Annotated in this window: 107 protein-coding genes (1 of these 107 cut by a window edge); 48 read left to right on the plus strand and 59 right to left on the minus strand. The window is 41.8% G+C overall.

From position 1 onward, the window contains the following. From SE27_RS14505 to SE27_RS09930, 4 genes are all read right to left on the minus strand, one after another. A partial coding sequence (locus tag SE27_RS14505) for a phosphate ABC transporter permease family protein (protein WP_455549986.1) occupies nucleotides 1-725 on the minus strand: 725 nt, incomplete at its 3' end. A 101-nt stretch (nucleotides 726-826) separates the two neighbouring features. Further along, complete coding sequence (locus tag SE27_RS09920) at nucleotides 827-1,852, minus strand: substrate-binding domain-containing protein (protein WP_039622984.1); 1,026 nt, start codon at nucleotides 1,850-1,852, stop codon at nucleotides 827-829. Nucleotides 1,853-2,237: 385 nt separating this feature from the next. Next, complete coding sequence (locus SE27_RS09925) at nucleotides 2,238-3,770, minus strand: pyridoxal phosphate-dependent decarboxylase family protein (RefSeq protein WP_039622986.1); 1,533 nt, start codon at nucleotides 3,768-3,770, stop codon at nucleotides 2,238-2,240. A gap of 3 nt (nucleotides 3,771-3,773) precedes the next feature. After that, nucleotides 3,774-5,147, minus strand: a complete 1,374-nt coding sequence (locus SE27_RS09930) for a diaminobutyrate--2-oxoglutarate transaminase (protein ID WP_039622988.1) — start codon at nucleotides 5,145-5,147, stop codon at nucleotides 3,774-3,776. 471 nt (nucleotides 5,148-5,618) lie between these two features. Between SE27_RS09930 and SE27_RS09935 the strand changes: the two genes are divergently transcribed. Then, the gene (locus SE27_RS09935) at nucleotides 5,619-6,323 is read left to right on the plus strand and encodes an SIMPL domain-containing protein (RefSeq protein ID WP_039622990.1); all 705 of its coding nucleotides are present in this window, start codon (nucleotides 5,619-5,621) and stop codon (nucleotides 6,321-6,323) included. A 79-nt stretch (nucleotides 6,324-6,402) separates the two neighbouring features. On the opposite strand, the gene proB is transcribed toward SE27_RS09935, so the two are convergent. The 6 genes from proB to uvrB all read right to left on the minus strand — a co-directional run bounded on the left by proB (nucleotide 6,403) and on the right by uvrB (nucleotide 14,747). Beyond that, entirely contained in the window at nucleotides 6,403-7,536 is a 1,134-nt protein-coding gene (gene proB / locus SE27_RS09940; RefSeq protein ID WP_039622991.1) for a glutamate 5-kinase, read from the minus strand. A 27-nt stretch (nucleotides 7,537-7,563) separates the two neighbouring features. After that, nucleotides 7,564-8,784, minus strand: a complete 1,221-nt coding sequence (cgtA, locus tag SE27_RS09945; protein WP_039622993.1) for an Obg family GTPase CgtA — start codon at nucleotides 8,782-8,784, stop codon at nucleotides 7,564-7,566. 429 nt (nucleotides 8,785-9,213) lie between these two features. Continuing rightward, nucleotides 9,214-10,671, minus strand: a complete 1,458-nt coding sequence (locus tag SE27_RS09950) for a glyceraldehyde-3-phosphate dehydrogenase (protein ID WP_039622996.1) — start codon at nucleotides 10,669-10,671, stop codon at nucleotides 9,214-9,216. 255 nt (nucleotides 10,672-10,926) lie between these two features. Continuing rightward, nucleotides 10,927-11,856, minus strand: a complete 930-nt coding sequence (gene rarD / locus SE27_RS09955; protein ID WP_039622998.1) for an EamA family transporter RarD — start codon at nucleotides 11,854-11,856, stop codon at nucleotides 10,927-10,929. Nucleotides 11,857-12,014: 158 nt separating this feature from the next. Next, complete coding sequence (locus tag SE27_RS09960) at nucleotides 12,015-12,602, minus strand: lipocalin family protein (protein WP_039623005.1); 588 nt, start codon at nucleotides 12,600-12,602, stop codon at nucleotides 12,015-12,017. A 120-nt stretch (nucleotides 12,603-12,722) separates the two neighbouring features. Then, nucleotides 12,723-14,747, minus strand: coding sequence for an excinuclease ABC subunit UvrB (gene uvrB / locus SE27_RS09965; protein WP_039623007.1), 2,025 nt, complete (start codon nucleotides 14,745-14,747; stop codon nucleotides 12,723-12,725). Between the two features lie 371 nt (nucleotides 14,748-15,118). Between uvrB and SE27_RS09970 the strand changes: the two genes are divergently transcribed. After that, nucleotides 15,119-15,907, plus strand: a complete 789-nt coding sequence (locus SE27_RS09970) for an A1S_2505 family phage non-structural protein (protein ID WP_039623009.1) — start codon at nucleotides 15,119-15,121, stop codon at nucleotides 15,905-15,907. A gap of 182 nt (nucleotides 15,908-16,089) precedes the next feature. Continuing rightward, nucleotides 16,090-17,559 carry a sensor domain-containing diguanylate cyclase gene (locus SE27_RS09975; protein ID WP_039623011.1) on the plus strand — a complete coding sequence of 490 codons (1,470 nt, stop codon included), beginning with the start codon at nucleotides 16,090-16,092 and terminating at the stop codon, nucleotides 17,557-17,559. 123 nt (nucleotides 17,560-17,682) lie between these two features. Here the strand turns inward: SE27_RS09975 and SE27_RS09980 are convergent, their stop codons facing one another. After that, nucleotides 17,683-17,862, minus strand: coding sequence for a hypothetical protein (locus SE27_RS09980; RefSeq protein ID WP_039623015.1), 180 nt, complete (start codon nucleotides 17,860-17,862; stop codon nucleotides 17,683-17,685). A gap of 415 nt (nucleotides 17,863-18,277) precedes the next feature. Here SE27_RS09980 and SE27_RS09985 point away from each other — a divergent pair, with 415 nt between their 5' ends. After that, the gene (locus SE27_RS09985; RefSeq protein WP_039623017.1) at nucleotides 18,278-19,360 is read left to right on the plus strand and encodes an OmpW/AlkL family protein; all 1,083 of its coding nucleotides are present in this window, start codon (nucleotides 18,278-18,280) and stop codon (nucleotides 19,358-19,360) included. Nucleotides 19,361-19,562: 202 nt separating this feature from the next. Here SE27_RS09985 and sthA read toward each other — a convergent pair whose 3' ends face one another. After that, nucleotides 19,563-20,978, minus strand: a complete 1,416-nt coding sequence (gene sthA, locus SE27_RS09990) for a Si-specific NAD(P)(+) transhydrogenase (protein ID WP_039623020.1) — start codon at nucleotides 20,976-20,978, stop codon at nucleotides 19,563-19,565. Between the two features lie 209 nt (nucleotides 20,979-21,187). Here sthA and lipA point away from each other — a divergent pair, with 209 nt between their 5' ends. After that, entirely contained in the window at nucleotides 21,188-22,201 is a 1,014-nt protein-coding gene (gene lipA / locus SE27_RS09995; RefSeq protein ID WP_039623021.1) for a lipoyl synthase, read from the plus strand. Nucleotides 22,202-22,362: 161 nt separating this feature from the next. Here the strand turns inward: lipA and miaE are convergent, their stop codons facing one another. The 11 genes from miaE to SE27_RS10050 all read right to left on the minus strand — a co-directional run bounded on the left by miaE (nucleotide 22,363) and on the right by SE27_RS10050 (nucleotide 31,702). Next, on the minus strand, nucleotides 22,363-23,016 hold the full coding sequence (gene miaE, locus SE27_RS10000) for a tRNA-(ms[2]io[6]A)-hydroxylase (RefSeq protein WP_039623022.1): 654 nt from the start codon (nucleotides 23,014-23,016) through the stop codon (nucleotides 22,363-22,365). A 10-nt stretch (nucleotides 23,017-23,026) separates the two neighbouring features. Continuing rightward, nucleotides 23,027-23,752: a pyridoxine 5'-phosphate synthase gene (pdxJ, locus tag SE27_RS10005; RefSeq protein ID WP_039623024.1), complete on the minus strand. Its 726-nt coding sequence runs from the start codon at nucleotides 23,750-23,752 to the stop codon at nucleotides 23,027-23,029. A 16-nt stretch (nucleotides 23,753-23,768) separates the two neighbouring features. Beyond that, a complete protein-coding gene (recO, locus tag SE27_RS10010; RefSeq protein ID WP_039623026.1) occupies nucleotides 23,769-24,476 on the minus strand; it encodes a DNA repair protein RecO in 708 nt (235 codons plus the stop codon). Between the two features lie 12 nt (nucleotides 24,477-24,488). Further along, nucleotides 24,489-24,680 (minus strand): NF038104 family lipoprotein, encoded by a 192-nt coding sequence (locus SE27_RS10015; protein WP_039623970.1) that lies wholly within the window; start codon nucleotides 24,678-24,680, stop codon nucleotides 24,489-24,491. A 34-nt stretch (nucleotides 24,681-24,714) separates the two neighbouring features. After that, on the minus strand, nucleotides 24,715-25,743 hold the full coding sequence (gene era / locus SE27_RS10020; RefSeq protein ID WP_039623028.1) for a GTPase Era: 1,029 nt from the start codon (nucleotides 25,741-25,743) through the stop codon (nucleotides 24,715-24,717). A 5-nt stretch (nucleotides 25,744-25,748) separates the two neighbouring features. After that, on the minus strand, nucleotides 25,749-26,441 hold the full coding sequence (gene rnc / locus SE27_RS10025; protein WP_039623030.1) for a ribonuclease III: 693 nt from the start codon (nucleotides 26,439-26,441) through the stop codon (nucleotides 25,749-25,751). Beyond that, nucleotides 26,413-26,787, minus strand: a complete 375-nt coding sequence (locus SE27_RS10030) for a DUF4845 domain-containing protein (RefSeq protein ID WP_039623034.1) — start codon at nucleotides 26,785-26,787, stop codon at nucleotides 26,413-26,415. The genes rnc and SE27_RS10030 overlap by 29 nt, the downstream gene beginning before the upstream one ends. 21 nt (nucleotides 26,788-26,808) lie before the next feature. After that, nucleotides 26,809-27,636 (minus strand): signal peptidase I, encoded by an 828-nt coding sequence (lepB, locus tag SE27_RS10035; protein ID WP_039623036.1) that lies wholly within the window; start codon nucleotides 27,634-27,636, stop codon nucleotides 26,809-26,811. Nucleotides 27,637-27,657: 21 nt separating this feature from the next. Further along, the gene (gene lepA, locus SE27_RS10040; RefSeq protein WP_039623038.1) at nucleotides 27,658-29,475 is read right to left on the minus strand and encodes a translation elongation factor 4; all 1,818 of its coding nucleotides are present in this window, start codon (nucleotides 29,473-29,475) and stop codon (nucleotides 27,658-27,660) included. Between the two features lie 260 nt (nucleotides 29,476-29,735). Further along, nucleotides 29,736-30,191, minus strand: a complete 456-nt coding sequence (locus SE27_RS10045; protein ID WP_039623039.1) for an acyl-CoA thioesterase — start codon at nucleotides 30,189-30,191, stop codon at nucleotides 29,736-29,738. A 128-nt stretch (nucleotides 30,192-30,319) separates the two neighbouring features. Next, entirely contained in the window at nucleotides 30,320-31,702 is a 1,383-nt protein-coding gene (locus SE27_RS10050) for a Do family serine endopeptidase (RefSeq protein WP_039623040.1), read from the minus strand. A gap of 228 nt (nucleotides 31,703-31,930) precedes the next feature. On the opposite strand from SE27_RS10050, the gene nadB reads away from it, so the two are divergent. Further along, the gene (nadB, locus tag SE27_RS10055; protein ID WP_162481325.1) at nucleotides 31,931-33,568 is read left to right on the plus strand and encodes an L-aspartate oxidase; all 1,638 of its coding nucleotides are present in this window, start codon (nucleotides 31,931-31,933) and stop codon (nucleotides 33,566-33,568) included. 73 nt (nucleotides 33,569-33,641) lie between these two features. Here nadB and tmk read toward each other — a convergent pair whose 3' ends face one another. The 3 genes from tmk to pabC are packed head-to-tail and all read right to left on the minus strand — an operon-like array spanning nucleotide 33,642 to nucleotide 36,108. Next, nucleotides 33,642-34,241 (minus strand): dTMP kinase, encoded by a 600-nt coding sequence (tmk, locus tag SE27_RS10060; protein WP_039623042.1) that lies wholly within the window; start codon nucleotides 34,239-34,241, stop codon nucleotides 33,642-33,644. Nucleotides 34,242-34,244: 3 nt separating this feature from the next. Continuing rightward, entirely contained in the window at nucleotides 34,245-35,294 is a 1,050-nt protein-coding gene (gene mltG, locus SE27_RS10065; RefSeq protein ID WP_039623043.1) for an endolytic transglycosylase MltG, read from the minus strand. 1 nt (nucleotide 35,295) lies between these two features. Next, the gene (gene pabC / locus SE27_RS10070) at nucleotides 35,296-36,108 is read right to left on the minus strand and encodes an aminodeoxychorismate lyase (RefSeq protein ID WP_039623045.1); all 813 of its coding nucleotides are present in this window, start codon (nucleotides 36,106-36,108) and stop codon (nucleotides 35,296-35,298) included. A 161-nt stretch (nucleotides 36,109-36,269) separates the two neighbouring features. Between pabC and SE27_RS10075 the strand changes: the two genes are divergently transcribed. The 6 genes from SE27_RS10075 (at nucleotide 36,270) to SE27_RS10100 (ending at nucleotide 41,778) form a co-directional block, all read left to right on the plus strand. After that, complete coding sequence (locus SE27_RS10075) at nucleotides 36,270-37,280, plus strand: sulfate ABC transporter substrate-binding protein (protein ID WP_039623975.1); 1,011 nt, start codon at nucleotides 36,270-36,272, stop codon at nucleotides 37,278-37,280. A gap of 33 nt (nucleotides 37,281-37,313) precedes the next feature. After that, nucleotides 37,314-37,859: an RBBP9/YdeN family alpha/beta hydrolase gene (locus tag SE27_RS10080; protein ID WP_052251732.1), complete on the plus strand. Its 546-nt coding sequence runs from the start codon at nucleotides 37,314-37,316 to the stop codon at nucleotides 37,857-37,859. A gap of 144 nt (nucleotides 37,860-38,003) precedes the next feature. After that, nucleotides 38,004-38,837: a sulfate ABC transporter permease subunit CysT gene (gene cysT / locus SE27_RS10085; protein WP_039623046.1), complete on the plus strand. Its 834-nt coding sequence runs from the start codon at nucleotides 38,004-38,006 to the stop codon at nucleotides 38,835-38,837. Continuing rightward, the gene (cysW, locus tag SE27_RS10090) at nucleotides 38,834-39,742 is read left to right on the plus strand and encodes a sulfate ABC transporter permease subunit CysW (protein ID WP_039623047.1); all 909 of its coding nucleotides are present in this window, start codon (nucleotides 38,834-38,836) and stop codon (nucleotides 39,740-39,742) included. The genes cysT and cysW overlap by 4 nt, the downstream gene beginning before the upstream one ends. After that, entirely contained in the window at nucleotides 39,739-40,800 is a 1,062-nt protein-coding gene (locus tag SE27_RS10095; RefSeq protein ID WP_039623048.1) for a sulfate/molybdate ABC transporter ATP-binding protein, read from the plus strand. Before cysW ends, SE27_RS10095 begins: the two co-directional genes overlap by 4 nt. 54 nt (nucleotides 40,801-40,854) lie before the next feature. Continuing rightward, a complete protein-coding gene (locus SE27_RS10100) occupies nucleotides 40,855-41,778 on the plus strand; it encodes a CysB family HTH-type transcriptional regulator (protein ID WP_039623049.1) in 924 nt (307 codons plus the stop codon). Between the two features lie 121 nt (nucleotides 41,779-41,899). On the opposite strand, the gene carO is transcribed toward SE27_RS10100, so the two are convergent. Next, a complete protein-coding gene (carO, locus tag SE27_RS10105) occupies nucleotides 41,900-42,631 on the minus strand; it encodes an ornithine uptake porin CarO (protein WP_039623050.1) in 732 nt (243 codons plus the stop codon). A 294-nt stretch (nucleotides 42,632-42,925) separates the two neighbouring features. Between carO and dapD the strand changes: the two genes are divergently transcribed. The 6 genes from dapD (at nucleotide 42,926) to SE27_RS10135 (ending at nucleotide 46,961) form a co-directional block, all read left to right on the plus strand. Beyond that, entirely contained in the window at nucleotides 42,926-43,747 is an 822-nt protein-coding gene (dapD, locus tag SE27_RS10110) for a 2,3,4,5-tetrahydropyridine-2,6-dicarboxylate N-succinyltransferase (protein WP_039623051.1), read from the plus strand. A gap of 119 nt (nucleotides 43,748-43,866) precedes the next feature. Beyond that, entirely contained in the window at nucleotides 43,867-44,577 is a 711-nt protein-coding gene (gene queE / locus SE27_RS10115) for a 7-carboxy-7-deazaguanine synthase QueE (RefSeq protein WP_039623053.1), read from the plus strand. A 59-nt stretch (nucleotides 44,578-44,636) separates the two neighbouring features. Then, the gene (gene queC / locus SE27_RS10120; protein WP_039623054.1) at nucleotides 44,637-45,308 is read left to right on the plus strand and encodes a 7-cyano-7-deazaguanine synthase QueC; all 672 of its coding nucleotides are present in this window, start codon (nucleotides 44,637-44,639) and stop codon (nucleotides 45,306-45,308) included. A 13-nt stretch (nucleotides 45,309-45,321) separates the two neighbouring features. Continuing rightward, a complete protein-coding gene (locus SE27_RS10125) occupies nucleotides 45,322-45,732 on the plus strand; it encodes a hypothetical protein (protein WP_039623055.1) in 411 nt (136 codons plus the stop codon). Between the two features lie 60 nt (nucleotides 45,733-45,792). After that, complete coding sequence (locus tag SE27_RS10130) at nucleotides 45,793-46,482, plus strand: Dph6-related ATP pyrophosphatase (RefSeq protein WP_039623056.1); 690 nt, start codon at nucleotides 45,793-45,795, stop codon at nucleotides 46,480-46,482. 17 nt (nucleotides 46,483-46,499) lie between these two features. After that, the gene (locus tag SE27_RS10135) at nucleotides 46,500-46,961 is read left to right on the plus strand and encodes a peroxiredoxin (RefSeq protein ID WP_039623058.1); all 462 of its coding nucleotides are present in this window, start codon (nucleotides 46,500-46,502) and stop codon (nucleotides 46,959-46,961) included. Nucleotides 46,962-47,026: 65 nt separating this feature from the next. Here SE27_RS10135 and SE27_RS10140 read toward each other — a convergent pair whose 3' ends face one another. Next, the gene (locus SE27_RS10140) at nucleotides 47,027-47,632 is read right to left on the minus strand and encodes a LysE/ArgO family amino acid transporter (RefSeq protein ID WP_039623059.1); all 606 of its coding nucleotides are present in this window, start codon (nucleotides 47,630-47,632) and stop codon (nucleotides 47,027-47,029) included. A gap of 103 nt (nucleotides 47,633-47,735) precedes the next feature. On the opposite strand from SE27_RS10140, the gene SE27_RS10145 reads away from it, so the two are divergent. Continuing rightward, nucleotides 47,736-48,653 carry a LysR family transcriptional regulator ArgP gene (locus tag SE27_RS10145; protein WP_039623060.1) on the plus strand — a complete coding sequence of 306 codons (918 nt, stop codon included), beginning with the start codon at nucleotides 47,736-47,738 and terminating at the stop codon, nucleotides 48,651-48,653. A gap of 25 nt (nucleotides 48,654-48,678) precedes the next feature. Here the strand turns inward: SE27_RS10145 and SE27_RS10150 are convergent, their stop codons facing one another. From SE27_RS10150 to SE27_RS10165, 4 genes are all read right to left on the minus strand, one after another. Beyond that, complete coding sequence (locus SE27_RS10150; protein ID WP_081406893.1) at nucleotides 48,679-49,203, minus strand: YceI family protein; 525 nt, start codon at nucleotides 49,201-49,203, stop codon at nucleotides 48,679-48,681. A gap of 411 nt (nucleotides 49,204-49,614) precedes the next feature. Further along, nucleotides 49,615-50,190 carry a YceI family protein gene (locus SE27_RS10155; RefSeq protein ID WP_039623063.1) on the minus strand — a complete coding sequence of 192 codons (576 nt, stop codon included), beginning with the start codon at nucleotides 50,188-50,190 and terminating at the stop codon, nucleotides 49,615-49,617. Between the two features lie 347 nt (nucleotides 50,191-50,537). Then, on the minus strand, nucleotides 50,538-51,107 hold the full coding sequence (locus SE27_RS10160; protein ID WP_039623064.1) for a YceI family protein: 570 nt from the start codon (nucleotides 51,105-51,107) through the stop codon (nucleotides 50,538-50,540). A gap of 57 nt (nucleotides 51,108-51,164) precedes the next feature. After that, nucleotides 51,165-51,734, minus strand: a complete 570-nt coding sequence (locus SE27_RS10165; RefSeq protein ID WP_039623066.1) for a nicotinate-nicotinamide nucleotide adenylyltransferase — start codon at nucleotides 51,732-51,734, stop codon at nucleotides 51,165-51,167. Between the two features lie 104 nt (nucleotides 51,735-51,838). On the opposite strand from SE27_RS10165, the gene SE27_RS10170 reads away from it, so the two are divergent. Together SE27_RS10170 and SE27_RS10175 are read left to right on the plus strand one after the other, a co-directional pair. Beyond that, the gene (locus SE27_RS10170) at nucleotides 51,839-52,639 is read left to right on the plus strand and encodes an enoyl-CoA hydratase-related protein (protein WP_039623068.1); all 801 of its coding nucleotides are present in this window, start codon (nucleotides 51,839-51,841) and stop codon (nucleotides 52,637-52,639) included. A 105-nt stretch (nucleotides 52,640-52,744) separates the two neighbouring features. Then, complete coding sequence (locus SE27_RS10175; protein ID WP_039623069.1) at nucleotides 52,745-53,506, plus strand: nitroreductase family protein; 762 nt, start codon at nucleotides 52,745-52,747, stop codon at nucleotides 53,504-53,506. 235 nt (nucleotides 53,507-53,741) lie between these two features. On the opposite strand, the gene SE27_RS10180 is transcribed toward SE27_RS10175, so the two are convergent. Further along, on the minus strand, nucleotides 53,742-54,065 hold the full coding sequence (locus SE27_RS10180) for an NGG1p interacting factor 3 protein, NIF3 (protein ID WP_039623074.1): 324 nt from the start codon (nucleotides 54,063-54,065) through the stop codon (nucleotides 53,742-53,744). 376 nt (nucleotides 54,066-54,441) lie between these two features. Here SE27_RS10180 and SE27_RS10185 point away from each other — a divergent pair, with 376 nt between their 5' ends. Next, nucleotides 54,442-56,946, plus strand: a complete 2,505-nt coding sequence (locus SE27_RS10185; protein WP_052251733.1) for an acyl-CoA dehydrogenase — start codon at nucleotides 54,442-54,444, stop codon at nucleotides 56,944-56,946. Between the two features lie 454 nt (nucleotides 56,947-57,400). Here SE27_RS10185 and purL read toward each other — a convergent pair whose 3' ends face one another. Continuing rightward, entirely contained in the window at nucleotides 57,401-61,231 is a 3,831-nt protein-coding gene (gene purL, locus SE27_RS10190; RefSeq protein WP_039623075.1) for a phosphoribosylformylglycinamidine synthase, read from the minus strand. A gap of 490 nt (nucleotides 61,232-61,721) precedes the next feature. Between purL and SE27_RS10195 the strand changes: the two genes are divergently transcribed. The 3 genes from SE27_RS10195 to ruvB all read left to right on the plus strand — a co-directional run bounded on the left by SE27_RS10195 (nucleotide 61,722) and on the right by ruvB (nucleotide 64,826). Continuing rightward, nucleotides 61,722-63,062 carry a deoxyguanosinetriphosphate triphosphohydrolase gene (locus SE27_RS10195; RefSeq protein WP_039623077.1) on the plus strand — a complete coding sequence of 447 codons (1,341 nt, stop codon included), beginning with the start codon at nucleotides 61,722-61,724 and terminating at the stop codon, nucleotides 63,060-63,062. A 135-nt stretch (nucleotides 63,063-63,197) separates the two neighbouring features. Beyond that, complete coding sequence (gene ruvA / locus SE27_RS10200) at nucleotides 63,198-63,800, plus strand: Holliday junction branch migration protein RuvA (protein ID WP_039623079.1); 603 nt, start codon at nucleotides 63,198-63,200, stop codon at nucleotides 63,798-63,800. An 18-nt stretch (nucleotides 63,801-63,818) separates the two neighbouring features. Beyond that, on the plus strand, nucleotides 63,819-64,826 hold the full coding sequence (gene ruvB, locus SE27_RS10205; RefSeq protein WP_039623080.1) for a Holliday junction branch migration DNA helicase RuvB: 1,008 nt from the start codon (nucleotides 63,819-63,821) through the stop codon (nucleotides 64,824-64,826). A gap of 14 nt (nucleotides 64,827-64,840) precedes the next feature. On the opposite strand, the gene SE27_RS13545 is transcribed toward ruvB, so the two are convergent. Further along, the gene (locus SE27_RS13545) at nucleotides 64,841-65,419 is read right to left on the minus strand and encodes a hypothetical protein (RefSeq protein ID WP_052251734.1); all 579 of its coding nucleotides are present in this window, start codon (nucleotides 65,417-65,419) and stop codon (nucleotides 64,841-64,843) included. A gap of 125 nt (nucleotides 65,420-65,544) precedes the next feature. Between SE27_RS13545 and SE27_RS10220 the strand changes: the two genes are divergently transcribed. Then, a protein-coding gene (locus SE27_RS10220; RefSeq protein ID WP_148308911.1) for an IS3 family transposase occupies nucleotides 65,545-66,620 on the plus strand; the annotation gives its coding sequence in 2 pieces (ribosomal slippage) (nucleotides 65,545-65,797 and nucleotides 65,797-66,620; 1,077 coding nt in all). Nucleotides 66,621-66,806: 186 nt separating this feature from the next. Here SE27_RS10220 and SE27_RS10225 read toward each other — a convergent pair. Further along, nucleotides 66,807-67,388, minus strand: coding sequence for a hypothetical protein (locus tag SE27_RS10225; protein WP_039623083.1), 582 nt, complete (start codon nucleotides 67,386-67,388; stop codon nucleotides 66,807-66,809). 225 nt (nucleotides 67,389-67,613) lie between these two features. Between SE27_RS10225 and ybgC the strand changes: the two genes are divergently transcribed. The 6 genes from ybgC to pal all read left to right on the plus strand — a co-directional run bounded on the left by ybgC (nucleotide 67,614) and on the right by pal (nucleotide 72,815). After that, nucleotides 67,614-68,021: a tol-pal system-associated acyl-CoA thioesterase gene (gene ybgC, locus SE27_RS10230; RefSeq protein ID WP_039623085.1), complete on the plus strand. Its 408-nt coding sequence runs from the start codon at nucleotides 67,614-67,616 to the stop codon at nucleotides 68,019-68,021. A 24-nt stretch (nucleotides 68,022-68,045) separates the two neighbouring features. Next, nucleotides 68,046-68,744 carry a protein TolQ gene (gene tolQ, locus SE27_RS10235; protein ID WP_039623086.1) on the plus strand — a complete coding sequence of 233 codons (699 nt, stop codon included), beginning with the start codon at nucleotides 68,046-68,048 and terminating at the stop codon, nucleotides 68,742-68,744. Then, nucleotides 68,744-69,196, plus strand: a complete 453-nt coding sequence (gene tolR, locus SE27_RS10240) for a protein TolR (RefSeq protein WP_039623088.1) — start codon at nucleotides 68,744-68,746, stop codon at nucleotides 69,194-69,196. Before tolQ ends, tolR begins: the two co-directional genes overlap by 1 nt. A gap of 3 nt (nucleotides 69,197-69,199) precedes the next feature. Next, nucleotides 69,200-70,711, plus strand: coding sequence for a TonB C-terminal domain-containing protein (locus SE27_RS10245; protein WP_039623090.1), 1,512 nt, complete (start codon nucleotides 69,200-69,202; stop codon nucleotides 70,709-70,711). A gap of 203 nt (nucleotides 70,712-70,914) precedes the next feature. After that, nucleotides 70,915-72,198, plus strand: coding sequence for a Tol-Pal system beta propeller repeat protein TolB (gene tolB, locus SE27_RS10250; RefSeq protein ID WP_162481326.1), 1,284 nt, complete (start codon nucleotides 70,915-70,917; stop codon nucleotides 72,196-72,198). A 38-nt stretch (nucleotides 72,199-72,236) separates the two neighbouring features. Continuing rightward, nucleotides 72,237-72,815, plus strand: a complete 579-nt coding sequence (gene pal / locus SE27_RS10255) for a peptidoglycan-associated lipoprotein Pal (protein ID WP_039623096.1) — start codon at nucleotides 72,237-72,239, stop codon at nucleotides 72,813-72,815. A 73-nt stretch (nucleotides 72,816-72,888) separates the two neighbouring features. On the opposite strand, the gene SE27_RS10260 is transcribed toward pal, so the two are convergent. Beyond that, on the minus strand, nucleotides 72,889-73,074 hold the full coding sequence (locus SE27_RS10260) for an NF038105 family protein (RefSeq protein ID WP_039623097.1): 186 nt from the start codon (nucleotides 73,072-73,074) through the stop codon (nucleotides 72,889-72,891). Nucleotides 73,075-73,262: 188 nt separating this feature from the next. Here SE27_RS10260 and SE27_RS10265 point away from each other — a divergent pair, with 188 nt between their 5' ends. From SE27_RS10265 to SE27_RS10285, 5 genes are all read left to right on the plus strand, one after another. Further along, nucleotides 73,263-74,237 (plus strand): class 1 fructose-bisphosphatase, encoded by a 975-nt coding sequence (locus SE27_RS10265; RefSeq protein WP_039623098.1) that lies wholly within the window; start codon nucleotides 73,263-73,265, stop codon nucleotides 74,235-74,237. A gap of 49 nt (nucleotides 74,238-74,286) precedes the next feature. Continuing rightward, a complete protein-coding gene (locus SE27_RS10270; protein ID WP_039623100.1) occupies nucleotides 74,287-75,066 on the plus strand; it encodes a TrmH family RNA methyltransferase in 780 nt (259 codons plus the stop codon). Between the two features lie 167 nt (nucleotides 75,067-75,233). Further along, nucleotides 75,234-75,848, plus strand: coding sequence for an RNA polymerase sigma factor (locus SE27_RS10275; protein WP_039623102.1), 615 nt, complete (start codon nucleotides 75,234-75,236; stop codon nucleotides 75,846-75,848). Beyond that, a complete protein-coding gene (locus tag SE27_RS10280) occupies nucleotides 75,845-76,165 on the plus strand; it encodes a hypothetical protein (protein WP_039623104.1) in 321 nt (106 codons plus the stop codon). Before SE27_RS10275 ends, SE27_RS10280 begins: the two co-directional genes overlap by 4 nt. Beyond that, complete coding sequence (locus tag SE27_RS10285) at nucleotides 76,155-76,559, plus strand: DUF3106 domain-containing protein (RefSeq protein WP_039623105.1); 405 nt, start codon at nucleotides 76,155-76,157, stop codon at nucleotides 76,557-76,559. Before SE27_RS10280 ends, SE27_RS10285 begins: the two co-directional genes overlap by 11 nt. 169 nt (nucleotides 76,560-76,728) lie before the next feature. On the opposite strand, the gene SE27_RS10290 is transcribed toward SE27_RS10285, so the two are convergent. From SE27_RS10290 to cxpE, 4 genes are all read right to left on the minus strand, one after another. Next, nucleotides 76,729-79,140, minus strand: a complete 2,412-nt coding sequence (locus tag SE27_RS10290; protein WP_039623106.1) for a CSLREA domain-containing protein — start codon at nucleotides 79,138-79,140, stop codon at nucleotides 76,729-76,731. Nucleotides 79,141-79,143: 3 nt separating this feature from the next. Continuing rightward, nucleotides 79,144-80,967, minus strand: a complete 1,824-nt coding sequence (gene rbtA, locus SE27_RS10295) for a rhombotarget A (protein ID WP_039623107.1) — start codon at nucleotides 80,965-80,967, stop codon at nucleotides 79,144-79,146. A gap of 119 nt (nucleotides 80,968-81,086) precedes the next feature. Next, nucleotides 81,087-81,791 (minus strand): DnaA regulatory inactivator Hda, encoded by a 705-nt coding sequence (gene hda / locus SE27_RS10300; RefSeq protein WP_039623109.1) that lies wholly within the window; start codon nucleotides 81,789-81,791, stop codon nucleotides 81,087-81,089. Between the two features lie 21 nt (nucleotides 81,792-81,812). Continuing rightward, nucleotides 81,813-83,027, minus strand: a complete 1,215-nt coding sequence (gene cxpE / locus SE27_RS10305; RefSeq protein WP_039623111.1) for a chloramphenicol efflux transporter CxpE — start codon at nucleotides 83,025-83,027, stop codon at nucleotides 81,813-81,815. A gap of 134 nt (nucleotides 83,028-83,161) precedes the next feature. On the opposite strand from cxpE, the gene purM reads away from it, so the two are divergent. Both purM and purN read left to right on the plus strand, forming a co-directional pair. Beyond that, on the plus strand, nucleotides 83,162-84,229 hold the full coding sequence (purM, locus tag SE27_RS10310) for a phosphoribosylformylglycinamidine cyclo-ligase (protein WP_039623112.1): 1,068 nt from the start codon (nucleotides 83,162-83,164) through the stop codon (nucleotides 84,227-84,229). Next, on the plus strand, nucleotides 84,226-84,855 hold the full coding sequence (purN, locus tag SE27_RS10315; protein ID WP_039623114.1) for a phosphoribosylglycinamide formyltransferase: 630 nt from the start codon (nucleotides 84,226-84,228) through the stop codon (nucleotides 84,853-84,855). The genes purM and purN overlap by 4 nt, the downstream gene beginning before the upstream one ends. A 60-nt stretch (nucleotides 84,856-84,915) precedes the next feature. On the opposite strand, the gene SE27_RS10320 is transcribed toward purN, so the two are convergent. Beyond that, the gene (locus SE27_RS10320; RefSeq protein ID WP_039623115.1) at nucleotides 84,916-85,728 is read right to left on the minus strand and encodes an alpha/beta fold hydrolase; all 813 of its coding nucleotides are present in this window, start codon (nucleotides 85,726-85,728) and stop codon (nucleotides 84,916-84,918) included. Then, complete coding sequence (gene sppA, locus SE27_RS10325) at nucleotides 85,725-86,750, minus strand: signal peptide peptidase SppA (protein WP_039623116.1); 1,026 nt, start codon at nucleotides 86,748-86,750, stop codon at nucleotides 85,725-85,727. The genes SE27_RS10320 and sppA overlap by 4 nt, the downstream gene beginning before the upstream one ends. A gap of 130 nt (nucleotides 86,751-86,880) precedes the next feature. Here sppA and SE27_RS10330 point away from each other — a divergent pair, with 130 nt between their 5' ends. Next, on the plus strand, nucleotides 86,881-87,828 hold the full coding sequence (locus SE27_RS10330; RefSeq protein WP_039623117.1) for a lysophospholipid acyltransferase family protein: 948 nt from the start codon (nucleotides 86,881-86,883) through the stop codon (nucleotides 87,826-87,828). Between the two features lie 5 nt (nucleotides 87,829-87,833). On the opposite strand, the gene SE27_RS10335 is transcribed toward SE27_RS10330, so the two are convergent. The 3 genes from SE27_RS10335 to SE27_RS10345 form a co-directional block, all read right to left on the minus strand. Next, a complete protein-coding gene (locus SE27_RS10335) occupies nucleotides 87,834-90,260 on the minus strand; it encodes a DNA internalization-related competence protein ComEC/Rec2 (protein WP_039623118.1) in 2,427 nt (808 codons plus the stop codon). Between the two features lie 85 nt (nucleotides 90,261-90,345). Then, entirely contained in the window at nucleotides 90,346-91,029 is a 684-nt protein-coding gene (lolD, locus tag SE27_RS10340) for a lipoprotein-releasing ABC transporter ATP-binding protein LolD (protein ID WP_039623121.1), read from the minus strand. Next, nucleotides 91,022-92,257, minus strand: coding sequence for a lipoprotein-releasing ABC transporter permease subunit (locus tag SE27_RS10345; protein ID WP_039623123.1), 1,236 nt, complete (start codon nucleotides 92,255-92,257; stop codon nucleotides 91,022-91,024). Before SE27_RS10345 ends, lolD begins: the two co-directional genes overlap by 8 nt. Nucleotides 92,258-92,280: 23 nt before the next feature. Here SE27_RS10345 and SE27_RS10350 point away from each other — a divergent pair, with 23 nt between their 5' ends. Next, complete coding sequence (locus SE27_RS10350; RefSeq protein ID WP_039623125.1) at nucleotides 92,281-92,850, plus strand: PilZ domain-containing protein; 570 nt, start codon at nucleotides 92,281-92,283, stop codon at nucleotides 92,848-92,850. Nucleotide 92,851: 1 nt separating this feature from the next. Here SE27_RS10350 and SE27_RS10355 read toward each other — a convergent pair whose 3' ends face one another. Together SE27_RS10355 and SE27_RS10360 are read right to left on the minus strand one after the other, a co-directional pair. Next, complete coding sequence (locus SE27_RS10355; protein ID WP_039623127.1) at nucleotides 92,852-93,763, minus strand: DMT family transporter; 912 nt, start codon at nucleotides 93,761-93,763, stop codon at nucleotides 92,852-92,854. A 12-nt stretch (nucleotides 93,764-93,775) separates the two neighbouring features. Further along, nucleotides 93,776-94,246 (minus strand): YaiI/YqxD family protein, encoded by a 471-nt coding sequence (locus tag SE27_RS10360; protein ID WP_039623129.1) that lies wholly within the window; start codon nucleotides 94,244-94,246, stop codon nucleotides 93,776-93,778. Between the two features lie 270 nt (nucleotides 94,247-94,516). Between SE27_RS10360 and SE27_RS10365 the strand changes: the two genes are divergently transcribed. Together SE27_RS10365 and SE27_RS13995 are read left to right on the plus strand one after the other, a co-directional pair. Continuing rightward, nucleotides 94,517-95,449 (plus strand): hypothetical protein, encoded by a 933-nt coding sequence (locus SE27_RS10365; RefSeq protein WP_039623131.1) that lies wholly within the window; start codon nucleotides 94,517-94,519, stop codon nucleotides 95,447-95,449. A gap of 288 nt (nucleotides 95,450-95,737) precedes the next feature. Next, a complete protein-coding gene (locus tag SE27_RS13995; RefSeq protein ID WP_171160689.1) occupies nucleotides 95,738-95,878 on the plus strand; it encodes a hypothetical protein in 141 nt (46 codons plus the stop codon). Nucleotides 95,879-95,950: 72 nt separating this feature from the next. Here the strand turns inward: SE27_RS13995 and serC are convergent, their stop codons facing one another. After that, nucleotides 95,951-97,030: a 3-phosphoserine/phosphohydroxythreonine transaminase gene (serC, locus tag SE27_RS10370; RefSeq protein ID WP_039623132.1), complete on the minus strand. Its 1,080-nt coding sequence runs from the start codon at nucleotides 97,028-97,030 to the stop codon at nucleotides 95,951-95,953. Between the two features lie 595 nt (nucleotides 97,031-97,625). On the opposite strand from serC, the gene SE27_RS10375 reads away from it, so the two are divergent. Genes SE27_RS10375 through SE27_RS10390 form a run of 4 tightly spaced genes read left to right on the plus strand, consistent with a single transcriptional unit; the run spans nucleotide 97,626 to nucleotide 102,468 of the window. Then, on the plus strand, nucleotides 97,626-99,038 hold the full coding sequence (locus SE27_RS10375; protein ID WP_052251755.1) for a TolC family protein: 1,413 nt from the start codon (nucleotides 97,626-97,628) through the stop codon (nucleotides 99,036-99,038). An 18-nt stretch (nucleotides 99,039-99,056) separates the two neighbouring features. Next, nucleotides 99,057-100,220 (plus strand): HlyD family secretion protein, encoded by a 1,164-nt coding sequence (locus SE27_RS10380; RefSeq protein ID WP_039623134.1) that lies wholly within the window; start codon nucleotides 99,057-99,059, stop codon nucleotides 100,218-100,220. After that, nucleotides 100,220-101,350, plus strand: a complete 1,131-nt coding sequence (locus tag SE27_RS10385; RefSeq protein WP_039623136.1) for an ABC transporter permease — start codon at nucleotides 100,220-100,222, stop codon at nucleotides 101,348-101,350. Before SE27_RS10380 ends, SE27_RS10385 begins: the two co-directional genes overlap by 1 nt. Next, complete coding sequence (locus SE27_RS10390; RefSeq protein ID WP_039623139.1) at nucleotides 101,347-102,468, plus strand: ABC transporter permease; 1,122 nt, start codon at nucleotides 101,347-101,349, stop codon at nucleotides 102,466-102,468. The genes SE27_RS10385 and SE27_RS10390 overlap by 4 nt, the downstream gene beginning before the upstream one ends. A gap of 47 nt (nucleotides 102,469-102,515) precedes the next feature. Here SE27_RS10390 and SE27_RS10395 read toward each other — a convergent pair whose 3' ends face one another. The 10 genes from SE27_RS10395 to SE27_RS10440 all read right to left on the minus strand — a co-directional run bounded on the left by SE27_RS10395 (nucleotide 102,516) and on the right by SE27_RS10440 (nucleotide 114,998). After that, the gene (locus SE27_RS10395; RefSeq protein ID WP_039623983.1) at nucleotides 102,516-102,947 is read right to left on the minus strand and encodes a hypothetical protein; all 432 of its coding nucleotides are present in this window, start codon (nucleotides 102,945-102,947) and stop codon (nucleotides 102,516-102,518) included. A gap of 84 nt (nucleotides 102,948-103,031) precedes the next feature. Next, nucleotides 103,032-106,034 (minus strand): DNA gyrase subunit A, encoded by a 3,003-nt coding sequence (gene gyrA / locus SE27_RS10400; RefSeq protein ID WP_039623141.1) that lies wholly within the window; start codon nucleotides 106,032-106,034, stop codon nucleotides 103,032-103,034. 939 nt (nucleotides 106,035-106,973) lie between these two features. Further along, nucleotides 106,974-107,906 (minus strand): FAD-binding protein, encoded by a 933-nt coding sequence (locus tag SE27_RS10405; RefSeq protein ID WP_039623143.1) that lies wholly within the window; start codon nucleotides 107,904-107,906, stop codon nucleotides 106,974-106,976. A 17-nt stretch (nucleotides 107,907-107,923) separates the two neighbouring features. Then, nucleotides 107,924-108,673, minus strand: a complete 750-nt coding sequence (locus tag SE27_RS10410) for an electron transfer flavoprotein subunit beta/FixA family protein (RefSeq protein ID WP_039623145.1) — start codon at nucleotides 108,671-108,673, stop codon at nucleotides 107,924-107,926. 674 nt (nucleotides 108,674-109,347) lie between these two features. Continuing rightward, a complete protein-coding gene (locus SE27_RS10415; RefSeq protein WP_148308934.1) occupies nucleotides 109,348-109,725 on the minus strand; it encodes a hypothetical protein in 378 nt (125 codons plus the stop codon). Between the two features lie 150 nt (nucleotides 109,726-109,875). Next, nucleotides 109,876-110,775 carry a tyrosine recombinase XerC gene (locus SE27_RS10420; protein WP_052251756.1) on the minus strand — a complete coding sequence of 300 codons (900 nt, stop codon included), beginning with the start codon at nucleotides 110,773-110,775 and terminating at the stop codon, nucleotides 109,876-109,878. 331 nt (nucleotides 110,776-111,106) lie between these two features. After that, nucleotides 111,107-111,952, minus strand: a complete 846-nt coding sequence (gene dapF, locus SE27_RS10425) for a diaminopimelate epimerase (protein ID WP_039623152.1) — start codon at nucleotides 111,950-111,952, stop codon at nucleotides 111,107-111,109. A 13-nt stretch (nucleotides 111,953-111,965) separates the two neighbouring features. Continuing rightward, the gene (lysA, locus tag SE27_RS10430) at nucleotides 111,966-113,210 is read right to left on the minus strand and encodes a diaminopimelate decarboxylase (protein ID WP_039623160.1); all 1,245 of its coding nucleotides are present in this window, start codon (nucleotides 113,208-113,210) and stop codon (nucleotides 111,966-111,968) included. A gap of 24 nt (nucleotides 113,211-113,234) precedes the next feature. Continuing rightward, nucleotides 113,235-113,462: an LPS translocon maturation chaperone LptM gene (lptM, locus tag SE27_RS10435; protein ID WP_039623165.1), complete on the minus strand. Its 228-nt coding sequence runs from the start codon at nucleotides 113,460-113,462 to the stop codon at nucleotides 113,235-113,237. A 132-nt stretch (nucleotides 113,463-113,594) separates the two neighbouring features. Next, nucleotides 113,595-114,998, minus strand: coding sequence for an amino acid permease (locus SE27_RS10440; protein WP_039623167.1), 1,404 nt, complete (start codon nucleotides 114,996-114,998; stop codon nucleotides 113,595-113,597). A gap of 282 nt (nucleotides 114,999-115,280) precedes the next feature. Here SE27_RS10440 and radA point away from each other — a divergent pair, with 282 nt between their 5' ends. Next, on the plus strand, nucleotides 115,281-115,343 hold the start of the coding sequence (gene radA, locus SE27_RS10445) for a DNA repair protein RadA (protein WP_039623169.1). Its footprint extends 1,329 nt past the window's final position; the window shows 63 of its 1,392 coding nt (coding positions 1-63); the start codon lies at nucleotides 115,281-115,283; its stop codon lies off the right edge, out of view.

The raw sequence follows: 115,343 nt of genomic DNA on the forward strand, positions 1-115,343 counted from the left end.
AAGGCAATTCCACTGACCATCAATGTGCCCCAAAGCAGCGGTAATAAACCATAACTGCCTTGTGCATTTCCTGAGGTGCTAAACCCCGGATTCCACTCTGTGCCAAAGAAAAAATCGAAGGGACTCACGAAATGAAAAAACCGCATGGCTTCACTAAACATCGACATCACAATGCCGATGGTGGTTAAAATAGCGATACCTGAACACAAGGCCAAAGCCACATTAATGGTTTTTTCAACTTGATTGCGCGCACGATATTGCTCAGCAATATGTCTTTTGGCCCAAATCAGACCCATCAAAGCGGCACAGATCACCACGGCCAACTTCGCAAAAGCACTAATACTTTCAATTCTTGATAATTGCTCAGCTGCGGTTATTTCATAGCTAGCGGCTTGGTCACTGACCCCAAACCCAGAAGCAATTGCCTGTACCCGATCAATTAAAACTTCAATGCCTGCTTGGTCTAAACTTGCTGCAATATGTGCCGGTACATTATCTAACACCACGTGGCGTAAAATATTGGGTTCGACAATATTCCAAACCAGTAGAATTAAGAAAGCAGGAATACCACACCATAAAGCCAGCAACGCACCGTAATATCCGGGACGTGAATGCAATTTTGCAGAGTTATTGCCCTGACCTGCGAGCTTTCGGCTTTTAGATAATCCGATTTGATAGGCTACGGCAATCAATGCCAATAACACACCTATGAGAAGCAGATTCATGTATTCTCCGGCATTTTTTCATTTTCCATGCTTTGACAAATCTGTCTGTGTAAAAAAAGTTGATGCAAGCTGTTGTGCTCGCATCAACGGGTTCATCCTAATTACTTGACCGCTTTACCGGCTTTTAAATCTGCCAGAACTTGTGCACGTTCTTTATCAGACATCGAAATTAGGCCGGCTTTTTCTAGCTTAGAACCTTTACCGGATACTTTTTTACTTAAGAAGTATTCAGAATAGGCTTGTAAGCCTTTGATCGATTTAAGATGCTCGCCTTTCACATAGAAGAACAATGGACGTGATACAGGATACGATCCGTTCAAAATAGTTTTCTCTGATGGCGCAACATTATTGACTGTGGCAACACGCAATTTATCGCGGTTTTGATCATAGAAACCTAAACCAAATACACCCACTGCACTTGGCGAGGTTTTTAAGCGTGCCAATGTTTCAGTATAATCACCTGAAATTTCAATTACTTTCCCATCTTTACGGAAATTTGAACAGGCGGTTTTCTGTGCATCTTTATCTAGGTTTTTAAAATATGTGTAAGATTCACAACCTGCTTCAACCATTTTTTCTTGGAATACTTCACGTGTACCGTGGTTTGAAGCGGGAATAACAAGCGTAATCGGCTCATTCGGCAGTGCTTTATCAATTTGATTCCAATGAGTGTAAGGGTTGGCCACCAATTTACCATTGGAAGGTAACTGTGCAGCAAGTGCAGCAAAGACATGTTGTGGACGCAACTTATACGCAGATTTCTTGGCGTTAGAGGCAAACACAATTCCGTCATAACCAACTTTAATTTCAATCACTTGATTGACGCCCATTTTTTTACAGGCGGCCAATTCTGAATCTTTAATTTTACGTGAGGCATTGGCGATATCAATGGTGTTATCTCCCACACCTTGACAGAACTGCTTTAAACCGCCTGAACTACCACCTGAACCCACCACTGGTGTTTTAAATTGTGGAAAAGTATTGCCAAACTCCTCAGCCACAATACTGGCATACGGTAAAACCGTGGAAGAACCAGCAATTTGGATGGTGTCACGTGCGGCATTTGCTGTGCTGGTAATCACTGTACCCAAAATGGCTAAGCTAAGTGCGATTTTATTTAAGCGCATTGTTTTCTCTCTTCATTCGATGCAATGGTGAGGTACGCTACTTTTTGATCAGTTTTGTACTTTTCGATCATTGCATTGTGATTTTATAATATGACAAACAAGTTACAGCGATGTGACGTTTTAATGATAATTAATTGCAGGCTTTTTAAATAAATATAACTTGATAAAAATCAGTCACTCATATCATCAACCATCAAATGAATACTTTACTTAATCTAGCTCAATGATTTTTAGCAATGTTTTGTCGCAGAAAAAAATATCCGCTAATTTTACGGTAAAGCCAATCAAAATTGATCTTGAATTCAAAACCAACAGACTTTTTAGCTTATTTTTTGCATAAAAAAGAGGTCTATTGAGACCTCTTTTTTACTGACGTTAATCCGTTTTAATCCAGCGTAGTGGTATAAGTACCGGCTTGGATTGGCCCTTTGATCCGCTCTGCTTCTGCCACAACCAAGTTGAGCAAATTCTTCACATTATCTAAAGTGGCCACTGGACTTAAAGTGGTCATTTTTAAAGATTGCACAGCACCCACTTTGGTTACACCAATATTGGCTTCACCGCACGCAAATAACTCATCTGCGACGTTTTGATTGAGTGTGTCAAGCAATTCAGCAGGATAGCCATTTGGCACCACACGGAACAATACAGAGGCAAACTGTGGTTCAATCAGCATCTCTAATCCATCGGTGGCATCAATATAATCCGCGACTTCGCGGGTTAACTTCACACCATGATCGATCATCGAACCATAAAGCTCTTCACCCAATGCTTCAACCGTCATCCACAATTTCAACGCATCAAAACGACGCGTGGTTTGTAGAGATTTAGACACCAAGTTTGGCACACCATGTTCTTCATCATAAGCTGAGTTTAAATACTCTGCTTCATAATGCATAAAACGATAGTTGGCTTCATCTTTAAGCAAGAACGCACCGCATGAAATGCTTTGGAAATAATGCTTATGGAAATCTAGTGTCACAGAATCAGACAACTCAATACCATCTAACATATCACGGTAGTCATTGGATAGAATCAGCGCACCGCCCCATGCTGCATCAATATGCATCCACGTACCATAAGTGTCAGTCAAGGCACGAATGGCTTTTAATGGGTCAATTGCACCGGCATCAGTGGTACCTGCAGTGGCAACCACACAAGCAACAATTTTGCCCTCTGCATTTAACTGCGCCAAGGTTTTTTCAAGCGCGTTAATGTCCATCTGTGCATTTTCATTTACAGGAACAGCCACGACGGATTGAAAACCCATGCCCATCATCGCCATGTTCTTTTGCACAGAAAAATGTGCATTTTCAGAACAAATCACTTTGACATTACGCATCGCATCACTTGGAATACCATCGCGCTGAACCGACCACGGCTGACCGTTGTCGTCTTTCCAGTTTTTTGCGATACAGGCATCACGTGCCAGCAGTACGCCCATCAAATTCGATTGCGTACCACCCGAGGTAAATACCCCTGCCTGACCTGCGCCATAACCGACTTTTTGACGCAGCCAATCAATCAGTTGTACTTCCATCAATGAACCGGCAGGACTTTGATCCCACGAGTCCATCGATTGATTGGTCGCATTGATTAACACTTCAGCAATTTGACTGGTGACCATGGTTGGACAGTGCAAATGTGCAAGCGAGTGCGGATGATGCACTTTTAAGCTTTTCTTTAAGAAAAGCTCCACCATACGCTCAAGTGATTTTTGTACACCCAAACCTTGTTTTGAAGGATTAAATGCAATGGCGCTACGTAGCTCTTTAATGCTACCACCAGTGTACATTTTATCGTCTTGCAACCATGCCGCAACCGCTTTGGTCGCCTCACCCATGGCTGACGAATAGTCAGCAATAGATGCTACATCATTACAAAGTAATGCTTTACGATGTTCTGCAAAATCTACCATGTATTATGCACCTCGAACGGCAATAAGAGCTTCAGCAATCGCTTTCTTAAAGCGTACAATCACTTCTTCACATTCTGCTTGTGTGATAATCAGCGGGCACAATAAACGAATGACCGTACCGTTACGACCGCCTTTTTCTAACAACAATTTGTTATCAAAACATGCAGTTTGAATCGCTGCGGCTAATTGAGAATCGGCTGGATACGCACCTAAATGATCGGTTTGTTGACGTTCATCAACTATTTCAACACCAATCATTAAGCCACGACCACGCACATTACCAATACATGGAAATTCAACAGCCAGTTTTTTCAATTCAGCTTGTAGAAAATCACCACGTTGCTGCGCGTTTTCAGCAAGATTTTGCTCTTTAATGGTTCGGATGGTGGCTAAGCCTGTGCCCATCGCCAACTGGTTACCACGGAATGTGCCAGTGTGACCTGCAGGCTGCCAAGCATCAAATTTACGCTTAATGCCCAGTACAGCAAGCGGTAAACTGCCACCCACTGCTTTGGACATCACGATCACATCCGGTTCAATACCGGCATGTTCAAAAGCAAACATTTTGCCTGAACGGGCAAAACCGGATTGCACTTCATCGAGAATCAAAACGATGTTGTTTTTTTCCGTCACTTCACGAATTTTTTTCAACCATTTAATCGGTGCAGTTACCACACCGCCTTCACCTTGAATCGCTTCAAGAATAACAGCTGCAGGTTTGGTCACGCCACTTTCGACATCTTCAATGAAGTTTTCGAAATAATAAGTTAAAGCATCTACGCCAGCTTCACCGCCCACACCAAGTGGACAGCGATATTCATGTGGATACGGCATAAACTGTACGCCGGGCATTAAGCCATTCACCGCATTTTTAGCCGATAAGTTACCCGTCATGGCCAAAGCGCCATGCGTCATACCGTGATAGCCACCTGAGAAGCTAATCACCGAACTACGACCAGTATAAGTTTTGGCTAATTTAATCGCCGCCTCAGTACCATCTGCACCAGATGGACCACAAAACTGTAGACAGTACTCAGCCTTACCACCCGGTAATTGCTCGAGTAATGCTTCAGTGAAGGCATCTTTTAATGGTGTGGTTAAATCTAAGGTATGTAACGGTAGACCACTGGCAATTGTGTCTTGAATACTTTGAATTACCGCAGGATGATTATGGCCTAAAGCCAAAGTCCCTGCCCCAGCCAAACAATCAAGGTACTCAGTACCTTCAACATCGGTAATCCAACACCCTAAAGCTTTTGCTATGGCCAACGGCAATTTACGTGGATAGCTACGAACATTCGATTCCATCTGACTTTGGCGAGTCAAATAGTATTCGTTAGTAGCATTAGAAGTGGGATTTACAGAAGAAACGCTCATATCGAATTACCATCTCTGATATGGGTTAAAGAAAATAAGTCGGGTGACTTTCGGTCCTTTGACTCGGTGCTTTATAGAATCTAGTCAGCTCGGTTGTAGAGGAACGGACTAGGAGGGCGATCATACCTAATTTTTTAAGAAAATAAACAAGTTTAGCTATTTTCTCTGCCCTCATCTGCTGAAAAAATAGTTGATTTAGCAACAGACTGTATGCTTATCTTACCCCTTAGGGATAAAAAGGGAACCTTATTCAAGGCTATGGATTTTTAAAAAAAGTAAAGATCAGATAAACTCCCATTTACACACCAAACTAATATTTTGATTTATATGAATTTTTTATAATTTTATTTGATTAATTATTTTTGATATTTTTTACAAAGCCACCACAAAATCTGCCGAAATCCAACACAAACTCACTTTAGTATGATCAATATAAAATCTGAATTCCACTTACAAAAAATAGGCCAAAAAATGCGTTTTCTTGTTCTTTCCACTGCTGTTCTCGCTACCACCTTAACCTCTGTTACTTTCGCTGAAAACACAGAACAATTAAATTACAATGTGGTCAATGTACAAGCTGAGGCCACGCGTAAAGTTTCCAATGATGAAATGCACGCTGTACTGTATATAGAAAAAAGCAATAAACAACCCTCTGAACTGGCAACTCAAATCAGCCAATTGATGAATCAAGCCATGGCTTTGGCAAGAAAATATCCGCAAGTCAAAGTTGAAACAGGTTCTCAAACCACGTATCCCATTTATGACAACGACAGCCGTAAACTAAAAGAATGGCGCGGTCGTGCCGAATTACAAATTGAAAGCACAGATTTTAAAGCCGCCAGTCAATTAATCGGCGAACTGCAACAGTATTTTCAAACACAATCCATCAATTTCAGTGTCTCCGATGCGCAGCGTAAAAAAGTAGAAAACGAATTGATGGTTGAAGCCTCTAAAAACTTTCAGCAACGCGCGCAACTGTTAAGCCAAGCATGGAATAAATCGGCTTACAACTTGGTGAATCTTAATTTAAACACCAGTAACTCTTATCCTCAGCCGATTATGATGCGTGCCAGTATGGCTAAATTTTCCGCAGATGAAGCCGCACCGGCACAAGATGTCGCTGCGGGTGAATCAAAAATTACAGTCAACGCCAACGGTACCATTCAATTTAAATAATTGTTTTTTGCAATTGGTGCTTTAAGATTTCGATTAAAAAAATCCCGCTCGAAGGCGGGATTTTTTATGAGATAAACTTTTAGTAAATTGCCATGTGATTGCGATGGATCATCTCTAAAGAGCGTGCTTCACCTAACACTTGATAGACTTTATCCGAGGACAACCCTTTTACGATATCTGCCGAACGAGAGCTAAAATTCACTCGACCCACTGCAATACGACCACCTTGACTATCCACACATTCCACCACATCACCGCGCTGAAAATGCCCTTCGACTGCTTTTACTCCCACAGGAAGTAAACTGCGATGATTGTCTTTAATGGCTTTCACCGCACCTTCATCTAGCACCAAACGGCCTGCGGTTTGTAAGTGTGCCGCCAACCATTGCTGGTGCGCTGTCATACGGTCGTTATCGGTAATAAACAAAGTACCAAGTAATTCACCCGACATTAAACGCGCCAACACCTTGTCACTTTCACCACTGGCTATCAGGGTTGGACAACCGGATTTGGCCGCTAAACGGGCAGCCCGAACCTTGGTGAGCATGCCGCCACGACCAAATTTACCGCCACCGCCGGCCATATCAAATAGACTTTCATCTAAGGCACGTACCGTATGGAACATTTTGGCATTCGGATTAGAACGCGGGTCAGAGTCAAACATGCCCTCTTGATCGGTCAAAATAATCAGCAAATCGGCATGGACTTGACCGGCCACCATGGCAGCTAAGGTATCGTTGTCACCAAAGCGAATTTCATCTGTGGATACCGTGTCATTTTCATTGATTACCGGAATGACCCGCCAATCAATTAAATGCTGTAAAGCATCGCAAGAGTTTAAGTAACGACGACGATCGGCCAAGTCATCATGGGTCAATAAAACTTGCGCGGTTTGAATCGTATGCTTTTCTAACACACTCGACCACGTTTGGATTAGACCCATTTGACCAATAGCAGCACATGCCTGAAGACTAGGTAAATCAGTGGGTCGGCGCTCAAGTTTCATCCGAACCATCCCTTCAGCCACAGCCCCCGATGACACCAGTATAATTTCGTGTCCGGCAGTGTGTAGATCTGCAATTTGTTCCGCCCAATGCGAAATTGCATCCAAATCTAAACCTTGCCCATTGGCTGTGAGTAAAGATGATCCGATTTTAACAACGATTCGTTTACAACCCTTGAGCTGACGTTGCCCATCTAGCACTTCTATCATCTTGTCCTCAGTTACTCTACTCAGAGCTTAACGTACGTAAAACACTTCCATATCGCCATCATCACCATCTTCGTCTTCATCATCTTCATCGTCTGTGAGTAGACCCTCAAGACGCTGTTGACGACGCATTTCACGATAGGCTTCTTTCGCTGCGATGGTTTGTTCACGTGTTTCCGCTTCAAGCTGATCACGGAACGCTTTCACTTCTGCTGCGTACGCTGGATCTTCCGCTTCACGTTCCTGTTGTTGTTCAATTTCATCCATCAGATAATAAACAACATCTTTGGTGCCTTCTGACATTAAGCCTGAAGTTTGGAATACCGGACCTTCCCACTGCATTTCTTCTAGAAGATGGTTACACCATTCTTCTTGCGTATCATCGGTGAGTTGATCGACTTTATTCAACACCAACACAATCGGCAATTTCGCTAAAGTTGGGGAGAAATTCTTCAACTCTTGTAAAATTGCTTTCGCATTATGCGCAGGATCAGAACCATCAATCGGCTGAACATCCACAATATGCAATAAAATACGCGTACGTGCCAAATGCTTAAGGAAACGAATACCCAGACCTGCGCCTTCTGATGCGCCTTCAATTAATCCAGGAATATCGGCCATAACAAATGAGCGATGACTATCGGCATCAACCACACCTAGGTTTGGCACCATGGTGGTAAATGGATAATCTGCAACTTTTGGTTTCGCTGCGGATACCGCACGAATAAAGGTCGATTTACCTGCATTTGGCATACCCAGTAAGCCAACATCTGCCAGTACTTTAAGCTCTAAACGAATTTCACGGAATTCGCCTTTAATACCATGGGTACATTTACGCGGCGAACGGTTGGTCGATGATTTAAAGTGTGTATTACCTAAACCACCATCACCGCCCATGGCCACAATAATTTGTTGACCATCTTCAGTTAAGTCACCAATAATATCGCCTGATTCTACATCGACAATAGTCGTTCCCATTGGGACTTTCAGTACAACTGATTCGCCACCACGACCTGCACAGTTTGCACCACGACCATTTTTACCGCGCTCTGCACGGTACTTACGGGTATAACGAAAATCTACAAGGGTACTGGTGTCGTCATTGGCTTCAACATAAATACAGCCACCTCGACCACCATCACCACCATCTGGACCACCAAATGGTACGAATTTTTCACGGCGAAAACTGGCTACGCCATTGCCACCGTCGCCAGCCTCTACGGTAATGACTGCTTCATCAACAAAGCGCATACTGCCAATCCTCTAAATACTTTAAAACCGCATATTCTGCCATATTTTACAAAATTTCACGAATGGTATTATTCAGCATTACATGAATTTTGCTGTTGTTTAACTGAATTGAATTATATTTTGCTCTCTATACAGCCTATAAAGTTTATAAAATCCAGACCAAACGCTGCATAATGCTGTGGTTCATCATCTGAATTACAATCGAGTCGCTGTTTAACCGCGACTTTTTAGATTTTAAAGCCAGATCAGCCAAAAGATGAATCTCACTCTTTTAATCAAAGTTATTTTTTAATTTGGTTGTCTTTTTTCTTGGTTTTAACTTATTTTTAGAATAAAGCGCATCAATTATAAAGAGCGATCAGCGTGATCTGACTTTTATACAGACCAAAAAAGAGCTTCCGAAGAAGCTCTTTTTAACCACTTTACAAATTATGCATTTGTTTCAGCAGGAATTTTTGGATAGCTTACGCCGCACATTTGTTCAGCGATGCGTAAAACTTGACAGCTATAACCCACTTCGTTGTCATACCACACATACGCAGTTAAGCGCGTGCCTGAGGTAATGGTTGCTTGTGCATCAAATACACCGGCAGTACGTGAACCAATAAAGTCCGATGACACCACTTCAGTTGAGTTGGTATAACCGATTTGCCCTTGAAGACTTGAATTGATTGAAATTTGACGAATGTATTCGTTTACTTCTTCACGATCAATTTCTTTTTCAAGGGTCAAGTTCAAAATAGCCAAGGATACGTTTGGTGTAGGCACACGAACCGAGTTACCAGTTAACTTACCTTTAAGCGCAGGCAATGCTTTAGCCACTGCTTTGGCTGCACCTGTTTCAGTAATCACCATATTTAATGTTGCAGCACGACCACGACGATCCGCTTTATGGTAGTTGTCGATTAAGTTCTGGTCGTTCGTAAACGAGTGAACGGTTTCAACATGACCATTTAAGACTTTATATTTATCATCCAATACTTTTAAGACTGGGGTGATGGCATTGGTGGTACAGCTTGCCGCAGAGATGATTTTATCTTCATCTAAAATATCGGTATGGTTCACGCCATACACCACATTTTTCATCTCGCCTTTACTTGGTGCAGTCAAGACCACACGTGCCACGCCTGGGCATTTCAAGTGTTCCGCTAAACCTTCTGCATCACGCCATTTACCGGTGTTATCAATCACCAAAGCGTTATGGATACCATAAGCGGTGTAATCCACTTCTGCTGGGCTAGCTGCATAAATCACTTTAATGAAATTACCATTGGCAATAATGGCTTCATTTTCTTCATCTACAGAAATTGTGCCCGCAAATGGCCCATGAATTGAATCACGGCGCAGTAAAGAGGCACGTTTTTCTAAATCGCCATCTGATGAACGACGTACCACAATGGCTTTAAGGTTTAAACCACGGCCTAAACCTGACTGACCAATGATTAAACGCGCAAGAATACGACCAATGCGACCAAAACCGTATAGAACCACATCTTTAGGTTCAACAGTGGCCGGATTACCCGCCAAAGATTTAACGGCATCTGCAACAAAGGCGTTAATATCGCCGCCTTGGTGTTTAAATTCAACCGCGAGTTTACCCAAGTCAACTTCCGCAGAACCAATCTGTTCTACTTTTGCCAATGCTTCTAAGATTGGAAAAGTGTGAACCACAGAAAGTTCAACATCCATGACACGTGTGCGACGGTGTGCTTTCAGAATCTGAAGGACTGAAGGGTTAACTAAAGAACGACCGAATACAGAAGTCACGATATTTTTTTCACGATATAACTGGCCGATTAAGGCAATCATATGCTCCGCAATTTCTTCACGATTTTTCCAGCGACCTTGGTGCTCTGCATGTAGGGCGATGATAGTCTCTTTGCTCACAGATACGTCCTCTAATTAATTGTATATCTAGGCATAAATTCAAAACCCGACAATTGTAAAGGAATTATGCCGAAGTTTGAATCAAAAGCTGGAGCAGAGCTGCACATTTTTCAGCTTATTCACGATAATTGAACAAAATACCTCTGATTCCGATGCTTATTTTCTTGCCCCAAGCGCTTTGCTGCACTATTTGACTACAGTCATATCAATAAACTGTAGCTTTAGCCTGACTTCACGCCCACACAGCCACTTTGGTTAGTCATTTAGCCGCTGCTGATAATGATCCAAATTGCGCGCCAACTCGGCTTTATTGCGGCGTTGCAGCCTTAAATACAGCGCCCCTTCCATCACCAAAAGCCCCACCGCAAGCCAAATCGGGATATAGGTTAACCATTCTTCAGCCTGTATTCTCTCCCCTAAAGCCAGCGATGCAAAAGCCAATAGCACTGGCTCTAAATAACTCAATAATCCAAAAATCACAAAAGGTAAGTAACGACTGGCCAACATATAACTGCCCAATCCTAAGGCACTTAACAATCCCAACCCCAAAACAACAATAAGCTGAGGAAACTGGGCAATAACGGCAAAAGAATTACCTGAGCGTAACGTTAAATATAGCGCAACCGGTAAAATCAAGCATAAATCCCAGCAAAAACCACCCAAATGGTCCGTTTTAAAGGTGCGTCTTAAAAAGAAGTAAATTGGATAAGCTACGGCCACATAAGCGGTTTCCCATGCAAGGCTGCCGACTCGCCAAAACTCATGCCCTACACCCACACAGGCCAATGCAACCGCAGCCATTTGCCATGTTGATAATTTTTCTTTATAGAGCACACAGCCCATCAATACCATCACCAAAGGCAATAAGAAATATCCCAGTGATACTTCTAAGCCGCGGCCATGAATGGGTGCCCACATAAATAACCACAATTGTGAGGTACACAGCATAGAGCTACACAACAACCAAATCAGTAAAATGGGTTGCTGCCGTACACGATTAAAAATTCCTGCAACAAGTTTTAAATCTTTTGCCCAGTACATAAATGCAATTAAAAATGGCAGCGTGGCCAAAATACGCCAAGCAAAAACCTGCTCACTGTCTAAGGGACTTAAAAATTGGGTATAGAAATACAGAATCCCGAAACTAACCGATGCCAAGATAGACAATGCCACGCCTTTATACATCTTTTACCTCTAAAATTAATCGTGTACGTAGCAACAATCTTGCAGCCGCCTACCGCTGAACCTTTTTAATGTCCCATTTAATCTGCAATAAAAAACCATGCCGAAGCATGGTGTAAATACCACAATCATATTTAAAGCTTAAAGCCGGTATTTTAAGCTTATTTTTGCGTTTGTTTGGTGTGAATAATATCGCTTAAATCAAAACCAACGGATTGTGCATAGTCCAGATATTCTTTGACCACGGCAGGATCAGGTTGTGCTGAACGAGACAACACCCACATATATTTGCGCTTCGGCTCACCGACCAAGACTGTTTGATAGTCATCGGCAATTTTTAGAATCCAATAATCACCGCGCCCCACTGGCAACCAACGAATCGATTCAGGTAAAAAGCTGACTTTTAACTTGCTGTTAAACGGCGCGTTTTGTACAAAGGCTTCACCGCTAGATTGGTTTAACTTGCCATCTTGTGCATAGCAGCGATTGTCTACCGCAATATTACCATTCTCATTTAAGGTATAGGTGGCAGATACATCACGATCACACTTGTTTTGAAAATACATCGGTTTGCGCGCAACTTCATACCACACGCCCAAATATTTATCTAACTCAACTTTTTCTACCACATGCAGCGGCTTGGTCTGCGCATAGGCCATCGTGGCCATGCCTAGACCGACCAAAACGGCACCACCCACTACAATTTTTGCCAGCTTAAACCCTGCTTTGGGAAGATGATTTGTTGTCATAAAAATGTCCTTCCAATAAAATTTTTAAACTTTTAAGATTTATCTCCGCTTAAAAAATAGCGATAATCGGCAACTTTTGCTGTAGCGTTATGTAATGAATTTGCAATAAAAATCATTCACCTAACTTAACAACTGGGCTTTTAATCGGACAATTTCATCACGTAACCGTGCAGCTTGCTCAAACTGTAATTCTTTCGATGCTTTTAACATCTCTTTTTCCAGTTTGCCCATGTGCTTGGCCAGTAGTTTCGGGTCCGCCAGAATATGCCGCTCATCTGCACTTAAGGCACGCGCTTGAGCCGAAATATCGCCTTCAATTTGATCATCGGTTAACACTTCACCGGTATCAATGTCTTTATTATTTTGACGCGTGGTACTGCGCGGTGTAATGCCATGCAGTGTATTAAATTCAATCTGTTTGGCACGACGTCGGTCGGTTTCATCTATGGCGCGCTGCATGGAATCGGTCACCCGATCGGCATATAAAATGGCTTTACCTTTTACATTGCGCGCTGCACGGCCGATGGTTTGAATCAAGGCACGTTCAGAGCGCAAGAAACCTTCTTTATCGGCATCAAGAATGGCCACCAAAGACACCTCAGGCATGTCTAGGCCTTCACGTAACAAGTTAATACCAATCAATGCATCATGCACGCCCGAACGTAGCTCATGAATAATTTTCACCCGCTCAACCGTATCAATATCAGAATGCAGATAGGCCACTTTAATGCCGTATTCTTTTAAATAAGAGGTTAAATCTTCCGCCATACGTTTGGTTAAAGTGGTCACCAACACGCGTTCATTTAAATCTTTACGTAAATTAATTTCAGAGAGTACGTCATCGACTTGGGTCAATACCGGACGAATCTCAATCTGTGGATCAAGCAGTCCGGTAGGACGCACCACTTGTTCAGCAATTTGCTCCGCCCGTTCCAATTCATATTTGGCCGGTGTGGCACTCACATAAATAGTGGTGGGCACAATCCGCTGCCATTCTTCAAACTGCATCGGCCTGTTGTCGAGCGCACTGGGTAAACGGAAACCATAATTGACCAAGTTTTCTTTACGCGAACGGTCACCTTTGTACATGGCACCAATTTGCGGCACAGTCACGTGTGATTCATCAATAATCAGTAAAGCATCGTCGGGAATATAATCAAATAAAGTCGGTGGTGCTTCTCCCCCCGGACGGCCCGATAAATGCCGAGAATAGTTTTCAATGCCGTTGGTATAACCCAATTGTTGCATCATCTCTAAATCATAACGGGTACGCTGTTCAATGCGCTGCGCTTCTAATAACTTGTCGTGTTGTTTAAAAAAAGCCAAACGCTCTTTTAATTCTTCACGAATGGTGCCAATGGCGCGCTGCAAATTGTCTTTCGGGGTAACATAATGGCTTTTGGGATAAATCGTAACGCGTGGCACTTTGCGTACCAATTTGCCGGTTAATGGATCGAACCAGCGAATGGAATCAATTTCATCATCAAACAATTCAATCCGAATTGCGTTTTGATCAGATTCGGCAGGAAAAATATCCATAATTTCGCCGCGAATACGATAAGTACCGCGTAAAAATTCCAGCTCATTGCGCGTATATTGCATCTCCACCAAACGACGAATAATATCATCTCGGCTGACACGATCGCCCTGCACAATATGCAGCAACATGCTCATATAGGCATTCGGATCACCCAAGCCATAAATTGCTGAAACCGAAGCCACAATAATGGCATCACGGCGCTCTAATAAGGAACGCGTGGCCGATAGACGCATCTGATCAATATGGTCATTAATGGCCGAGTCTTTTTCAATAAAAGTATCTGAAGATGGCACATAGGCTTCGGGTTGATAATAGTCATAATAACTAACGAAATACTCAACCGCATTGTTGGGAAAGAACGACTTAAACTCACCATACAACTGCGCAGCCAAAGTTTTGTTATGCGCCATGACAATGGTCGGACGCTGCAATTGTGAAATCACATTGGCCATGGTGTAGGTTTTACCTGAACCAGTAACACCCAATAATAACTGATCGTGATAGCCTTTTTTGACGCCACTGACTAATTTTTCAATGGCTTGCGGCTGATCGCCAGCAGGTTGATAACTGGTCACCAATTCAAAAGGTTGTGGTCTATCCTGCATACTATCCATCTTCAACGACATAACTGTTATTAGTATGAGGGCTAAAAAGCAACATGCAACATCAGTCGATTTATATTTATGTAGTTGAGGAAACGTAGCTGACCACTTAAGTGCTATCTCTTGCTTCAAGCCTAAATAACAGCATCCAATATTAGCCCATCCATTTCAGCGCTTAATATTGGACTTAATTTGTATTGCATGAGACTGCTGCGCTAACTTCAGACCGATACGCGTTTTTTATGCTCTAGCACTGGCTTTTATCCAATAAAATCTAGCTGTTGAAGCACATTGTTAAAATGCCTATCTTTTCCTTGACCATTTGTCATTTCAATTGCACCATCAAGCTATGTCCATCACGATTACATGCGCTTATGTCATATCTCTATCACGATGAAAATATTATAAAAAGCTTGGCTGAAGACACCGTCTTTGTATTTGGCAGCAATATGGCAGGCGACCATGCCAGTGGTGCAGCACGGACTGCGCAGCAATTTTTTGGTGCATTAAAGGGCGTCGGGCGTGGCTGGTCAGGTCAAAGTTTTGCCATTCCCACCATGAATGAACATTTACAACAAATGCCATTGTCGCAGATTCAGCACTATATTGATGATTTTAAAATTTACACCAAAAATCATCCAAAAACCAAATACTTCATTACCTCGGTGGGATGCGGAATTGCCGGCTATAAAACAGAAGAAATTGCCCCGATGTTTAAAGGTATTTCACACAATGTCATTTTACCGCAGTCTTTTCGGCCTTTTGTTGAAAGAGCTTTACCCAAGCTTAGCCAACACTTTTTAAAAACGGTATTTAGTGATGCGGTGATTTTTTCCACCCGAGAGGAAGAGGTCATCCTTCAACTGGATTTATCCGAAAATGAAAAAAGTGCCGCGCGGATTATTCTAAATACTCAAACCTACCCCACCGACAGCAATGGTCGTGATCGTATTTTTGAAATTTCAGATATCTTACACGCCTTAAATGGCAAAATCTTTGAGTGGCAAAGTAACTCTGAAGGCCCCATGCTGTTTGGAGGGGCTATTTTAGCGCTGCTTGAGTTGTACAACATTAATGAAAAAGATTTTATTGATGTCTGGCAAGGTAAACGTGAAATTGCTGCGCCGAAGCCTGAAAATAAAGCGCGTAAAGTGACGCGCTAGTTACTCTTTATATAATCCTTGGAAAAGCCAATTCAAATATTGGCTTTTTACCAAAATTTAAAATTTAGTGATCGTTTTCTCGGTTATTAAATATAATCTTTTCATGCTCACATTATTTCCAAAACATTTTTTTCACTTTATACTACATTTATAAATTGATATAAAAATGATGAGCTTGCTAAATGGAAATATTGGATTCACCTTTTTTTGAGTTATCCCCTATTGCCATGTGGCTTGAAGACTATAGCGAGATTAAAAAACAATTTGATCTGTGGCGCGAGCAAGGTATTCAAGACCTGTATCAGTTTCTACAAGAAGATGAAACACGCATTTTAGACTGTGCAAAAAAAATTAAAATTCTAAAAGTGAATGCTAAAACCCTCGATTTATATGAAGCGCAAGATTTTCAACAGCTGTGTGACAATCTAAACTTAATCTTTAAACAGGACATGGTCAAAAGCCATATTCATGAATTGGTGGCCTTATGGAATGGAGAAACGCATTTTGCCAATTCTGCGGTGAATTACACCTTAACGGGACAGCGTTTAGACATTCAGCTCAAGGCCATTGTTTTGCCTAATTATGAACATGATCTATCTCGCTTACTGATTACCACCGAAGACATCACTGCTTATGTTGAGGCGCGGCAGCTCGAAGAAAAAAACCGACATCTGGCAGAAGCACGCTTTAACTATTCGCCTACCTCTTTATGGATTGAGGATTTTAGCCGTATTAAAACACGACTAGATAATTTACGTGCACTCGGCATCGAAGATTTCAGTACATTTTTAGATGTACACGGCGAATTCATCAATGAGTGTATACAAGATATTGTACTGGTTGATGTCAATCAGGCAACCTTAGATCTATTTGGTGCACCCAACAAAGATGTGTTGTTTAAAAATATCCATCTGATTTTTGCCCAAGAAATGCGCCAAACTTTTCGAGAACAACTGATTGAGTTATGGAATGGCCATATTCATCATCGACGTGAAGCGATTAACTATGCGCTCGATGGCAGTATTCGTCATGTCTTGCTGCACTTTACTGTATTTCCAGATTATTTAGACAATTGGTCGATGGTACAAGTGGCTTTGACCGATATTACTGCACGCAAAAAAGCTGAAAATTATTTAGAGTATTTGGGCAAACACGATGTGCTGACCAAGCTGTATAACCGTTCCTTTTATAGCATGGAAATCAACCGATTACAGCGTAATATGTTACGCCCAGTCTCCTGTATCTTTATAGATATGAATGGTCTAAAAGAAGTAAATGATTGTTTAGGCCATGATGCTGGCGATGCTTTATTACAGCGCATGGGCAATATACTGAATCAATTGATCCATCAAACCTTGTATTCTGCCTCTCGAATTGGCGGCGACGAATTTGTGGTGCTGTTGCCAGGCGCTGATGAATCCGCCCTTCATAATTGCTTACAGACGTTACAAGAATTACTGCTGGTGGATAATCAATTTTATTCCAGTCAAAAAATCAGCCTGTCTATTGGTCACACCACCCATCAAGCAGGAGAACACATGGAAGATATGCTCAAACGTGCAGATCTGCTGATGTATGAACAAAAAAGAGCCTATTATCTGGAAAATAGCAGGAGAAAATCGGCTGAATCAGAGGACTCAAAACGCTGCTGAAATCAGCTTAATATTCTCATTCAACATCTAAAAAATTAGATTCAGTCTACTTTTAGCGCTGATTCTAAAAAATAAAAGACAATAAAAAACCATGGTCATAGCCATGGTTTTTTATTGCAAAGCTTAACGCTTGCCAAATGAACGTCTAGTACCACGTGGTGGCATCCATGTCCGATCAGCATAGCGCTGCGGAGGTGGACGAACATCATCTAATATTTCATCTGGATTTTGCTCATTCTCTTTTTTCATCGGGAAAGGCAAATTTACCAAGGGTTTTTTCTTGGTATTCTTTGGGGTGCTCATATCAGTTACTCAACAATTTACAAGGCATATTGTACGGAAAAATAGCTCTAAGTGCGAGATCGGATTTTTAAATCCTCTAAATAGCCTTCTTTTTATATTCTATAAGCGTCATTTTAAACTGATGTCCTGTTTGATTTAAAGCTCATCTATCTATAGCAGCATGCCTAAAGCTTAGCAGTGGATGAGGAATTGGTTTATTCACTTTAGCTTTAAACTGTCTATCATTTTATTAAACGATTCAAAAACCGTATTACAAAATAACAAAACATCGCCCAAGCGACTTAAACAAACCCGCCAAATAATTACAAGAATGCAACTGGACGTCTATTTTTCGATAACAGTTAAGTGATTTTTCAACTATATACTGCCGGTTAGAAAAAAACTTATAAATGTAAAATGGACATGGAGTCCCCCAATGAAAAAATCGTTACTGTGTATCGTCTCGTCTCTTGCCGTTCTACCGACCCTAAGCTATGCCGAATCGCCCTATTTTAGTCTAAAAGATGGTGATGGCTTTAAACGCTTTTCTGTTTCTGTTGGTGCACTACATGTGATGCCGCAAGGGAAAGCACAGCCCTTTCAGGTCAATACTTCGGTTAAAAATGGTGAAGTTTCCGCCAATGGAGATATTCAGGTTGATACGGTATTAAACAATTTAAACCCTAATGTTAACCAAAGCGCACTTGCCGGTGCATTAAAATTTTTGGGCTTTTTCAGTGGCGGTAATTTAGGCAGTGGGCTCAGCGGTAGCTCAAAAATTCAAGGTTTAGAGCAGTGGGATAATTCAGGCACAGGCTTAGAAGCTGAAGATGTCACCACGCTAGGCTTGATCAGTAATTATTATTTTACAGATCATATTTCTTTTGAAACCAAGGCCGGCATTCCACCCAAAGTAGACTTAAAAGGCCAAGGTAAAATTTACGCACCATTTTCTGCCGTCGCAACACCCCAAATTGGCAAGCTACCTATCGAGTTTGCAAACATTGATTTAAAGAACGATATTTTCATTACCGATTTAGGCGCAAATGGTGCAGCAGCTTCAGCACGTGCGTGGACACCTGCATTTGAACTGCAATATCATTTTGGCAAAACTGGCGTGAATAAATTCCGTCCTTATGTCGGGCTAGGTATAATGTATGCTTATTTCAGTGATGTTGAAATTAATCCGCAAACTGAAAAAGACTTAATTGCAGCCGGTCATATGATTGCCAATATCAAAGAAGGCAATGCCGGTGCGTCTTTAGAAGGCAAGTTAAGCAAGTCCAATCCTCAAGTTGATGTAGAAGCCACCGATGCCTTTGCACCTATTGCAACCTTGGGTTTCACTTATGACTTTAATGACAAATACTTTGCCACCGGCTCAGTGTCGTATGCACATTTAAAGAATGAAACCATTATCACTGTGACGGATACTAAACATGGCGAATTGATCCGCTCTCAAGCAGATATTGAAATTAATCCGCTGTTGGTCTATGCCGGTGTAGGGATGCGCTTCTAAGGATTTTTCTGTATCACGCTATTAGCAAAAAGACGATATTGCATCGTCTTCTTGCTTTTAACGCGTCTTTCTCATACGCATAACCTGCACAAAAACCGCTAAAGTTGCTTCATCCATCGCTATCCTTTTTCTAAATTTATCAAAATAAAAAAACCGCCAATTTAGATTAGCGGTTTTTTTATTTTAGGCACAAGCATCTAGGTTAGAACAAACGGTTCATACCATTTAAGGTGGCCACGCGATAGGCTTCTGCCATGGTTGGATAGTTAAATGTAGTTTCCACAAAATACTTAATCGTGTTGCGACCACTGTTCATAACAGCTTGACCAATATGAATAATCTCGGCCGCATTATTACCAAAGCAATGTACCCCTAGAATCTCTAAGGTATCGCGGTGGAATAAAATCTTCAATTCACCGACGGTGTCACCGGTAATTTGCGCACGCGCCAAATGACGAAAAGAGGCTTGGCCCACTTCATAGGGAATTTTTTCTTCAGTCAGTTGTTGCTCAGTTTTACCAATTGATGAAATTTCTGGAATGGTATAGATACCAGTTGGAATATCAGTCACAGGTTTAACATTCAGCTCGCCACTCATATTGCTCCCTGCACAACGACCTTGGTCATAGGCAGCAGAGGCAAGCGATGGCCAACCAATCACATCACCAGCAGCGTAAATATTCTCCAATTCCGTTTGATATTGATCATTCACCGTAATTTGACCGCGACTGTTTGGGGTAATGCCTACATTTTCCAAGCCTAAACCATCGGTATTACCCGAGCGTCCGTTACACCATAAAATAGCGTCGGCTTTAATTTTCTTGCCACTTTGTAAATGTAGGATCACATGATCATCAAAGGTTTCTAAATGATCAATTTGCTCATTGTGACGAATTAACACCCCTTGCTCACGTAAACGATAAGACAAGGCATCTGAAATTTCATCATCTAAGTAACTGAGCAATTTAGGCTGGGTATTAATTAAATCAACTTTATGATCTAAACCAATGAAGATTGAGGCATATTCACAGCCAATTACACCAGCGCCATAAATAATGATTTTTTGAATGGAATAATCTAAATCTAAAATTTTGTCTGAATCAAAAACACGGGAGTGATTAAAATCAAGTGTCGCCGGACGATACGGACGTGAACCCGTCGCGATCACCAATTGTTTAAAGATGATGGTTTCTTTAATACCGTCATCCCCAAAAATCAATACAGTATTCTTATCTTGGATATAAGCACGACCATGATAAATATTAATTTTATTACGATCGTAAAAACGTGAATGGGTATCTACTTGTTGCTGAATCACGGTGTGTGCATTACGTAGAACTTGTTTCATCGTGAACTGTTTCCAGTCGCCTACTTTTTGAAACATCGGATCACGTTGATAACGAATAATACTGGAGACTGTTTGACGCAATGCTTTACTTGGAATGGTACCCACGTGGGTACAGTTACCACCTAACTGCTCACGCATATCAATAATTGCAACGCGCTTGCCTGACTTAGCAAGTTTCATTGCTGCGCCTTCACCCGCTGGGCCTGAGCCGAGAACTACCGCATCATACTTAACGAAAGTCCCACTAACGACCTCTTTTTTACGTGGCATTCAACGTTCCTCTATTCAATACTGGATCTATCTTGGGCATATTATGACGCAAATGAGGGTAATTTACTGTATTTACCTAGCATATATTGTGTGATGACTACATTTCTTAAATGAATACCGTTTTCGCCCTATTTAGAGTGAAGTCCGTTATAATAAAAGCGCTAAGATGTCTAGCATCTCCCCCGTCAAAAACAGTGGAAAAGTTGAATATGTCTGAGAACCGTAAACCAGAACAGGGTGTCAAACTTCGTGGCGCAGAGAAAGTTGCCCGTATTCCTGTAAAAGTTATTCCTACGGTTGAAACGCCACGAAAGCCGGATTGGATTCGCGTTAAAATGGCGGCACCGGACGAAGTTCAACGCATAAAAACCACCTTACGCGCGCAAAAATTACATACAGTTTGTGAAGAAGCGGCTTGCCCTAACCTACCGGAATGTTTTGGTGGTGGTACTGCAACCTTTATGATTATGGGTGATATTTGTACCCGTCGTTGTCCGTTTTGTGATGTGGCACATGGTCGCCCCAATGCACTTGATCCAGATGAACCGAAACACATGGCTGAAACCATTGCCAATTTGGGTTTAAAATATGCCGTGATTACCTCGGTGGATCGCGATGATTTACGTGATGGCGGCGCACAACATTTTGTCGATTGCATCAAAGAAGCACGTGAATTGAGTCCAAAGACCTTACTTGAAATTTTAGTTCCCGATTTCCGTGGTCGTATGGATGTGGCATTACGCATTATGACGGAATGCCCACCAGATGTGTTCAATCACAATATTGAAACCGTACCGCGTTTATATAAAGCCATGCGTCCGGGTTCTGATTATCAGCACTCTTTAGATTTGCTGAAAATGTTTAAAGAATACTGTCCCGATATTCCGACAAAATGTGGATTAATGGTTGGCCTTGGCGAAACCGAAGAAGAAGTGTTGGCTCTTTTGGATGATCTGCGCGCCCATGATGTAGACTATATTACCATTGGTCAATATTTGCAGCCGTCTAAAGAACATGCCCCACTGGATCGTTTTGTCACCCCAGAAGAATTTGAGCGTTATACTGCCCATGGTCAAAAGCTCGGCTTTAGAAATATCTGGGCGGCACCGATGGTGCGTTCAAGCTACTTTGCAGATCGTCAATATTACGGTGAACCAGTGCCTGCGGTACGTCGCAAAGCGGATCCTGCCAAAAAAATTAGCGTTCAGGCCATTGAAGCTTAATTAAGCTTTCCTTAAAAATAGACAACATTATTTCTGCCAATTTAATTGATTTAGATTGGCATTTTTATTTCTAAATTTTTATCCAAACAAGCAAAAATAACAGAGGTAAAAAATCCTCTATTCAATGAAAAACCAAAAAATAGAGGTGTATTGCTAAAACGTTAAGCTACTTTTGCCGGTACACCACTATGAAAGCGGAAAGTATCATCTAGAGATAAGATTAACTGCTTTTCCACTTCACGAATATGGGCGATACGCTGTTGAATATCCTCTTCAGGATCTTTCATCTTGGATTTTTGAGCCATCTGTAAGGCCAGCGCCAAATAATCCTCAAAATGACGTGATTCAGATTTCAATAAATAGCGGTAATATCGTCCGAGTTCTTCATCCACCAAAGCTGCCAGTGCATAAAAACGCTCACAAGAACGCGCTTCCACAAATGCACCAATAATCAGCACATCAATGAGCGCTTCAGGCTCATAGGTACGAATTTCCTTACGTAAAATAGCAGCATAACGACCAGCACTCAGTGCTTGCCATGCTTGCCCACGCTTGGTCATTAATTCAAGCACTTGCTCATAATGCAGCATTTCCTCGCGCACCAATTGCGCCAGTTTTACTTGTAAATCCGTAAAAAAGCTGTAGCGGAACATTAAGTTCATCGCTGTGCCCGCGGCTTTTTTTTCACAATTGACATGATCTTGCATCAATAATTCTAGATTATTTAATGCTTCATCCAGCCATGCTTGTGGTGTTTCACAGCCCAAAAAGCCAAGCACTGGCTGCATGAGTTCTTGATAATTGATTGTCGACATAATTTAAAACTTATCTGGCAGCTTTAATGACTGCTTTCATGTGTTGAACGGCTTGAACTAGACCGACAAATACCGCGTCAGCAATAATTGAATGACCAATGTTCAGTTCATGAATCTGTGGAATTTGTGCGATAGGCGTGACATTGTCAAGGTTTAAACCATGACCGGCATTGACCACCAAACCTCGGGTGGCTGCATATTCCGCACCTTGAATAATGCGTTTTAATTCATCTAACTGCGCAGCATCCGTTGCTGCATTGGCATAAGCACCCGTATGCAATTCAATCGTCGGTGCGCCGCACGCAATGGCCGCATCAATTTGTGCAATATCTGCATCAATAAACAAAGACACATCACAGCCAAGTGCAGTTAATGCTTGCGTGGCGGCTTTCACCTCTTCAAAATGTCCGACCACGTCTAAACCACCTTCGGTGGTGACTTCTTCGCGTTTTTCCGGCACCAAACAGACATGCTGCGGTTTAATTTCTTTGGCAAATTCCACCATTTCAGCGGTGACGGCCATTTCTAAATTCATATGGGTTTTAAGCAAAGGACGCATACGACGCACATCATCATCTTGAATATGACGACGGTCTTCACGTAAATGCAGCGTGATGCCTTCAGCTCCGGCCTGTTCACACATCAAAGCAGCATGAACTGGATCTGGATAACAAGTTCCACGTGCTTGTCGCAACGTCGCCACATGGTCAATATTTACACCAAGCAATGCAGCCATAATAATTTCCTAACGATCATTGAGATTGAGTATTTTGAATCCACAATTGACGGCTTTTCAGCGGTCGATCACCCAGCAGTGAAGTAATCATCTGCCGATATAGTTGGGTCAATAATTGTAACTGCTCAGGGTTAAAATCCCTACCTTTTTCATAATCCAACATCGACAGAATTTGTAGGCCTGTTAACGTCGCACGCGATTGCTGCGCCACAGCAATAAAACCCTCATTCAATTGAAAGATATAATTTTGCTGTGCTTGAATCGGTTGTTGCTGCGCATCGCTACTAAAATCCAGTGCATAACCCAATTCTGCTAACAGTGTATGTTCAAACTGACGCAAGATTTGTCTTAAAAAAAGATTGGGCTGCGCATGGCCAGCCAAATGTTGTAGCTGTTGCAAAATGTGATGATAGTGAACAAAGCTGTGCGGCATTTCAACTTCAATGGCACATAAGCGTAACAACAATTCATTCAGATAAAAGCCAGAAAAAAATGCATCACCAAAGAAAAAAATCGGCTGATTGACAATTTCGAGTTTGGTAAAGTTTTTAAGATCAGATTTTCCCGAGGCTTGTAAGCAAATCGGTTGATATTGCGGTGGTGGATTTTGTCTTAAAATTCCATCAATGCGCCCATATTCTTGGGTAAATAAATGCACAATATGGCTACGTTCGCGATATTTACGATGATGAATGAGGTAGCCATGCAACAGCTCATTTCGCATGAATGAGGCAGTCTAGTCTTTTTTCTTTTTAGAATCTGAATCTTCATCATCGCCATCTGGAATAATGGCGCCAACGACAGCAGCAGTACCTTTAACCACACCTTTGGTGGTTTTATAGACCACTTTTACAGGAACCGTCACCAATTTATGAATACAGCCTTGTAGAAATAACATACACACTACAACTGCTAATACTTTCATGATGACCATTCCTATAAAAGAGTTTTATTTCTGACGCTTAGATATCACTATATCCTAAGCTTTTTAAAGCACGTTCATCATCAGACCAACCGCCTTTGACTTTAACCCAAAGGGTCAACATGATTTTTTGCTCGAACATTTTTTCCATATCCGCACGCGCATCCATACCGATTTTTTTCAGTTTAGCGCCTTTTTCACCAATCACAATGGCTTTTTGCCCTTGGCGATCGACAAAAATAGTGGCATCAATATAAGTACATGCAGGCTTAGGACGACCTGTTTTTTCGTGAATAGTGGCCGCTTCGGTATTAAATGATTCAATTTGAACGGTTAAATCATAAGGCAGCTCTTCACCCAATTGACGCATGATTTTTTCACGAATCACCTCAGAAGCTAAGAAACGCTCTGAGCGATCGGTAATTTGATCGAGTGCATATAAAGGCGGCTGAAAGGGCAAATAATGCTCAATGGTGTCACGCAAATGCTCAAGATTTGAGGCACGCAAGGCTGAAACCGGTACAATTTCTGCAAAGTTCATCAACTTGGCACGCTCTTGAATTAGCGGCAACGTACTGTTTTTATTTTCAAATGTATCAATTTTATTGATCACTAAAATGACCGGCATTTCAGCATTTTTAAGTTTTTCTAAAACCAAATCATCGTTTGGTGTCCACTTCTGTGCATCAATCACAAATAAGACTAAATTTACATCACGTAGTGCTGAAGAAGCTGCACGGTTCATCATTTTATTGATGGCACGGACTTCTTTTTTATGCATCCCTGGCGTGTCAACAAAGACAGCTTGAGACTTTTCACGCGTATCAATCCCGACAATTTTATGCCGTGTAGTTTGCGGCTTACGTGAAGTAATGGACAGTTTCTGACCCAAAATATGGTTCATTAACGTCGATTTACCCACGTTTGGACGTCCGACAATCGCAACAAATCCGCTTTTAAAGTCAGCAGGAATCGTGGTGCCTTGTGAACTAAAGAAATTATTAATCAGGTCATTGCCAGTGTTTTCTGGCTCGTGATCAGCATCGATGTGATCGGAATGTGTGGTCATGCAGATTACTGCTCCAATAATTTTAAGAGATCCGCCGCAACTGCTTGTTCAGCAAAGCGACGGCTTGATCCTTCACCATACAAAGCGGGTAAGCCCTCGATAATACATTCCACCTTGAAATGTTGGTTCGGAGCATCACCTTGAATATCCACCACGTCATAAACCGGAAGCGGTTTTTTACGTGCTTGTAAATATTCTTGTAAGCGTGATTTTGGATCTTTGAGTTGGTCAGTAGGTTCAATATGGTCTAAATATGGCACGTACCATTTCAGCACGATCTCTTGCAAGATTTTTAAATCATCACAATCGACATAAATAGCGCCAATAATGGCCTCTACCGTATCAGCAAGAATAGATTCTCGATGATGACCGCCAGATTTTAACTCGCCCGTGCTTAAAATTAAACAAGGTCCAAGTTTAAGATCGTTGGCAATTTTACCCAGTGCTTCTTGGCGAACCAAGGTGGCACGCATCCGTGTTAAGCGCCCTTCATTTTCATGTGGGTAGGCTTGATACAGATAATGAGCAATGATCATACCTAACAATGCGTCGCCTAGGAATTCTAAGCGCTCATAGTTAGATTTATGGCTCACTGATCGATGTGTTAATGCTAGTTGCAATAACTCAGGTTGTTTGAACTGATAACCGATACGGCTAACTAAGCGCATATCATTGAGTTTGGACTGACCTTTGATCAAAACTTTTCTCGAACTTTAATACTAAATCTATGTTGAGCAAGAAAGGCTTTCTTATCTCATAATCTTTCTTGACTTGCAGACCTTCAGTGTTGGTGACCTGCGCAATATCTTTAAAGTTAATGTCACGAATACCATTCATGTCAAAACGTTGCCCCATCTTGTTTGCAAACTCAGACGGTGAAATATTCTTTGGACTACTTTTGATCAATTCAGTGATTTGCTCATCAATGACTCGATCATCCCAATACGGTGCCCATACCGCAATCACAATTTTAACTAAAAAAGCAAAACCAATAATGGCAATTAAAACACCAATATAGGATACCCCTTGTTGATTTTTACGCATTTTTTATTTTTCCAATGATGCTTAATCAATTTTACCGTTACGACTAAATGACGGCAATTTAAAGCCGGATTCTTTGTGCATCCAAATGTACATCGCACGACCGGTCAAGTTCTGCTCAGGGACAAAACCCCAGAAACGACTGTCCGCACTTTGATCACGATTATCCCCCATCGCGAAATAATGCCCTTCTGGAACTTTGACTTCCCAATATAAACCATTTTCGGTTGAGTATTTACCATTTTCAATCGAATTAATAAACGGTGCTTGGCGTGCAACATTAACGCCCTCAAGCTCACGCATCTTAAAGGTATGTTTACCTAAGGTTTCTTGATGATAAATCGATTGTGGTGTATCTAAAATATCTTTTTCACGGCTAAATTCAACTGGCACTTTCAGTACTTTTTGTCCATTAATACTCAATTGACCATGATCATATACCAAATGATCGCCCGGCAAACCGACCACGCGCTTAATATAGCTGATGGTGGGCTGCGGCGGGAAACGAAATACAATCACATCGCCGCGCTCAGGTTCACCAACATTTAAAAATTTGCTATTTACAATCGGTAAACGCACACCATATTGAAATTTATTGACCAAAATAAAGTCACCCGTTTCTAAGGTCGGCACCATAGAATCGGATGGAATATTAAAAGGTTCGTATAAAAAAGAACGCAAGATGAGAACCACTGCCAATACCGGCCAGAAGTCATATGCCCATGTGATAATGAAATTTTCATTACCCTTGCCACGAGTTTTTCTTTGTTTAAAGAATAACTTATCCAACAACCACAGCAAGAAAAAAATCAGTGTGGCGGGTACAAGGATTAAATTAAAATCAAAATCCATTGGCTTATATCCTCAATATTCTTATCGTTCTACTTTCAATACAGCCAAGAACGCTTCTTGTGGGATTTCAACACTACCCACTTGCTTCATGCGTTTCTTACCTTCTTTTTGCTTCGACAACAGTTTCTTCTTACGTGAAACGTCACCACCATAGCATTTTGCCAATACGTTTTTACGCATCGCTTTAACCGTAGAACGCGCAATAATTTGTGCGCCAATGGCGGCTTGAATGGCCACATCAAACATTTGACGTGGAATCAATTCTTTCATTTTATCCACCAAAGCAATACCACGATGACGCGCATCATTGCGATGACAAATCATCGCCAAAGCATCGACTTTTTCGCCATTGATCAACACATCGACTTTAACCAGTGATGAGCTTTCAAAACGCACAAAGCTGTAATCTAGTGAAGCAAAGCCACGTGAACAAGATTTTAAGCGATCAAAGAAATCCATCACCACTTCAGCCATAGGAATTTCAAAAGTCAAAGACACTTGCTTGCCCAAGAATTTCATATCTTTTTGGATACCACGGCGTTCAATACACAAGGTCATGACGTTGCCTAAGTATTCTTGTGGTACCAAAATATGGCACTCAGCAATCGGTTCACGTAAATCTTCAACCGTTGAACCATCTAGCATTTTCGATGGACTGTCGATATAAATGGTTTCGCCAGTTTTCATCAGTGATTCGTAAATCACAGTCGGTGCTGAGGTAATAATATCTAAATCGTACTCACGCTCTAAACGCTCTTGTACAATTTCCATGTGCAACATGCCCAAGAAGCCACAGCGGAAGCCAAAGCCTAAAGCATCTGAGCTTTCTGGCTCAAAGAACAAAGCCGAGTCATTAATTTGTAGCTTATGCAGCGCTTCGCGAAATGGCTCAAAGTCACTGGCATCAATCGGGAACAGACCAGCATAGACTTGTGGTTTAACTTTTTTAAAGCCCGGCAAGGTCTTAACATCAGGCGTGGCCGATAGGGTAATGGTGTCACCCACAGGCGCACCAAAAATATCTTTAATACCCGCAATGACAAAGCCTACTTCACCGGCCTCTAACATACCTGTTTCAGTATGTTTAGGATTAAAGATCCCGACTGAAGTAATAATATGGGTCTGGCCGGTTGATTTGATCAACATTTTATCGCCTTTACGCACGCGACCTTGTTTCACGCGTACCAAAGACACTACACCTAAGTAGTTATCAAACCAAGAATCGACAATTAAAGCTTGTAATGGCGCTTCACGATCACCCACCGGTGCAGGAATCACATTGACCAATGTTTCTAATACGTTGGCAATCCCTAATCCAGTTTTTGCAGAACAGGTTGGTGCATCGACTGCTTCAATACCAATAATTTCTTCAATTTCATGAATTACACGCTCAGGGTCGGCCTGTGGTAAATCAATTTTATTCAAAATTGGTAGAACTTCGAGCCCTTGCTCAATTGCGGTATAACAGTTGGCAACCGATTGTGCTTCAACGCCTTGTGCGGCATCCACCACCAATAACGCCCCTTCACAGGCCGCTAAAGAACGTGACACTTCATACGAAAAGTCTACGTGTCCCGGCGTATCAATAAAGTTTAATTGATATTCTTCACCGTTGGGATGGGTGTAATACAAAGTCACCGAAGTGGCTTTAATGGTAATCCCACGTTCGCGTTCAAGCTCCATCGAGTCAAGTACTTGCGCTTGCATTTCACGCGCTTGTAGTCCACCGCAGGTTTGAATAAAGCGATCGGCAAGTGTCGACTTACCATGATCGATATGCGCAATAATCGAAAAATTTCGTATATTATTGATATTAACTGACTTTTTAGCAACTGCCATAAACTACTCTAAATCTAAACACACAATCACACACTGAAATAAAGCCAGTATTTATGACGTGCAAAAAAGGATATTCCGAAGATGTCGCACAGTATAAGCAGTAGATAGTTAAAAATACAGAGAGCTTGCAAAAATAGTCCGATTCTTCTACAAAAGTCAGTGCTAAAATTGCTTCTCACCGTGCTTTAACTGAGTCCGCAAACAAAATAAGGACGATTAAAGCATTTATATGCTAAAGGCACTCAAAATAATTGCGTACCTTAAGCAGATATATTCATCGTGCTAAAATCGAATGGATTCTGATCTGTGTTAATCGGTTGATAAGCGTGAGTAAACGTGGGTGACATGCGTTTTGGTCGTCCGGTGGCAATTTCCACACAGGCCCATTTGGTGCTACCCGTAAATAAAATACTTTGATCCTGCGGTCGATAAAACACGTATTGACGCACAGAATACAAGGCATCAATTCGGCTTAGCCAAGTGCGTAAAATAATCTGCTCACCTTGAAAAGCCGCTTTACGATATTGCACCTGATGCTCAACTGCAACCATGGCGTGCTTCAATTCAAGATAGTGCTGAATGCCTAAACCTAATTGCTCAATATGTGCGGTGGCGACATCTTGCATCCACTGCACATACACCACATTATTAACATGCCCTAAGCGATCAATATGTTGCGCTTGAACAGTCATTTCCAGATCAAATAGAGTACTCATGGTTTTTTAATCCCGACCTTTGGCAAAGTTTTTCAGAGCCTACAGTTTTTGACAGCTTAAGCAATGGTAAAATAATCAAAGATAAAAACCACTCTATCTAGAGTGGTTTTTTAACGCAGAGAGCAAAATTACTCAATACGCATGCCTAAAATAGCTCGTTGGTTTTGACGGATAATTGAAACACGCGCCACCGAACCTTTTTTCAGCTCAGAAACTGACTTGATAAAATCGTTACTATTGAGAATGGTTTTGTCATTAATTTGAGTAATCACATCGCCTGCCATCATTCGTGATTGTGCTGCCACACCGCCACGTTTCACATCCTGTATTAAAATTCCACCTTTAACACCCAGTTGTGCTTGCTCCTCTAGGGTTAAATTACGAATACTGACCCCAATCACAGGGCCTTTTTGGGGCTGAATTTGCTCAGTTTTGGCCGGTGTATCATCTGGAGCAACAGTTAAAGTGGCAGAGATATTACGAATTTTATCATCCCGCAGCACTTGTAATTGAATCATTTGATTGGGCGAGGTACGGTTTAAATAGTTCAATAAATCTGAAGTTCGAGAAATCGCAGAACCATTATATTTTAAGATTACATCACCCGATTTAAAGCCGGCTTTGGCTGCGGGCGAATTTGGTGCCACTTGGGTGACCAATGAACCTTCTGGTTTATCTAACTTATAAGATTCAGCCAAGTTACGGTCAATGTCTTGTAACATCACGCCCAAATAAGAGCGGGTCACTTTACCATTTTTCTTTAATTGATCCGCCACATCCATCGCCACATCAATCGGGATAGAAAATGACAAGCCCATATAACCGCCGGTCCCACTAAAAATACGTGAGTTAACTCCGACCACTTCACCATTTTGATTAAACAGGGGGCCACCTGAATTTCCCGGATTTAAAGCCACATCGGTTTGAATAAACGGAACTGAGGTCTCCCCCATCATGTTACGCATTTTGGCGCTGACAATACCCGCTGAGGCTGAATAATCAAAACCAAACGGTGAACCAATGGCCAAGACCGGCTCGCCTACGCGCAGGCGGTCAACATTACCCGTACGTAACTCAGGAAAATTAGAACCTTTAACTTTTAGCAAAGCCACATCGGTACGTTCATCACTGCCCACCACGGTGGCATCAAGTTCACGACGATCATTCAACATGATGGTGACTTTGGAGGCATTTTCAACCACATGATGGTTGGTTAACAAGTAACCATCTTTACTGATAAAAAAGGCACTGCCATAACCCGTTTTTTCTTGTGGTTCTTGTGGTTGTGGAATAACCACTTGATTACCAAAAAAACGACGTAAAATTTCGGGTACTTGTTGTTGGATCAGCTCTTCTTGGGTCATTTTTTTGACCACATTCACACTGACCACCGCAGGGCTGACTTGTTCGACCAAATTAGAAAAATCCACCGCAGAAGCGGCTTGGCTTTGCGCTGCGGCCATGGTAAAAACAGCTGCATATAATCCTTTTTTTAGATCATGATTTTTCATATAAAGCATCCGCTCCATTGCGTTATAAATATCGTTAGACCGTTTTTTAGCATAAAATTTGTCTGAGTTAAGTAATAATATGTTGGCTGATATTGTTATATACATTTGCTTAAATATTGCTTAAAAACTGCTGGTTTAATTGCTTTTTCTCATCATACATTAGCATATTAGCTCTTGTTTTTTGCTTGAAAAAGCGGTGTGATGATTAAACTTTTTTCAAATTCACTGATGAATATGTCTAATTTAAACTTAACGCATTATTTTGATGTGATTATTGTGGGCAGTGGCGGTGCAGGTTTAAGCTTGGCTTTGTCGCTACCCGACCACTTTAATATTGCGGTTTTGGCGAAATCCACACTGACCGAAGCCAGCACATTCTATGCCCAAGGCGGCGTGGCTGCGGTATTAGATGAAACGGATTCTATTGAACAGCATATTGATGACACCATGATTGCTGGTGCAGATTTGTGTGAAATGCAGGCAGTGGCACAAACCGTTAAAGGCGGTAAACCGACTGTCGATTTCCTTTTAAAGCATGGCGTACAATTCACCTTAGATGAACAAGAACAACTCCATCTAACCCGTGAAGGTGGACATTCGCAGCGTCGAATTATTCATGCAGCCGATGCCACAGGTCGCGCAATTTCCACCACTTTGGTGCAGCGCGCAGAAGAAAAATCCAATATTCATATTTTTGAAAACTATATTGCCATTGATGTAATTACTTCACAAAAACTAGGTTTAGATGAACAGCATAATCGTGCTTTAGGGCTATATGCCTTAGATGAAAAGACCGAAAAAGTTCATACCTTTTTAGCACCCTCTACCGCTTTGGCCTGTGGCGGTGCCATGAAAGCTTATTTGTACACCTCTAACCCCGATATTGCTACCGGTGACGGCATCGCCATGGCCTATCGTGCAGGCTGTCGCGTGGCAAATATGGAATTTAACCAGTTCCATCCGACCTGTCTGTACCACCCGCAAGCGCGTTCATTTTTAATCACTGAAGCCATGCGCGGTGAAGGTGCGTATCTACGCCTTCCTGATGGTGAACGTTTTATGCTGCGTTTTGATGAACGCGCTGAACTTGCGCCACGCGATATTGTGGCGCGTGCCATTGATTATGAAATTAAACGCTTGGGTATTCGGCATGTCTGGCTGGATATCACGCATAAACCAACGGAGTTTATCACCGAACATTTCCCGACTTTATATGCACGGCTACTCGAACTGGGGATCGACATTACCAAAGAGATGATTCCCGTGGTTCCTGCGGCGCATTATACCTGTGGCGGTGTGGTGGTGGATGAACACAGTCAGACCGATATTGCCGGCCTGTATGCCATTGGTGAAACCTCTTATACCGGTTTACACGGTGCTAATCGTATGGCCAGTAACTCGCTGTTAGAATGTTTCGTTTATGGCATGAGTGCAGCAGAGCATATTGAAAATCAGTTCAATCCGACCCACTCAACGTTAGATGTTCCAGCATGGGATGATTCACAGGTGATGAATCCAGATGAAGAAGTGGTGATTTTGCAAAACTGGGATGAACTGCGCCAAACCATGTGGAATTATGTCGGCATTGTACGCAGCACCAAACGCTTAGAACGTGCGCTACATCGTATTGAAATGCTTAAAAAAGAAATTACCGAGTATTATCACGATTATCACGTCAGCAAAAATCTGATTGAGCTGCGTAATTTGGTTTTAGTCTCGGAGATGATTGTGCGCTGTGCAATGCAGCGTAAAGAATCACGCGGGCTACACTTCACTTTAGATTATCCTGAATTGTCCAGTGAACTGCGCAAAACCATCCTCACGCCGCCCAACTTTCAGGTTGAAATGCCATTGGTGAACGCATAAATAAAAAGGCGATAGCACTTTTATGCTATCGCCTTTTCATCCAAACACTCTACAGCACTTTAAAAATTACCGATTATTTTAAATAACTCAAGGCTTGCTCAAAGACTTGATCGGGGCTTTGACAGGCATCTAAACGCTTAATCCGTGCGCCCTCTTGCTGCCAAAGTGTTTGATAGCCCGCGCGTACTTTTTCAAAAAAGACCGCTTTTTCTTGCTCGAAACGATCCAATGCACCGCGCTCGCGAGCACGTGACATTCCCAGTTCCGTGGGTGCATCCAGCCAAAAGGTAATCTGCGGCATGTGCGAGACAAAATTTGCATTTAATAACTGTAATTTCTCTGCACTTAAGCCACGTCCAGCACATTGATAAGCAAAACTGGCATCGGTAAATCGATCACACAACACCGTTTTACCTGCCGCCAAAGCTGGCACAATCACTTGTTGTAAATGCTGCGCACGTGCTGCATACATCAGTAAGAGCTCAGTATCATCGGCCATATTTTCTTCGTGATTTACGGCCAACAACAGGGCACGAATTTGCTCTGCCATCGGTGTACCCCCCGGCTCACGGGTGAGCTGTACCTGTTGACCTTGTGCAAGCAAATGCTCATAAACTTTACGAATGAGTGTGGTTTTACCGACACCTTCTGTGCCTTCAAAACTAATAAACATGACTCATTCCTTCTTCGATTTTAATACAGATAAATAATCTTGCACGGCGCGATTATGTGACTCTAAGTTGGCGCTAAAGGTATGCCCACCATTACCTGTGGCAACAAAATAGATATTATTCGAGCTGTCTGGATGCATGGCCGCTTCAATGGCTTTTTGACTTGGTAACGCAATCGGAGTTGGGGTTAAACCGCTATTGGTGTAAGTATTATAAGCCGTCGGGGTACGCAAATCTGCACGGGTAATATTGCCCGTATAACGATCCCCCATCCCATAAATCACCGTTGGATCGGTTTGTAAGCGCATGCCCATTTTTAAACGACGCACAAAGACACCGGATACCTGCTGTAATTCACGATCTAAACTGGTTTCTTTTTCTACAATCGAGGCCATAATTAAGGCTTCATATTTATCTTTATAGGGAAGATCGGGCGCACGGTTGGCCCACGCTGCGTCTAAGGCTTTCATTTGACGCTTATATAAATCACTTAAAATCTTTTTATCACTTTCACCTTTGGCAAAAAAATAAGTGTCTGGGGCAAATAAACCTTCAGGATGTTGAAACGGAATATTGAGTGCTTGCAACATCTGCTGTTGCGGTAGATTCAGCACCTCTTTACTGACCAATGGATCTTTTCTTAAACTGTCCGCCAACTGCTTAAACGTCGTGCCTTCAATGACTAAAATACGATTCATTTGCGCATTGTCCGCATTGGCCAGCATCTGCATGACCTGACGAATACTCATGCCTTGACGCACTTCATAGACCCCAGCTTTCATGCTGTCATGGATCATAAACTTTTGATAAAGCTTTAAGATGATAGGAAAATTCACTTTATTTTCTTTGGCTAAACGGTCAATGAAACCCGAATAGGTATCACCGGTGCTAATGGCCAACATCTGTTTTTTGCCATTTACCGGATAAGCTTTAAATAAGCTAGACCATAAAATAAAGCCCACCACAAGAATGATGGCGGCTATAAAAATAATCCACCCATTCACAGGCAATCGTTTCGCGGTTTTGTTGTTTGATTTTTGCTTTGAGCTAGACATATTAACGAATCTGATTCAATTGAAGGATATTAAACAGTTCAATACAGGCTTGAACATTCAAAGGTTGCTGGTTAAGTTCAGTCACAATTTTCATTGGACTTAAGGCATTGCAAAAAAATAAGCTTTCAAATTGTGTAATTTCATCCATATCAATGAAACGTTGTTCACAAGCAATTCCATGCTGCTGCATCCGCGATAAAATTTCCGCACGCATCACTCCATGCACGCCATTATAGCGAAGTTCGGGCGTAATCCATGTATTGTTTAAGCGAATGAAACAATTACTACTCACGCCCTCTACAACGGTGCCCTGCACATCGGTAACCAATGCTTCGCTCCAACCGCGCTGATCGGCTTCATTTTTAAGCAACACTTGCTCTAATCGGTTCAGACTTTTTAAACCCACGAGGCTTGGCATGGTCAGCCCCAAGACTTGTTGTAAAACACCAGTTTTAATTTTTTCAACTTGAAATTCAGCACATGCTTGCGGATAAAAGAATACCCAAACATCGGCATGATGATCTGGCAAGCTATAGCCACGTTGTCCTTCACCGCGGCTAATCAGCACTTTTAATGTGCCATTGACCTCTAAATACTGCTGCTGCAACACGGCCAAACTCTGTTCAATGCACTGCAAATCTGCCTGTAACAGCAAGCGCTCACAACTGAGCACTAAGCGTGCAATATGCAAATTTTCCAGTTCTATTTTGCCCTGCCGAACGCGTGCGGTGGTAAAACAGCCATCGCCATAATGAAAGGCACGATCTATTAAGGCGATCTGCTCAATGGGCTGGGCATTCTTAAAACAAAGCATATTAAAACGTCCAAAGCACGATGGCTTAGTTTAAGAACTGCTGAATCGGTTTAATATCTCTTTTACTCATATAAAATTCATTTTTTATTATTTTTTATGCATAAAGGATGGCGCTATTCTCGCCGCATGGTCAAAAAAGCCAAAAACAACTGGAGCAAGAGATGCACTTTACAAAAATAAAACTGGCAATTGCAACTGTCCTGATTTCAGTCAGTTCATTCAACAGCAGCGCAAAAGATTTCTTAAATGTCTCGTATGATCCCACACGTGAACTGTATGAAAATCTAAATCAAGAGTTTGGTCAGTACTGGAAAAAATCAACCGGACAAGTGCTCAATTTCAAACAATCGCATGGTGGCTCAGGCAAACAAGCCCGTGCGGTAATCGATGGCTTAGATGCAGATGTGGTTACGCTGGCTTTGGCCGCCGATATTGATGCCATTGCGGAAAAAACCAATCTATTGCCTAAAGATTGGCAGAAAAAATTGCCATATAACTCGACGCCTTACACCTCGACCATTGTCTTCTTGGTGCGTAAAGGTAATCCGAAAAATATTAAAGATTGGGGCGATTTGGTTAAACCCGGCGTGGCAATTGTCACCCCAAATCCTAAAACCTCTGGCGGTGCACGTTGGAATTATCTGGCGGCGTGGGCATGGGCAAAACATCAACCGGCGGGCAATGATGCCAAAGCGCAAGAATTTGTGCGTCAAATTTATCAACACACCAAAGTACTGGATTCGGGCGCACGCGGCGCAACCACTACTTTTGCTGAGCGCGGCATTGGAGATGTACTACTGGCTTGGGAAAATGAAGCGTATTTAGCAATACGTGAACAGCCTGATAAATTTCAAATCATCACTCCGTCCTTGTCCATTTTAGCTGAGCCGCCGGTGGCGATTGTAGAAAAAAATGCGCAGAAAAATGGCACGACTTATGTCGCCAAAGGCTACTTAAACTTTCTCTATTCTTCGCGTGGACAAGAAATTGCTGCACAGAACTTTTACCGTCCACACAATGCGGCAGTCTTAAAAAAATACAGTTCAACCTTTAAGCCGTTAAAACTGGTCACGATTGATCAAGAGTTTTCCGGCTGGAGCACAGTGCAGAAAAAACACTTCGAAAATGGCGGTATTTTCGATCAAATCATTAAAGCCAATAACGTCAAATAAGATTCATCACAGCAAAGCTAGAGGAGCATTGACATGATTCACAACGTAATTGTACCGGGGATTGGCGGCAGTGAAGAAAGCCACTGGCAGTCTTGGTTACAACGACAACTCATGTCTTGCTCACGCGTTGAGCAACAGCATTGGCAACAACCGGTTTTACAGCAGTGGATTACACAATTTGTGCAGAGCATTGCGCCCATTCAAACCGATCTGCAAATTATTGCCCATAGTTTTGGTTGCTTAACCACTGTTGCAGCGCTCGCGCAGCATCCGCAGCTCAATCAGAAAGTTAAACATTTAATTTTGGTTGCACCCGCCAATCCAAGACGTTTTGCCGAAAATGATTTTGCAGATGATCAACAGCTGAATCTGGATGATTATTTCCAGCAGCTTGATCTTGCCGTGCCCACCACACTGTTAATGAGTGAAAATGATCCGTGGTTAAATCCTCAAGATGGCAAACGGTTAGCCCAAGCATGGCAACTTGAGCCTATTAATTTAGGTCAAGTCGGTCATGTCAATACTGCATCGGGTTTCGGACCTTTTCCAGAAATCCTCCCTTATTTAATATCGAAATGAGTATTGTGATCTATCAATTTTGATGATGACAGTCAGTGCTTATTTAAATTTGCAATTTCAACTGTGCAAATTATGCTTGTGCCGATTTAAACTTTTATTTTTGTTGAATGTTTTGTTCAGCTTTCGCTCTTCTAAGGAGTAATCATGTCGCAGCGATCTAAAGTGCTGCCAGGATTTGGTCTTTCTCTAGGCTTTACCCTAGCGTATTTATCCTTGATTGTTCTTATTCCCTTATCTGCTGTATTTATTAAATCATTGGGTATTGGCTGGGATGGTTTATGGGAAATTTTAAGCTCAGAACGTATTTTAAAATCTTTACAGTTAAGCTTCAGTAGCGCACTTTTAGCCGCTGTGATTAATGTGGTCTTTGGTTTGTTACTGGCATGGTGCTTGGTACGTTATACCTTCCCAGGTAAACGCATTGTCGATGCTTTGGTGGATTTACCCTTTGCTCTGCCAACCGCAGTCGCTGGTATTGCCCTAACCTCACTGTATGCGCCCACCGGTTGGATTGGGCAGTATCTTGAACCTTTGGGTATTCAGGTGGCCTATACGCCTATCGGAATTACGCTGGCATTGATTTTTATTGGTCTGCCGTTTGTGGTCCGCACCGTACAACCGGTTTTGAGTGATTTAGAAATTGAACTCGAAGAAGCCGCGTCTGCGTTGGGTGCCAATCGCTTTCAAATTGTCAGTAAAATTATTCTACCTATTTTATTTCCAGCACTACTCACCGGTTTTGCCTTAGCCTTTGCTCGCGGCGTAGGTGAATATGGTTCGGTGATCTTTATTGCTGGTAATCAGCCTTTTGAAACTGAAATTGCGCCACTGATGATTATCTCTCGTTTAGAAGAATATGATTATGCCGGTGCAACCACCATTGCCGTGGTGATGTTGATACTTTCCTTTGCGATTTTATTGCTGATTAATCTGCTACAAGGCTGGGCCAGCCGTCGTACGGGGAGAACTGCATCATGAGTTTAATGACCAACAGCAATGCCTTAGCAGAAAAACTACAATCCCGAAATGCGACGCGAGAATCCACTTGGGTGCGTTATCTGCTAATTACCATTGCCCTGATCTTTTTCTTAAGCTGTTTAATTCTGCCTTTAATTTTGGTTTTTGTAGAAGCCTTTAAACAAGGAGTGGGTGTTTATTTTCAAGCACTGGTTCATCCCGACACTTTATCTGCGGTTAAACTCACCTTACTGACCGCCGTTATTGCTGTGCCGTTGAACGTGGTGTTTGGTGTGGCGGCCGCATGGTCGGTGGCCAAATTTAACTTCCGTGGTAAATCAATTTTAACCACAATTATCGATATGCCTTTTGCGGTGTCTCCCGTCATTGCCGGTCTAATGTTGGTATTGATTTTTGGTACACAAGGTTGGTTTGGCGAATGGTTTATGGATCATGACATTAAAGTCTTGTATGCCGTACCGGCTATTGTCTTGGCGACTGTTTTTATTACGGTACCGTTTGTTGCCCGTGAACTGATTCCTTTAATGGAAGCACAAGGTACGGAAGAAGAAGAAGCAGCCATTGTACTGGGTGCTTCAGGCTGGCAAACCTTTTGGAAAGTCACCTTGCCGAATATTAAATGGGGATTAATCTACGGCGTGATTTTGTGTAATGCCCGTGCGATGGGTGAATTTGGTGCAGTCTCAGTGGTGTCCGGCCATATTCGCGGGGAAACCAATACCTTGCCGTTACATGTCGAAATTCTCTACAACGAATATACGTTTAGTGCCGCCTTTGCGGTGTCATCACTGCTTGCGCTACTGGCCATTGTCACGCTGATTTTAAAAGCATGGGTGGAAATTCGGCAAGAAAAGCAAAACAAACGTAATGCAGATGCAACGGTTTCTGAAGGAATGACATCATGAGTATTCAAGTTAAAAATATTGAAAAACACTTTGGTGCGTTCCATGCACTGAATAATATTTCATTGGATTTTCCCGATGGTCAGCTGGTGGCCTTACTTGGCCCTTCTGGCTGTGGTAAAACCACCTTACTGCGAATTATTGCCGGTTTAGAAACAGCCGATGGTGGACAAGTGATTTTAGAAGGTGAAGATGCCACTGCTGTGCATGTTCGTGAACGCCAAGTCGGGTTTGTGTTTCAGCACTATGCGTTATTTCGGCACATGAGCGTGTTTGAAAATATTGCTTTCGGTTTACGCGTGCGCCCACGCGCAACACGCCCATCAGAGAGCGATATTAAAAAACGTGTGATGCATTTACTGGATTTGGTGCAATTGAGCGCTTTAGCTGAGCGCTTTCCAGCCCAACTCTCTGGCGGGCAACGGCAACGTGTGGCTTTGGCTCGTGCGCTTGCAGTTGAGCCTCGGGTATTATTGCTCGATGAACCCTTTGGTGCGTTAGATGCTAAAGTGCGTAAAGAACTGCGCCGTTGGTTGCGTACCTTACATGATGAACTGCACATTACCTCTATTTTTGTCACCCATGACCAAGAAGAAGCCTTAGAAGTGGCCGATCAAATTATTGTGATGAATAAAGGCAATGTAGAGCAAATTGGTTCACCCCGTGAAGTGTATGAAAAACCCGCAACGCCGTTTGTCTTTGACTTTTTGGGTCAAGCCAATCGTTTTGAAGGTCAGCATCAACAGGGTATTATTCAATTGGGTGAGGATCGCATTCAATTGCCGCAGACTCTTGATGCCCCACAAGGTCAAATTATTGCCTTTGCGCGTCCCCATGAATTTCAGCTCTATACCACGCCACAGCCGAATACCATTCAAGCCACGTTCTTACGGGAAATATGGATTGCTGGTAAAGTGCTGGCAGAGCTGCAAGATCGCCAAGGCAATCTTATTGAAATTTCATTACCGTCAGATCAAGCTAAACTGCATCAATTTAAACCAAATCAAACGGTGTGGCTCAGTCCAACAGCACTGCATTTATTTGCCGATGACGTGGCTTAAGCCGACATGGATGGGGCAAAATAGCTCCATCCCTTTTTTAAGGTAAACACAAGTATGAATTTTCAGCAACTCAGAATTATTCGAGAAACGGTTCGACAAAAATTTAACTTAACCGAAGCGTCGGCAGCACTTTACACCTCACAATCTGGCGTGAGTAAACATATTAAAGATTTAGAAGACGAGCTAGGCGTACAACTGTTTGTGCGCAAAGGTAAGCGTTTATTGGGTCTCACTGAACCGGGTCAGGCTTTACTGGGTATTGTAGAGCGCATGTTGGTTGATGCAGACAATATTAAACGCCTAGCGGATGACTTTAACCGTGTAGATGAAGGCACATTGACTATTGCCACCACGCACACCCAAGCGCGCTATGTCTTACCGCCAATTGTGAATCAATTTAAAAAAGGATTTCCCAAAGTACATCTGATTTTACAGCAGGCCAGTCCGGTTGAAATCACCCAAATGCTACTACAAGGCGAAGCCGATATTGGCATTGCAACAGAATCTTTAACAGCAGAAGACAACTTGGCCAGTGTGCCCTTTTATGAGTGGCAACACAGTATTATTACCCCACAAAACCATCCACTGACCACGCAGCAGAACATTGGTTTACAAGATTTAGCCGAGTATCCTTTGATTACTTATCATGGTGGATTTACTGGTCGCTCAAAAATTGATAAAGCTTTTGATGCAGCCGGTCTTGATGTCGATATTGTCATGTCTGCACTGGATGCCGATGTCATTAAAACCTATGTTGAACTGAATATGGGCGTGGGTATTGTTAATAACGTGGCCTATGATGCAGAGCGTGACTATCGTTTAAAACAAATTCCCACTGATATTTTTGGCATGAATACTACATGGATTGCAGTACGCAAAGGACACTTATTGCGCGGTTACGGCTATGAATTTATTTCACTTTGTACGCCAAATGCCGACATTAAAGCCTTTAAAAAAGAAGCTTATCCAGAAGATTAAAAATTTGATCTGGGTATTTTAGAAGTGTCTCTATAGAAAACGATTGAGCTTTTTATAGAGACATAAAAAAAACGAGCCGTAGCTCGTTTTTTTATCTTTAGAATCCTAACTTGATTCTAAATTAGAAATGATAACTTACACCCAGTTTAGCCACTGGTAACCATTCGTATTTGTCATCATTACGGATTTTATTTTCTTCAGCACGTATATCTTCATCAATATTGGCGCCATTTACGTTAACAAAAGTACCATTCGCATTTAAATCAACTGTAGGATTACCGGTATAGTAAGCACCGACTTCACCAAATACACCCCAATTTTGATTGATTTTAGGCGCAAAACCTAAACCAACGTATGGTGCGATATCATTTTTATATGACATTTTGCCATTAACTGAACCATTAACTGAATATGGATTATCATTCACAGTAATAGAACCATTTTCTGAACGCTTAGTTAAGTCATAGTCATTATCAAGATAACCTACACCGGCTGCCATATAAACGCCTTGCGCCCAACGGTTTGCACTTGCACCCCAAGGACGAATTTCAGCATTTAAGTAAGCAAGTTTGTTGTCCATATCTAGGTCATATTTAGTACCATTTACTGATACATCATCTGTCCAAGAGATATCACCGCCGTTATAACCTAACGCCAAACCCACATATGGGTTTGCAGTCCAAAGTAAAGCACCGCCGTAACCTGTCGTACCCACTTCAGCACGAACGCCTGTTGGAATCAGTTGGTTTTTCTCAAAAGCATAACCATCTTGAACAACAACTTCTTCTGCCATTGCTGTACCAGCCATTGCAGTAAGTAGTGCTGCGGTAAGAACTGTCGTTAAAGTTTTCATTACATATCTCCTCAAAAAAATTCTTTTCATGCTTAATGCTTTTTAATAGACGCACTATAAGGCAAAAGCAGCTTAACTTTTATTCGACATTTGCTGAGTTTTTGTTATTTTTTGATACAATTGCGATTTACTGTTGATTTTGCAAACTTTTTTAATTAAAAGAAAAATAATATTAAATTTTAAGTGTTTATTTTTTTACTTTAATAAATATTTCCCATGTAAAGTCATTTTTTCATCTATTTAGCCGGCAATATAGTGTAAAATATTGAAAATTTTTTTTGGAAATGGAAGATCATGTCTCAGCTTTCAACAATCATTGAACAAGCGTTTGAAGACCGTGCAAATTTCACCGCAGCAGACTGCCCAGAACAAGTGCGCCTTGCTGTAGAAGAAGCGATTGCGAGCCTAGATAACGGCTCACTTCGCGTAGCAGAAAAAATTGACGGTGAATGGATTGTTCATCAATGGCTAAAAAAAGCAGTTTTACTGTCGTTTAAATTAAATGACAACAAAACCATTGAGTCCGGTGATCTTCGCTTTTATGACAAAGTGGAAACTAAATTCTCCAGTTGGACTGAAGAACAGTTTAAAGCCGCCGGTGTACGTGTAGTACCACCTGCTGTGGCACGTAAAGGCAGTTTCCAAGCAAAAAATGTGGTGTTGATGCCATCGTATGTCAACATTGGCGCTTACGTTGATGAAGGCACGATGGTTGACACATGGGCAACTGTGGGTTCATGTGCGCAAATTGGTAAAAATGTACATTTATCTGGCGGTGTTGGAATTGGTGGTGTACTTGAACCACTGCAAGCCAACCCGACTATTATTGAAGACAACTGCTTCATTGGCGCGCGTTCTGAAATTGTTGAAGGCGTGATTGTAGAAGAAGGTTCAGTCATTTCTATGGGCGTATTTATTGGTCAATCGACCAAGATTTATGACCGCGCAACTGGCGAAGTGCATTATGGCCGCGTGCCTGCTGGCTCTGTAGTGGTTGCAGGAAGCTTGCCTTCTAAATGTGGCACATATAGCTTATATGCTGCAATTATCGTGAAAAAAGTCGATGCCAAAACACGTTCAAAAACTAGCTTAAACGATTTATTACGCGAAGATTAATTCTCTCTATTCATTGCTGTTGCGGAACTTAAATCGTTCCTCATCTCTACGCTCAGCCATGAGCGTAGAGATTTTTATTTTTATACTCTGTCATTTATTTTGCTGTGGTTAATGTTGTTATGAATACGCTTCGATCTTCTACTATTCCTGTGTCCGATCCGTCTGCGGGTTTACGTATCACGGAGATTTTTTATTCATTGCAAGGTGAAGCCAATGCGGCAGGATTACCGACCGTTTTTATTCGGTTGACCGGTTGTCCGCTGCGTTGTAGCTATTGCGATACCACCTATTCCTTTGAAGGTGGCGAACGCCAATCTTTAGAGCAGATTATTAAAACCACGCTCGACTTTAATACCCCTTATGTTTGCGTAACGGGCGGTGAACCCTTGGCGCAGCCGAATGCCCTGCCTTTAATGCAGCGCTTAGCCGACTTAGGCTGTGAGGTTTCTCTTGAGACCAGCGGCGCTTTAGATGTCTCTAAAGTAGATGCTCGGGTTTCAAAAGTACTCGATTTAAAAACCCCCACTTCGGGCGAACAGCACAGAAATTTACTCAGTAATTTAGATCATTTGACCCAGCACGACCAAATTAAATTTGTGATTTGTAACCGTGCCGATTATGAGTGGTCTAAACAGCAACTTGAACAGTTGAAATTAAATGAATTGGTGAGCACCGTTTGGTTCTCGCCTGCTTTTGCTGTCGAAAAAGGCGCAATTCAGCTCCCGCCTCTCGCGCGTGATTTAGCACAATGGATTTTAGACGACCATCTCCCTGTTCGCTTCCAACTGCAATTACACAAATTGCTTTGGAATGATGAAACTGGTCGTTAATTTAATTCCACTCTTGCTTGTTACCCTCTCATTCTAAATCCTAATTTGGAGATTTTAATATGCGTACTCGTGCCATCGTTTTATTATCTGGCGGCTTAGACTCAACCACGTGTTTAGCTTGGGCACAAGCACGTTATGAATGTATTGCCATCAGCTTTATGTACGGTCAGCGCTCAACCACTGAACTTGATGCTGCGCGCACATTGACTCAGCAAGCGGGTGTAGAGCATCGTGTGATTAAAATTGATTTAGGTAATTTAGGCGGCTCTGCCTTAACCGACTACAGCATTGATATTCCCGAACATGAACAAGAGGGTATTCCTGTAACTTATGTTCCAGCACGTAACACGATATTTTTGTCCTATGCGCTCGCTGCAGCGGAAGTTTTTGGTGCAGAAGCGATTGTGATTGGCATTAATGCTGTTGATTATTCAGGTTATCCAGACTGTCGTCCTGAATTTATTGATGCTTTTGCGAACATGGCACGCCTTGCAACTAAGGTGGGTGTGGAGGGAAAACCGCTTAAATTTGAAACACCTCTGTTACATTTATCCAAAGCAAATATTATTCGCCTAGGTATAGAACATGGCGTAGACTACAGTCAAACGGTGTCTTGCTACCAAGCAGACGACCTAGGGCGTGCTTGTGGCAAATGTGATAGTTGTCGTTTACGTAAACAAGGTTTTGCTGACGCAGCCATTGAAGATCCAACACGTTATATACCGTCATAACAGGGTGCAATACATGAAAAACTTAAAATCAAATATTATTCTTTCAACTTTATTTTCTGCAGTGGCATTGATGGCAACTGCTTCACATGCAGCAGAGTCCAACAAGCTGCAAGAAGCGTATAAAAGCACCAATGTAAAATCGGCTTTAATTAATGTTTGTAAAGATGAAACCGGTAAAAGTAAAAAATTATCTGCCGCAGAAGTCAGTAAATATTGTACATGTGCAGTTGAAGCAGATGGCAAACTGACCAACGCGCAAAAATGGGAAATGCAAAGTACCATTAACCAAAAGAAAAGCCCTGCAACTTTAGCTTTTGTGCAAAAACAGAATCAAGATTTACAGGCCTGCTTTGGCCCACAATTGACAGGCAAGCTTAAAAGCTTAACTGAAGAAGCCATGAAATCTGCTCAAGCTAAAAAATAAGCCAAGTCAGATTCAATCAAAGCCTGCATTTGCAGGCTTTTTTTTAACAATGGATTCACTATGCAACACCTTTGGAAAAGTAACGCCGATCAACATAAATTTGTGGTTTCTTATAGCGGCGGTAAAGACAGCACCCTCGCCTTGTATCATGCGATGCAAGTGGGCACAGCCATTGGCTTGATTGTGATGTTAGAAGAACATGGGCTACGTTCACACTCGCATGCTATGCCTTTAGAAATTATCCATGCCCAAGCCGAGGCTTTAGGCTTACCCATTCTCAGTGCCGCATCCAACTGGGATAATTACCAGACTGAATTTTTAAACTTATTGGCGCAGACCAAACAACACGGTGCAGAAACCTTGGTCACTGGTGACTTAGATATGCCAGAACATGGCTGTTGGCATGAGCGTATGACCCAGCATGCGGCACTAAAATTATGTATGCCGCTTTGGCAACGAGCGCATGCCGAGGTTATACGCGAATTCATTGCGTTGAACTTTAAAAGTATGATTGTCACGGTAAATCTTAAGTTAGGTATGCGCATTGAAGATTTAGGTAAAATTTTAACCTTAGACTATATTCAAACATTAGAGCAACGTGGAATTGATCCATGCGGTGAAGGGGGTGAGTTTCACAGCACTGTACTGGATGGCCCGATATTTAAACGCGCAATTTGCGTACATCAAGGTGAGATTGTACGCCATGAACATTATGCCTTTTTAACCCTGCAACTAGACCATGCTTTATGATAATGAAGGATCACAATATGACAGAAAATATTCAATTGCCTGAGCAAAATTTCCCCACCACTACAGGTGAGATTAACTTATCACGCCTGCCCTCAGCATGGTTGATTGTGTATTTTTACCCCAAAGACTCAACACCGGGTTGTACCACGCAGGCGGTGGATTTTTCTAATCTGATAGATGAGTTTTCAGCATTAGACAGCACCATTTTGGGAGTCTCGCGAGATTCGGTAAAAGCACATCAAAATTTCACTGAAAAGCAGTCCTTGCGCATTAATTTAATTAGCGATAAAGAAGAAGTGCTGTGTACGCTATTTGATGTCATTAAAGAAAAAAATATGTATGGCAAAAAAGTGATGGGCATTGAACGCTCCACCTTTATTTTCCATCAAGGCAAACTGCTCAAAGCCTATCGTAAAGTTAAAGCCGCAGGACATGCTGAACAGGTTTTGGCCGATTTAAAAGCATTACACGCAGCTTAAGTGCATAGTATTGGGTTTGAAAAGCCCGATTAAAGTGGGCTTTTTAATTTTCACTGGAGGGTTCTTTATAGCGTGAATACTAAAGATAAAGCGATACTCCACATCACTACAGCGATCATCACATCTAAGATTTGCCATGCTTTGCGGTTTTTAAAGACAGGTAATAATAAGCGCGCGCCATAGCCGAGAGCAAAGAAAAATAAAAATGAAGCGCTGATTGCACCCAACGCGAAATACACTTTCATCTGCGCAAATTGCGCAGAGATAGAACCCAGCAAGACCACCGTATCCAGATACACATGCGGATTAAGCCATGTCAGCGCCAAACAGATTCCCAATATTTTCCATAGCGACTGTTCAGATTGTGCATCGAGCTGTATAGACTGATTGGCTTGCAGCGCCTGCTTAATATGCTGCGCCCCATAAACCATTAAAAATAGTGCACCGGCATATCGCGCAATTGTAATCATCATTGGGAATTGCTGCATCAGCGCGGCAAAACCAAACACCCCTAAAGCAATTAACGTGGCATCCGACAATGCACAGAGCAAGCAAATCCAGAAAATATGTTGCTGCTTTAAGCCTTGTTTTAGCACAAAGGCATTTTGCGCACCGATGGCTAAAATCAAACTGAACCCAATGGCAAAACCCTGTAGATAGCTACTTAACATTAAAATGTTCGATATGCTTAAAATGATACAATATTATCTACACTCTTTAGACAGGTGAAGCATAATTAAGAAAATATCAGCTGAACTAAATTATTTTAATGCTATGAATTTCAATACGCTAAATGCCAAACAATGCGATGCTTTTCTTGCAGTGACAGAAACCGGTGGTTTTGATTTGGCTGCACATCGCTTATGTATTACCGCTTCAGCAGTAACACTGCGCATACAAACCCTAGAGCGTACCTTAGGGCATTTATTGCTGATTCGAGAACGTCCTTGCCGTGTCACCCAAGCGGGTCAAGCGCTATTGCATTATTTACAGCATCGTCGTTTGCTTGAACAGCAGCTTCGACAGGATTTAGATAGAAAATCAGCAGCCTCAGAATTTTATCAAATTCATATCGCCAGCAATGCAGATTCCTTGGCCACATGGTTACTGCCAACTTTACGTGACAGCTTAATTGCTGAAAAAATTATCCTACACTTTAAAATTGATGATCAATCCCAGACCCATCAACTGCTTGAAAGTGGTTTGGTCAATGCCTGTATTTCTACGCAAGAAAATGCCATGAACGGATGCATTGCGCATGTTATTGGTGCAATGCACTATCGTATGGTGGCTACGCCAGAATTTGCAGCGCAATGGTTTAAAAGCACGATAGATCGTGAGCAACTTCGCCTAGCACCTGCCATTATTTACAATACTGAGGATCAACTGCATCACCATGTGATGTTGAAGTATTTTGGATTAAATCAACACAGTTATCCTCAACATCATATTCCCTCATCGAGCGCTTTTGCTGAGGCGATTTTTCAAGGTTTGGGCTTTGGATTATTACCGGAATATCAAATTGGGGCGCGCTTAGCAAATACTGAACTGATTGAAATTCTTCCGCAGTGTCAGACTAAAATAATGTTGTACTGGCATCGTTGGAAACAACAGTCCAATGCCCTAGACGTATTGACTCAAGTGCTAATCCACCATGCTCAGCAGCAGATGAATCATAAACAAGTCCCATAAAAATTAAAAATTCGTTGATCATGTGCTAATTAACCGCACAGTGGCCAGAAAGCTGAAGATTAACTTTCTCACCGACGCCGCCAATGCCTTTGCGCATACCAAAATCACTACGATTAATAACCGCAGAAGATTGTACTTCCAGTAAATTAACATTTGATGCACTTGGTTTAAACGTGGTTGCAAAAGTCACAGGTTTGGTCACACCGCGTAAGGTTAAATTCCCCATCACATTGTATTTGCCATTGCCTAAATCTTTAAATTGGGTACTTTTAAATTTTACCGTTTTATATTTTGCCGCATAAAAAAGATCTTCTCCCATAATCAATTTTTTCAACAACGGCTTACTAAAACTCAGACTATCGACATCGAGTACAAAGTGGGTGGATGCATTTTGTGGCGCTTTGGCATCAAACTGCATCGTGGATTGAACTTGATTAAATTTAGCTTTTAGCACTGTCAATCCCATCGACTTTATTTCAAAACCAACATCACTTTGCGGCGTTAAAGTCCATGATTGGGCAAAGGCTGAACCGGTCACAATAGAACTCATGGTAATGATGATTAATCTTGTTTTTATTGTTGTTTTTAAGTTTAAATCCACGTTTCGGGTTCCTTGTCGATACGATTTAGTTGCAATGTCTGGTCTTAGATCAGTTCTGCTCTAAGACTGTCATTTATATTTTGATTATTTTTATATCAGTTTATTCAGCTGCATGTAAAAGCATTAGCGACTAGCGGAAAAGATAGTCTAAGTATTTTTATAATAATGGGCATCATGTATGCAAAGCACGGCTATTGTATTTTATAAATTCATGATGGCTCTGCCAAAATCGGCTCAAGCACGGTTTAAGAGATTGAACGCGTTAAAAGCTTTATAAATTATCGTTTTTTAAGTTAAAAACTGGCAATAAATTAAAAAAGACCTTTAAAAAAAGGTCTTTTTTAATCAACAATCACAACTTTACTTGGCTTTCCACTGGCCAGTCAGCTGAATATTGACTTTCTCCCCCACACCGCCAATTCCTTTGCGCATGCCAAAATCGCTACGATTAATCATGGCCGAGGATTGAATATCCATCACATTCGCATTGCTTGCATTGGGTTTAAGTGTGGTGGCAAAGGTGACCGGATTGGTCACACCACGTAGGGTTAATTGTCCCAAAATATTGTATTTACCATTGCCTAAATCTTTAAATTGGGTGCTTTTAAAGGTGGCTGTTTTATATTTTGCAGCATAAAAAAGATCTTCACCCAGAATCATATTTTTGAGCGATGGCTTACTAAAACTGAGACTGTCCACATCCATCACAAAGTGCGTCGATGCATTTTGCGGTGCTTTGCTATCAAACTGCATCATAGATTGGACTTGATTAAATTTGGCTTTCACCACCGACAATCCCATCGATTTAATTTCAAACCCGACATCACTTTTCGGGGTTAAAATCCACGACTCAGCGAAGACTTGACCAATCCCTGCAAAAGTTATAGCTGTAATCATGAATCCACTTTTCATTATTGTTTTTAAATTAAAATCCATTTTTGCGTTCCTGATTGTACGGTTTATCATCGAAATCAGACCTTAGCTTAAATTGAATTTATGCTAAGTTTAGAATTTGTGTTGTTATTGTTTCAATATTAGCGGGTTGAAATTGATATAGCAGGCATGATTAGACCAATGCTCAATATGGATTGTATGCAAATTTAATAATGAAAATAGGCGGGTTTCAATGACTCGAGCCCGTTTCAGTCTGACATTATATTATCAATAGCACAATCTACTGGCAGCTTAATCTTAACAGCCTTGAATAAAAATCCGAGCTAAAAGTATACAAAGCCAAGTTAATTCAGCGGCTAAAAAACTATTTTTGAGCACTTTTTAGGCCACTAAATGGGTTGCCATTGACCGGATAAGCGAATATGCACATTTTCGCCGATACCGCCCAATGCTCGTTTCATGCCAAAATCACTGCGCTGCACCACTGTCTGCGACTCAACATCTAAAAGACGTGGATTGATTGTATTGGGTTTTAAAAGCGTATCTAAAGTCACCATTTTGCTCACACCGCGTAAAGTGAGCATGCCTTTGATACTGTATTTATCGTGACCTAAAGCTATAAATTCATGACTATTAAAAGTTGCGGTGGGGTATTTATCGACATAAAATAAATCCTCCGCCAGAATCATCCGTTTCAGTGCTGGCTTGTTTAGACTTATACTATTCACCTCTAAAGTAAATTGTGCAGAGGCATTTTCTAGCGCCGTAGCATCAAAATTCATACTGGACTGGAACTGATTAAATCTCCCCTTAATAATGGGAAAAACCAGCGACTCAATATCAAAACCGACATAGGTTCTTGCGGTTAGCGCCCACTGCTGTGCCTGTGCCTGTGCCATACAGCCAAGACTAATGAGCGCGGTGATAAATAGTGTTTTTATGCTGATGGAAGGATGCATCTTATCCACTCCTCATTCGCGGCAAAGACTGGCCTTGAACTATGAGCTTACTGAAAATTATTCAAGATTGCTTTTATCTTGTGTCAGATATTTGTGCTGCAACTGTCGATACAGCGGGCTTTTTTGGAATTGATGTAAAAATTCACTGGTGCCTAATGGAAAAGCGCCTTCTCGAATTTCACCGCGATAGTACGCTTCGCGCAGCGGCGTCGCAGAAATTGCTCCAATTAAGCTATTCAATTCGAGCATTTGCCACTGCGGAAAAAGCTCAAGATAATATGAAGATTCATCTTTAAAGTGGCCAATGAGGCCGACGTTATCTTCAGGTTGCACCACTTCTGCCACCAATGATTTGACCAATTGCTGCCACTTTTCATCATTGTAGACATCAATCACATGCACAAACCGAATGCGCTGCTGATCAGCGGCTGAAAAATTCGCTAGAATCATTTGTTCGCGTTCAGTGGCTAAAAATGGATTTTTAATATTACGTTCATGTTGCGCTGAACCCAATGCCAAAATCACATTTTGACTGTGTTGAAAGGCAATTTTAATGGTTTGCATATGCGCCAAGTGAAAAGGCTGAAAGCGACCAATGAAAACCAGATAATCAAATGTATAGTTCATAGCAGATCAAATTTTTTATGACTCATCAGTTGTGCCACCCCAATAAATATGCGACATAATAAACGCCATAAAATTAAATTAAGTTTTAAAGCAAGGATAGTACGATGACACTGAGCTGTATTCAACAACCTCATCAGCATTTGGATGCGAATTTAGAACATGGTGTGCTGACTTTAGCCATTAATCGACCAAAAGCAAAAAATGCACTGTATGGCGAACTGTATTTGTGGATTGCTCAAGCTTTAGATGAAGCAGATCAGCACAAAGATGTCCGTGTGGTGATTTTACGCGGCGCAGATGCGGATTTTAGTGCCGGCAACGACATGCAAGACTTTATGAAATTTATTCAAACACCACTTGCAGGTAAAGCCGGTGACGCACCGCCATTTGTAGTGTTAAAATCAGCAGCCAAGTTTTCTAAACCGTTAATTGCAGCTGTTCGCGGCGTGGCCATTGGGATTGGGGTGACACTCTTGTTACATGCAGATTTGGTCTATAGCGATCATACTGCCCTGTTCCAAATTCCATTTGTCAGCTTGGGACTTTCTCCAGAAGGCGCGTCGAGTAAATTACTGATTCAACAAGCCGGTTATCATAAAGCAGCCGAGCTTCTGTTTACTGCACAAAAGTTTAACAGTGAAAAAGCCTTAAGTGCAGGTTTGGTCAATAGCATTGAAGAAGATGTCTATGCGCATGCCTTAAAGCAAGCACAGACTTTGGCGGCGCTGCCACTGGCATCCATCAAACAAACCAAAGCCTTAATGAAACATAATTTACAAGAAATTTTAGACTGTGTAGATGATGAAGCTGAAATCTTTATGCAACGTGTTACTTCAGCCGAAATGGCAGAAGCCGTAGCAGCCTTTATGCAAAAGCGTAAACCTGATTTTGCCCAATTTAATTAATTTTTAAATAGATCAATTTATTGACCATTGCCTAATGAAAATTAGGCAATGGTTTTATTATTTTTACTCTATTCATTTTTATTCTATAACCGATAGCGAGATAGTATGAGCAGCTCAGATCAGACCGAAAAGAAACGTTACTTTGAACCTGCACCGCAGGATATTGATGTCGAAAACTTTAAAAAAGTGCTCAAAAGCCGGCGCTCGGTGCGTAAATTTACCGACAAAGCCATTCCAGCGGAAATTTTAGATGACTGTTTAGATTTGGCTTTACTGGCGCCCAATTCCTCTAATTTACAGCCTTGGACATTTTATGTGGTGCAAAGCGCTGCCAAGAAAAAGCAATTGGTTAAAGCCTGTTTAAGTCAATTGGCGGCAACCACTGCATCTGAGCTGATTGTGTGTGTCGCACGTACAGATCGTATTGATGAAATGGCCAAGAAGAACATCAGTGAATTTCCTTTTCCTCAAGCGCCAGATGCCGTAAAAAAATATTACCGTTTTATTCCATATAACTATAAAACCGGTTATTTCAATGCATTGGGTAACTTTAAGAAAGTTGCATTTAAAATGGCACGTCAGTTTAATAAACAACTTCCTGTCAGCGCGTTTAATCCTGCCGATGCGAAATTATGGGCCAGTAAAACCACAGCGCTTGCATGTGAAAATTTAGTCTTGGCTTTGCGTGCGCATGGTTTTGACAGCTGCATGATGGAAGGTTTTGATGAACCGTTGGTGAGTCAAATTTTAGCCTTGGGCGAACAACAATATCCAGTTATGGTCATTGCAGCCGGTGAACGTGCCACAGACGGCGTATTCTTCCCGCAATATCGTTTTGACCGTGATTTGTTTATCCAAAAAGTTTGATAAACGTTAAAACCCATTCATCTATTTGATGCCTATAAACCTCATTCACCACTGTTCGAAGCAGAACAATATTACCATCGTTCTGTTTTTGCAGCAGCGTTGGTTGATAGCGCTATTGATCGAGTTTGGTGAATGACAATGGTTTTGCCTAGTTTTGTCCAAACAAAATTAGGCAGAACTGAAGGTTAAATCTTAAAAGCAGCATGAGCTGGATAAGACTGCGCAGTAGATATTGTTATTCTGTATCTGCAATTTCAACCAGCTGAATAAACTCAAAAGCAGGCTCTTCATAGGGATGGCTGGCTTTTAATGCTTTAAGCACTTCTGAGGCAATACTCGGTGCCACCATCATTTCCACACGCCATTCAGCGACTTGTTCTAAAGCATTCAGTGTACCGATAAATGGATTTGCACCTTTTAGCGGCTTAAACTGCCCTGTACCTAAAACTTGCCAAGCGCAGTGTTCATAGTTGCCGATTGTACCGGCACCTGCGTTAAAAACCGCTGTTTTGGTGAGATCAAGGTGCGTATCTGGCACATAATAAATCAGTTTCAACATCAATATTCTATCCACTTCAGAGCATGTATCTGCCAGTCACTTTACCTTAAATTTGATAAATCCAAGTAATATTCAGCACTACACTGTTCATTTTTAACAGCTCATCACTTCAACAAGCTTACCTTCAGTCACATTTCTGTTACGGTTCAATCTTTTACATTGCTGAGAAAGCATACTACTTTAATCATAATATTTTAATTTATACATAGCTTATAACCTCGAGTGCGAATTCTCATTTTCCTCTCGTTTATGACAACAATATTTTATTACACCCAATATCATTCTGGCTCAACAATAGCTGCATAAATATAAATATCTTGTTCATCCTTTAGTGTTTATGCAAGTTTGATTGGGTGTAAGCGACTGGAGAAAATAAATGCTATTCATCATCAGTGTGCTTATTCAATTTTTTACCATTTGGGCCATTTTCTTTTTTGCATTCAGCCGAAATATCGGTGCGATAATCACGATTGTGGTGGCGATTGTGACTGCATTTATAAGTCCTTGGTCACTGCTTCTGGGCATTCCGCTCATCCTGATGAGTTTGGTGATAATGATCGATGCCTTACGTATGGCAATGATTACCAAACCAGCCTATAAAAATCTTGCCAATGCTATGCCAAGCATGAGTACAACAGAACGCGAAGCATTAGATGCTGGCACCAGTTGGTGGGAAAAAGATTTGTTTATGGGTGCACCAGATTGGTCTAAATTTGAGCAGTATCCTTATCCAACATTATCGAGTGAGGAACAATCTTTTTTAGACAATGAAGTGGAACAGCTTTGCACAATGCTCAATGAGTGGGATATTCATCATCACTATAAAGATTTGCCGCCTGAGGCATGGGCTTATATTCGTAACCATGGTTTTTTGGGTCTGATTATTCCCAAAGAATATGGCGGACTGGCATTTAGTTCATTTGCGCAAAGTCGCATCATGAGTAAAATTGCTTCACGCTCGCTTACCGCCGCGGTCAGCTGTATGGTGCCGAACTCGTTAGGGCCGGGTGAGTTATTGCTGCATTACGGTACAGAAGAACAAAAAAATCGTTATTTACCCGGTTTGGCACGCGGTGAAGAAATTCCCTGCTTTGGCCTGACCAGTCCAGAAGCCGGTTCGGATGCCGGCGCTATTCCCGACACGGGCGTAGTCTGTTATGGCGAATTTGAAGGCCAGCGTGTGTTGGGCTTAAATATGAATTTTTCCAAACGCTGGATTACCCTTGCCCCGATTGCTACGGTGGTCGGGTTAGCGTTTAAGCTGTATGACCCTGATGGTTTATTGGGCGATAAAAATATCACCGATTACGGCATTACCTGTGCGCTAATTCCTGCCAGTCATGCTGGAGTAAAACTGGGTGCACGGCATAATCCCGGTTCACCCTTTATGAATGGTACCGTCGATGGTCAAGATGTCTTTATTCCATTGGAGTGGATTATTGGCGGAGCAGTCAATGCCGGCAAAGGCTGGCGCATGTTGATGGAATGCTTGGCCGTCGGCCGTGGTATTTCCTTGCCTGCTTTATCCACTGCCGCCAGTGAAATGAGCTATTTAATGGTCGGAGCTTTTGCCAAAATTCGCCAACAGTTTAAAATTTCAATCGGAAAATTTGAAGGCGTACAAGAGGCCACCAGCGACATTGCCAGTGACACTTATATGTTGGAAGCTTTTCGCTATTTGGTCACCTGTGGTCTTAATCAAGGCGGTAAACCGGCCGTAATGACCGCAATGGCCAAATACTACGCCACAGAAACCATGCGCCGTGTGGTTAATCATGGTATGGATGTGGTGGGTGGTCGTGCCATCCAACTGGGGCCACGTAATTTTCTAGCTTTGGGTTATCAAGCCATTCCGGTCTCGATCACGGTTGAAGGCGCGAATATTTTAAGTCGCTCTTTAATGATTTTCGGTCAAGGTTCGATGCGTTGTCATCCATATTTATTTGAAGAATTACAACTGCTGCAAGCGCAAGATAAAGATGCCGCTCTGACCACCTTTAACGATATGCTATATAAACACTTAGGCTATACCTTTAACCGAACTGCACGCGCTTTTGCTTATGGTTATGTGGGCGGCTCTTCAGACGCACCGCAAAGTGTCGATGCATTTACGCGTTCCTATTACAAAATGATTAATCGTCTCAGTGCCAGTTTTTCTCTAACTGCGGATATGTGTTTAGGCTTATTGGCCGGTGATATTAAACGCAAAGAAATGCTCTCTGGCCGCTTATCAGATATTCATGCCAATCTATTTATGAGCAGTGCCATTCTTAAATATTATCAACACGGCAAAAAAACGGAAGCGGAACAAGTTCATGCCAAGTTGGCATTAGAGAAAGCTCTGTTTAATGCACAAGAAGCTTTTTATGATTTATTTGCCAATTTTCCCGTGGGCGTGGCAGCCGGCATAGTGAAATTTATCTGTTTTCCACTGGGTCGTCCGATGAAAAAATCCAGCGATGCTTTAAAACAACAAGCCGGTGAACTGATGATGCAGGACAACGCCTTTCGTGATGAGTTGAAAAAGCATGTGTTCTATAATACTGAAGCAGATGATGTGACCGGTCGTATGGAATCGACTTTTAATATGTTACTGGCCATCGAACCGTTGTGGGATAAGTACAAAAAGGCGGAGTCTAAAGGCCAATTTAAAGGCTTAACCTTTGATGAACGTTTAATAGACGCTGTGACCAGCAATTTTGTGACACCAGAGGAGGCAGAAAAACTGGCCATCTATAATGCAAAACGTTATGACAGTATGCTGACCGATGTTTTTGATGCTGAGTTAAATCAAGCTTTAGAACGCGAAAATCCGTATAACCAAAAGTCTGCCTCTGCCGCTATGCCGCAGCCGCATGAAGATCAACCTTTACCACTTTAAAAATTACCTAAAAAACGGCTGAAATCAGCCGTTTTTTAATCCTCCATCTATAGCCAGTTACGAAAATAAGTAACACACGATAGGTTTCATAAAATTTACAGAACAGAAAAGATTCATATAACCTCACATAAAGGCTGATGTTTAAATATTTCCGAATAGCTGATTTCTTACTTTGCCGGCACAAAGTAAGCAAATGCCACCTTGGCATGGATCTAAGATTTGTTAAACGGTGATAAATAGAATTTAATGTGCTAATTCTTCCAGAGTTTGGCTATACATAAATTTGTCACCATAAAAATATAGCTGTTTTCAGCTCTATCTGGAGTTGATGATATCTCAACGACACTTAATTAAAAAAAGCTACGTACTGATCTGCACTGCTTAAAAATAAAATTTAATTCACTCTAAAATCAAAAAGCCACCCGAAGGTGGCTTTTAAATAGCTTAAAACAGATTAACCAATGAATTGACGTGCATTGCGGAACATACGCAACCATGCCCCATCTTCGGTCCACTCTTCTGGCTTCCATGAATGCTGAACGGCACGGAAGTTACGTTCAGGATGCGGCATCATAATGGTGGCGCGACCATCTGTTGAGGTTACGCCGGTAATACCTTCGGGTGAGCCATTCGGATTCAATGGGTACTGCTCGGTTGCATTACCTAAGCTATCGACATAACGAAGAACAACTTGGTTATCGGCATTTAAGGCGGCAATATGTTCGCTGCTTGCAACCACACGACCTTCACCATGCGCCACGGCAATCGGTAAAATCGAACCTTCCATTCCTTGCAATAAAATCGAGTTTGATTTTTCCACACGAACGTTGACTGCACGCGCCTCAAACATCTCAGAGGTATTGCGATGGAAACGTGGCCAATTGTCTGCACCCGGAATTAAAGGCGCCAATTGCGATAACATTTGGCAACCGTTACAAATACCTAATGAGAAGGTTTCATCACGATTAAAGAATTTTTCAAATTGGTCACGCAGTTTCGGATTAAACAAAACAGATTTCGCCCAACCACCGCCTGCGCCCATAACGTCGCCATACGAGAAGCCACCACAGGTCACTAAACCTTCAAAATCATCAAGGCTAATACGACCCGCAATCAAATCACTCATATGTACGTCAATGGTATTAAAACCGACTTTATCAAAAGCCGCTGCCATTTCAACATGACCATTGACGCCTTGTTCACGTAAAATTGCCATATTCGGACGACGTGAATTGATAAACGGCGCTTCAATTGGCTCATTTAAGTCAAATGTCGGCTGCGCAATCAAACCTTTGTGATTTTTATCAGTGACTAGCGCAAATTCAGAATCTGCGGTTTCTACGTTGTCACGTAAACGCTGGATTTGATGCGAGACTTCAGTCCATGCCACTTGCAAGTCGCTGCGTTCAAACACCAAGCCATTAAGGCTCAATTGGTCAGTATTATTGACACAGCCCACTACAGTGATCGCATCTTTTAACAAGGATTCAGCCACTTCTGCTTGAAGGGCATCCCAATCAGCAGTAGCGATTTGCAGTACTGCACCAATTTCTTCGGCAAATAAACTGCTGATTGATTGATCTTCTAAAGCCACGCCTAAACGGGAAGCAAACATCATCTCGGCAACTGTTGCCAGCAAGCCACCATCACCAATGTCGTGATAAGCTTGAATTAAACCACGGTTATTCCAGTCTTGAACCAAAGCAAAAAATGCTTTGAACTCATCAAAACTGTCGACATCAGGCGTAACCGAGCCAATGGCTTTATACACTTGTGCCAGAATTGAACCGCCTAAACGGAATTGACCTTTAGACAAGTCAATACGCACCAAGACGGAATCTTGATCTTTAAGTTCAGGCGTTAAAGTTTTACGCACATCACCGACTGGCGCAAAGGCGGTAATGACCCCACTCATTGGAGAAGTTACCGACTTATCAACGCCATCTTCATTCCATGTGGTACGCATTGATAATGAGTCTTTACCGACAGGAATCGCAATCCCCAGCGCAGGACACATTTCCATCCCGATGGCTTTTACGCCTTCAAACAAGGCTTGATCTTCACCGATTTGACCGGCTGCCGCCATCCAGTTCGCTGATAATTTAATATCGCTGATCTGTTCAATGTTGGCACACATAATGTTTGAAATGGCCTCAGCCACCGCCAAACGTGCGGATGCAGCTGGATTTAAGAGCGCAACAGGAGGACGTTCGCCCATCGCCATCGCTTCACCGGTATAACCGACTAAACTGGTGGTGGTCACCGCAGCATCTGCTACGGGCACTTGCCAACGACCGACCATTTGGTCACGTGCCACCATACCGGTAATTGAACGGTCACCAATGGTGATCAGGAACGATTTACTGGCTACAGTTGGATTTTTAAGAACGCGGTAAATGGCATCTTTTAAATCAAGATCGGTAGCATCAAAGTCATCGCCCTTACGTTGAATACTTTCATATGAACGGCTCATACGCGGCGTACCACCGAGCATCACTTGCATCGGCATATCCACTGCTTTGTTATCAAACAATGGATCTTCAACGGTTAAGTGACGCGCTTCTGTGGCTTCACCAAGGACCGCAAACGGACAACGTTCACGCGCACAAATCGATTCAAACAGTGCCAATGAACTTGGACGAATGGCCAAGACATAACGTTCTTGGGCTTCATTTGACCAGATTTCCATTGGCGACATGCCAGTTTCTAGCGATGGAATTTTACGTAGATTAAGTACCGCACCCAATTCATGGTCATTAACCAATTCAGGCATGGCATTAGAGACACCACCTGCACCGACATCATGCACAGAAACAATCGGATTAGCTTCTTCAAAGCGCCAGCACGTATCAATCACTTCTTGGCAACGGCGTTCCATTTCTGGGTTTTCGCGTTGTACCGAAGCAAAATCTAGATTTTCACCCAATTTACCGCTGTCTACAGAAGAGGCTGCACCACCGCCCAAACCAATCAGCATGGCTGGACCGCCCAACACAATCAGTAAATCGCCCGGTTGAATTGGATCTTTTTCAACATGATCTGGACGGATATTACCGTAACCGCCGGCAATCATAATCGGCTTATGAAAGCCTTTTACATCGCCATTGACGTTTTGTTCAAAGGTACGGAAGTAACCATTTAATGCCGGACGACCAAATTCATTGTTAAACGCAGCGCCGCCCAATGGACCATCAATCATGATCTGTAAGGCAGATGCCATACGTGACGGTTTACCGTACTGCTCTTCCCACGGCTGTTCAAAACCGGGAATATTTAAGTTGGATACAGTAAATGCAGTTAAGCCCGCTTTGGGTTTACCACCACGACCTGTTGCGCCTTCATCACGGATTTCACCGCCTGAACCGGTGGCTGCACCGGCAAAAGGTGCAATCGCAGTTGGATGGTTATGGGTTTCCACTTTCATTAAAATATGTGCAGCTTGGCTTTTATATTTATACACATAATGGCCATTTTCATCCGGTTTTGGATAAAAACGCTGGGTGTCATAGCCGACAATCACTGACGCATTGTCTTTATAAGCCGACAACACATCTGTTGGTGATTCTTTATAGGTGTTTTTAATCATTTGGAACAAAGACAGTGGCTGTTTTTCACCATCAATCGTCCACTCTGAACCAAAGATTTTATGACGACAATGTTCAGAGTTGGCTTGTGCAAACATCATCAATTCGATGTCATGTGGGTTACGACCCATCTTGATAAAGGCTGCGGTCAGATAATCAATTTCTTCATCTGATAAAGCAAAACCAAATTCAGAATTGGCGGTGACCAGTGCAGCTTTACCTTGACCTAAAATATCAATTGAATTTAAAGGTTTTGGTTCAGTTTCAGAAAACAACGCTGCAGCGTCCTCAATCTGATTAAACACACTTTCAGTCATGCGGTCATGTAGCGCCAATTTCACTTCGGCGGATATTTCAGAAACACCCTTTAAAGTAAACAAAACACCGCGTTCTAGGCGGTGTATCGGCGTGTTGCAGTTGGCAAAAATATCGGTGGCTTTGGATGACCACGGAGAAATCGTGCCTAAGCGCGGGGTGACAAGAATTTGGATTTCATCACTGGCTGCTTGGCGGATCTCAAAAGAGCTACCATCATTTAACAGCTGTAAAGCAGATTGCTGTTGTTGCTCGTTAAGAGCTTGATCAAACAGATAAATCCATTGACTTTCAATTGATTGAACAGAACTCATTGACGTTAAACGGTTGAAGAGTTGAGTTTTCTTAAAAGAAGAGTGTGCTGGTGCACCGGCCACGATAAACATGCTGATTTTGGCTCCACGGGCAGGTCTTTTGAACCATACCGCCAATGTGACTTAGAGAGAGCGCATATTCTACTGTGTATTGACTCAATCAGCTAGATAGAAATTTAGCAATCTGCTGACTATTCATACACAAAATTAAAAGAAACCTTTCATTTTGCTCTAAAAATTTTAAATTGAAGCACTTATCATTTTTTTATTATCTTGTGTCTAAATATGATTATGCTGCCTTAAAGCAGCGCTCTACACGGCGCGATTGTTAAATCGATACTACGCTTGCACCTTAAAATCAGTGTTTAAATTCACTGCATCATTGGGCTAAACAGCAACAATGCACAGACACGCAACTACACTTTGTTGTGATTTGTTTTAATGTACAGCCTCACTTTTACGCTGCATGGGGATTTGAGCAAGACAAATGATGTCGCAGCGCTCTAGGCGATGGCGCTTTTTTTTGGCATGATGAATTTAGGTCCTCACTGAATCATAATACATGGAACACATGCGTTGGTTAGAGCTGCTGTCAACAATTCGTATTGGCAGTAAAAAACAGATTACAGAGCAAGCGCGTAGCCCTTTTCACAAAGATTATGACCGGATTATTTTCTCCCAAAGCTTTCGTCAGCTCAATCGTAAAACGCAAGTGCATCCGCTCACCCAACATGACGGCATTCATACCCGTTTGACTCACTCACTCGAAGTGTCGTGTATCGGGCGCTCTTTAGGGATGTTGGCGGCTGAAAAAATTAAAGACCACCTGCCCGTATGGATTTCCCCTGCCGATGTTGGCGCAATTATTCAAGCGGCTTGTTTGGCACATGATATTGGCAACCCGCCTTTTGGTCATGCCGGTGAATATGCTATTCGGGAATGGTTTGATGATGCCTCACATGGCAACTTCCTACAGGCATTGTCAGCTGAAGAACAAGCCGATGTACGCCAGTTTGAAGGCAACGCCCAAGGTTTACGCTTACTGACCAAGATTGACTATCATCCCAATGATGGCGGTATGCGTTTGACTTACGCCACCTTAGGCGCTTATTTAAAATATCCGTGGCTCTCCAAAACTATTGCGTCACAAGGCGATCGCCCTGCCAGTCAACGGGCTAAATTTGGCTGTTATCAATCCGAGAAAGAAGTTTTGCAGCAAATTGCCGAACAATTGGGCTTAATTCAATTGGGTGAATATCATTATTGTCGCCATCCGCTGACCTACTTATTAGAAGCCGCAGACGATATTTGCTATGCACTGATTGATTTGGAAGATGGCATTGTTTTAAACATGCTCTCTTATGAAGAAGTCGAACCAATTTTTCTAGATTTAATTGCCGACTATGGCAGACCGGAAGAATTATCCATCCCCAGCAGCACATGGCAGCAAAAAATTGCGGCTTTACGTGGCCGTGTCATGAAACGTTTGGTTGATGAAGTGACCAGTGCTTTTGCCAAGCATCATTTTGAAATTTTATCCGGCCAACTGCGCGGGAGCTTATTGCAATATTGCACGGAAGATATTGAACGCGGCATTGAGCGCGCCAAGAACTTAGCGCGAGATAAAATTTTTGAACATCCACAAAAAGCTGGACTGGAAATTATTGCCCATCAAAGTCTACAAAATATCTTAGATGCTTTTATTCCACTGACCACGCCGCATAAAACTTTAAGTTTTAAAGAACAACGTTTAATGTCGATGCTGCAACGTGCAGGCATCAATTTTGAAAGCAATCACTATGAAAATATTATGCAGGTACTAGATATTATTTCGAAATTCTCTGACCATCAGGCCTATAATTTGTCGCAAGAATTACAAGGCAACAAAGCCGGATTAATGTAAACGCACAGTTGAACGTAGCGCGTAAATATGTGCACTCAAATGCTGATCAATAAAGTTTCATAGGTTGGAGTATTTTGCCTTTATGGCAAATGCTCACTACCATAGCCACCACGATAGAAAAGTGAAAAAATTAAAATGATTGGATGTCTTATTGGTGAAGTATTTGCTTTAGAAGCCCCGACAGTGTTACTCAATGTCAACGGTGTCGGTTATGAAGTAGATACCCCATTATCGACTTTTTGCCAACTGCAAAAAGGGCAAAGTGTTACGCTGTGGACGCATTTAACGGTTCGTGAAGATGCGCAACTGCTATATGGGTTTTTACAGCCACAAGAAAAAACCATTTTCCGCACTTTGCTTAAAGTCAATGGTGTTGGGCCGAAAATGGCATTGGGCATTTTATCTACCTTAAGTATCGAATTACTCATTCATACCGTAGAAAATGAAGATTTGAATACCCTAATTAAAGTACCGGGTGTGGGCAAAAAAACTGCGGAACGTTTAATGATTGAACTGCGTGATCGTTTTAAAACCTTGGCCAATACTTCAACTGCCGCCAACTCCACCAACACGCAAATTCAATTCAGTTCAAATTCACCGGTGGCCGAAGCGGAAGCCGCGTTACAATCACTCGGTTATAAACCGGCTGAAGCACAAAAAATGGTTTCGGCTGTAAAAGCTGACTTTACCGAATGTGCAGACATTATTCGTGCTGCGCTTAAATCCATGATGAAATAAAGATAGATTAAGACACCTATGCAAGAGCGTTTAATCAGTGGTTCTGAAAAACCTGAAGATCATTTTGACCGTGCCATTCGCCCCACGTCATTGGATGACTATATTGGTCAACCGGTGGTGCGTGAGCAAATGGAGATCTTTATTGGTGCAGCACGTGGCCGCGGTGAAGCACTCGATCACACCTTAATTTTTGGCCCACCGGGTTTAGGTAAAACCACCTTGGCCAATATTATTGCGCGCGAGATGGGCGGAAATTTAAAATCCACCTCTGGACCAGTGCTAGAACGTGCCGGTGATTTGGCCGCCATGCTGACCAATTTGGAAGAAGGTGATGTTTTATTTATTGATGAAATTCATCGTCTTTCACCGGTGATTGAAGAAATTCTCTATCCCGCAATGGAAGATTATCAACTCGACATTATGATTGGTGAAGGCCCAGGGGCGCGTTCCATTAAACTGGATTTACCGCCCTTTACTTTGGTGGCTGCCACCACGCGTGCTGGCTTACTAACCTCCCCCTTACGTGACCGTTTTGGGATTGTGCAGCGCTTAGAATTTTACTCTGTGGCGGACTTAACCCATATTGTGTCACGCTCCGCCAGTTTAATGGATGTTCCCATGACTGGTAATGGCGCAAAAGAAATTGCCCGTCGCGCCCGTGGTACACCGCGTATTGCCAATCGTTTACTGCGCCGCGTGCGTGACTATGCCCAAGTCAAAGGCACGGGTGAAGTCAATCAAGATATGGCCGAGCGCGCTTTAGATATGCTCAATGTCGATAAAGATGGTTTAGACACCTTAGACCGTCGTTATTTAAGCATGTTGCTTGAGCGTTTTGATGGCGGCCCTGCCGGTGTAGAGGCTTTAGCCGCCGCCATGGCAGAAGATTCCGGCACATTAGAAGATGTGATTGAGCCGTATCTGATTCAACAGGGCTATGCGATGCGTACTGCACGTGGACGTATTGCCACCAATATGGCCTATGCACAGTTTGGGATGACACCGCCTGAACCGAAAGAAAAGTAATGGTGAGGGAGGATTTATTCTCCCTTTTGTAATTTCATATCCTGATTGATTAGCTTTATTAAGCTATCTCTTACAGTACCAAATTCATTAGAGAAACCAACTATTCGATCATTGATCTTTTCTTTATCATCTCCATCAATTTGTACTCTTATTTTCCATAGCGAATCCATTAATTCTTTTAATTGGTTCTTAAGGATTTTATGATTTTGATTCAAATCACAATCTAAAAATAATTCTATTTGCATATGATAATAAGCCACTTCTGAAAAATAATTAACTAGACTTTGAATTAACTGATCTCTTTCCATTTGCTTAATCGCTAAGGAAACAACCGTATTAAATTTCATTAATAAAGCGAAATATTCTGCAATAAGATTTCTAAATTTATCAATCTCTGCACTTTTATAAAGAAATTGTAATTCATTCTTTTTTAATTCATTTTGGGATTCAATAAGTATTTTATTAGACTCAATATTTTGTTGTGTGGATTTCATAACAATACAAATTGTCGCTATAAAAGCAAGAAAACTAATTAATGCTGATATAAAAATAGAGGCAGCAACCACCCAATCTGTTGAATGAGCTAAATCCAAATAAATTTTTTGCTCTTTCGGGTGTTGTAAAACTATTGCTTGAACATTTGGCTGGGTAATGCTCCCCTCAAATAATTGAACTTAAAAGTAGAAAATCAAATACCCTTGATTTAAGGAGATTTTCTATGAAAACATCTAAATATTCAGACAGCTTAATCATGAGTATTTTGAAACAAGCTGAAGCAGGAGCACCTGTTCCCAACCTATGCCGTGAACATGGAATGAGTTCGGCCACATTTTACAAATGGAAGTCCAAATACGGTGGCATGGATCTCTCGATGATGACTCGATTGAAAGAGCTAGAAGCTGAAAATGCTCGTCTTAAACGTATGTATGCCGATGAGCGACTCAAAGCAGATATCCTTCAGGATGCATTGTCAAAAAAGTTTTAAGGCCAACGCAACGTAGGTTACTTACTCAACAAGCCGTTGAGCAATATAAAATATCAGTGAGCAAGGCCTGTCTCATCTTTCAAGTTAGTCAAACCTGCTATCGTTATATGGCTCAATTAAAAGAGCAGAATATGATCATTGCAGATTGGTTGATTAAGCTCACCAATGAGAATAAGACTTGGGGCTTTAAACTTTGCTTTTTGTACCTGCGCAATGTCAAAGGTAACCCTTGGAACCACAAACGCGTATATCGAATTTATAAGGAGCTTGAGCTTAATTTAAGAATTAAACCCAACAAACGTATTAAGCGAGAACAACCTGAACCGCTTGCAGTACCTACTGCTAAGAATGAATCATGGTCAATGGACTTTATGCATGACCAATTGAGTGATGGACGAAGCTATCGTGTTCACAACGTGATTGATGATTATAACCGTGAGTCCCTAGACATACTGGTTGACTTCTCATTGCCTGCTCAGCGTGTGCTCAGGGGGCTGGATCAGTTAATCGAATGGCGAGGTAAACCTAAGCGGATTCGTTCCGACAATGGACCTGAATATATAAGTGATTTAATGGCAGCATGGTGTATCCAGCATGATATTGAACATGTATTTACTCAGCCAGGCAATCCACAGCAAAATGCTTATGTTGAGCGTTTTAATCGTACAGTTCGTTATGAATGTTTAAATCAATATTTATTTCGAAATCTTAGTGAGGTGCAGGACTATACAACTGCATGGCAGCGCTTCTATAATCATGAGCGACCTCATATGTCAGTTAATGGTTATCCACCTCATTTTAAACAATAATAAGGGCTTTGGATTGTCTACTCATTAACTCAATTAAAAATGGGGGTATTACCGCTGCTCTGGAACAGTCCGCGGAAGTTGAATCATGAACGCCTGTGTATTTTCTGCTTGTGCCATCTTTTCCAACTCACCATCAAACCATCTTAGATTTATTTCAAAGTCTTGGTAATCTCAAAAATCAAACTCTTAGGATCTCGCAAGCACGCGTACTTCTTCCACCAACATCAGCTCACACGCACCATTACCCGTATCGTCACGGCTGAGTGAACTGCGCCACATCCAACCATCCTCCGACTTCACTTCTACCAATTGCCCTTTTAAATAAATTAAATTATCTGGATCAATTTTTGCCAATTGTTTAGCAATGTCTTTATTGGCAGGAATTAAATGCGTATTGGCACTTTGACTGGATATTTCATCGACCGGAATAGGCGGTGCATTTTCATAACGCCAATAATACCAACGGTTGCTTTGCCGAATTGAAAGCTGCTTATACACCTGTGGATCTTTCATCTTGCCCCAGCCCAAAGCGAAGTCGACAGGACTTAACTTTGATTCCGGTCCCAAACTATAATTTTCTATAGATAACACACGAAATTCGCCTTCATACGGCGCTAAATTGGTAATGGTAAAGCCATCAAATTGATGAACCCCATTGACCACCTGATAATGCGCTGAATTTTGAATACCCGAATTTGGCGTATGCCAATACGACCAAAAAGCAAAGCCAATCGCTAGTGCTATTAACCATTTGATATATCGCTGCATGACTTCCCCCCAAAGTGCTTGAGTGTAAGCATTTCAGTGATTATTTTATATAGCCTGAAATGTGATTTGAAACCTTGTGCCATTGGAGGAAAAACTCAGAGTGCTAAACTGCCCCGCTGCGCAGCGCTTGACTCTTAGCGAAAAGCACCGCATCGTAGCGGTTGAAATTTTTGCTAAAAATAAAGCGTTCAACACATCAAACTGAATTAAAGATGGAACAAAATCATGGCGAATAAATTCGAATTCCAAATTCGTGTATATATTGAAGACACTGACGCAGGCGGCATTGTCTATCATGCAAATCATATTCGCTTCATGGAACGTACACGTACCGAATGGCTTCGTGCATCTGGTGTCGATCACTACTGGCATCAAAAAGATTATCATTTTGTCGTGCACAAGATTAACGTTAAATATTCGCGTCCAATCCTGATGGATGACCTGATTACTGTTACAGCGAGTGTAGTTTCGTGTAAAGCGACATCATTTGTATTGCAACAAAATATTTATCGTGGTGAAATCATGCTGGCATCTGGCGAGGTCGAATTGGCATGTATTAGTGCAGAAATGAAACCTCGTCGACTTCCAGATCAAATTCGTGAACTAATTCTAAAAGAGTTAGAACAAGACTAAAAAATTTATTGGCACATGTAACTTATGGCAACTCAACTCGAATCATCGCTACACATATCAGATCTTATTTTACAAGCAAGTCCGGTGGTTCAACTGGTGATGCTGGTGCTGCTCTTGGCATCGTTATACAGTTGGTATTTGATTGCCAAGTTACATATGAGTTATAAAAAAGCCCAAGCAGAAGATGAGCATTTTCAAAAAATCTTCTGGTCGGGTGCTGAATTAAATACGCTGTATAACAATGCTCAGCTTAATTCTAAACGTACCGGCTTAGAGGATATTTTCTATCAAGGTATCGGTGAGTTCTTTAAACTCAACAAATTCCAAGCCACCAGCGAGCAAACCATTGACGGTACAGAACGTCTGTTACGCGTTGGACTAAGCCGCGACCAAGGTGTACTTGAGCAGGGTCTAGGCGCACTGGCCAGTATTGGCTCGGTTGCACCCTATATTGGTTTATTCGGCACCGTATGGGGCATTATGAATGCCTTTATTGGTCTTGCCGATGTCGATCAAGTCACTTTAGCCACAGTTGCACCCGGTATTGCAGAAGCACTTATTGCCACTGCAATTGGTCTTTTTGCCGCTATTCCTGCGGTATTGGCATTTAACCATTACACCGCTAAAGGTGAAACGGTATATTCAGACCGCGCTTTATTTGCCGAAGAAATGGTGGCGCTGTTACAACGCCAAACTGTGAGTGCTGCACAGGAAAATAATTAATGGCGATTCAACGTTCTGGACGCTTTGAGCGTGTGAAAAAACCTTTAAAAAGTGAAATGAACGTCGTTCCTTATATTGACGTGATGTTGGTTCTTTTGGTGATTTTCATGGTGACTGCACCCATGATTACCAGCGGTATTCAAGTGGACTTACCCCAAGCCAATGGCAATCCGATTGAATCTAAAGATGCTCCGGCCATGGTCAGCTTAGATAAAGATGGCAAATACTTCTTAAAATATAAAGACTATAGCAATGGTCAAGCGCTTGAGTTAAGCGAGCTAACGCGTATTTTAGCGCAAGCGCAAATAGAAGCCAAAGCTGCAAATAAACAACTAGGTGTGGTGATTCAAGGTGAAAAATCACGTTCCTACGGTGAAGTGATGGCGCTGATGAATAGTCTGCAAGATGCCGGATTAACGCAAGTTGGCTTACTGACAGAGCCGTTAAAGTAATTTATGAAAGATTTTAAAAAGCCACACTCTAAAGAAAAAATAATTGCGCTTGGATTTACTGTTGCTGTGCATGCGGTGGCCATCACTGGCCTGCTTTTTTTAGGCATGAGCAAACCTGTCGTGCCGCCTAAAACCATTAAAATGGTGTTAATTAAACCTGAAGATTTACCGCCACCCGAAGCGACGCCTTTAGAACAAACCGATTCAGCAGAAACAACAGATGAAAAAGTTGCAGAACAAGTACAGCAAACTGCTGAACCAGATCCAGTTGCAGCCCAAATCCCAACCCCTGCGCCGCAACAACCGACACTTGATCTGCAAAAAGCTGCAAATGAGGCAAAAGCTGCTGAGCAAAAATTATTAGCAGAACAAGTTGCCCTTTTGGCTGCTCAAGCCGCTAAAGATAAAGCTGCAGATATGGCTCAAGCAAAAGCACAAGCTGCCGAAAAGGCCAAGGCAGAAGCTGCTGAACAAGCACGTCAAGCCAAAACCTCCGCTGAAAAAGCCCAAGCAGAAGCACTGGTAAAAGCAAAAACGGCTGAAGCTGAACAAGCCAATACTGCGGCGAAAGCCAAAGCGGATGCAGCAAGTAAAGCTAAGTCAGATGCAGCGAATAAAGCCAAAGCCGATGCCGCCAATAAAGCTAAGTTAGACGCTGCTGAAAAAGCCAAAGCGGATGCAGCCAATAAAGCCAAGTCAGATGCTGCAAATAAAGCTAAGTCAGACGCTGCTGAAAAAGCCAAAGCCGATGCTGCAAATAAAGCCAAAGCAGATGCTGCTGAAAAAGCCAAAGCCGATGCAGCTAATAAAGCTAAGTCAGACGCTGCTGAAAAAGCCAAAGTAGATGCTGCAAATAAAGCCAAGTCAGACGCTGCTGAAAAAACCAAAGCCGATGCCGCCAATAAAGCTAAGTCAGACGCTGCTGAAAAAGCCAAAGCCGATGCCGCCAATAAAGCTAAGTCAGACGCTGCTGAAAAAGCCAAAGCCGATGCTGCAAATAAAGCTAAGTCAGACGCTGCTGAAAAAGCTAAAGCCGATGCTGCAAATAAAGCTAAGTCAGACGCTGCTGAAAAAGCCAAAGCCGATGCTGCAAATAAAGCTAAGTCAGACGCTGCTGAAAAAGCTAAAGCCGATGCCGCAAATAAAGCCAAAGCAGAGGCGAAAGAACGTGCAGATGCTGAAGTCAAAGCATCCGCAGCAAAACAAGCTGCTGAAGAAGCCGCCACTAAAAAGGCAGAAAGTAAGAAAATTGCTTCTACTGCCAAGCGTGATTTTGAAAATAAAGTGAAACGCGCATGGGATATTCCAAACGGCTCAGCTGGTCAAAAAGCCACGGCGCGAGTAACGTTAAGTGACAGTGGCGCAGTACAATCGGTCATTGTGAACTCAAGCGATGCGGACATGAAAGCCAGTGTAGAAGCTGCCGTTCGTGCAGCAGCACCTTATCCAATGCCGTCAGACCCAGATGCACGTCGTGAAGCGCGAACCTTTACTTCAAGCTTTAGTGCAAACTAAATAAAAAGCCACCTGCTCTTTTGGGGATGTGGCTTTTTGTGACTGATTTAAAACTGAAGTAAAATGGCTAAATTTTTATTCACTTTTCACAGTCTTATAACAGTTTTCATATCATGCTATGCTTTTAATCATTTAAAATCATGCCATGATGTGAGCCAGTTAAAATGACAATAACCTACATTTTTCACAGCACATAGCGGATGATGGAAATGATACGTAAACATGTACTTTGCCTCAGTATTTTAACAGTACTCAGTCCTGTTTTAGCCACACAATCTTATGCACAACTGCACTTAGAAATTACGAAAGCTCCAGAAGCTGCGCCCAAGATTGCCATTATTCCGTTTAATAATGACCAAAGCATTTACCCTATTGTGGAAAGCGATTTAAATCGTTCGGGTAAATTCTCCAGTGCATCAAAAAACTTACCGGCCAATGCCAGTATGAACAATCCCAATACAGATGCATGGAAAACTGCCGGTGTGCCATATGTGGTAACCGGTACGGTTAAAACCACAGAAAGTGGTGCTTTTGAAGTTCACTATCAACTGTACGATATCGAAAAACAACAATATCTGTTAAATGAATTACTTACCGTTCCTGCTTCACGTATTCGTCAAGCCGGCCACATGATCAGTGATGCGATTTATCAAGCACTCACCGGTATTGCTGGTGACTTTAGTGGGCGGATTGCTTATGTTCTGCGTAATCCAGCCACTCCAGAACAACGCTATACCTTACAAATTGCCGATACCGATGGCGAACAGCCTAAAACCATTTTGACCTCCCGTGATCCCATTTTGTCACCTGCATGGACACCGGATGCGAAAAAAATCGCCTATGTGTCTTTTGAGACCAAACGTCCCGCTATTTATCTGCAAGATCTCGCCAGTGGGCAACGTGAAAAATTAGCCAGCTTCCGTGGCCTAAATGGTGCACCAAGCTTTTCACCCGATGGCAAAAGCATGCTATTTACCGCATCTATGCATGGCAATCCTGAAATCTATCAGATGAACTTAGAGACGCGTGTGCTACAGCGCATGACCAATGACACGGCGATTGATACCGAAGCACGTTATGCACCAGACGGTAAGTCGTTTATTTTCACCTCTGACCGAGGTGGCTCACCACAAATCTATAGCTATAACTTAAGTGATGCTTCCAGTAAACGTCTCACCTTCCGAGGTGCATTTAATGCACGTGGCAGTTTAAGCGCGGATGGTAAAAAAATTGCGCTGGTGCATCGCCCAAGTGGCAGCAACTATAAAGTGGCCATTCAAGATATAAATACTGGCATCACCAATATTTTAACCCCGACCAGCTTAGATGAATCGCCAAGTTTTTCACCGAATGGACAAATGGTGGTGTATGCCACGCGTGAAGGAAATCGTGGTTTATTGGCGATTATGTCACTGGACGGCCGTTTCCGCATGAATTTACCCAGTGAACAAGGTGAGGTTCGTGAACCGGCTTGGGCACCGCAATAACCTATAAAGTCAAAATCTTAATGATCATGGAGATAAAAATGAAAGCAGTTAAACTATTGGTACTTCCTGTTCTGGCAACCGCATTAATTATGACCGGTTGTGCCAATCGCAAACCCGCAGCTGACGTTCAAGTTGGACAAAATCCTAATCAATCTGGCAGCCTGCCCAGTGTAAATACTGAAGGCCTAAGTGAAGATGCAGCACTAAATGCACAAAACTTAGCCGGTGCTTCTGCTAAAGGGGTGACTGCGGCCAATAAAGCGTTCTTAGCCAAACGTGTTGTACACTTTAACTATGACAGCAGCGATCTTTCTAACGAAGACTATCAAACTCTGCAAGGGCACGCCCAGTATCTCGTGGCCAATGCCAATTCAAAAGTGGCTTTAACCGGCCACACTGATGAACGTGGTACGCGTGAATACAATATGGCTTTGGGTGAGCGCCGCGCGAAAGCAGTAGAGAGCTTCCTGATCACCAATGGTGTGGCGGCAACTCAACTCGAAGCAGTCAGCTACGGTAAAGAAATGCCAGTTGATGCAGGTCATGATGAAAATGCATGGAAAGAAAACCGCCGCGTAGAACTTAATTACGAAGCGGTTCCGCCCTTATTAAAATAAAGCTGCATTAATCTATAAAAATAATAGCCCTAAAAAAGCGCTCACTTTGGAGCGCTTTTTTAGGGCTAAGCCTTTAGGCTTGTTCTGAATGCTCTTGCGGATTTTGCATTGATTCGATCAAATCATGTTTGTTAAATTTTTTATATTCTGGCTTAGCTTCATATCCTTGCCACGCTTCTTTCACCTTGTCCGCAGAAATATCATCCACATTCATGGCTTCACTTGGCGTTGGCATGCCATCAAACTTTTGCGTTGTCATAATCATGCTCCTATGACGATTTCAAATACCCTTTACTCACCTCAACATAGCATCTTCTACAGAACTTACAAGGGCAAAATCAGTACAAATAATCCAGTTTAATTGTCCTTTTGTTGCGTTCTCATCTAAAATGAACACGCGTATTTTTTTGATCGTTTTTATCCTTTTTTAATTGGAGTTTTCTTCGCATGTCATACCTCACCCTGTCCCAATTCTTAGATCAAAAAACAGGGAATCTCAGCCCTGAACTTGCTCAAGTAATTGAAACAATTGCAAATACTTGCAAGACTATTGATCAGGCATTGCAAAAAGGTGCCTTAGCAGGTGTATTGGGTAGTGCAGAACATGAAAATGTACAAGGCGAAACACAAAAAAAACTCGATGTGATTTCTAACGATTATTTAATTGATGCTTTAAAAGTACATCCACAAGTCGGTGGTTTGGCTTCTGAGGAGCTTGATGAATTTACCCCTGCACAAGAAAACGGTAAATTTTTGGTATTGTTTGATCCTTTAGATGGTTCAAGCAATATTGATATCAATATGTGTGTGGGCACTATTTTTTCTATTTTACCCGCTCAAAATGCAGTAACTCAAGCAAGCGACTTTATGCAAGCTGGTACGCAGCAAGTGGCTGCTGGTTATGTGTTGTATGGCCCATCGACCATGTTGGCACTAACAGTTGGCGCAGGTACCGTGTTCTTTACTTTTGATCCAGAAACACAAGTATTTTTACTAACTTCTGATGCCATTCAAGTGGCCGCAGACACGCAAGAATATGCGATTAACGCCTCGAATCAACGCCACTGGGAAGCACCAGTACAGCGTTATATCGCAGAACTGCAAGACGGTAAAACCTCAGTCCGTGAAAAAGACTTCAACATGCGTTGGGTTGCGTGTATGGTGGGCGACATTCATCGTATTCTATGTCGTAGTGGTATTTTCTTATATCCATACGACACCAAAGATCCGCAAAAAGCGGGTCGCCTGCGTTTAATGTACGAAGCCAATCCGATGAGTATGTTGATGGAACAAGCCGGTGGTGCAGCCACAACTGGGCGTGTTCGTATTCTGGATATTCAACCGACTGAATTACATCAGCGTGTTCCCGTGATTATTGGTTCTAAAAACGAAGTTGAATTAGCAACCCGCTACCACAATTAATTTAAACAATAGAAGTAAGTGATTAACTTACTTCTATGGATATTCTCTTATGCCCGCTTTTTTTCTTGAATCTAAAGACAATCCAAAAATTAAACAGTTACGTGGTTTAATTGAACAAAGCTCATTTCGTAAAAAAAATCGCCAAACTGTGCTTGAAGGTACACATTTAAGTATTGCTTGGTTAGAGCAAAAACGCACCATCAATTCTATTTTTACCACTGAAGTGGCTTTTGCTCATCCCGATTTAGAAAAAATCGTCTCGATGTATGAAGGCAATGTCTTTATTTTAAGCGAAGCTTTATTTAACGATTTAAGCACACTGGGTACATCTTTGGCGTGTTTAGCCATCGTAGACTTACCTAGCTCAAACCAAGCTTTAAACTTTAAAGAAGACACCTTAATTTTAGACAACATTCAAGACCCCGGCAACGTTGGAACATTACTCCGTTCAGCGGCAGCCGCCGGTATTGAACAAGTGGTTTGTACCAAAGGTTCAGCCTCTATTTGGTCGCCTCGCGTACTGCGTGCAGGTATGGGCGCACATTTTTCATTACAAACCTATGAAAATATTGCCCTAGAAGACTTACTGGAAAAATTCACCATTCCTGTCTATGTGACCAGCTCTCATCATCAATCTGAAAGCCTGTACTCGAAAAACTTAAGAAAGCAATGTGTCTGGATTTTGGGCAATGAAGGCCAAGGCGTATCTGATTATGCGCTAAAACATGCAGAAGCTGTGTCTATTCCACAGCCCGGCGGCCAAGAATCGTTAAATGTCGCCATTGCCGGCTCAGTATGTTTCTTTGAAATGGTTCGTCAGCGCCTATAAGCAGCACTGTTTCGTTACTTTATTTTAAACATCCCTCGCGGATGTTTAAAATAGATTACACTATAAAAATAATAAGTTTTTTGTCAACCAAACCGTTGTTCCCATCGTTATATAACTATGAACATGGAAATAATGGTGGGTATCCCATGACAGGATTTTCCATCCCTATGGATTCAGCACCCAAACAGTCTAAATCTGAAAATGTAAGTATTCTAAAGAGTACGGCTGAACAACGGCTGAAGAATTTCATGCAAGACGTGACAGGCCGCGCTTTGGTGATGATGGAAAGCGCCACACAAGGTCATCATGGTATTGCCATGGACTTGGTGCAAGAAGCCTTTATCTCCTTACATAAAGCGTATGCCGAAAAAGCGACCGACGAATGGTATCCGCTGTTTTACACTATTTTAAATCATAAATTACAAGATTGGCGCCGCAAAGAAGCACGCAGGGCGCAACCTTTTTCCTTTTTTAAAAAAATTAGTTTAGATGATGACGATATCGAAGTTAATGATATTGTTGATGAAAACATGCCGAATCCATTCGACTTTTTGGATCGCGTGGTTACAGCTGAACAAATACAGGATGCTATTGCAAAGCTGCCTGTTCGCCAGCAACAAGCCTTTATGTTAAGGGCTTGGGAAGGTTTTGATACACACACTACTGCACAGGTCATGGATTGCAGTGAAGGTAGTGTAAAAACGCATTATCACCGTGCTATTCAAGGTCTTCGGATTTCTTTAGCACATTTAAATCCATCTCGTGGAGGGTCATCAGAATGAAACAAGATGATTTCTTAAAGCAGATTACGTCTAAACTTGACGGCGCAGCGCGGCAGCATAGAGACAAAGCTGTGGTCATGAGTCAAGTGATTGAAAAAATTCATCATCAAGAAACCACCCGTTATGGTTGGTGGAAAATGTCGGGTTTTGCATTGGCTGCGGCCATTACAGGATTTGTCGTATTGCCTAACTCTTTAGAAATAGCGGTTAAACCGCAAAATCAAGTGATTGTGACGCCAAAACTTTCTCCGCAAATGGTGGAAGATTTAGAAATGTTAATGGTTTTGGGTGAGGATAAAGTTCCCCATGGCAGCTAAAAAATTAGTATTGGCATTTTGTGCATTTAGCTTTTTGCAAACCAGTTTTGCAGGCTTTGAGCGTTTTTGGGTTTTTTCTAAAGATGCCAATACACAAGTAGCCGAAACATGGGATACTCTGTCTGATGCCGAACAACGTGCGCTAATTCAACGTTATCAATCGTTGAAGGAATTACCGCAAGCGCAAAGTACAGTTTTACATCAACGTATGGATTGGTTTACTCAACTTCCTGAGCAAGAAAAACAAAAAATGCGTGAAACTTGGCAAAAGATGAGCAGCCAAGAACGTAAAGATTTAGGAACGCGCATGCAAAAAGCCAGCGCCGAAGAAAGACCTGCCATTCGCGAAGAATATATTAATAAGTACTTACAGCCGCAACCGGTGAGCTATTAATTTCTATCAAGGCCTACAATAGCTCTAGACACTTCCCAAATCATTTTAAACATCACTGTTTATCTTTAAGATCGGCTGTTAGTGCAAATACCTAAAATATTTCTTCCGCTTAACCATCTACTTAAAATTTATATAAAAAATGCCTCATTAACTGAGGCATTTTTATGGATTATTTTTTTCTACGATTGCGATATGCGGCCAGTAAAACTAGGCCAAATAAACCATACACCCCCACACTTCCTCCACCCGAAGCCTGTGTATTGGTGTTTTTAGCAGTATTGATTAAGTCGATTTTTGCATCATTGGACTTTAAACCCTCTGCATCAAGAATATTATATTCAATCTCATAATCAAATTGACTAAAGCTATTTTTCACCTCGAAGTATAGCTGTCCACCGTAACACGTATCTTTAATATATTGATCTGGACACGGTCCACTACGGTCTGCTCTAACCGTTAAACCAGCAGGAATAGCTGCAAGCATGATAGGCAGCTCTATACCTTTGGCATTTTTATAAAAAGCGCCTTTATATGGAACATTTAAATGCAGGGTGACACCATCGCCGTCGTCGCTATCATTTTCTAAAGGATTAATAGCAATGCTCTGATTCGTACTTGGCGTAATCGAATATCGGTCATCTTTTGCAATGGGTGCCGTATTAATAAAATCAACTTTTAAGACACCCGTTGAAACTGAACCATCATCTGCTTGCTTAGAACGAATGGTGTAAGAACAATATCCAAATCCATCCAATGAGGTGGTTTTACCATCTAAACGATAAATCATAATTCGTTTTAAATCTTCTTTCCATTCACACTTCAAGTTAGGATCAAGATTACCGACAAACTCAGATTTACCCCCCTTTTCCACAAATTCACCGACGCCATATGTATAGGTAGACACGCTATAATTATCGCTATTCAATTCTTTTAAACGTGTCGCGCCATTGGCATTTAAAACACTTACTTCACTGGGTAGTGTCAGTGCAAAAGGGTCGACATAAATTGCACGATATTGCGCATATTCTTGGCTATACTTTAGTAAATTTTGCCAATTTTTTAAGTCCTCTTGGTCTTTTGCAATAAACTCTTTATTGCTCTCTGGATTGTTTAAATATTCTTCTAAAATTGCTATACGTGTTTTATAACTCTCTATCAATGTCACATAAGATTGGTTTCTTAAATCGATAATATCTGCTGCAGTTAAACGCATCAACTCAATTGAACCAATATCACAGCTATTTTTTAAGCTGGGATCTAACATCAAAGTGCCATTGGTAATTCGTTGAAGACCGCGCTGATCCAGATCACTACACTTGTCTGCTGAGACATTAACTAAATCGAGGTTACTTTGATTATCAATCGGATAATACATCGGTAAAAATAGATTATATTTTGAAGCAGCTTGATAGGTAGACAACACACTCGACATGCTGACTGAACTTAAATTAAGATTGAAATTATCGGCTTTAAGTGTGTCTTCTGGTAAATCGCACTGCCCTGCGCCATCGTTCAACTGAAATACATTGTGTGACGCACTTATCTTAAGATTTGTATTGGTTAAATTGCCATTATTGAGCGCGTAGCGACAGGACTTTCCGCTATTAAAAGCCAGAATATTAAAATTGAAGGAAATTGAACCCACATCATCATAATAAAAAGTGCTATGAGCCTCATTTTCAACCATGGTATTACTAAGAGCGGCAAATGAATACGAAGGACTTAAACGATGATTCACTTCACTGACTGAACGAATAATACTGCCATTTGCTGGATTTGCGATATTTTTTGCAATAGTATTCGCTGTAAGCTTTATCTCAGGATTACCACATAGATCAATTGTACTTAAACTGCTGCTAGAACCATTTTTAACAACACTGCTATTACTCAGATTAATAATAGCTTTGGTATTAAGCAAATTAGCTTCGCAATCCATCGCAATCACACTGCCGACAGGTGCATTGTTACCCTGTATCAAGGTGCGGGTCAGATTAATGTCTTTCGCACTATTTTGTGCCACAACATAAATTGCCCCACCAGCTTTGGCAGAAGTTGAATTGAGAATAGCACTATTATTCATGGTGAGCGCACCACCAATTAATAATGCACCGCCCACATCTGCTGAAGAGCCTTGCTCTAAGATGACGTTGGTTAATGAGAGCGCCGATTCACTTTCAAGCGTATTAAAAATCCGCGATCCAGCCTTGGCAGTAATTTTAGTCTTTAATGCTTGAGTGGCCGGATAAGTATTGGTGAGTACATCTTTGTTGGAATAATCAAAAGGTGATTTTCCTAAGATCAATACTTGTGACTGCGGACGCAATTCACTTTTAAGTAGATACTCACCCTCTTCAAGCTGAATAGTATCCTTTTGACCATAATTGCTATTGCCTACATTACAACCGCCATAAGATTTATTGTTTTTGGCTGTTTTAATGGCTTCTCTTAATGCGCATTGATTTAAATTTTCACCATCCTCATCTGCAAAAGTATTCACATAAATGGTTTTTTCTTCTGCCGCCATTAAAGACATTGCAGCCAATATCATGCTATACAGCAATCCCTTTTTATAATTTTTCATCGATCATCCTTCATTATTTTTATATCGACGTAATCCAAGTAAACCGAATAATGCAAATAGACTCAACCATCCAAATGATCCACCAGATGTAGTGACTTTGCTGCTTTGCATATCATTTTTGGCTTCTTGTACAATATTTACGCTCAGCTCCATATACGGTTTAGTCTGATTAAAACGAGTGGAAGAAGTCACTAAGCGAATTTTAAATAAATCTGCACCGCGCCACCCCCCCCTTGGCGTATAGACCAAAATACCTTCCTCATTGACACTTAGCTGGCCTTTGGATACGGTCTGATTTTGTAGCACTTGCACACAACCAGCTTGCCAAGGTTCTCCCGTCGGATTTTTCCCAAGAATGGCATCACATTGCTCTTTGGGTACTAAATCACTGTCACCCAAATGCTCAGCCAAAGGAATGGTTGCAATCTCCCCCACCAATAAGTCTTTCCCCACCAATCCGGTGCTGCTGGGCACAATAATTTCAATTGCACCACGATCACAAAAGCTATTATCAGTATTACGACGCTCATCGCGCTGATCGCCTGCTTCACAACCCATCAGCGGCACATTGGAATTCAATTGCAATCGTCCTTTATTTAATATTAATGAATCAGATAAAGAATAATGATTCATTAAAATACGCGGACGAAAATAACCTAAAAAAGTACTCTCAGATTCCGTATATGGACACAACAGACTCGTCTGATCTGCACTTAAGGTCTTACATTTGCCCTCTAAAGCTTCACCCGCAATCAGCTGCGTACCACTCCACAAATCGTTTGGATAAGATGCATCCCCTAAACCACAGCTAGCGGTCACCAGATTATTTTGGATATAACTTTGATCTTCGGCATTAAAATTACAGTTATCATCTTGGCTGCTCAGATAAGGATTACCCAGCACAATACTGTTGGCAAGATAGGCTTTTTTTGCCGGTGCATTAAATTGAATACCGGATGTATTGCCCACTATGGTTAAATTATTTAGCCCCATGCCATCTCGGACATTAATGGCCGGCCCTTTATTGTTATAAAAAGTGCTGCCTGAAACTTTAAAACTCATTAAAGGAAAAGCCAGCAATGCTGCGGCATCGAGTTGCTGCGCAGAATATATATTCGCGGCTGTATTCTGAATGGTGTGATTGTCGCGAAAAACTGAATTTGCAATTCTAAACTGTGGCACTTGGCTATACAAAATAGCGCCTTGCTGGGCTTTATTATGCTCAAATAGACTGTATTTAATTTCCACCAAGCTACGTATATCTGGGTTCCCTTCAACTGGAAGCGCAGCGTTATAAATTGCGCCACCTTGGTTTGCTTTACCCTCGGTGAATTTCACTCGATCTAAAGCCAAAAATTCATTGTTATAAATTAATCCACCTTGTTCAGCACAAAGGGTTTCACTACAACCTTGCAGCGTAATTTCGGTCAGACTAACTTTAATTAAATCTTTCTTTTGATCATCAATATAAAAAATATTATTCTTACCGACCATTTGAATAATGGCGTTATTCAGGCCTAACTCTTTATTATCATTAAAACTTAAATCGTATAGCGTTCTTAAATTCACTGCCGCTGAAATTTTAATTTGATCATTCAGTTTATAAGTGGCTTTTTTTTCAAAGATAATATTCGCACTGGACGCCTTACCTCCACAGCCAAAATAACCTTGTTCGGGCATATCCTGATTTACATAGGCAATAGCTTCGCGAAGAGAACACTCCTTGTCGTCTTTAACGATATCTTCTGTGGTGGTTAATATAATATCTGCACTATACGCATGTCCGGCAACGCACAATACGCCTAGGCCTATGCTCCGTTTGAGCATATCTTTCTCCTTTTTATTTTCTCTATATTTTTATTCTTAAGTCGCAAATTCCCTGCAACATCGAATTATTTTGCTGTACTTTGTCACAGCTTAACGCATTTCTCAAGATTTTTTATTATTTACCGATATTCATCAATTAATGCGTAGATTTGTCTTAAATTGGCATGACTAATTTTCGTTTTTTCTCCTTTTAATAGTTGAATCAACTGTTCTAAGCTTTGTAATAAAACTGAAGTTTGATGTGGGCCATGAATTAACAAATAATCAATTATTTGAGGATCAATATGAATACCACGACGCGTTAACACAGAAGTGACCAAGGCCAAACGATCGGCATATAAACTTCCTGTGGGCACTTTAACGCTCACAGCTTGAGTCAAACGAGATTGTAAATCTGGCAATTCGAGTTTTAATTCAATCGGCGCAACACGTGAGGAGAATACCAACTGACCGCCCCCCTCATCATTATAATTAATTAAATGAAAGACAGCTTTTTGCCAATGGGGTACGCCGCTGATGGCTTCAATATCATCTAAAGCCACCAGATCATAGCGATCTAGTGAAGTGATGGCTTCAGTGGGTGCATCTAACAGCTCAAGCAAGGAAACCTGTATGGCAGATTTCCCCACTTCTAAATAAGAATCACAAATAGCAGAGAGTAAATGGCTTTTACCGGAACCCGCTCCGCCATATACATAAAAGCGACTCACTAAACCCGCATGAAGCTGTCGAACTGCATCAATAACATGTCCCCAACTTGGACCGGAAAAATCACTAATCCGAGCATCGAGTTGAGGTTCTATATCTAATTGCAATTGACGCATATATGGGTTTTGCCTTAAAGATTATTTAGGGTCGATAATTTCAATCTTACCGGTTTTTTCAGCATTTTGCTGACTCTTTTGCACCTCAGTTTCTCGCTTAACATCGACATTACTCGACTCTATTTCCACACTGACATTTCCAGAAAAAGTACTTTTGATAACAATGCTCTTGGAATCATACCAATGGCTTTTTTGATAGTAATCTCGTAGGTGTCTTAATAACACCACAATAATAGCGGCAACCGGCAATGCAATGAGCATACCTAAGAAACCCGCCAACTGTGCACCGGCTAAAATAGCAAAAACCACAGCAACCGGTGGTAAACCAATTTTATCACCCAGTAAAAATGGTTGTAGTACATAGCCTTCTATGGCTTGCCCAATCATAAACACCAAAAACACCAAAGCCAAATGCGTCCAATCGATACCAAATTGGAATAAGGTGGCTATCACTGCCGCAATAATCCCCACACCAAAGCCCAAATACGGAATAATACTGGCCAATCCTGCAACCATACCAATAATTAAACCGACTTCTAAACCAATCAATTGCAAACCGACTGCATACACCACACCCAACAGGAACATCACCAAAAACTGTCCCTTTACAAATGCACCCAATACATTATGGCATTCACCTACCACCACTAAAGTGGTTTGCTCATATGGGCGTGGAATTAAGCGGCGCATGTTGTCCAACATGCGCTCCCAATCCAGTAAAAAATAGAAAGCAATAATCGGAATTAAGACAACCACACCGCCAATTTGAATAAAGTTCAGACCTGACTGCGCCACACGTAATAATACCGACTGAATACTGTCTGCACTATAATTGGTCTGAATGTAGTCCATCACCACACTTGAAATTTGTTCGGTATCAATTTCCATCGCTTCGACATTAAAGGTTTGCGATACCCAAGGTAAAAAGGTGTAATTTAACCAATGAATGCCAGCTGGAATACTGTCTCGCGCATAGATCAATTGTTGCCAGACTAACGGTACGACATACCAAATGGCCAAAGTTAAAACAATGCCAATTCCAATAAAGACAATACTGATGGATAACCAACGTGGTAAGCCCAATTTGTGCAGTCGACCAACCAACGGACTAAACAGATAAGCCACTAAAAAGGCAGCAACAAAAGGCAATATAACGGGCTTAAGCAAATATAAAACCCACAGGATCAATCCGATTCCAGCAAGTACAAAAATGCGACGCAAGGTGCGGTCCACCATAGATTCCAGCCTTTCTTTGGTTTATTAGTTTTAAAAGTCAAAATATTTCAATAAAGATAGCATTTTAGGGCATAAATAACATAAGAGTTTCGTATATTCGGGTATAATCTCGGCGCGAATGCGGAGACTTCATTATGAGCAACTCAACTTCCCCAAATACTGGTTTAAGCTACAAAGACGCAGGTGTCGATATTGAAGCAGGCGACGCCTTAGTCGACCGCATCAAATCGGTCGCGAAGCGTACTTCACGTCCTGAAGTAATGGGCGGATTAGGCGGCTTCGGCGCTCTTTGTAAAATCCCGAAAGGTTATGAAGAACCGGTTTTGGTATCAGGCACAGATGGTGTCGGTACTAAATTACGTTTAGCCCTCAATTTGAATCGTCATGACACCATCGGCCAAGATTTGGTGGCGATGTGCGTAAACGATCTTTTGGTTTGTGGTGCTGAACCGTTGTTTTTCTTAGATTACTACGCCACTGGCCGCTTGAATATTGATGTGGCTGCAAACGTAGTGACTGGTATTGGTAAAGGTTGCGAGCTTGCAGGCTGTGCATTGGTCGGTGGTGAAACCGCTGAAATGCCCGGTATGTATGAAGGTGAAGACTACGATCTTGCAGGATTCTGCGTAGGTGTGGTTGAGCACAGCAAAATTATTGATGGCACCAAAGTAAAAGCCGGTGACGTTTTAATTGGCGTTGCCTCTAGCGGCGCACATTCTAATGGTTACTCGTTACTGCGTAAAATTATCGATGTTAAAAATGTCGATTTAGAACAAATGATCGATGGTCGTTCACTTGCCGATGTGGCGATGGAACCAACACGCATTTACGTCAAACCATTACTTGAGCTGTGTAAACAAGTAGATGTGCATGCAATGGCGCATATTACCGGTGGTGGCTTACCAGGTAATTTACCCCGTGTATTACCAGATGGCGCGCAAGCGATCGTGAATGAGTCATCTTGGCAGTGGCCAGAATTGTTTAAACTACTGCAACGTGAAGGCGGTGTTGAGCAATTTGAAATGTATCGCACCTTTAACTGTGGTGTTGGCATGGTGATTGTGGTTGACGCAGCAGATGCAGATCAAACGGTTCAGTTGCTCAGCGACTTAGGCGAAAAAGCATGGACGATGGGCCATATTGCGGCTCATGCAGAGTCTGTTGCCGGTGCTGATGAAAAGATTCGTGTAGTTTTTGCATGATAAAAATTGCTGTTCTTGTTTCAGGTAGTGGAAGTAACTTACAAGCCCTGATTGATGCCAATCTATCAGGTCAAATTGTCGGCGTTATTTCCAACAAACCTGAAGCCTATGCTTTAAAGCGGGCTGAAAAAGCAGGAATTGCGACGGCAATAATTGAACATAAACAATATCCCAATCGTGAAGCTTTTGATGCTGTGATGCAGCAACAACTGTTGGCTTGGGATGTTGATTTGGTCATTTTAGCTGGCTTTATGCGTATTTTAAGTGCCCCCTTTGTCCAAGCTTGGCAAGGCAAAATGTTGAATATTCACCCCTCCTTGTTGCCGCATTATAAAGGCATGCATACCCATCAACGGGTACTTCATACTGGTGATGTTTGGCATGGTTGTACCGTACATTACGTGACAGCTGAGCTGGATGCAGGTCAAGCGCTTGCCCAAGGTGTGCTGCAAGTCCAGATACAAGATGATGTGAGTAGTTTGGCCAAACGCGTGCACCAGTTAGAACATTTGATTTACCCACAAGTGGTGGAATGGATTTGTAATGGTGCCCTTCAGCATACACATCAAGGTGTGCTATACCGCGGTCAAGCATTACAACAACCTGTGCAATTCTGTAATTTTTAAATCGAATACTAGAGAATAAAAAACGCACCCTCGGGTGCGTTTTTTTAGATAAGAAGATAACTAATTTGACCCTTGGGTTTGTGCCTGAATTAATTGCTTAATTAAAGCCACGACCTCTACCGGATGCTCAAGGGGGAACATATGCCCACCGGGAGTAACGGTAAATGGAATACCAAACTTCTTCTGCACCAAACGGGGGAAACGACGTTTATGAAATAAACTCTGCTCACCCACCACCAAATGCGCAGGTACTTGCAATTTCGGTTGCGGCAACCACCACAGCGAAGGATTGGTTCTAAATACTTCCACTTCATCGTCTTTTGAGATGGTCAGTTCTACCCCACCACGTGCAGGATCGTCTGTTAATGCGTAGTCAATATAAGCCTTAAAGCATGCTTCATCAAAGTCTTGATAAAAACCTTTGGGACGCAGTAATGCTGCTGCTTGCTGACGCGAATCCCAATGATCACGGCGACGTGCCGAGACACTTGCAGGCGACATCTGATCGGCTAATTTGGGTCGTAGCAATTTCGTCAAATGAAAAACTAAAGATGCTTTACCCATAATGAGCGGCGGATCCAGCATAATCACTTGGCTAAATAAAGCTGGGCGCTTCAATGCAGCTTGAAAGGTTAACACCGAACCCAAAGAGTGGCCCAAACCAATTACTGGACGGCCTTGGGCTTGGCGTACGATACTATCAATCACTTGATTGGTTAGGCTATTCCAATGGTTATCAATTGGATAGCGCTTATCTGGCCCCAGTAAAGGCACATTGATCATCTCGTATTCATCAGCCAATAAATCAAATAGTTTTTGATAGACTTTTGATGGCACACCATTGGCATGGGCAAAATGAATGAGCGGTTTCATTGTAATTTAGCCGTTTGTTCAGTTTGAACCTGTTCTGCCACTGACGCTGCAAAACCTTGACCAATTGAACTCCCCATACGACCCAGCACAGAATCCAGTGGGCTATATTCAATGGTGTAATTAATGGCTTTATCAATATTCATTTCACGTTTTAAGCTATTAAGACTACCGGTACGATCTGCAATACCCAAAGCAACGGCTTGTTCACCCGTCCAAAATAGACCTGAAAATATTGCGGGATCTTGAGATTTTAACTTTTTACCGCGGCCTTGTTTAACTGCATTAATAAAGTGTTCATGCACATTGTCCAGTACACCTTGCACATGCGCTTTTTGTGCAGCATCTACCGGTTGCGTCATCGACAATAAAGCTTTATTTTTACCTGAAGTCATGGTGCGATCTTCCACACCTAACTTTTGCATTAAGCCATTCACGCCATAATTGGGCATAATCACGCCAATTGAACCCACCAAGCTTGATGGATTGACAATAATTTCATCGGCAGCTGAAGCAATATAATAGGCACCCGAAGCACCAGTATCCCCAATGATCGCATACAGTTTTTTATCGCTATGGGTTTTCTTTAGGTACTGAATTTCTTGCCAGATTTCATCTGATTGCACAGGCGAGCCGCCCGGTGAATTAATATTTAAGACCACCGCCTTACTTTGCTTACTTTCAAAAGCTTTTTTCAGCGCTTTAATGGTGTTGGTGCTGTTCACACTTTGTTTGTCCGCTGCAATGGTGCCAACAATGTCCACCACCGCCAGATGTGCGCTTGTGGTCGCTGTTGGATCGGTATTGGCATTACTGCAACTTTTACCCAATACCACCAATACAAATAAGATATAGGCAAAGGTGAGCAGTTTAAAAAAGATCCCCCAACGACGAGCGCGGCGCTGTTCTTCGACAGAGGCTAAAACGGCTTTTTCTAAAATTTGCCATTCTTGACCGCTGCTATTTTGTAGTTTAGATGAAGTATTTTGAATTTCGTTTTCTGGTTTTGGTGGCCATTCAGACATGGAAAATAATCCAAGGATGAGTTAAATTGACCTCATTATATACACTGAATCATAGAAAACCGCCTAAACAATCTATTTTCGCCTATAATATTTGCTGTTCTTCACTTTTCCCCAACATTGACGATAGGCAATGACTGACCATACTCCATCTAATACAACGTATCGCCTACTAAAATTTTTCAGTCGGCAACCGATTCAAATATCTAGATTTATTGCGCAAAACTTAGCAGGTCTAGTAAATTTGCTAAAACTATCAAAAACCTCTAATACCATTCGCCTTAATCTTCAAATCGCCCTACCAGAATTAAGTAGCGAACAACACGAAAAAATTATTCCACAGGCGATTCGCAATGAATTGACCTCATATTTTGAATTTTTCAGTATTTGGGGTGCCAGCAATAAGCAAAACATTTCCCGTATCCATACTATTCACGGTGAAAATTTACTTCAAGATGCTCTCGCTGCACCTGAAGGTGTGGTGCTGATTGTGCCGCATTTTGGCACATGGGAAATTATGAATGCCTATATCGCACAATTTACCCAAATGACCATTTTATATAAGCCGGTTAAAAATGCGGCGGCCAACCAGTTTGTACGTGCAGCACGCAGCCGTGAGCAAGCCCACTTGGTGCCAACGGATGAGTCGGGTGTCAGACAAATTTTTAAAGCGTTAAAACAAGGGGGTACCACGGTTATTTTGCCCGATCATACGCCCAATATTGGCGGAGAAATGATTCCATACTTTGGCATTCCGTTGGCCACCAGTAATTTAAGTGCCAAACTAATTCAAAAAACCAAAGCCAAAAGCTTATTTCTCTATGCTATTCGCAATGCCAATCAAGGCTTCGATATGCATATTGAAGCCATAGATCCCCAAATTTATCAAGGTAGTGCCAATGACGGCACCATGATTATTTTACAGGCGATTAAAAATCTAATTCTGCGTTATCCTGAGCATTATCACTGGAGTTATAAGCGCTTTAAAGCCAATCCAGCATTAGAAAGAATTTATCATTTAGCCACTCCAGATGCGCTAAAGCTGGTCGATGACGTGCGTAGGCAAGCGCATCAAATATAAGTTATTTAGCGCATTAACCATTGCCGCGTATTGCGTTGGAGCTCTAGCGCCATGGTGTTTTTTTGTTTAGAAAAACGAATCGTGCCATGTTGTATGGTACTGAGCAAAGGGATGTTTAATTCTTTTAAGCGTGCTTCCACCTGCACACTCGGATGACCATAGCGATTATTCACACCCGCCGAGGCCACTGCCAATTGAGGATTCAATTGCTTTAAAAAAGCGTAAGCCGAGCTATGCCGACTGCCATGATGTCCCAACACCAAAACATCCACCTTTAAATCGGGATAATCCTGCAAAATCTGATACTCCGTTGGCCATCCAGCATCCCCCATCAACAGAAAATTTTGATAGGGCTTGGCATTTTTAACCTGTAGATAAATCACACAGGACTGTTCATTTTTTTCATGCACGGCATTAGCCAAATGCTGTTTTTGCGGCGATAAAACAGTGATCTGCACTTGATCTGACCACTGCCATTGCTGTCCTTGTATGCAATAATTGAACTGACTCGCTTGAGCGACCGTCACCGCTTCATTTGAATAAATCTGCTCAATCGGGAAATCCTGTTTAATTGATTCATATCCACCGCGATGATCTTGATCTAAATGAGTCAAAATCAATTTATTCAGGGTACTCACGCCATTTACCGATAAAAAAGGCAAAATAATTTGCTTACCTACACTAAACTTACTTTCATCATAATTACCGCCTGTATCTACCATCAGGCTTTGCGTATGGTCGCGCACAAAAATAGCCTGCCCCTGCCCGACATCAAGTATGCTTAATTCAAAGTCATGCGGATGGCGATCACTGAGCGCAAACGGCATAAAACATAAGAGCGACCATGCTTTGGGTAAAACACCCCGCGGCAAAAAGATAATAACTAATCCTAAGCAGACACTGAGTAATAACCAAAAATTCATCGCGATAGGTTGTAAGCTGGCAGAAAAAATGCCATCCAAACCGTTTAAAAGCAGCAACAATAGCGACAAACATACATCGTTGATTTGAAAGATGAGAGCTGCCAAGGGTTGAAAAATAAAATAACAACAAGCAGCGATAATATCCAAAGGAACCACCACCAAACCAATCCATGGCAATGCCAAGATATTACTCAGTGGGCTGATCCATGCCAGTTGTTTAAAGAAGATGATCATCAAGGGAAATAAAGCCACAAATATCTTCCATTGTGATTCAATTAACAGCTTGAGCTGCATCTTGAATAATTGCATTTTACTTTTGATTGGCGTGGCAGAATGCTGCTGTTGTATGGTTTGATAAATTCGTAATAGCACAAAACACGCCACGTAAGACAACCAAAAAGCTGCCGATAAAACACTAAATGGATCAAAAATAAGCAAAATTGCTGCACTCAGCAATAAAATCGTTAAGGGCTGAATTTTTTGTTTTAACAGTAAAAAAGCACTCACAACCATACAGCTTAATAGCGTTCTTAACGCAGGAATTTCAAAGCCGACAAAAGCACAGTACAGCAAGACGCAACTGCAAAAAGGCAGAATGAAAAAATATTGTTTTGGCCAGATTAAATATATCTGTATCGCATAACGGCGAATCAGTTGATGTAATGCAGCACAAAATAGAATAGCGAAAATCAGTACATGTGGCCCAGAAATGGCCAATAAATGACTCACTCCAAAACGTTGGAATAACTGCTCGGTTTGCCGATCTAGTAAACTTTTATCTCCAGTTAATAGGGCCAAAAGTAGACCTTTATGCTGTACAGGTTGCTGATGAATAAAATCACGCAGCGCTAAACGCTGCTGCTCAATCCAGAGTCGAACTTGATTGGCCCATGCGTGTTGCCGCTTGACATAGCTAGCATAGCCCAAAGCATTGATCTGCTGTTCGGTCAGCTCTTGTATAGCCAGCACTTTAAAACCAGACATGATATTTTGCTGAATAAACCACTGCTCTTGGTCAAAAACACCCGGTGTGGCGTAGCCATGTGCCGGTCGTGTAGTGCCTTGTAAGCGATAATAGTGACCTAATTGTAGTGCCCATTGCTGAGTGGCAGGCTGCTCAATTTTTACAGAAGCTTGCCACTGCACAGGCTGTACATGCCGATTTAATACCTGTATTTTTTGTTGTAAAACATGCTCACGCTGTTCATTGATATGCTTAATATAGACAATCAGCTCCAGCTGTGCGCTGTGTTGCTCTCTTAAGTGTAAACGTTGATTGAGCTGCTGCTGGGCATAATACGAACCAAGTAGTAGGGCCAAGAAAAAGCTGATCCCGAGTAAGCTGGCCTTTAACCACAAAGCAGAAATGCTCTTAAAAATAGTCAACTTAGCCAGTAAACATAGACTAAAAAAACAAATACTGGGAATAAGCAAGGAGTGCAACAGCAGGATATCTTGACCCATACTGGCAATGCCGATTATCCAGCCTAAACAGATTAATTGAATCATTATTTTTATAAGCGTTATATTTTGCCTAATATTAAAGCCCACCGAGGTGAGCTTCAATTCATTTTTTTAATTTATTGCTATCGACTTAAGCGTTAATCCATACGCCATCTTGCATATGTAAGATGCGATCACCGGCCTGCGCCAACTGTTCATCATGGGTGACGATCAGCATTGCCATATTAAATTCGCGACGTAACTCACTGAGCAACTCAAAAATTTTGACTGCCGTTTTACGGTCTAAATTTCCGGTTGGTTCATCGGCCAGCATCAACTCTGGCTTGGTCACCAAGGCACGGGCTAAAGCCACACGCTGACGCTCACCACCTGACAATTCACCCGGTGTATGGGACATACGATGCGACAATCCCACCCGTTCAAGCAAATATTCCGCTTGTTGTTTAGAGTGCTTATAATTGGTTCCAGCACGCAGCATCAGTGGCATCGCCACATTTTCTAAAGCGCTAAACTCAGGCAATAAATGATGGAATTGATACACAAAACCCAAATGCTGATTTCGTAAATAACCGCGCTCGGCTTCACCTAAGGTATCAAAGCGCTTTTCATTTAAAAAGACTTGTCCTGCAGTTGGGCTATCTAACCCGCCTAGCACATGCAATAAGGTACTTTTACCTGAACCACTGGAGCCAACAATTGAAACGAATTCCCCTGCTTGCACTTGTAAAGAGAGATCTTTAATCACCTCTACCGTGGTCTTACCATCGGTAAAACTTTTTGAGATATTCTTCGCTTCGAGCACAATATTACTCATAACGTAAGGCCTCTGCAGGTTGAGTTTTAGCCGCACGAAATGCCGGATAAATGGTCGCTAAAAAGCTTAAGCCTAAAGACAAGCAGACAATCACCACCACATCTTGCCAACGCAAATACGACGGTAAATAATTGATAAAGTAAGCATCGAACAGGTTTAAACCAAATGCTGTATTTAGCCAGCCTATAAAGCCACTAATACCTGAGGCAAAAATCACCCCCAAAATTGCGCCCGACACCGTTCCAATCACCCCAATAATTGTGCCTTGCACCATAAAAATTCGGGTAATGGTGGCAGGAGATGCGCCCAAAGTACGTAAAATAGCAATGTCTGACTTTTTATCAGTCACCACCATGACCAACGATGACACAATATTAAATGCAGCAACCAAAACAATCAGGAATAAAAGCAGGCTCACCATGGCTTTTTCCATCTGAATTGCACTGAATAAATTACCGTGGGTAAAAGTCCAGTTCGATGCATAAAAATTGCTCGGTAAGTCTTTGACAATATCATCCGCCACTTCAGGGGCTAAGAAAATATCATCTAACTTTAAACGCACCCCTTGTGCGCCATCAGGTAGACGCAATAAAGTAGAGGCATCATTTAAGGCAATGTAGCCCATCATCGAATCGACTTCTGCACCAATACTAAAAATACCGACAATTTTAAACCGTTTAAAACGCGGCACAACGCCGGCAGGTGAAGGCGTCGCTTCTGGCAACACCAAAGTGATGCTGTCATTTAAACCCAAGCCCAATGAATCGGTCATTTGTTTGCCTAAAACAATCCCAAATTCACCTTTTTTTAAGGCATTGATACTGCCTGCGACCATGTGGTCTTGGATGATTGAAACTTTCTTTTCATACTCCGGCTCGATCCCTGACACCATAATCCCCGCCACTTGTCCTTGTGCGGTGAGCATGCCTTGTAATTGGGTAAATGGTGCTGCACCCACGACATGCTTATGTTGTTCAACTTTTTTTACAAGTTCAGGCCAATTTGTTAAAATTTGCGTTGAAGAAACAGTAGCCTGAGGTATCATTCCCAAGACACGGGTTTTCAACTCTCGGTCAAAACCATTCATTACGGATAACACGGTAATGAGGACGGCCACGCCTAAGGTGAGACCGATCATAGAAACCAATGCAATAAAAGAGATAAAGTGGTTACTACGCCGTGCGCGGGTATATCTTAACCCTATATACAGCGAGATTGGTTTAAACATACCATCAAGTCCGAGGAATAATTATGGAAAATTCACAGCATCAAAGCGGTAACATGGAACGCCGCGTGATGTCGCGTATCGATGCTGCCTTGCGTATTAATTATCAGATTATCTCTGATGATGTTGCGCTTAATGACCCTTATGATCCTAACTTTGTGCTGCCGCGTTATTTTCTACTACTTGCAGAATTAGATCAATTTGATCATGCTTTAAACTACGAATTAGAACAATTAAATCAAAGAGATCAACAAATTGCTCGAATATTATCCTTATTTAATCAGAAATTGAACCTGATTACAGGTTCTTTGTACGATGCCATCGTACAATCGATGTTACCAATCCCTGAACATGTTAATTTTTCAGAAACCGGATTTAGTTTTTTTAATGAACATGCTATGCAAGAAGGCACCTATCTGCATGTGACCTTAAGTCATCCTGAAAATGCCTTTCATATTGCTGCAACCGCGCAAGTGGCTTATAGCCGCGAAGAAGACAATGGAAAATACCGCATTGGCGCCTACTTCATTACCTTACATCCACAAGACAAAGTGAAGCTCTCTGAAGCAGTGACGGCATTTAAAAATCAAACTTAAATTACCGACCAGATTTAATTTTATAGGCCAGCGTGCGACTCGCCTTAAAATCACGATAGAAATAGATGAAAATACCCAGCAACAACACCAAGGCGCCGACGAAAACCAGTACCGATAATGCCTCTTGATTCAGCACAGCACCAATGATTAAAGCCAGCATGGGCGTCATTACGGTGGTTAAAGACAAGGTGCTGGCTTGAATGTTTTGTACCAGTTTAAAATAACAGAACATGGCAATCAGTGAAGCCATAATGGCAGCATACAGCAGCGCAAATAAAGACTTGGTCTGCGGCAGATGCGTCGGCACATATTGCCAAATAAATGGCAGCATACACAGCGCAGCAATACTGGAGATAAAAATGGAGCCCGTCGCCTGCGCCACTGGATTAACGCTGGCATTGACGCTCTTGACCCAAAAGATAGAAAAAGCATAGGTAAATACACTTATCAACATTAAAACAATGCCGATAGGATGAATATGCTGATCTCCCCCGCCAAAACAGATGATCGCCAGTCCAACCACTGCGATCAGCATGCCCAACCACTGCAAACGATTAAGATGTTTGTGAAAGGCAAAACGACCAATTAAACCGGCCATAATTGGTGCCAAACCAAACATCAAAGCAATAATGCCTGAGCTTAAATAACTGGTGGCCAGATAGGTAAAAAACTGCGAACCCATCAAGCTAAATGAACCGGCCAAATAACTATGCCATGCCCTGCGATCAACTGGAAATTTGACCTTTAAAATAAGCAACACCAAAACTGCTAACGGTAACGCAATAAAAAAGCGCAGCACCAAAGCCCACATTAAATGTAGATCGGACACACTCCAAACAATGGCCAACGGTGCAGTGGCCCAAATAAACACCAACAACACATACGTTGCCACAATATTGGCTTTAGACGGCATAACAGGCTCAGTTTAAAGGGCAGTTTTACGTTTTTGTTTCTGAATAGTTTGATCCAGTGAACTAGAGAATTCCCGCTTATCACGTTCAGAAATCGGTGGTGGGCCGCCCGTATTGACCCCTGCACCGCGCAGACTATCCATAAAATCACGCAAATGCAGTCGCGCTTTGACATTGGCGGAGGTATAGACCTCACCGCGCGGATGAATCGCAATGCCGCCTTTTTCAATTACCAATGCAGCCAAAGGAATATCTTGTGTCATCACAATATCATTGGGCTTCATACGATCAATAATTTCTTGATCCGCAGCATCTGCCCCACTCATCACTTGAATGGAGTTAATCCGTATAGAGGGCGTAATACCAACATTTTGATTGGCCACAAAAGTGACTTCTAATTGATAACGATCGGATGCGCGAAGAATCACTTCACGCAGAATTTTAGGCAATGCATCAGCATCTACCCAAAGTTTAAATGGCAGCACGCAGCATCCACAACAAGAAAAGAATAGGCCTTAGTCTAGCAAATTCCGGCTGCTAAACGCATGCATTTATCCATTGATCTGTCCACAGCTTTTTTATTTGATCTAGCACCAATCAGCCTTGATCGGATGCATTCTGGCGTTTAAGCACATTGATTTGGCATATTTATATTATTTTCGTTACTTAGCGGCTTTAATTTTGTGCAGATGACTTGAAATTTTAAAATAACCCTCGATTTAATATACAAATCTAACCAAATATCAATTGTGAATATGAAAAATCAGAATAGACCAGAAATTATCACTATTGAAGATGAAAACTTTGGTAGTCATGTCGAGCATTGGAATTTACTTACCGATCATCCCGCGACTCATGTGCCGCAGTGGTTGGGCCTCGCGCTCGATGCGCCGGTCATGCCAATGGGGCTTTGCCAACAAGAGTGTGACATGGAACAAAGCACATGGCTCATTCAAGGCCCACAAAAAGCAGCGGTACAAATAGCGCAAGTGATTGCGGTAGAAAATAATAAGCCACAGCGCGTCAAAACTGCTTTTCCAAGCTTTGAAAGTCCGTATAAAGTTACAGCCAGTATTGAGCGAATTATTACCTGTACCTCCAATGCTCAAGCGGTACTGCGCTTAAATTTAGGCGCCAACAGTATTGTTTATGCCTTTGACAGCCTCTATAGCGTTAACCATCTGCATTATGAAAAAGATCAGCCCTATTTAGTGCAATTAAATGCATGGGCCTATGGACTTGAAGCGGTGTCTGACCATGAGCAATTGGTGGTGGATGACCCTGCTTCGATTAAACATCATCGTGCGTTAAATGATATTTTAGCGGCAAATGACGGCGTCGCTCCGACTAATTTACAAGAACAAATTGATGCTTGGCAGCCTAAATCGGACGATGACACACAACCCGTTACCGTTGATTTCTCAAAAATGGTCGCCTATTTATATGGCGAGAAAATGGGACAAGAAGATGAAGCATGGTTTCAAGGTAATATTGTGGGTAAAACGGCCATGCACTTTATCGATCAAGAATACACCTTGTATGATGTCGCCTTGATTCATGATGAAAATCAGGAAGCGACGCTTATTCGTATAGCGAGCAAAGATGCTGCACATAAAGACTTCCAAATTGGACAATTTATTCGCGGAAATTTATGGATTCAAGCCAATATTCATGCAAAAAAGTCATAAATCATGCGTGATGGCCAAATAAGGTATTGCTCTAGATGACTTTTTGGCCAATAGTCATTTGGATTTTTCTTGAGACGGATAGCGAATCTTGAATCTACAATTCTATTGAATAAGTGATGATTGCGTTTCCAGCACAAGATAGCAGCAGAAAAATCACTTGTGCTATACATACATATTTAGCCCAAGAGTCTATTGCAATTTAGTACTTTATTTAGGCAACTTTTTGTGTTAAAAATACAAGCTCACCATAGGAATTAACGATTATATAAATCGTAATAGAGTTTTCCCATGAAAATCGTGCAAGAAGAAAATATACAACACGCTGAACATCAGTTTATTAAACGTTTTGACTTAGATTCCACCGCATGTGTATTTTTCATGTTGGGCATGTTGCTGTCGGCTTATCTGTTACATCATTTTATTTTATAATGCTGTTTTACATCTTGTAAAAAAAGCCCATCTTAAGTGATGGGCTTTTTTTATGTCAAAGATTAAAGATGCTTAACCATGACGCTTGGCAAAGGTATCCATAAATTCAACCAAAGCCTGTACGCCTTGTAAAGGAACGGCATTATAAATACTGGCGCGCATTCCACCCACTGAACGATGACCCGCTAAATTAAGCAAATGCTGCTGCTGCGCTTCTTGTAAGAACAATGCATCTAAATCTGCATTGGCCAAGGTAAACGGTACATTCATAATAGAACGATTGGCTTCAACGATCGGATTGGCATAAAAATCACTTGAATCAATATAACCATACAGCAGTTTGGCTTTAGCAAGATTAATCTGATGCATAGCCTCTACACCGCCCTGCTCTAACAACCATTCAAACACCAGACCAGATAAATACCACGCATAGGTAGACGGCGTATTGAGCATTGAGCCATTTTTAGCTTGTTCAGCATATTTTAATAGCGTTGGAATTTCAGGTTTTGCTTGATCGAGTAAATCTTCACGCACAATCACCAGCGTTAAGCCGGCTGGACCAATATTCTTTTGTGCGCCTGCATAGATGAGGCCAAACTGAGACACATCCACTGGAGCAGAAAGAATACTTGAGGACAAATCTGACACCAATGGCGCGTTTACCTGCGGCACCGCGGCAAATTGTAAACCGCCAATGGTTTCATTATCTGCATAATGCACATACGCGGCATCATTGGATAGATTCCACTCACTTTGTTCACTGATGGCCAATTTACCGTTAATATGCGTGGCTGCATTGATGACGTTAATATCACCATAACGCTTCGCCTCTTTAAGGGCTTTTTCCGACCAAATTCCAGTATCGATATAATCGGCTTTATTATTTTTACCCAATAAGTTTAAAGGAATAGCAGAAAACTGTAATGATGCTCCCCCTTGTAAGAACAAGACTTTATAGTTCTCTGGGATGTTCATCAATTTGCGTAAATCGGCTTCTGCTTTTTCAGCGATGGCCACATAGTCATCACTACGATGGCTCATTTCCATGATCGAAAGCCCTTTGCCGTGCCAATCCAGCATTTCAGCTTGTGCCCGTTCTAAAACAGCAGTGGGTAATGCAGCAGGACCAGCACAAAAATTGTACGCGCGCATGATTTTTCCTTTCAAAGTGAAACACAATAAAATAACGGCATTTAAGCACAGATTACACTACATTATCCTGAAAATATTTCAATGTTATTGCAGAATTAAAGTCAAAATTTCAATGAAGATCGTGCTGTTAATTTTAATTTATTAAGCTTACACCTGCTATTCATGCAATCAAAGAGGCCAATCTTTTTTATGTGTTAAAGCAAATGGCTTGAATGCTGACGAGATAAAATTTTAAATATTTTACTGGTTTAATTTATATTATTTATCAATCCCTCATAACTACATTATTTCTGAGGGCTTAAATTCACGCAGTATATTTATTTGCGGCACATGAACAGATGAGCCAAACTATAATAGTATCAATTTTAGCTGCATTTTTTGCCATCATCAGTATGATGATGCACTTTAGTGCTTTAAATCATAAATACCACTTATTATACAAATGCATATTAATCAATAATATTCGTGGCTTTAAAGATATTCTACTTGAAGCAGGCTATAATTTATAACAATAATGTTGAGAGCCAAATCTATGCGACTAAATTTGATCTGGGCACAAAAAAATATATACCAGACGATTGGCACATTCATCCAAATGACCTTACTGTCGAGTGCTGCGCTTTATAGCACCACAACATTGGCTCAAAGTATAAGTTATGCTCAAGCTGAGCAATCTGTTTTAACGGATTCATACAGCACACAAGCCAATCAAGCGTTACAACAAGCCTCTCAACTTCAGGCGGAGGCCGTTAAGGGTTTAGGCTTACCGCGTGTCGATTTAAACGTCCGTGCCTATGCCTTTCATAGTGAAGTGGATATTCCACTGGATTCCTTTAAAAATAATCTCGAACAAACTCTTGAGCAAGGGATTAACGATCGACTCCCCACGGGTTTTCCAGATTCATTTAAACCCGTTATTAATCAGGCCATTCACAGCGGTGTCGGTCTATTCCCCGATTCCGCCAACGTGGTTTTAGAAGACCAAGTGATTCGCCCTACAGTATCTGTACTGATGCCGCTTTATACCGGTGGCTTAACCTCCAGCGCCAAAGAAGTGGCCAACATCCAAGCGCAGCGCAGTCAGTTGACCAGTCAACAACAACAAGATGTGCAACGTTTTGAGCTGATTCAAGCTTATTTTAATGTGCAATTACAAAAACAATTACACGCCTCTAGCCGTTTAAATTTTAATGCCATGCAAGGCCATTATAGCAATGCACTGAAACTTGAGAATCAAGGCTTTATCAGCAAAGGTCAGCGTATGCAATTTGAAGTGGCCAAAAACAATGCCGAACGTGCTTATCAAAATACAGAAGGCAGTTTGCGATCCAGTCTTTTTAAGCTGAACAACCTACTGCAAAGCCACGACATTAATGAGCTGAGTACACCGCTTTTTGTCAACTCGACACAGAATCAATCTTTAAATGGCTTACTGAAAACCTATGCTGAGCAATCCTCGCTGATTCGTAAAATGCAGATGGATACACAATTGGCCAATGCCAATATAAAAGTGCAAAGTGCAGCCAAAAAACCCAATCTTTTTGCCTTTGGTGAATACAGTTTAGATGACAAACAAAACTGGATTGTGGGTGTGGTGGCGCGTTATAACCTATTTTCAGGCGTCGATAAAAATAAAAATATTCAAGCTGCAGAATTACAACGGTATGCCTCAGAACAAATCACTGAACGCACCAAACAAGAAATTGAAAATATTATTTATAGCTCTTATAGCGAAGTCAGCAGCGCGCAGCAAAGTCATCAACTTTTGCAACAAAACCTAAAAGCAGCACAGGAAAATTTACGCATTCAAAGCTTATCTTTTAAAGAAGATATGGGTACTGCCACACAAGTGATTGATGCACAAAACATGCTCAGCAGCTTAAAAGCAGAGATGGCACTGAATGCGTATAAATATGTGTTGTCATTGGCCACTTTATTACAAAGCCACGGTTCAATTGACCAGTTTCAAAGTTATGTCAATCAATCTCAAACCAACTATATTCGTTAATTCTTGATGGGGAAAAACATGACTCAAGATTCACAGCAGCCTGATCAAGAGCGAAGCAATGATTCATCAGCAGTTAAACCAGAGGATGTCGATCATCCGCCTAAAGCGGTGAGCGCTACAGATACACCTGCCTCATCATCTCAAGCAAATATCGAACACACGGCAGTTGAACCTGCGGCGCAATCAAGCAAAAAGTCTGCCGCAATAAAAGCCATGGGCTTGATTGTGCTACTGGCGATTTTAGGTTTGATCGCATTTGGTTTATGGAAAGGTTACCAGCCAAAAGAACTAGAATTACAAGGGCGCGTAGAAGCCGAAACCATTCATGTCAGCACCAAAGTACCCAGCCGAATTGAAGAAGTTTATGTACAAGATGGCCAACGTGTGTCCAAAGGTCAGATCTTGGTGCGCTTATCTAGTCCTGAAATTGCCGCGAAAAAACAGCAAGCACTGGCTTCTTTACAGTCGACCTTGGCGCTAAAATCGACAGCAGATCGCGGCTCACAGCAAGAAAATATTGAAACCTTATATGCCAATTGGCAAAGTGTCAAAGCACAACAAAATTTAGCCGAAGCCACCTATAAGCGCGGAGCAAATTTATTTAAAGAAGGCGTGATCTCTCGGCAACGCCGCGATGAAATGCAGGCTGCTGCACTCTCGGCCAGTCAATTGACCGAGGCAGCCTATCAACAATATGCCCGTGCTAAACGTGGCAGCACGCCAGAGCAAAAATCCTCTGCCGACGCACAAGTTGAAATTGCTAGAGCTGCAGTGGCTGAAGCCAATGCTTTAGAAGCAGAAACCCAATTACTCTCGCCAATTAATGGCACCGTATCTAAAACCTATGGTAAAACTTCAGAATTGGTGGCCATCGGTGTACCGATTATCAGCATTATTGAAGATGATGATTTATGGATCAGCTTGAATGTACGCGAAGATTTATACGCACAAGTCTATCAACGTGAAAGCTTAGAAGGCTTTATTCCGGCGCTCAACCAAACAGCGAATTTTAAAATTAAAAATATTGATGCTGAAGGTGAATTTGCCACCATTAAAACCACGCGGCAAACGGGTGGCTATGATATTCGCAGCTTTAAAATCCACTTAACGCCGCTACAACCAATTAAAGATTTAAAGGTCGGTATGAGCGTACTGTTTAAAATTAAAGAGAGCAAAAAATAATGTGGGCCGGCATACTGCGTGAACTGCGCTATTTACTGACCCATAAATGGGACTTAAGCTTGGTCACGCTGGCGCCTTTATTTATTATTGTGCTGTTTAGCAGTATGTTTTATCAAGGTAAACCTGAACATTTACCTATTGCTATTATTGATCAAGATCAAAGTGAACTGAGCCGCAGCATTGAGAAATATATCCGCGCTAACAATACTCTAGACATTGCTGTTATTTCGCAAAGCCCTGATGATGTTGAGCAACTGATTAATGAAAATAAAATTTGGGGCTATATTTCTATTCCGTCCGGTGCAGAACAACGCTTGGTACAGGCCAAAGATGCAGAAATTAGTATTGCCTTTAATCAAAGCTATTTTAGTGTCGGAAATTCAATTTCATCAGCCATGACGCTGAGTACGGTACAAGCAATCGCAGCATTTATGGGTGAGGATTACCTACAAAACAGCCTACCCAATATAGATATTCCAACACCAAATGTGAAAATATCACCCTTATATAATCCCAGTTTAAGTTATGAATTTTACCTAGAACCTTTTATGATTCCGGCAATTTTGCACTTGCTATTGTGTTGCTGTGTGGCTTTTTCTGTCGGACAAGAATTGAAATTTAAAACCACAGCGCAGTGGTTGAATCAACGCAGTATTTTCAGTGCTTTATTCGCTAAAAATTTGGTTTATGTGGTTATTTTTAGTCTGTGGACATGGCTTTGGATGTTCTGGTTAATTGAGGTTCGTGGCTGGTTCGTGGCAGGAAATGTATGGATTATTCTCTTGGGGCAGGTTTTATTTTATAGCGCCTATGCCTTGATCAGCAGTGCGGTGGTATTGGCCACCCAAGACTTGGCCAAATCTTTTGGCTTTATTGCGGTGTATGGCGGTTCCTCCTTAAGCTTTGCCGGCGTCACTTTACCACTCAATAATGCGCCATTTTTCACTCAATTTTGGGCCAATATTATTCCCTATACGCCCTATGTCAAACTACAAACACAACAATGGGTGGTGGGCAGTTCGATCTCTATTTCGCTGTTACCACTTGCGATATTGGCACTTTATTGTCTGCTTTATTTTGCGATGGCCTATATGTTCCTGAAAAAGTATTTAAAGGCAGTACAGCTATGAAAAATCGTTTAAAAGAATTTTCACACTACTACCTTAAAACTTTTAAGGATATTATCGCCAACAGTTCAATTTTTACCACCTTAATTTTATCGGTATTTTTATACAGTTTTTTCTACCCCACGGCTTACAAAGCAGAGCATGCCGAATCTTTACCCATCGTGATTGTGGATGAAGAACAAAGCCTTATGACCTCAAGCATTATTACGGAAGTGGCAAAAAGTCCGAGTATCCAGATTAAAGCCATCACGGGTAATTTTGCTGAAGCAGAAATGATGGTCAAAAATCAGCAAGTGGATGGCATTTTACTGTTACCTGAGAACTTGTCCAATAGTGTGCGGCGCGGTGAAGTTGGTGGCATTGGCTTATATTTAAGTGCGGCTTATTTTTTAAAAACCAAGCAAATTGGCTTGGGTTTAGCCACATCAATTGAACACGTGATTACAGAACAAGCGGAAAAATTTGGGCAGTTTTCCCATTTTAGCCCCGCCCTGTCTATTCATCGACTACCATTGTTTAATCCGCTGTCGGGTTATGGCAGTTATGTTTTTCCAGCAGTTGCCCCTTTGATTATTCATCAAACTATTGTTTTAGGCTTGTGTATGCTGATTGCCGGTTATCGCGTGCATCATTGGCGACCGAAAAAAATGGAATTTTTGGCTTTATTTAGTGCCCTTTTAACCATCGGTTGTTTGGGCTGTTTTTATATGTTTGGTTTCACTTTCTGGCTCAATGATTATCCACATGGTGGAAATTTCTTGGGTATGTTGCTTGCCGTGCCTATTTTTATCAGCTGTGTGATCGCGCTAAGCATGTTGCTGGCCTCATTTTTAGATATGCCAGAACGTGCAGGTCACCTGATTGTCTTTACTTCTATTCCACTGTTTTTACTCTCCGGTGCGGCTTGGCCACATGCCGCCATGCCGGAATGGATGCAGTGGTTGGGCAATGCCCTACCTTCTACCCAAGGCATTCAAATGTTTATTCAACTCAATCAAATGGGTGTGCCGACTGCTATTGTGGTGCCGAAAATGATTTACTTGGCCACGCTTGCCGCGATATTGCTGGTTTGGAGTTATTTCCGATTAACTCAAACGCAGCGGCAAAATCGTCAAAAATAAACAGGATTCTGCTGATCAGCTTTAGCACCTAAAGCTCTGCTAAAACGCTATTTTCCAAAAATTTGCACATCTAAATTACGAATCAATGTACTGCCATTGGGTTTATCAAAGCTCACATCGTACTGAACCAGATTATTGTCGTAGGCATATTCATAGGTCACTTTATATAGGCTGGGTTTGCTGCTGTCTTTTTCGATGCGTTTGGCAACAATTTTTTTTGAGCGATAATCTTCTTTAGGCAAAGCTTTAGAAAACTTAAGCATCTGTTTCTGATTTTTAATAAAGTATGCTTTTAAAGTCGGCTCAAAGTGTGTGCTGATCTGTTCAAAATCCCCTTTACGCAGCTGATCATAGCTTATTTGCGCCACTTGTTCCTGCTCTGGGCTTGGATTGGGAATTGAATCTAGGCCATTTCGACCAATTTTATCGCAACCCACAACGGTTAAACATACAGCAAAGGCAAGCGATCTTTTTTGCATCATTCTCTCTTCTTTATGGGTTGAATCAATACGGATAAAAAAGAGCGCCTAAGCGCTCTTTTTTAGGGTCATAACAACCTAATCTTATTCAGATTCATTTAAATCTGATTCATTTTCCACTTGATCAATAATGGTTTCATCATCAATTAAAGTTTCTGAATCAATTAACGCTTCAGCAATCATCGGCTCTTCACCTTCAATTACTTCTACAAACTCATCTTCTTCAACCGCTTCAACTGAAACCACACCCACCAGCACTTCTTGTTGACCCAGACGAATCAAGCGAACACCTTGTGCATTACGACCTGTGGTAGCCACTTCTGAGGCACGCGTACGAACCAAAGTACCACCATCAGAAATCAGCATCAGCTCTTTGCTTTCATCAATGGAAACTGCACCGACCAATTCCCCGTTACGCTCAGAGGTCTTAATGGCAATAACGCCTTTACCACCGCGTTTTTTGGTTGGGAAGTCGCCCACTGGTGTACGTTTACCGTAACCATATTCAGAAGCACACAGTACTTCACCGGTTTCAGGTACCACCACCAACGACACAATGCGGCTGACTAAAACTGAATCTGAACCCGTTTCATCATCCGATTCAAGATCAGTATCTTCTGCATCTTCAACTTGTGCAGCACCCATGGTGACACGCATACCGCGTACACCTTTGGCAGAACGACCCATTGAACGTACATCTGTTTCTGCAAAACGAATGGCTTTACCTTCGTTTGAGAACAACATAATTTGCTGTTCGCCGTCAGTAATGGCCACCCCAATTAAGGTGTCTTCTTCGTTTAATTCAATGGCTCGTAAACCATTGGAACGTACATTACCAAATTGCTCTAGTTCAACACGTTTAACGGTACCTGCGGCTGTTGCCATAAAGACATAGAAGTTTTTACGCACATTTTCAACTTGTTGCGCAAATTCAGCGATAATTTCATCGTCTAAATCAGTAGCAGACAGCTCGACACCCAATTGTTTCAATTGAATACGTAGCGCATCAGACAAGTCATCTGCACCATCCTCAAGCTCAGCCAGTGCCGCTTGTAGTTCAACAAAATGAGCATTCACAATTTCATTTTGTTGTAATTGCAGCGTATTGGCTTTCACAAAGGCTTGGAAATCAACCAAACGATCTTTAAATTTCTTCGGTGCATCAATGACCGGTAAAATTGCAGTGATGGTTTCATTGGCATCGAGTGGTAATAAGTTGACCATTGGACGGCCTTTAGAACCACGTGAAGCTTGAGGCACATCATAGACTTTCAAACGATAAACTTTACCCACGTTGGTAAAGCAAAGTACCGTCGCATGACTAGATGTCACGATTAAATGTTGAATATAATCATCTGCTTTCATTGACGTTGCAGACTTACCACGCCCACCGCGACGCTGTGCAGCGTAGTCAGACAACGGCTGAGTTTTGGCATAACCTGTTTGCGATACGGTCAAGACCATTTGCTCTTCAGGAATTAAATCCTCACGCGAGAAATCAATACGTGATTCAATAATCTCTGTTTTACGTGCATCGCCATATTGCTGCAAAATCAACGCCAATTCTTCACGAATCACGTTCATCAATAAACCAAAATCATTTAAGATTGCGGTAAAACCGGCAATTTGACTTAAAATATCAGAATATTCAGCATGTAACTTGTCTTGTTCAAGACCGGTTAAACGATGTAAACGTAATTCTAAAATTGCACTGACTTGAGTTGGCGAGAGACGATAAATACCCCCATCAAAACCATAAGGTTTAGCTAAATCTTCACCCTCAATCACTTCCGGACGTACAGAAACTGAACCTGCTTTTTCTAGCAAGGAAACAACGCCGCCTGCAGCCCACTCACCTGCTTGTAAACGCTCACGCGCTTGTGCTGGATTGGCAGAAGTTTTAATGCTTTCAATAATGCTGTCAATATTGGCTAAAGCAACCGTCAAACCCTCTAAGATATGCCCACGTTCACGTGCTTTACGCAGCTCGAACATGGTACGACGCGTCACCACTTCTTGACGATGGCGAATAAAGGCCGCAATAATATCTTTTAGATTCATCAATTTAGGCTGGCCATTATCCAGACAAACCATATTGATGCTAAAGGAGTTTTCAAGTTGAGTGTTTTGGAACAGATTATTAACAATCACTTCCGCATTTTCACCGCGCTTCAAGTCAATGGTAATACGCATACCATCTTTATCGGACTCATCACGTAGTTCAGAAATCCCTTCTAGTTTTTTCTCTTTGACCAATTCAGCAATACGCTCAATGGTACGGGCTTTATTGACCTGATAAGGAATTTCTGTAAAGACGATGGTGGTACGACCATTCTTTGGATCTTCTTCAAAATGGTATTTACCACGAATATGCAAACGACCTTTACCGGTACGATAGGCATCGACAATACCAGATTTACCGTAAATAATGCCGCCTGTAGGAAAATCAGGGCCGCTAATATATTCCATTAATCCTTCAATACTAATATTGGGATCATTGGCATAGGCTAAACAGGCATTGACTACTTCGGTAATGTTGTGCGGCGCCATATTGGTCGCCATCCCTACCGCAATACCGGTCACACCATTAATCAGTAAGTTCGGGATACGTGTGGGCATGACGTGAGGAATACGCTCAGAGCCATCGTAGTTATCTTCCCACTCCACCGTGTCTTTGTCTAAGTCAGCCAACAGTTCATGCGTCAGCTTACGCATACGCACTTCGGTGTAACGCATAGCTGCGGCACTGTCGCCATCGACCGAACCAAAGTTACCTTGACCATCGACCAGTTGATAACGCAAGCTAAAGTCCTGCGCCATACGAACAATGGTTTCATAAACAGCAGAGTCACCATGTGGGTGATATTTACCGATTACGTCACCAACCACACGGGCAGATTTTTTGTAAGCTTTGTTATAGTCGTTGCCTAACACGTGCATAGCGAAAAGCACACGACGATGAACGGGCTTTAAGCCATCTCTCACGTCGGGTAATGCACGAGAAACAATTACGCTCATGGCATAGTCGAGATATGAGCTTTTGAGTTCATCCTCAATGGCAATCGGGCGGATTTCCGATACGCTCATGCATACTCCTTATTACAAACAGCATTTGAAACTGCTCGTTTTATATAATCAGTCTAGCAAAAAATTAACTCAGAAGAAGCTGGGTTAAAGTCTAAATACAGCCCGAAATTATAGCATAAATTCTGTTATTTTTGTTGGTTATACTCCTGCTTAATCGGGTTAATTCCCTTAAGTTTAACGGCTATTTTTCAGGCCATCTTATTTAACGTTTTTTCTGTGATTTTTAAGCTAAAACTCATCATTCCGATAATGCAACCTTCAAAATTACAGGTTGGTGCTTGACAGATCAAATGAAGGTTTGATCTGTATACATACTGACAAACATTAGGATAAAAAAGTGTTGAGGATACTTCAAGAGTCTGCTTATCCTTTTCCATCAGATAAAATACGCAATAAACCGATAATCAGCAGAAACGCATAGCGTTGCTCTATTAAATTCTTCTGTGCCAGATCATGTAAGAAACTGTGCGCAAAAAATAACTGTGCACAATATCATCTGAAATAATCGAAGCGACCCAAATCAGTACAATCGCGCAAAGCGGTCAAACGACCGTTTTAAACTTACGCGTACTGCGTGTTCGGATAAATGTGCAGAAAACACCATCCCAATCACGGCATCAATTAAAACGATAGAAGTGGCGCTAAAATCGCTCTTTGGATGAGCTGGCAAACACTCTTTGCTCCAGCGAGTGCTCATTCAAAATGATTACGTTTTAAAATCAAAAACCTAAATCTCAAAAAGTATTTTTTATTTTTACATGAATTAAAAACTGCCCTTAAATAATAGAGTTACATGTCTTTGTGTATAAAATTAAGATTCATCTATTGGCTTAAATTTACTAACCAACAATATATTAAAAGAATTTCTTAAGCCGTATTTTTAAAACAAAAAATGCCCCTAGAATTTTCTAGGAGCATCTTTGACAGCATCATGCAGAATTAGATTTTAGATACCAATTCTGGAATAACTGTATTTAAGTCGCCCACTAACCAGTAGTCAGCAACCGCATTGATTGGCGCTTCTTCATCTTTGTTGATCGCAACGATCACTTTAGAATCTTTCATGCCGGCCAAATGCTGAATCGCACCTGAAATACCCACAGCGATATACAAATCAGGTGCAACAATTTTACCTGTTTGACCCACTTGCATATCATTCGGTACAAAGCCTGCATCTACCGCAGCACGTGAAGCACCTTGTGCTGCACCTAGCTTGTCTGCCAATGGATCAAGTACAGTGTGATAGTTCTCACCTGAACCGACACCACGACCACCAGACACTACAATACGTGCAGCTGTTAATTCAGGACGTTCAGATTTAACGATTTCTTCAGAAATAAACTTAGAAACGCCTGCATCTTCAACATCGCCAATCGCTTCAACCGATGCAGAACCACCTTCAGTTGCCACAGGATCAAATGCTGTGCCACGTACAGTTGCAAGAACCACAGATTCAGTCGATTCTACAGTTGCAATCGCGTTACCCGCATAGATTGGGCGTTTGAAAGTTGTTGGGCTTTCAATGGCAATAATGTCAGAAATCATGCTGACATCTAACAGTGCAGCTGCACGTGGTAAAACGTTTTTACCTGACGTGGTAGACGCAGCAAAAATATGTGAATAATTTTTACCCAAGTCTGCCACTAACGCTGCAACGTTTTCAGCCAATTGATTGGCATAAACTGCATTGTCTGCAAGTAATACTTTGCTTACACCGGCAACTTTCGCGGCCTGATCCGCCACTGCTTGAGCGCCAGAACCTGCAACCAATACAGTGATATCAGCACCGATTTTTTGAGCTGCAGCAACAACGTTTAAAGTTGCACCGTTTAGTGCTTTATTGTCGTGCTCAGCGATAACTAAAATACTCATGATTTTATCCTTTTGTATTAGATCACTTTCGCTTCGTTTTTAAGTTTCTCGACAAGCTCGTCTACAGATTTCACTTGTACGCCAGCTTTACGTTCTGCTGGTGGTTCAACTTTAACTGTTTTAAGCTTGGTGCTCGCTGAAACGCCATAATCTGTAGGAGATTTAACTTCAAGCGGTTTTTTACGTGCTTTCATAATGTTTGGCAGTGCCGCATAACGTGGCTCATTCAAACGTAAGTCAGTGGTAATGATTGCAGGAAGAGTCAGTTCAACAGTTTGTAAACCACCGTCGACTTCACGCGTTACTTGCACTTTATCACCAGCAACATTAACTACAGATGCAAATGTACCTTGACCTGCACCCAATAAAGCACCCAGCATTTGACCGACTTGATTTGAGTCGTCATCAATGGCTTGTTTGCCCAGAAGGATCAGTTCTGGTTTTTCTTGTTCGACGATACCTTTTAAGATTTTGGCCACTTCAAGTGCACCAATATCATCAGTTGTTTCAACCAAGATACCGCGATCAGCACCCAACGCCATAGAAGAACGAATCTGTTCTTGCGCTTCTTTAGGGCCAATAGAAACCACAATAATTTCTGAAACTGTGCCTTTTTCTTTTAAGCGAACAGCTTCTTCTACTGCGATTTCACAGAATGGATTGATCGACATTTTAACGTTAGTAAGGTCTACCCCACTATTGTCTGGTTTTACGCGAACTTTGACGTTGGCATCAACCACACGTTTTACAGCAACAAGAGCCTTCATGTAATCCTCGGCTGTTTCAGCAAAAGTAAATGTTGAGAAAAGTTACAATAACTCTTCACTTAAAATTTTTAGGTGCCCTATCTTGCAATGGCGATGGCATTTCGGTCAAGTCACAATTATCAAAACAGGGCTAAAAATGACTAAAATTACTTGAACTAAGCGTTCATGTTTTTTTAAGGATTGTTGTTTACAGCCGTTTATTCTTATTTAGACTACTTTTTAAGCATTGATTTTGTTATATTTTTATCTAATGCTACTTATCATTTTTTCTAATTAAAGTTTTATCACCGCTGTAACTTGTCGTTAAAGCACTTACGCTTTTTGCACAAAGAGAGAACATGGGGTTTGTCATTTAAGACAGCTTGGGCAAAATAATGGGTCTATTCTGCGCAGAAAACAGCCTATTTAATTCAAAGATATGAATCTATTGATATCTATTTTTAAATTGCACTTTAAATGGATTGCATTATTGCCACTCAATAGATCGACTCAGTCTTTAAAAAGCACTGACTTGTCTATTGGCGTAGGTTGTTTAATCTATAGCAAATGCAGCCTGAAAAATAGATTCAAGCTAATCGCTGACGTTCCACTTGCTGTGCTAATAAAGCCACCACGCATAAAATATTCAATGGTTTTTTAATACTCAAAAGCTCAGTACATGACGATTAAATTGATTATTGCTCTAATAAATCACGATGAATATGACTTAAATCAATTAATGCATAGTCTTGCAAATCAAAGATCTGCCAAATCTCTAAAAAATCTTCTTTTAAATCAATATTCATTTTAGCTACCGGACGTTCCTGCCACTGCAAATCCGAAATCCAAATATAGCTTTTGTTGAGTTCAGCATTAAATGCTTGCAACTTACCGTCCGCATTTATGCCTTGTACGTAACTATTTTCAGGTAAGGCCGCTTCAATTCTGGGTAAATTGATTTCCACGAAATGCTTTACTTGTCTTAAGCCATAGCCGACAAAAATTTCTTTTTGCTTGGCGCTTAAGCCTTGATACTTTTCTTGAACAGCCAAAATTTTAGTTTCACTGAGCATTTTCATCATCCAAAGTTTTTACGTCTCAAGCCCAATCACAGATAATTGCATACCTTGTAGGCCTACTTACTCGATTGCAGCTGCATGTTATACCCTATAAATGCCTTTTTTATTATCCGACAATAGTTTTAAAGACTGCATTAAATAAGTCTAACCTTCTGCTTTTTTTGATTGCGCACGTGGATGTGCCTGATCGTAAACTTGAGCCAAATGATCAAAATCAATATGGGTATAAATTTGTGTGGTACTTAGACTGCTATGCCCCAACATTTCTTGTACCGCACGCAAATCACCACTGTTCGATAGCATATGACTGGCGAAACAATGGCGTAATAAATGTGGATGTAAATCCACATTCACACCTGAACGCTGTGCCTGAAATTTAACGCGATTTTCAATTTGTCGCACCCCAAGTGGATGACCGGTTTGCGTAATCAACAAAGGCGCATGCGGTACAAAATCACCATGCCATAAAGGATAAATCTGTAACCACTGCATGACCGCATCTTTGGCTTTAGAGCCAAAAGGCACAACACGCGTTTTGTTACCTTTACCGGTAATGCGTAATAATTGTCTTTTAAAATCAAGATCCTTAATGCGCAAACCTTGCACTTCTGCTAAACGCAAACCGCTAGAATAGAGCAACTCTAAAATTGCTTTATCACGCAGCCACATTTGCTGTTCCAGGGGTTTTTCAGGTGCCGGCTGATCTAAAATTTGATGAATGGTTTCAATATCAATCATGCCCGGCAACGGCCGTGGAATGCGTTTTAACTGAAAATCATCGGCTGGATTAAAAGCCAAATAATGTCCTTGCTCGGCCCATTTCATAAATTGCCGAATGGAGGACAATAAACGTTGTAAGCTACTCGAGCTAAGTTGCTGACGTTCAACTTTTTGCGCCAAATATTCACGTAAGTCTGCGGCTTCTACATTGGATAAGTGCAGTTCTTTAATTTCACAAAAACTTAAGAAATCGGAGACATCACGTTCATAGGCTTGTAGCGTATGTTTAGATTGATTTTGAATTTCTCTTGCAGTGAGCCACATGCTTAATAAATCAGTGGCCGAACGTAGCGGGTTATTCGATTCAGTCACATTTTTCTCATTATCGAAAATAGTTTTTATCTACTCATTACGCGCAAAGTCACGCTTAACAGCGCTTAAATGAAAGCGAACATGCAGTATAACAGACTATTTTTTTACAGCCGCTGCGGTTGAATCATTTCAAAATCAACCGACCATTTGAATGGCTGAGTCATAATAAACCTGTACTGCAATTGGCCAAATGATGGCGTGGCGCTAAAGCTTTAATATTATTGATCCTAGCGGCATAAAAAAGCACCATCAACCGACAGTGCTTTAGATTATGCAAAGGCGGTTATTGTTGGTAATGGCTTAAATCAATGCGCCCTTCATAGACATTGGCCGTTGGCCCCGTCATCCAGACCACATCACCTTCACGCCATTCTATTTGTAGCTTGCCACCGGCCAATTCAATCTCTACTGAATTACCCAATAAGCCACGGCGCATGCCAGAAATAGCGGCTGCACAAGCGCCTGTACCACAGGCCAATGTCTCACCCACCCCACGCTCAAATACCCGTAAGCGTGCATGTGTATCATCCATAATTTGCATAAAACCGGCATTTACGCGTTGTGGAAAACGCTCATGTGATTCTATTTGACGTCCTAAACCAGCAACATCCGCAGTTAACACATCCTGCACCACAGTCACTGCATGCGGATTGCCCATATTAACCACATCAATGGTTAGGCTTTCGTTATTGGCCAAAGCCAAGCTGTAGAGATTTTCCGGCTCATCTGCCAGAAAAGGAATATGCTGTGGCAGGAATTTTGGATAGCCCATATTAACGCGCACCCAACCATTTTGCCCCAGTTCCGGCTCGACAATACCAGCTTTGGTTTGCACTTTAATCTTGGTTTTACTGGTCAGTTTACGCTCATGGACAAAGCGGGTAAAACAACGCACGCCATTACCACATTGCTCCACCTCTGAACCGTCGGCATTAAAAATACGATATTTAAAATCGACATTGGGTAAATCTGGTGGCTCAACAATTAATAGCTGATCAAAACCAATCCCAAAATGACGATCGGCTAAACGCTGAATGGTGTTGGTTTCCAAATAAGCGCGTTGGCTGATCAGATCAACCACCATAAAGTCATTGCCCAGACCATGCATTTTGGTAAATTCTAAAAACATCTTGAATTGCTCCTTAAGGCAACATGTGCTCTTTATCCCACAATGATTCGATGCTTTCACGTTCACGGATTAAATACGCTTGATTGCCATCCACCATCACTTCAGCTGCACGACCACGGCTGTTGTAATTTGAACTCATGACAAAACCATAAGCACCTGCGCCCAATACTGCCAGCACATCATTTTCCTGCACCGCCAATGCACGCGCTTTACCAAGAAAATCACCGGTTTCACAAATTGCACCGACAATATCCCACTCTTGCGTTTCAACATCGCTATGCGGAGTGACGGGCTGAATATCCATCCATGCTTCATATAAAGCCGGACGAATCAGGTCATTCATGGCGGCATCGACAATGGCAAAATTACGATGATTGGTGGGTTTCAATAGGTCCACTTTGGTCAGCAACACGCCCGCATTGGCGGAGATACTGCGCCCCGGTTCCATATAAACTTTTAAACCGAGTTTTTCTAAAGCGGGTTTGAGTGCATTGGCATATTCCGTCACTGTCGGCGGCACTTCATCTTTATACGTCACGCCTAAACCACCGCCAATATCGATATGTTTAAGCTGAATTCCCAATGCTTTGAGCGTGCTGATCATCTCAATCACCCGATCGAGTGCATCAACAAAAGGCTGAGTTTCAGTGAGTTGTGAACCAATGTGACAATCAATCCCGATGAGGTCTAAATTAGGCAGCGATGCGGCATATTGATAGGTTTCAAAAACAGAATCGGAGGGAATGCCAAATTTATTTTCTTTTAGACCGGTCGAAATATACGGATGAGTTTTGGCATCGACATCGGGATTAACGCGTAAAGAAATCGGGGCTTTTTGCCCCAATTGTGCGGCCACTTTTTGAATACGATCTAGCTCAGCATAGGATTCAACATTAAAACAGGCAATACCCACTTGCAATGCTTTTTGAATATCCGCTTCTGATTTACCTAAACCAGAGAACACAATTTTAGCAGGATCACCGCCAGCTTTAAGTACACGAGCTAACTCACCACCCGTCACGATATCAAAACCGGCACCCAGTTTTGAAAGTACATTCAAGACCGCAAGATTGGAGTTCGACTTCACCGCAAAACAAATTTGATGGTCAATAAAGCCAAAGGCACGATCCATATCCAAATAGTGTTTTTCCAAGGTGGCTTTTGAATAGACATACAGTGGTGTGCCAAATTGCTGCGCGAGCTGTTGCAGTGAACATTGCTCTGCATGCAGAACCCCATGAATGCGAGTAAAACTCATGAATGTATCCTTTTGATCAAAGCGTTAAGGGGTTGAAGGCGGATTAGACTCAATATTGGGTGCAGCGAAATCGGCAGTAACCGGTGCTGATTGTTGTTGCGCTGGCTTGGGAGCATCATTGTCATATAACAAATATTTTGCACGTTTGTCATAATTTTGGTCGCTGGCCAATTGAAGCGCACCCGATTGACCACAACCCACCAAGCTAAAACTGGTGATCAATATACTGATGTAGCACATGACTATACGCATCTGAGCGCCTATCCTCTGTTTTTAAACAAGTATAACCCGATCACCACTGTGACCAAAGCGCTAAACGCTAGAGATTATCCTGAGTTAAAAAAAAACGCCAGTCAGAAACTGGCGTTTTGCATTCATAACGCTTTATTTATGTTTCGGTTTATAAAAACCGTAATAACCAATAATCAAGATCACCAGCCAGATTGGACTGACCATTAAGGCGCGCATGGTGTCGGCTTCTAAAGACAACACATAAATGATGCTGATAAAGAAGATGATCACCACCCAACAAGAAATCAAGCCACCGGGTAATTTAAAGGTCGACTTTGCATGTAATTCTGGACGGGTTTTGTAATATACGATATAGCTCCACATAATCATCAACCAAACACAAATAAACAAGATGGTTGAAAGTGTGGTGGCCAAGGTAAAGGCTTGAATGGCGTTCGGTACAAAGTACTGTAAACCGGCACCCAACAATAAACATATCGCAGAGAAATATAGCGCATTGGCAGGCACAGCACGTTTATTTAAACGACCAAAAGCTTTTGGGCCTTGCTCTTCACGTGACAAACCAAACAACATTCGACTGGTAGAAAACACACCACTGTTCATCGAGGACATAACCGATGACAACACCACCAAGTTCATAATGATGGCTGCGGCAGCAATACCGGCTTGACTAAACAAATTCACAAATGGACTAATACTGGGATCAATTTTATTCCACGGCGTGACCGACATCACAATCACCAGCGACAGCACATAGAAAATAATGATTCGAATCGGAATTGAATTAACCGCTTTAGGTAAGTTACGCTCTGGATCTTTGGTTTCTGCCGCTGTTGTGCCGACCAATTCCACCCCAACAAAGGCAAAAATAGCAATTTGGAAACCGGCTAAAAAGCCTGTTGCACCAGTAGGGAAAATACCGCCATGCGACCACAGATGCGTAAAGGACGCCACTTCTCCTGCGGTTGAGGTAAAGTCGGTAAAAATCATCCACAAACCGACCGCAATTAACACCACAATGGCAATAATCTTAATTAAGGCAAACCAAAATTCCAGCTCACCAAATAATTTTACCGTGACCAGATTTAGACCAATAATAAACACAATCGCGGCGCTACTGATCATTACCCCTTCACCGGGTGTAAACGGCAGCCCTCCGTTAAAGAATTGCAGATAATAAATAATCGCGGATAAGTCGGCTATTCCGATACTAATCCAACATAACCAATAGGTCCAACCGACAAAATAACCTGCCCACGGGCCAATTAAGTCAGTACAGAAATCAATAAAAGATTTGTACTGTAAGTTGGACAGCAACAACTCTCCTAATGCACGCATGACCAAGAAAACCATGAAGCCAATAATCATATAAATGATCAGAATTGAAGGCCCAGCCAAGCTAATGGTTTTACCCGAACCCATAAACAAACCTGTACCAATGGCGCCGCCAATGGCAATCAGTTGTAAATGCCGATTAGACAAGCTTCTCTGAAGTTCACCCTCTGTTGCGGATGAACCGTAGTTTTCATTTGACATTGTTATTTTCGTCTCTCAAATTTCATGTAATAAAAGTAGCTTAAATTCAAATAAATAAATAAATTTTTTAAGCTATTCTTGGATTTTTTTTAAAGCAATCCGTGCTTTTGCTGTTTTTTCATCCACCTTTAGTCCATTTTGTCTCATTGCTTCCCTATCTTGATGACACCTGATTGATCGAGATTGCTTCAAGCACACCCGATCCACCTACAAAAAATTGTATTTCAGCACAGCTATTGCTACATTCTTTATCCAGCTTTTCAATATATAGATAACACTGCAATGAGCAAAGTTAAAACTGTTTACCGCTGCGAACAATGTGGAACCGATCATCCAAAATGGGCC

This window comes from Acinetobacter harbinensis, assembly GCF_000816495.1.
Taxonomy (GTDB): Bacteria; Pseudomonadota; Gammaproteobacteria; order Pseudomonadales; family Moraxellaceae; genus Acinetobacter; species Acinetobacter harbinensis.

What these genes read in the sequence shown, in the direction of transcription:
- SE27_RS09920 (WP_039622984.1), bottom strand. Translation starts at nt 1,852, where the DNA reads ATGCGCTTAAATAAAATCGCACTTAGCTTAGCCATTTTGGGTACAGTG.
- SE27_RS09925 (WP_039622986.1), bottom strand. Translation starts at nt 3,770, where the DNA reads ATGGTAGATTTTGCAGAACATCGTAAAGCATTACTTTGTAATGATGTA.
- SE27_RS09930 (WP_039622988.1), bottom strand. Translation starts at nt 5,147, where the DNA reads ATGAGCGTTTCTTCTGTAAATCCCACTTCTAATGCTACTAACGAATAC.
- SE27_RS09935 (WP_039622990.1), top strand. Translation starts at nt 5,619, where the DNA reads ATGCGTTTTCTTGTTCTTTCCACTGCTGTTCTCGCTACCACCTTAACC.
- proB (WP_039622991.1), bottom strand. Translation starts at nt 7,536, where the DNA reads ATGATAGAAGTGCTAGATGGGCAACGTCAGCTCAAGGGTTGTAAACGA.
- cgtA (WP_039622993.1), bottom strand. Translation starts at nt 8,784, where the DNA reads ATGCGCTTTGTTGATGAAGCAGTCATTACCGTAGAGGCTGGCGACGGT.
- rarD (WP_039622998.1), bottom strand. Translation starts at nt 11,856, where the DNA reads ATGTATAAAGGCGTGGCATTGTCTATCTTGGCATCGGTTAGTTTCGGG.
- SE27_RS09960 (WP_039623005.1), bottom strand. Translation starts at nt 12,602, where the DNA reads ATGACAACAAATCATCTTCCCAAAGCAGGGTTTAAGCTGGCAAAAATT.
- uvrB (WP_039623007.1), bottom strand. Translation starts at nt 14,747, where the DNA reads ATGCAGGATAGACCACAACCTTTTGAATTGGTGACCAGTTATCAACCT.
- SE27_RS09970 (WP_039623009.1), top strand. Translation starts at nt 15,119, where the DNA reads ATGTCATATCTCTATCACGATGAAAATATTATAAAAAGCTTGGCTGAA.
- SE27_RS09975 (WP_039623011.1), top strand. Translation starts at nt 16,090, where the DNA reads ATGGAAATATTGGATTCACCTTTTTTTGAGTTATCCCCTATTGCCATG.
- SE27_RS09980 (WP_039623015.1), bottom strand. Translation starts at nt 17,862, where the DNA reads ATGAGCACCCCAAAGAATACCAAGAAAAAACCCTTGGTAAATTTGCCT.
- SE27_RS09985 (WP_039623017.1), top strand. Translation starts at nt 18,278, where the DNA reads ATGAAAAAATCGTTACTGTGTATCGTCTCGTCTCTTGCCGTTCTACCG.
- sthA (WP_039623020.1), bottom strand. Translation starts at nt 20,978, where the DNA reads ATGCCACGTAAAAAAGAGGTCGTTAGTGGGACTTTCGTTAAGTATGAT.
- lipA (WP_039623021.1), top strand. Translation starts at nt 21,188, where the DNA reads ATGTCTGAGAACCGTAAACCAGAACAGGGTGTCAAACTTCGTGGCGCA.
- miaE (WP_039623022.1), bottom strand. Translation starts at nt 23,016, where the DNA reads ATGTCGACAATCAATTATCAAGAACTCATGCAGCCAGTGCTTGGCTTT.
- pdxJ (WP_039623024.1), bottom strand. Translation starts at nt 23,752, where the DNA reads ATGGCTGCATTGCTTGGTGTAAATATTGACCATGTGGCGACGTTGCGA.
- recO (WP_039623026.1), bottom strand. Translation starts at nt 24,476, where the DNA reads ATGCGAAATGAGCTGTTGCATGGCTACCTCATTCATCATCGTAAATAT.
- era (WP_039623028.1), bottom strand. Translation starts at nt 25,743, where the DNA reads ATGACCACACATTCCGATCACATCGATGCTGATCACGAGCCAGAAAAC.
- SE27_RS10030 (WP_039623034.1), bottom strand. Translation starts at nt 26,787, where the DNA reads ATGCGTAAAAATCAACAAGGGGTATCCTATATTGGTGTTTTAATTGCC.
- lepB (WP_039623036.1), bottom strand. Translation starts at nt 27,636, where the DNA reads ATGGATTTTGATTTTAATTTAATCCTTGTACCCGCCACACTGATTTTT.
- lepA (WP_039623038.1), bottom strand. Translation starts at nt 29,475, where the DNA reads ATGGCAGTTGCTAAAAAGTCAGTTAATATCAATAATATACGAAATTTT.
- SE27_RS10045 (WP_039623039.1), bottom strand. Translation starts at nt 30,191, where the DNA reads ATGAGTACTCTATTTGATCTGGAAATGACTGTTCAAGCGCAACATATT.
- SE27_RS10050 (WP_039623040.1), bottom strand. Translation starts at nt 31,702, where the DNA reads ATGAAAAATCATGATCTAAAAAAAGGATTATATGCAGCTGTTTTTACC.
- nadB (WP_162481325.1), top strand. Translation starts at nt 31,931, where the DNA reads ATGAATATGTCTAATTTAAACTTAACGCATTATTTTGATGTGATTATT.
- tmk (WP_039623042.1), bottom strand. Translation starts at nt 34,241, where the DNA reads ATGTTTATTAGTTTTGAAGGCACAGAAGGTGTCGGTAAAACCACACTC.
- mltG (WP_039623043.1), bottom strand. Translation starts at nt 35,294, where the DNA reads ATGTCTAGCTCAAAGCAAAAATCAAACAACAAAACCGCGAAACGATTG.
- pabC (WP_039623045.1), bottom strand. Translation starts at nt 36,108, where the DNA reads ATGCTTTGTTTTAAGAATGCCCAGCCCATTGAGCAGATCGCCTTAATA.
- SE27_RS10075 (WP_039623975.1), top strand. Translation starts at nt 36,270, where the DNA reads ATGCACTTTACAAAAATAAAACTGGCAATTGCAACTGTCCTGATTTCA.
- SE27_RS10080 (WP_052251732.1), top strand. Translation starts at nt 37,314, where the DNA reads ATGATTCACAACGTAATTGTACCGGGGATTGGCGGCAGTGAAGAAAGC.
- cysT (WP_039623046.1), top strand. Translation starts at nt 38,004, where the DNA reads ATGTCGCAGCGATCTAAAGTGCTGCCAGGATTTGGTCTTTCTCTAGGC.
- cysW (WP_039623047.1), top strand. Translation starts at nt 38,834, where the DNA reads ATGAGTTTAATGACCAACAGCAATGCCTTAGCAGAAAAACTACAATCC.
- SE27_RS10095 (WP_039623048.1), top strand. Translation starts at nt 39,739, where the DNA reads ATGAGTATTCAAGTTAAAAATATTGAAAAACACTTTGGTGCGTTCCAT.
- SE27_RS10100 (WP_039623049.1), top strand. Translation starts at nt 40,855, where the DNA reads ATGAATTTTCAGCAACTCAGAATTATTCGAGAAACGGTTCGACAAAAA.
- carO (WP_039623050.1), bottom strand. Translation starts at nt 42,631, where the DNA reads ATGAAAACTTTAACGACAGTTCTTACCGCAGCACTACTTACTGCAATG.
- dapD (WP_039623051.1), top strand. Translation starts at nt 42,926, where the DNA reads ATGTCTCAGCTTTCAACAATCATTGAACAAGCGTTTGAAGACCGTGCA.
- queE (WP_039623053.1), top strand. Translation starts at nt 43,867, where the DNA reads ATGAATACGCTTCGATCTTCTACTATTCCTGTGTCCGATCCGTCTGCG.
- queC (WP_039623054.1), top strand. Translation starts at nt 44,637, where the DNA reads ATGCGTACTCGTGCCATCGTTTTATTATCTGGCGGCTTAGACTCAACC.
- SE27_RS10125 (WP_039623055.1), top strand. Translation starts at nt 45,322, where the DNA reads ATGAAAAACTTAAAATCAAATATTATTCTTTCAACTTTATTTTCTGCA.
- SE27_RS10130 (WP_039623056.1), top strand. Translation starts at nt 45,793, where the DNA reads ATGCAACACCTTTGGAAAAGTAACGCCGATCAACATAAATTTGTGGTT.
- SE27_RS10135 (WP_039623058.1), top strand. Translation starts at nt 46,500, where the DNA reads ATGACAGAAAATATTCAATTGCCTGAGCAAAATTTCCCCACCACTACA.
- SE27_RS10140 (WP_039623059.1), bottom strand. Translation starts at nt 47,632, where the DNA reads ATGTTAAGTAGCTATCTACAGGGTTTTGCCATTGGGTTCAGTTTGATT.
- SE27_RS10145 (WP_039623060.1), top strand. Translation starts at nt 47,736, where the DNA reads ATGAATTTCAATACGCTAAATGCCAAACAATGCGATGCTTTTCTTGCA.
- SE27_RS10150 (WP_081406893.1), bottom strand. Translation starts at nt 49,203, where the DNA reads ATGAGTTCTATTGTGACCGGTTCAGCCTTTGCCCAATCATGGACTTTA.
- SE27_RS10155 (WP_039623063.1), bottom strand. Translation starts at nt 50,190, where the DNA reads ATGGATTTTAATTTAAAAACAATAATGAAAAGTGGATTCATGATTACA.
- SE27_RS10160 (WP_039623064.1), bottom strand. Translation starts at nt 51,107, where the DNA reads ATGCATCCTTCCATCAGCATAAAAACACTATTTATCACCGCGCTCATT.
- SE27_RS10165 (WP_039623066.1), bottom strand. Translation starts at nt 51,734, where the DNA reads ATGAACTATACATTTGATTATCTGGTTTTCATTGGTCGCTTTCAGCCT.
- SE27_RS10170 (WP_039623068.1), top strand. Translation starts at nt 51,839, where the DNA reads ATGACACTGAGCTGTATTCAACAACCTCATCAGCATTTGGATGCGAAT.
- SE27_RS10175 (WP_039623069.1), top strand. Translation starts at nt 52,745, where the DNA reads ATGAGCAGCTCAGATCAGACCGAAAAGAAACGTTACTTTGAACCTGCA.
- SE27_RS10180 (WP_039623074.1), bottom strand. Translation starts at nt 54,065, where the DNA reads ATGTTGAAACTGATTTATTATGTGCCAGATACGCACCTTGATCTCACC.
- SE27_RS10185 (WP_052251733.1), top strand. Translation starts at nt 54,442, where the DNA reads ATGCTATTCATCATCAGTGTGCTTATTCAATTTTTTACCATTTGGGCC.
- purL (WP_039623075.1), bottom strand. Translation starts at nt 61,231, where the DNA reads ATGTTTATCGTGGCCGGTGCACCAGCACACTCTTCTTTTAAGAAAACT.
- SE27_RS10195 (WP_039623077.1), top strand. Translation starts at nt 61,722, where the DNA reads ATGGAACACATGCGTTGGTTAGAGCTGCTGTCAACAATTCGTATTGGC.
- ruvA (WP_039623079.1), top strand. Translation starts at nt 63,198, where the DNA reads ATGATTGGATGTCTTATTGGTGAAGTATTTGCTTTAGAAGCCCCGACA.
- ruvB (WP_039623080.1), top strand. Translation starts at nt 63,819, where the DNA reads ATGCAAGAGCGTTTAATCAGTGGTTCTGAAAAACCTGAAGATCATTTT.
- SE27_RS10225 (WP_039623083.1), bottom strand. Translation starts at nt 67,388, where the DNA reads ATGCAGCGATATATCAAATGGTTAATAGCACTAGCGATTGGCTTTGCT.
- ybgC (WP_039623085.1), top strand. Translation starts at nt 67,614, where the DNA reads ATGGCGAATAAATTCGAATTCCAAATTCGTGTATATATTGAAGACACT.
- tolQ (WP_039623086.1), top strand. Translation starts at nt 68,046, where the DNA reads ATGGCAACTCAACTCGAATCATCGCTACACATATCAGATCTTATTTTA.
- tolR (WP_039623088.1), top strand. Translation starts at nt 68,744, where the DNA reads ATGGCGATTCAACGTTCTGGACGCTTTGAGCGTGTGAAAAAACCTTTA.
- SE27_RS10245 (WP_039623090.1), top strand. Translation starts at nt 69,200, where the DNA reads ATGAAAGATTTTAAAAAGCCACACTCTAAAGAAAAAATAATTGCGCTT.
- tolB (WP_162481326.1), top strand. Translation starts at nt 70,915, where the DNA reads ATGGAAATGATACGTAAACATGTACTTTGCCTCAGTATTTTAACAGTA.
- pal (WP_039623096.1), top strand. Translation starts at nt 72,237, where the DNA reads ATGAAAGCAGTTAAACTATTGGTACTTCCTGTTCTGGCAACCGCATTA.
- SE27_RS10260 (WP_039623097.1), bottom strand. Translation starts at nt 73,074, where the DNA reads ATGACAACGCAAAAGTTTGATGGCATGCCAACGCCAAGTGAAGCCATG.
- SE27_RS10265 (WP_039623098.1), top strand. Translation starts at nt 73,263, where the DNA reads ATGTCATACCTCACCCTGTCCCAATTCTTAGATCAAAAAACAGGGAAT.
- SE27_RS10270 (WP_039623100.1), top strand. Translation starts at nt 74,287, where the DNA reads ATGCCCGCTTTTTTTCTTGAATCTAAAGACAATCCAAAAATTAAACAG.
- SE27_RS10275 (WP_039623102.1), top strand. Translation starts at nt 75,234, where the DNA reads ATGGATTCAGCACCCAAACAGTCTAAATCTGAAAATGTAAGTATTCTA.
- SE27_RS10280 (WP_039623104.1), top strand. Translation starts at nt 75,845, where the DNA reads ATGAAACAAGATGATTTCTTAAAGCAGATTACGTCTAAACTTGACGGC.
- SE27_RS10285 (WP_039623105.1), top strand. Translation starts at nt 76,155, where the DNA reads ATGGCAGCTAAAAAATTAGTATTGGCATTTTGTGCATTTAGCTTTTTG.
- SE27_RS10290 (WP_039623106.1), bottom strand. Translation starts at nt 79,140, where the DNA reads ATGAAAAATTATAAAAAGGGATTGCTGTATAGCATGATATTGGCTGCA.
- rbtA (WP_039623107.1), bottom strand. Translation starts at nt 80,967, where the DNA reads ATGCTCAAACGGAGCATAGGCCTAGGCGTATTGTGCGTTGCCGGACAT.
- hda (WP_039623109.1), bottom strand. Translation starts at nt 81,791, where the DNA reads ATGCGTCAATTGCAATTAGATATAGAACCTCAACTCGATGCTCGGATT.
- cxpE (WP_039623111.1), bottom strand. Translation starts at nt 83,027, where the DNA reads ATGGTGGACCGCACCTTGCGTCGCATTTTTGTACTTGCTGGAATCGGA.
- purM (WP_039623112.1), top strand. Translation starts at nt 83,162, where the DNA reads ATGAGCAACTCAACTTCCCCAAATACTGGTTTAAGCTACAAAGACGCA.
- purN (WP_039623114.1), top strand. Translation starts at nt 84,226, where the DNA reads ATGATAAAAATTGCTGTTCTTGTTTCAGGTAGTGGAAGTAACTTACAA.
- SE27_RS10320 (WP_039623115.1), bottom strand. Translation starts at nt 85,728, where the DNA reads ATGAAACCGCTCATTCATTTTGCCCATGCCAATGGTGTGCCATCAAAA.
- sppA (WP_039623116.1), bottom strand. Translation starts at nt 86,750, where the DNA reads ATGTCTGAATGGCCACCAAAACCAGAAAACGAAATTCAAAATACTTCA.
- SE27_RS10330 (WP_039623117.1), top strand. Translation starts at nt 86,881, where the DNA reads ATGACTGACCATACTCCATCTAATACAACGTATCGCCTACTAAAATTT.
- SE27_RS10335 (WP_039623118.1), bottom strand. Translation starts at nt 90,260, where the DNA reads ATGATTCAATTAATCTGTTTAGGCTGGATAATCGGCATTGCCAGTATG.
- lolD (WP_039623121.1), bottom strand. Translation starts at nt 91,029, where the DNA reads ATGAGTAATATTGTGCTCGAAGCGAAGAATATCTCAAAAAGTTTTACC.
- SE27_RS10345 (WP_039623123.1), bottom strand. Translation starts at nt 92,257, where the DNA reads ATGTTTAAACCAATCTCGCTGTATATAGGGTTAAGATATACCCGCGCA.
- SE27_RS10350 (WP_039623125.1), top strand. Translation starts at nt 92,281, where the DNA reads ATGGAAAATTCACAGCATCAAAGCGGTAACATGGAACGCCGCGTGATG.
- SE27_RS10355 (WP_039623127.1), bottom strand. Translation starts at nt 93,763, where the DNA reads ATGCCGTCTAAAGCCAATATTGTGGCAACGTATGTGTTGTTGGTGTTT.
- SE27_RS10365 (WP_039623131.1), top strand. Translation starts at nt 94,517, where the DNA reads ATGAAAAATCAGAATAGACCAGAAATTATCACTATTGAAGATGAAAAC.
- SE27_RS13995 (WP_171160689.1), top strand. Translation starts at nt 95,738, where the DNA reads ATGAAAATCGTGCAAGAAGAAAATATACAACACGCTGAACATCAGTTT.
- serC (WP_039623132.1), bottom strand. Translation starts at nt 97,030, where the DNA reads ATGCGCGCGTACAATTTTTGTGCTGGTCCTGCTGCATTACCCACTGCT.
- SE27_RS10375 (WP_052251755.1), top strand. Translation starts at nt 97,626, where the DNA reads ATGACCTTACTGTCGAGTGCTGCGCTTTATAGCACCACAACATTGGCT.
- SE27_RS10380 (WP_039623134.1), top strand. Translation starts at nt 99,057, where the DNA reads ATGACTCAAGATTCACAGCAGCCTGATCAAGAGCGAAGCAATGATTCA.
- SE27_RS10385 (WP_039623136.1), top strand. Translation starts at nt 100,220, where the DNA reads ATGTGGGCCGGCATACTGCGTGAACTGCGCTATTTACTGACCCATAAA.
- SE27_RS10390 (WP_039623139.1), top strand. Translation starts at nt 101,347, where the DNA reads ATGAAAAATCGTTTAAAAGAATTTTCACACTACTACCTTAAAACTTTT.
- SE27_RS10395 (WP_039623983.1), bottom strand. Translation starts at nt 102,947, where the DNA reads ATGCAAAAAAGATCGCTTGCCTTTGCTGTATGTTTAACCGTTGTGGGT.
- gyrA (WP_039623141.1), bottom strand. Translation starts at nt 106,034, where the DNA reads ATGAGCGTATCGGAAATCCGCCCGATTGCCATTGAGGATGAACTCAAA.
- SE27_RS10405 (WP_039623143.1), bottom strand. Translation starts at nt 107,906, where the DNA reads ATGAGTATTTTAGTTATCGCTGAGCACGACAATAAAGCACTAAACGGT.
- SE27_RS10410 (WP_039623145.1), bottom strand. Translation starts at nt 108,673, where the DNA reads ATGAAGGCTCTTGTTGCTGTAAAACGTGTGGTTGATGCCAACGTCAAA.
- SE27_RS10415 (WP_148308934.1), bottom strand. Translation starts at nt 109,725, where the DNA reads ATGCTCAGTGAAACTAAAATTTTGGCTGTTCAAGAAAAGTATCAAGGC.
- SE27_RS10420 (WP_052251756.1), bottom strand. Translation starts at nt 110,775, where the DNA reads ATGTGGCTCACTGCAAGAGAAATTCAAAATCAATCTAAACATACGCTA.
- dapF (WP_039623152.1), bottom strand. Translation starts at nt 111,952, where the DNA reads ATGTTTTTAGAATTTACCAAAATGCATGGTCTGGGCAATGACTTTATG.
- lysA (WP_039623160.1), bottom strand. Translation starts at nt 113,210, where the DNA reads ATGAGTTTTACTCGCATTCATGGGGTTCTGCATGCAGAGCAATGTTCA.
- lptM (WP_039623165.1), bottom strand. Translation starts at nt 113,462, where the DNA reads ATGCGTATAGTCATGTGCTACATCAGTATATTGATCACCAGTTTTAGC.
- SE27_RS10440 (WP_039623167.1), bottom strand. Translation starts at nt 114,998, where the DNA reads ATGTCAAATGAAAACTACGGTTCATCCGCAACAGAGGGTGAACTTCAG.